Source organism: Candidatus Binatota bacterium (assembly GCA_012960245.1).
Taxonomy (GTDB): Bacteria; Desulfobacterota; Binatia; order UBA1149; family UBA1149; genus UBA1149.
On sequence record DUBO01000060.1, the window covers coordinates 1 to 115343 of the forward strand.

The window sequence follows — 115343 nt, forward strand, 5'->3', positions numbered from 1 at the left end:
AACGTGGATGACAGCGACGCCTGCTTGTCAACCTGCGTGCTGGCCAGCTGCGGCGATGGCATAGTGCAGGCCGGTGTAGAGGCCTGTGACGACGGCAATACTGACGATAGCGACGCCTGCCTGTCTACATGCGTACTAGCCAGTTGCGGCGATGGAATGTTGCAGGCGAGTGCAGAAACCTGCGACGACGGGAATCTTGACAACAGTGATGGCTGTTCGAATGCATGCCTTCCCCAGCGCTTCTGCGGTGATGGCAGCAATGACAGGCGCTTGACGGCTTCGGACGCACTGATGTTATTGCGCCGGGCTGTCGGGCAGAATCTCGTCTGCCCCGACTACGTGTGCGATGTAGACGGTAGTGGCGCGATCACGGCAACCGATGCGTTGATGGTTCTTCGAAAGGCCGTGGGTAGCGAGGTTTCGCTTAATTGCGGACCGGTGACTTCGGTGATGTTCCGGGTTGAATCGGGCGTGCCCATGGTCGATCTGGAACTGCTGGTAGAGTTCGACGCTACCGTCGGAGATTTTGTAGAAGAGGCCGGGGGCCTGCAGTGCAGGGCTATCGACGGCGCGGTGTCTGTTTCTGCGACCAGGCTGTCGCGGCAGGCGCTGAGAATCGAGCTCTTCTCTCCCGGCGCCGTGGTGGTGAGTCCGTCAAACACCGTGAGATGTGAGTTTGCGCCGGCTGTTTCTGAGCTGCGTGAATCTGACTTTGACCTGACGGTCACCGGTGCGAGTGACGCCAATAGTATCGGTGTCGTTCCCTTGCCCGCAGTCAGGGCGATACCCTGGTGAGTCGGCCGAAGATTCAGAATCCGTTTTCTTCTACGAGCCGACGATACCAGTAGGAGCTTTTCCTGGGCCCGCGGCGCTGGGTCTGTTAGGCGCAGTGAACCACCCCGTAACGACTTGTGGCCTCCAGGTTGCGCAGCCCCAGGTGAAGTCTTTCTAAAATTCCAGTGTCGCCATAGCGGGGATGCTAACACTTCGTCCCGGCGCAGCCCACGCGCCAGTACTGCCCGCATAACGGGTCTTGGGCATTGTATAACTCGTGGCTTCAACGTAGATTCGGCGAGCGAGGGGATTGCAAGGGGAATAGCAATGGGACGATTGACCGAAGAAGAAGTCGAAGACCTGCTGGCGGAAGCGGAGATCGCGGTGCTGTCGGTTGTAAATGACCAGGGGGCGCCCGAGGGCACGCCGGTCTGGTTTGAGTACCACGACAAGCGCATCCAGATAATGGTGGGCGCCAATTCGCACAAAGCGCGGTGCGCGAGGGCCAACCCTGCGGTTTCGGTCACCCTCGATACGCGGCAGGCGCCTTACCGGGGGATCTGCCTGCGCGGGACGGTGACCTTCGCCGAACCCGATAGCGAGCAAGCCCGGCGCATCGCGCGGCACTACCTGGGCGAAGAAATGGGAGACGCTTACGTCGAAGCCACGGCCGCGACCCTCGCAGAGCAGGTACTCCTCGACATCAACATAGACAGTAGCTTCAGCTGGGATTATTCGAAGGGGTTCTAAATGAAACTCGATCGACAGAGAGCTTTTATAACCGGTGCGGCTTCGGGGCTGGGTGCCGAAATAGCGCTTCTTTATGCGGCCAACGGTGCCAGGGTTTATGTCAGCGATATAAACGAGGACGCGGCTGCCTCTGTTGCCGCCCGTTGTTGTGAGCTGACCCCGGGCTCGGTATCGGGGCCTTGCGACGTGAGCGATTCGTCGTCTGTGAAAGCGGCCTTCGCGTCGTTGCTCACGGAACTCGGCGGTATCGATATCCTCGTTAATAACGCGGGCATTATTCACACCGATCCCGAGTACCTGGAGGCTAACGCGTCCGCGATGCAGGCGCAGATCGAAGAATCGATGCAGGGGGAGGGTATAAAAACCCACCTGCGCAGTATCGAGTTGCTCAGCGACGAGATGTTCGACCGCATGATGCGCATACACATGTACGGTACGTTTTACTGCTCCAGGGAAGCACTGCCGCTCATGCGCGAACAGGGCGGCGGTAGGATCATCAACATGGGGTCCCTGATGGGGGCGGCCTCGCTTACCGGAGCCCCCGACTACTGTGCCGCCAAGGGGGCCATCATGTCTTTTACCCGTGCGACGGCCAGGGAAGCCGCCAGCTACGGTGTTCGCGCCAACGCCATAGCACCGGGCTTCATAAAAACACCGCTGTTGGACCCGGTAGATAAAACGAGCCTGGACATGATTGCCATGCAGACGCCGATGCAGCGACTCGGCACGGCTTCCGAGGTAGCGACCACTGCACTGTTCCTGGCGAGCGATGACTCTTCGTTCTTTACCGGGCAGGTGCTGGCTCCCAATGGCGGCATCTACATGTCGCAGTAGACTGAGCGGCGGTGAGAATCTCCCCCGCTGTTGCAGCGTGGGCCATGGCGGTGCGTAGAAACCCAGCGCTGGTGGTTCTTGCGTGTACGATGCTCTTGTCCGCTTGCTGGGCGGTCGCCCCGCGTAGCGAGCCACGGCTGATAGTTGTTAACTCGTCGGCGGATTCGGGTAACGGCACGCTCAGGTACGCTATCGAGAGCGCCAACGCTTCTTCGCAACGCTCGATTATAGACATCAGGCTCGCGCCTTCCGATTCAATCAAGCCCGTGACCGAGCTGCCCGCCATCGAAGCCAGCGGCCTGGCGATTCACGGTCACGGAGCCTGGCTGGTGGGTGGCGCCTGCGGGCGTTCGCGTGGCCGCCGAGGCTGCGACGGGCTGGTCATCAAGGGACCGTCGGTGCAAGTACAAGAGCTCAACGCTCGCGGTTTCATGTTCGATGGAATCGCGGTGATCGGCGCATCGGCGAACGGGGTGGTACTGAGCGACTGCCACTGTCGCGACAACCTCGACGACGGTATCGGCATAACCGCTGGCGCGAGCGGGGTGCTCGTGGAGGGCTGCCTGCTCGAGGGCAACGGTTTTCGCAGCAAGGGTAAGGGCGTACTCGTGTTCGACGGTTCTTCGGCTGTACTGCGCGGCAATACGATCAGGCAGAACCGCGATGGCGTTACCGTCAGCCGGCGCTCGAGCGTTCGCCTGCTGGACAACCGCATAAGTGCCAACTTCGACAAGGGCTTGGGGGTGTCGGCGGCCTCGCTGACCGGATCGGGTAATTTGATCACCGTCAACGGGCTTGATGATCCAGCAATGAGCGCACTCTCGCGCGACGCGGGTGGCACGAGCCGGCCGCCCAACGGCGACGGTTTGCGGGTCGGACTGGGCTCACGGGTTGAACTCGCCAACACTGTCATAAGCGGTAACGCGGACGCCGGCGTTGTGGTCAACGATGATTCGCTGCTGAGGCTCAGCGGTGGGCGCGTCACCGACAACGGTAGCAGGGGGGTGGTGCTGCACGACCGCGCGTCGGTCGAACTCCGCGGGGTCGAAGTCAGGGGACACGGCGCGGGTGATCTGTTGGTCGCTGAGGGCGCAACGCTCACGCGGCAGGAAAGCGCCGAGTAACATAAAGCTGGTGCCTTCGTGGCTCAGCCGCGCTTGTTGCTCACCAGTTCTACGATGTCGTTCATGATGCTGGTCAGTTCAAAGTCCCGTGGGGTGTATACCCCTGCGACGCCCAGGGCCTTGAGTTGGTCGGCGTCCGCGTCGGGAATGATTCCGCCCACGACCAGGGTCACGTCTTCAAGCTCGAGCTTCTTCATCTTGTCTACGAGGTCGGGGACCAGCGTCATGTGTGATCCCGAAAGGATGCTCAAGCCGATCGCGTCCACGTCTTCTTCCTGGGCAGTGGCCACGATTTCGTCACTGGTCAGGCGGATGCCGTGATATATGACCTCCATGCCGCAATCGCGGGCGCGCACGGCGATCTGTTCCGCCCCGTTGCTGTGACCGTCGAGTCCCGGTTTGCCAACCAGCAGCCTCAGCGTGTGGCCGAGGCGTTCGCCGAGCGCCTTCACCTTTTCGCGTACCGCAACCACCGCGTCGCTGTCAGCCGCCGACTGGCCGCCCACGCCGGTGGGAGCGCGGTATTCACCGAACACGTCGCGCAGCACCTGTGACCACTCTCCGGTAGTCAGCCCGGCCGAAGCCGCAGCTATTGAGCTCTCCATGATGTTGCTACCGCTTGTGGCCGAATCACGGAGGGCCTGCAGGGCCGGCGCGATATCGTCTTTGTTGCGTTTTGCCCTGAAGGCTTCAAGGCGTTCGATCTGCTCGCGCTCGGCCGAAACATCGACCTTGAGGATGGCGTTGTCCATGTCCGAGGTAAGCGGCGAAGGCTCACTCTCGGCCCAGCGATTGACTCCCACAACGCACTGTTCGCCTGCTTCGATGCGGCGCAATCGCCGCGCGTTGGAATCCACCAGGCGCTGCTTCATGTAGCCAGCTTCGACGGCCTCGACCGCGCCGGCCATCTCGTCAATACGCTCGAGCTCCTCGTAGGCTTCTGCGATCAGGCTGTCCACCTTGGCCTGCACCACCGGCGATTCGTCGAGGATGTCGGCGTACTCAAGCAGGTCGGTTTCGTAGGCCATTATCTGTTGCGTTCTCAGCGCCCACTGTTGGTCCCAAGGCCGGGGCAGGCCCAGGGCCTCGTTCCAGGCCGGGAGCTGCACGGCTCTCGCGCGGGCTTTTTTGGACAACACCACCCCGAGCATCTCCAGCGCTATACGGATGGCGTTGTTCTCGGGTTGCTGTTCGGTGAGGCCCAACGAGTTGACCTGCACGCCGTAACGGAAACGCCTGAGCTTGGGGTCTTCCACGCCGTAGCGTTCGCGTCCTAGCTTGTCCCAGGTCTCGACAAACGCGCGCATCTTGCAGGTTTCTTCTATGAAACGGATACTGGCGTTCACGAAAAAAGAGATCCGGCCGAAGACCCGTACCATGGTCTCGCTGTCCATTCCGGGTCGTTTTTTGACCTCGTCGAGTACGGCTATGGCGTTGGCCAAGGTGAAAGCGAGTTCCTCGGACGGCGTGGCCCCGGCTTCCTGCAGGTGGTAGCTGCAGATGTTGATCGGGTTCCACTTGGGAATATTGCTGACCGTGTACTCGATGATGTCGCCGGTGAGACGCATCGACTCGGTGGGAGGAAACACGTAGGTGCCCCGCGACAGGTACTCCTTGATGATGTCGTTCTGGATGGTCCCTTGCAGGCCGCCGGGGTCGACACCCTGGCGCTCGGCCACCGCGACGTACAGCGCCAGCAGCCAGGCAGCGGTGGCGTTGATGGTCATTGACGTGTTCATGCGGTCCAACGGTATGTCGTTGAACAAGGTTTCCATGTCGGCGATGCTGTCAACCGGCACGCCGACTTTGCCTACTTCTCCGCGCGCCAGGGGGTGATCGGAGTCGTAACCGGTCTGCGTGGGCAGATCGAAAGCTACGCTCAGGCCGGTCTGGCCCTTTTCCAGGTTGCCCCTGTAGAGCGCGTTCGAGGCCTCGGCCGAGCTGTGGCCAGAGTAGGTACGAAAAATCCACGGTCGGTCCTTTTCGACCTGCTTAGAGGCCGCTTTATCAGTAGATGCCATCGGTCAGGTTTAGCAGGCTACCGGCGTTTGCTCAACGGTGAGATAGCCTGCTACGCCCCCCACCCGGTGAGCTTGGGCGGGAGGGCGGCTGGGGTTACACTCGCGGGGGTGGGTAGAGTAATTGACATGGTCGCCTATGGCCTGTTGCGAGCGGTCTGGGCGCTGGGTGCCGCGCTGCCACTGGCGGTGACAAGGGGTGCCCTTGAGGGCCTCGGCAGCCTGGCCTCCAGGGTCGACGTCCGTCACAGGCGGGTCATCGACAGCAATCTGTGCCAGGCTTTTCCTTCCTGGGACGCCGCCAAGCGAAATAGTTGCTCCAGGGTCGTTTTTCGCAGCTGGGGACGCATGATGGCCGAACTTATGCATTCGCGTGCCTTGATGGCCAACGGGAGTATCCGCGGCGTCGAAAAGGCTGCCGCTGCGGTGGCTGAACTGGCCGCCGCTGGAAACGGGGTCTTGATACTCACCGCCCATAGCGCCAATTTTGAATTGATGGCCCGGGCTGTCGGTAACAGTGGCGTGGCCATGAGCGCCTTTTACCGGCCGATGCGGAACAGGCTGATAAACGATTTTCTGCTGGCCCAGCGATCAGCTGCCGGCGTGAGCTCGGTGGGCAGGGGCAGTGCCTTGCGCGAAATAGTGAGCGTTCTTGCTGCCGGCGGCGTGGTGGCGGCGCCCCTGGACCAGAACCAGGGCCTTGGGAGGGGGGTTTTCGTGGATTTTTTTGGTCGTCCGGCCTGTACGTCGACCATGCTGGCGAGGTTGTCGCTGGCAAGCTCGGCCCCCGTTCTGCCGGTGTTTGCCAGCTGGGACAGCGACGGCCTCGTGATTGATGTGAGGCCGGCAGTGCATCCGCCGCTGTCACCGGCGGACAGGCGACAGGCGGCTGTAGATCTTACGGGGAGCTATACCGAGCTCGTAGAGCAGCAGGTGCGCTCATGGCCCGAGCAGTGGAACTGGGCCCACCGCCGCTGGAAGACCCGTCCAGCGGCCGAATCGGCAGCCGCTGAATAACCTCAGCTTCAGCTCAGCGTAACCGGGCTGAAGCCGCTTCAGACAAATTAGATTTACTTGTGTAATCAGGGCGTAATCATTTGATCCGGTAATCCTGCTTCATTAGCTTGGAAGGACCGACCCTGCTGACCCTCTCGCGTGGGAAGCCAGCAGGTGCTGCGGCTAAATCTGATGATAGAGAGGCAGTTAAATGGCTGAAGTCCCCTCGGAGACTACTGTGCGAGAAAAGCCCGTAGAGCAGGTCGATACGGTCGTGATTCGCTTTGCCGGAGACTCCGGCGATGGCATGCAGCTGACGGGCACGCAGTTTACCAACGAGTCGGCCATAGCGGGTAACGATATCGCCACCCTGCCTGACTATCCGGCCGAGATCAGGGCACCCGCCGGCACGCTCGCGGGTGTGAGTGGCTTCCAGGTCAATTTTTCCGAGGGCCGGGTCTTTACCCCCGGCGATCGCCCGGACGTGCTCGTGGTCATGAACCCCGCAGCTTTGAGTGTGAACATCGCCGACCTGAGGGACGGCGGCATACTGGTGGCCGACAGCGACGCGTTTACGCTCTCCAATATTCGTAAGGCAGGAATGGACGGGGACCCGCTCGCCGACGCGAGTCTCAACAAGAGGGTTCGCGTATTCGCGGTGCCGCTCACCCGTATGACCACGGACTCCATTGCCGACATGGGCCTGCCCAAAAAGACAATGGTTAGGTGCAAGAACTTCTTTGCACTGGGTCTTTGTTCCTGGATGTTCAATCGTCCGATTGAACAGACCCTTGCCTGGATAGGGATCAAGTTCGCGAAGTCACCAGCCCTCGTTGAGGCAAACACGCGGGTGTTCAAGGCGGGCTGGAACTTTGGCGAGACCACCGAGGTGTTTGTTCACACCTACGAGGTCAAACCGGCCAAGATCGAGCCGGGTACCTACACCAACATGACCGGGAACAGGGCCCTGGCGCTGGGGCTCATGGCGGCGGCATCGAAGGCGGGCAAGAGTATGTTCTTTGGCTCGTACCCCATCACTCCGGCCAGTGATATCCTCCACGAGCTGGCGGCACATAAGAACTTTGACGTCACCACCTTCCAGGCCGAAGACGAAATCGCGGCAGTGTGTTCGGCTATAGGCGCGTCTTTCGGGGGCGCCCTCGGGGTAACTGCGTCAAGCGGTCCCGGCATAGCGCTCAAGGGTGAGGCCATGGGCTTGGCGGTGATAACAGAATTGCCGTTGGTAATCGTCAACGTTCAGCGCGGAGGGCCAAGCACGGGCCTGCCGACCAAGACCGAGCAGGCCGACCTCATGCAGGCCTTGTACGGGCGTAACGGGGAGAGCCCCCTGGCCATCGTCGCGCCGGCGACCCCCGTGGAGTGCTTCAACATGGCCTTCGAGGCTGTTCACGTGGCGCTCAAGTACATGGTGCCGGTGATGATACTGTCGGACGGTTACCTGGCCAACGGCGCCCAGCCGTGGAAGATCCCGGACTACGACGAACTCCCCGACATCTCGGTCCGCTACTGGAAGGGAGACCTGGGTTTTCATCCCTACCTGCGCAACGAGGACACCTTATCGAGGCCCTGGGTGATACCGGGCACGCCGGGCTTTGAGCACCGCATCGGTGGCCTTGAGAAAGACTACAACTCGGGTGACATCAGTTACGACCCAGCTAACCACGAGCGCATGACGCGGGTGCGAGCAGAAAAGATTGAGCGTGTGAACGAGGACCTCAATCCGCTCTGTGTTGAGGGCAGCGAACTGGGCGAGTTGCTCATGGTGGGCTGGGGTTCTACCTACGGTGCCCTGGCCCAGGCGACCGAAGAGCTCAACGCTGAGGGTCTGGCCACCGGGCATCTTCACCTCAGGTGGCTCAACCCACTTCCCGTCGAAGAGCTGAAACGGATTTTTGCGAGATACAAGACCATAGTGGTCCCCGAGCTGAACATGGGCCAGTTAGTGCGAATTCTCAGGGAACGGCTCCTGGTTGACGCCATACCGGTGTCGCGGGTACAGGGGCAACCGTTCAAGGTAGGCGAACTCAAGGCGAGGGTGAAAGCCATAGTGGAGGAAGGTCGATGAGTGGCGAGCAGGCAAAACTGAATCGCAAGGATTTCGTCAGCGATCAGGATGTTCGTTGGTGTCCGGGTTGTGGCGACTACGCGATACTCGCGCAGGTGCAGCGGGTGATGCCCGAGCTGAACATACCGCGCGAAAACATAGTGTTCGTTTCGGGCATAGGCTGTTCCAGCCGCTTCCCTTACTACATGAACACCTACGGCTTCCACAGCATTCACGGTCGGGCCACGGCCATTGCTTCGGGACTCAAGCTGGCCAGGCCGGAACTGTCGGTGTGGGTGGTTACGGGTGACGGCGATGGCCTGAGCATCGGCGGCAATCATCTCATCCACCTCCTGCGGCGTAACCTGGATATCAACGTACTGCTGTTCAATAACGAGATTTATGGTCTCACCAAGGGGCAGTACTCTCCCACGTCGAGGATGGGCCAGATTACCAAGTCGAGCCCGCTGGGTGTGGCCGATCATCCTTTTGATACGGTTTCGTTGGCGCTAGGGGCCGACGCGACCTTTGTCGCGCGCACTGTTGATACCGAGACCCAGCATCTCCAGTCGATGCTTACCCGGGCCGTTGAGCACAAGGGGACCTCGTTTATTGAGATCCTGCAGAACTGTCCTATCTTTAACGATGGAGCCTTTGAGGAGGTCTCGGGCAAAGGTTCTCGTATTCAGAACCAGTTGGTTCTCGAGCACGGGCAGCCGCTGCTTTTTGGTCCCGAGGATGCCCGTATGGGTGTGGCCCTGGGCAAGGACATGTCTCCGCAGGTCGTGAATATGGAGTCGACGCCAGAGGAACAGGTGCTTTTGCACGATGAAACCAACGAAGCCCTCGGGTTTTTTCTAAGTCGCCTGGAGCGGCCCGAATTCCCCGTGCCGTTGGGTGTTATACGAGCCATGGACAGGCCGATTTACGAGAAGGAAGTCGCGGCACAGGCTAAACGCGCACTCAGTGAGATGGGGCAGCCCGACTTCAACAAGCTGTTCTGTGGCGGGGACACTTGGACAGTCGAATAGGGCGCTTGTAAGCTCATCGGCCAGGCCCTGGGGCAACCCTGGGAGCGGAAACGGGAGAAGACAGAGATGGAAGAGATCGAAGGAGTTGAAGAATTCATCGACGAGAGCATAGAAGAACTCAAGGGGGTAAGGGGCGATGGCGTGCTCGACGAAGACGCGCTGCGCGAGCCCGTGAGTACGCTCGAACCGCGTAAGCCGGTGGTGGTCGGTCCGCAAACACCGGCACTCGAGGCCGTGGCCGTGATGCGGGAGCAGGGAATGGGCTGCGTGCTGGTCGTCCGGTCTAATCGCTTAAAGGGAATTTTCACAGAGAGGGACGTCCTGAACAACCTGGTCGGGATGGGCACGGAGGTGGCCAAGACCCCGGTGCGCAAGTTGATGACGGGTAACCCCGAGACTCTCAGGCCCAGTGATTCAATTGCCTACGCTTTGAACAAGATGAGCCTCGGCGGCTATCGGCACATCCCGCTGGTCGACAACTCGGATGCGCCGGTGGGAGTCATTTCGGTCAAGGACATCGTCAACTACCTGGTCAAGCTGTTTCCCAAGAGCGTGATGAATCTGCCCACCCTGCCGCGAGGTAATTACGCCCGCGAAAGAGAAGGCGCCTGACACGGGGATGCGTGTTTCTGCCGGGTTTGCTGGTGACCACGCCTCTGGGCGTTGGCCTCGGCCACGCGCTTCGGCGCACAGGATATGGGCCCGGGGTCTTTCATACCGGGCATACTTGCGATAAACAGGATATAGCGGAGGTGTGGCGGAATGGCAGTGGATCAGCAAGGTAGTGTCATGTCGGAAGTCCTGGGCGGTGGCCTGGGCAAAGCCTTGGGTGAACTCAGCGTGGGCGACGCGCTTGAGTCGCTGAGGTTACAGGTCGACGGCCTGATCGATCAGCTCGCCGGTGCCGAAGCCGAAGCGCGGGTCTCGCCGCATGAGCGCGAGCGCCCGGAAACACCGAGGACAGCCCCTGAGACCGAGCATTCGCAAGAAACACCCGGTACGCGCAAGCAAGGCGATAGAGAGCAGGGCGGGCGGCAAGGCGGCCCTGCTGGTCTCGACCACGCTCACGGTCTCGAAACCGAAATCGAATCTCTCAGCGGCAAGGTAGAGTCGGCGACCGACATGCTGGCTTCCCTGACTGACTTGCTCGAAGCCCAGGCGGAGCGCTTGGAAACCCTGGAACTGCAGGTCGGTGATCCGGACTTCGATCGTCCCCTGTCGCGCGAACCCTCGGCTGTGGTTTTTCCTTCGGTTGATGCCCTCGCAGCTGAAGAGCCGTTGCCCGCTGAATCCCCGTTTTCTGCCGAAAGCCCGTTGCGAGAAGAAGCCCTGTTGGGGGAGGAGGAGCATCCCGTCGAAGCTGGTCAGTCGCTGCGGTCGGCTGCTTCTGTTTCCGGCGCCGCTGACCTGGCCGGGCGACTGGAGAGCATCGAGCTGAAGATCGTCCGCCTGAATAACAACCTGGCCTCGGTGCGTATCCGAGTCGACGATTTTGGTAGACTGTTGGGCAGTGGCCGCGCTGTTGGCCTTGGTGCTGGAGCGGATCCCGATGAGACAGCCTCCGGCCGGCTCGTCGCACCCGAAACGGAGGCAGCCGAGCCCGAACCGGCTGCCCGCCCTGATGAGACTGCCGACCAGGCAGAGAATTTTCCTGACCTGGACCAGCGGCTCATTGCTCAGCTGGCTGACCGGGAACTCGCGGTCATGGGGGGACGGGTACGCCAGCGCTCACGATCCCGGCGCAACGTGCTGGTGGTCGATTCGTCGGCCGACGCGCGCACGGTTCTCTCGATCTACCTTTCGCGGACCGGCTACCAGGTGGTGACGGCTTCGAGTGCGGAAGATTGCCTGTCCAAGCTCTGTTACCACGATGTCGACGCGGTGGTACTCGAGCCTGATATGCCCGGCGCGGACGGTGGTCACGTTTGTAGCATCATCAGGACCGACCCGGCCTTCAAGGCCTATAGCCGCGTGCCCATTATTCTTTACACCTCGAAACCCCAGAAGTTTGATCGTAACACCGCCGAACGGTGGCAGGCGAGTGACTACGTGGTCAAGGGTGGAGACATGCTACCACTGGTTTCGGCCTTGTTGCAGAGCTGTGAGGCAGCCGAAGCGCAGGACGACACCGATGCTTGAGTCGGCCGATGACGATCACTGGTTTAGCCCGGGCTGGCGTAGCCCGAGGTTGGGCGCAGGGGCGTGGCTGTGGGCCCTGGTGCTTGTCCTGGGCTTTCCGCTTGCGGTCAGCGCCCAGGGACTTCTGGTTCTCAACCCCATGCCACCCAGCTACGACCTGGGCGGGTTTTCTCTGAGCTCCCCTCCGGTCGACAACTGGAGAGAGACCCAATCTTCGCCGACTTCCTTCCAAGCTGTTTATGCCGAGCGTGCTTCGGATGTGGACATAAACCAGCGTTGCCACTTTCTCGCGGAGTCTCACAAGGTGCCCGAGTCTGATTACCAGGGTGACTCCGCTTCGGCCGCCACCGCGGCCTGGACCCAGCACACAGAGCTCAGGGGCGACGCGCTCGTGGCATTTACCCGGGTGCAGGTCCTCAAGGAGGCACCGGGTGTTTTTACTTTCACGCTGGTCGTGAAGCTCGGTGAAGAGAACGTACAGGAAACCTTCTTCATAATGCTCGCGCCCGATAAGTCTGAATACTTCGTCGCCAAGCTCACCACCAAGGAACCCCAGTTCCGCGAGGCCCCGTTCTACGCACCGCTGATGCTCTCCTTATCGACCCTGCGCTGGCGCGCTGAACAGGCCGAGGGCGGTTCCCCGTCCGCGGAAACAGTTGAAGACGCGGTGGATGGCGAATCGGGCGCTGACGGTGCTTTGCCGGGGGACGAGTCGGGCGCTGAAGCGCCCCCTGTCCAACCTTGACCAGCTGTTGATTCCAGACAACCGGGAGTTTTGCAGCGACCGGGCTTTGCTCAGGTGGCCACGGCCGTGTCGACTTCATCCTCGTCGATCCAACTCAGTGCCGCTTCGCGTCCGTCACGCATGAGCCGCTCGGGGCTGCCGGAACCAGGCAGCAGGTAGTCGAGCAGTCCCGGCCTCTCGCCGCTGTCGAAGCCGATTACGCTGACCTTGATGTTTCTTTCCGAGGCAGTATGCATTGCTTGCTCCAACTCCAGCGACTGAGAAACCGCGTCATCGACCCCGAGCAACAGTACCCTGTCTACACTGCTTGCCAGTAGGTGCCGGATCGCCCGCTCCCATGGCCAGGCCCCGCCGTTCTGCTCGGTGAGGCTCGCCGTGGCGACTCCCATGCTGCCCGGTTGGGCGCTGCCACCGGGCAGGGCCGAGTAGTGCTCACCGCAGAACATCTGTAACTCGACCAGTTGTTGATCGGTGTTTCCGTAGCCGAGAGAGTTCTCGACGAAGCCGACCAGCCTGCTGGTTTCCCGTCCTCTTGGCGCAAGGAGGCGGGCGTGTTCGAGCGCGGTATCGAAGAGGATGTGTTGGGCGCGAAGTTTTTCCCAGCCCCTGGCAAGTTCTTCGCCGCTGCCGTTTGCCAGCATCAATGCGTTTAGGGTGGAAGTGCCACCCGAGTAAACAACAGCAGGCGGACCGAACTTTTCGAGCAGGACTTCGGCAAGTCCAGCCTGGTACAGGGCCCTGCTGATGTCGCCGTGCATGATCCAGGCGAGGCAGGGCTGTTTTGCGGTGCTGGCAGGCTGTTCCTCGATCTCTATGTCCCCCGCATGGTTTCCGTTGTCGCTGGTCTCTACAGCTTTTGCTGGAGCGGGCACAATTTCCAGGTTTCGTGCCGCACCCTTGCTGTTGTCCAAAGGGGGCACGGCCTCGCCGACGAGCAGCGGCGCGGGAGCTTCGGGCTCTTGCGCGCCGGCATCGGTTTTAACCGTGGCGGCGATCGTGGGCTCGGGGATGTTTTGGCCGGCTTCCTGGACAGACCTGTTCTGGTCCCCGCCAGCAGGCGGAGGCGTGTGATCTTCGCCCGCCTCCTGGTCCGCGGTGCGAGGCAGTGCTTGCAGGGGACCGGCCTGCATCAACATCCATGGCATTAATCAAAGGGTAAGCCTGCGCGCGTGGAGCTGCAAGAATTGGCTCCAGGCCTCCACCCCGAACGGGGGGGGCACCGGCTGTAGTACAGCGCAAGGCACTAGCCTTAAAGGGGCTTGGCGGCGGGTCTGCGGTCGCGATTTCGGTAGCAGGGCGGGGCCATCAAGGGGTAAGCTTTTTGGAGGTCGTGTGGTAGCCGCACGCCACGGAGAGCCGCCCTTGAACACAGGATCGAGCAACCACGAAACCTCTTGTCCCCTGACGGATACCGTTGTCCTCGTTGACGATGAGCCGAATATCCGCGAGACGGTAGCCTTCATACTCGAAGCCGAGGGGTTACAGGTAGCCACGGCCTGCGACGGGATTGAGGGCCTCGATGTGGTTCACGAACAGAGGCCCAAGGTTGTGCTTCTCGACGTCATGATGCCCGGCATGGACGGTTACGAGCTGTGTCGCAGGATACGTTCAGACGCTGATCTTCGGGACGCCTACGTGTTGATACTTACCGCTCGCGGGCAGAAGGCTGACGAGCTGCGGGCCCTGGAAGCAGGCGCTGACCTGTACCTTTCGAAGCCATTCGACGACGAGGTCGTTCTCTCTATTATTCGCGACGTTTTCGCGGGTAGAATCAGGTCGCGTTGCCATAGCGCCCGCCTGATCGCACCCCTGCACCACGTGGCCTGACCGGGCGCGTTACGCAGGCAGATTGACCCTTGCCTGCCAGGGCCGGGTGTTCAGTCGAAACTCGAATCCGAGAACAGGGCGCCCATGGCGAGAGCCAGATCCTGGTCACCCTCAACGACGATTCTTTCGCTGGCTACCAAGAGCCTTCCGTCGTACTTGCCGTCAGCGACCGCGACCAGGTCTTCGGCCGAGAGGGTAACGATCACTTCAGCGCTGTCCGCACAGCCGGCTTCGACTTTTACGCTACCGCCACCGAGCTGCAACTTGTAGTCACCGCCGCTGTCGCCGGTCAGCTTGAGTTGCACGCAGCATTCGGGGACCCCGCTGGCAAGTTCGGTTTTGTTGAAGGATTCGAAGAGATCGACGAGTCGTTCGGGCGTCGAGGGCTGCTCAACAGCTTCTTCGGCATTCTTTTCAGTGGTTTCCGTCATGCGTTCTTTTAGACCGCAACGCGCGGCTGGGCAAACGGTTCTTGCCCGGCAACAGGGCGGGCGCTAGTATCGTTCCGATGGCTGGGCGGACAGCGGGAATGTTGCTGGCCTCGGCCGGGGCTTGCGTGCTGCTGTTTGCAGGGCTCGGTGATTACACGCTGTGGGATCCCGATGAGGCCAAGCATGCGCTCATCGCCCGTGAGATTTTCGAGTCGGGACAGTGGTGGGCACCCACCGTCAACGGGGCCCCGTACCATCACAAGCCCTCATTCTTCTACCTTCTCGTCGGCCTCGCTTACGGAGGGTTTGGTGTCAACGAGTTTGCAGCCCGGCTCGTACCGGCCTTGGCCTGCCTCGCCACTGTATTGTTTGTCTACCTGGAGGCTTCGCGACCCGCCAGTAGCCAGGAAGACAGCCGAACCGCTAATGGACTGCTGGCGACGGGCCTGCTGCTCGGCGTTCCTTTCTTCCCCTTCGTGGGCCGTTTCACCAATTTCGATTCAGTACTGACGTTATTTATCACCGTCACGGTTTTCAGGGTGGCTGCCTGGCTCGACGCCGAAGACGGCCGCCCTCTTCCCTGGGACACCTGGGTTTTTGCCGGGCTGGCGACTTTGACCAAGGGGCCCGTGGCGGTTTTGCTGTTAGTGTTGCCGCTGTTGTTGTTCCTTGTAAGCGGGCGCATCAAGCTCTCTCGGCTGAGGCCGGGCAGGGGAGTACTTATCTTCAGCCTGGTGGTCTGCGCCTGGCTGCTGCCCACGTTCCTGCTCAACCCCGACTACATCCGCGAGTTTGTCCTCGTTCACAATATCGGGCGCTACACGGGCGCCGGCGGAGTCTCGTTTCACGCTCAACCACTGTGGTTCTTTATTCCTGTTGGCATTGCCTGTCTCTTGCCCTGGTCGGCGTTGCTGCCGGCCGCGGTCGCAAGGGGCCTGGCCGGTCGCGATTCCTGTCGCTGGCTCGCCGTGTTCTGTTGCTGGGTACTGGTCTTCTTCTCGCTGTCTCATGGTAAGCTGGCGACGTACATCTTGCCCGCCTTCCCGGCGGCGGCGGTACTGGTAGCGCGCTGGTTGGAGGATAACGGTGAACGTCGAGCCGCCGGCTTCAACGGTTTGGCGCTGGCCGCTTCGGCAGTTCTCATGGTCGCGCTCGGACCCGCCTCTGCCTGGCTTTACTTCGAGGAAACCGGCGCCGTGTACCAGGGACCGGCGACCCTGTTGTTCTGGTTCGCCACCGCCGGGGGCCTGCTGGCCCTGTCTAGGTGGCGTCGGCTCTTCAGTGTCGGACGTATCAACGCTGTGCTGTGTAGCTCGATGTTTCTCGTCAGCCTGGGGTTCGCGTTGGCGCTGGGTCCCCGCGTGAGCCCGTTCACCAGCGATGCCGATCTCGCTGCCCTGGTCGCCGCCGAGGTCCCCGCGGAAATAGGACTGGCTTCCTGGGGCATAAGGCCCTGGTCTTTTCGCTTTTATGCGGATCGTCCTCTTTTCAGAAAGCCGCGGGCGGTTGATTACGAGGCGTTGATCGCGGGGCCCGAACCGCTTCTGCTTCTCAGCAAGGCCTCGGGTATGCGATCCATTGGCGGTGGTTCAGCCGGTGAGCTGCGAGCCTGGCGGAATAATTTTCGTCATACCCTTTACGCGAACCGAGCTGCCTGGTTTCTCTTGAACCGCGAAAAAACCTCACCTACGGCGATTTCTCCGAACCCGGGACGTTGAACTGTTGCCTTCGTTCGGGCGGTTGTTACCATGTAGCCATGAGAGTATTTTTGCGTGCGTCCGGCTTGTCCGTGTTCCTGGCTCTCGGTCTGACCTGCGCCCTGGCTTTGCCACCCGTCGCAACGGCCGATAGCGAAAGTTCCGCGGGCGCGGCTGAAAAGCTGGATTCTGCAGGGGCCAGCACACTGGCCGCCGATGAAGCCGTCAAGGCCTACCTCCTCGCCATGCAGGAGCATCGTTTCGGTGACGCATACGACTATGTCTCCTCCACCTTGAGGGCCGGTAAGGATCGAGATGCCTGGGCAAAAGAACAGAAGTACATAGTCGAGTTGGCCGAGGTTAAAATATTTGATTTCACGGTCTACCCGGCTCGTGTCACCGGCGACAAGGCCCGAGTACCTAATTTGCTGAAGTCTCAAGACAAATTTCTGAACCAGCTGGGCTTGGATGAGCACGAACTTTACGACCTCATCAAAGAAGAGGGGTCCTGGCGCATAGATCAGCAACTGCTCGTGCAGGGTGCTGACCGCCGCGAGTATTTTCCCGACTGAGGGTCAGGCCGCTCAATCTCACCCGGCTGCGCCGTCCAGACATGTGGCGGCTCGCGACTAAAACCGGCGTAAAAGCCAGTGTACTCCTTGACACTGCGGCCTCAGGCCGATAAATGGGCTTGTTCCCGACTACTGGTAGTCGACTCCTCAACGATACAGCTTCGTGCACCTACGCGTCTTTTGATAGGAGATTTTAATGCTGATTGATCACCCGTTATCCCGAGCCGTCTCCACCCAGACGGTTGCGTTTCGGGCAGCCTCCAAGAGGGCTGTTGTACTACCGGCTCTGCGCCTGTGCCTTTTTGTGGTGGCCGCGCTGGTCGCGGCCGGCTGCCATGGCTCTGAGGACTACGAGCCCTTGGGAACCCAGAAGATCTACGTTTCTGACAAGTTCTTCGATGTGGCGGTTCTCGATGAGAAAAACGTTTTTGTCGTGGGCTACGGCGGCAAGATCCTCTCGACCTCCAACGGGGGCTTGAGCTGGGACCTTGTTGATTCGGGCACCGACAGCGGCTTGTTCAGCATAAGTTTTTCCGACGACAAGAACGGTTGGGTCGTCGGGCAGGAGGGCATGATCCTTCGGACTGTGGACGGCGGTAAAAGCTGGACACGGCAGATCCCGGAGATATTTACCACCGCTGACTGCCGTGACCCTGAGTACCGTGAGAGTGTCTACGACGATTGCAGGTTGGAGAAAGACGCGGCGGCCGAGATCCTGCGCAGCCTTGGCAGCAAGAACCTTGATACTCCCGAGGTTGAAGAGGTACGCCTCACCCGCGAATGCCGACAGTTCGCTTCGGAAGAGTGCCCGCAGGCCTACCTCTTCTCGGTACAGGCGCTGGACGCGGACACAGCGGTCGCCATCGGTGACCGGTCGGTTTTTATGCGCACCGACGATGGGGGGGCCAACTGGAACGTTCAGACCCTCACTGCTTTGAACACCGACATCGACCCGAACTGGGCCATCGTGTTCGAGGATCCGGTTCTCTACGATGTCGAGTTTGTCGACAAACAAAACGGTTTTGTCGTGGGTGAGTTTGGTAAGATTTACCAAACGGACGATGGTGGTAAGACCTGGATGGAACGGCAGCAGAGCCTGATGGACGAAACTATTTTTGACATCATGGACTTGCCCACCTTGTTCGATGTTGAGATCGCCGCCGATGGCAAGAGCGGTGTAGTGGTCGGGCTGGACGGCCGCGTCGGAAGGACCACGGACGGGGGTACTACCTGGGGTTTCGAGCCCCACGGAGTCAAAGAATACGTGGATCCTTTCTATTCCGGCACCGTGCTGGAAGACGGCACCGTCTGGGCGGTAGGCTCCTCGGGCCAGGTAGTAAAGACCGACGACGAGGGGACGCTCGCGAAGGGAAGCTTTGGCACCGCGATCAACAGCTGGCTGCGCCGGATACGCTTTATTGACAACGAAAATGGCTGGGTGGTCGGCGGATTCGGCCTCATCATGAACACGACCGACGGCGGCAAGACCTGGTACCGCCGCATGGGCTAGGGGACTGACCTGAATGAGTCGCGAAAACAAGAAATCACTTTACCTGCTCGGCGAAATACTCATACGCTCTCGCGTTCCTGTGACCATCGCAGTCGTGTTGGTGACCGCTTTCTTCGGATGGCGTGCTACCAACCTTTCGATGATCACGAGTTTCGGTGACCTGCTTCCGCAGTCACACGAGTTCATCAAGGTTCATAACCGCTACTCGAAGAACTTCGGTGGCGCCAACAACATCATGATGATGTTCGAGAAAGAAGACTCGGACATTTTTAATGTTGAGAACCTCGGCCAGATTTACTTGATGACCGAGGAAGTGGACAAGATCTACGGGGTCAACCACAACCAGATCGACTCCATCGGCCATCGCACCACCCGTCACCTGGCGGTGGCCGCCGGCGGTACGATGCGATCTGAGCCGGTCATGATCGGCATGCCGCGCACCCCGGAAGAGGCGGTGGACATCAAGCGGATCGTCCACAACTCCGAAAACATATACGGCATACTTGTCTCGTTGGACGACCGGGCCGCGATTGTAAGGGCTAACTTCATCGAGGGGAGGCTCGATTACCGTCGTATCTTCGACGAGATGAACGAGCGCGTCATCCGTCCACACAAGGAGGGCTGGGTAGGCGCGCAGCTCGTAGACGTAGATCCTGACAGGGCCGCGGCTTACCACGTAGAGCCAGGTATCGGCGTCCTGGTGAAAAAGTTTTTTCCTGGGTCAGTGGCCGAAAGCTCGGGTCTCCAGCTGGGTGACGTAATTGTCTCGGTCAATGGCGACACGGCTCGCAATCGCTGGCAGATCGGTAACGCGGTTGCCGACGTTGAAGGTAAGGGCGTGCAGCTCGAGGTCCTGCGCGGAGAGGACGAAGTCTCAATCAACCTGGTAGGAGGGGGTTCTGACATCCAGGTATGGGTCGCAGGCGAACCACGGCTGTACGGCTGGGTCTACCACTACTCAAACGAAATATTCTGGATCTTCATCGCGGCGACGATTTTCGTATGGATCTTGCTCTACCTTTACTTTCACGATTGGAGGGGTGCGCTCCGGCCCACCATCACCGGTGTCCTGGCCGCGATCTGGGGGCTCGGTTTCATCGACATAATCGGCTTTGCCCTCGATCCATTAGCCTTGGTGATTCCGTTCTTTATTACCGCTCGAGCGGTGAGTCACAGCGTGCAGATGCACGACCGCTATTACGAAGAATTCCGGACTCACAACTTCAACAAGCACGAGGCCATTGTTGCCTCGTTTGCCGAGCTGTTCGTGCCCACGCTGTCGGGCATTATCACCGACGCACTGGGTGTGTTGGTCATCATCCTGGTGCCAATACTCATGCTGCAGAAACTGGCGATCACGGCATCCTTTTGGATCCTGGCGATTACCATCTCCGAACTGCTGCTCAACCCGATCATCTACGACATGCTCGCGGCGCCCGAAGAAGCCGTGGTCGAGAAGCGCAGCAGGGGCTCTTTCAAGCGCATGATTGAGAGCTTCGCCTCGGCCGTGCTGAGCAAGCGCGGAAAGGTGGTTACCCTGGTTTTCTGGGTGGCGTTGTCGCTGGTTTGCGCGACGCAGTGGACCAAGCTGGTCATCGGTGATCCGAGTTCGGCTTCGCCGTTGCTGCATCTCGACTCTCCCTACAACGCTTCTCACGGCAAGATCCAGGGCAAGTTCGGCGGCGTGGAGCCACTGATCGTAGTCGCTGAAGGCCACGATAAGAACGCCATGAAGGATCCGCAGGCGTTGCACACGATGGAGAAGTTCCAGCGCTTCCTCGAGCGTGACTCGGGTGTGGGCTACAGCTTTTCGCTCGCGGACATCATCCGCGCAGTTAACAGTGTCTTCCATGAACTCGAGCCCAAGTGGGGTGTGATTCCCAACAGCTGGGTCGATATCGGTGGGTTGTTCTTCATCTTCTTCTCGGGTTCACCCCCGACGGAGACCGCCAAGTACGTGGAAACGGACTACTCGACCGCGCACGTGACCTTCTTCTGCAGGGATCATAAGGGCGAGAACATCACGCGCATTATCCATCGCTGTAACGAGTTCATCGACGCCAACCCCATGAACAAGGCTGCTTTCAGGCTGGCGGGCGGTTTGATCGGTGTTCTTGCGGCAGCCAACCAGGAGTTGCTGACCAACGACGTGATGATGAACGCGCTGGGCTTCGGTACAATTTTTATCGTACTGTTGTTCACTTACCGTTCGTTCGTGTCGGGCATCATCATGTTGCTGCCGCTTATCGCGTCCAACTTTGTGATTAACGCTTACATGGGCGCAATGGGTATGGGCATCAACATCAATACCCTGCCCGTCGTTACGGTGGGCGTCGGTTTCGGCATCGACTATGGCTTGTATATTGTCAGCCGTACGATCGAGTCGTACTTCGAATTGGAAGACAAGTTTTCGGAGGCAGAAAACGACCAGCGAGTATGGGAAGCCGTGTATTTGGCGGTGACCACGGCCGGCAAGAACGTTACCTTCGTGTCGGCGACCATGGTCTTGTCGACCCTGTTCTGGACGGTTTCTAAGATCCGCTTCGACGCAGAGATGGGGCTTCTCCTTGCGATATGGATGACCATCAGCTGGGCGGCGTCGCTGACCCTGCTGCCGGTTGTCATGGCGGTGATGAAGCCCAAGTTCATCCAGCGGCGCCCGGTTATCGACGCGGGCTAACCCCCGCGGGCGCGGCGGGTTCACCCGCCGCTGGTCTTTTCATTGGCTCGGGCCCCATAATACTTCTCTCCCCGGTAGCCGGGGGAGGCTACAACAGCTCGAGTGATAAACGCCGACCACCTCAGTAAGAATTACGGGCCCGTTCGTGCCGTTGACGGTATTTCCTTCGATATTGAGGCGGGCGATATAGTTGGACTGCTCGGACCCAATGGTTCGGGCAAGACGACCATCATGCGCATGCTCACGGGCTTCTTTGCCCCTACCTCTGGCACTTGCAGTGTGGCGGGCGTTGACCTGGTGGATGACTCTCTTGGAGCGCGGCGTCACATCGGATACCTGCCTGAGAACATCGCGCTCTATCCCGATATGAACGTGCGCGGCTACCTCAACTTCGCGGCACGCACCCGCGACTACGGTGGCAACGTCAAGCAGCGCGTAGACGATGTCATGGAGGAGTGTGGCCTGGCCCACATGGCCCGACGCACCATTGGTAAGATGTCCAAGGGCTATCGCCAACGGGTGGGCATCGCCCAGGCCATCGTGCACGAACCCCAGGTGCTCATTCTCGATGAACCCACAGTGGGGCTCGATCCCCGCCAGATCGTCGAGATTCGATCCTTGATCAGGCAACTCGCTGGGCGATCGACGGTGCTGTTGTCCACCCACATCCTGCCCGAGGTCAGTGTAACCTGTCGGCGGGTTCTCATACTCGACGAGGGCCGCCTGGTAGCCGAGGACACGGCAGAGGGGCTCACAAAAAAGACGGTTGGCAAGCGGGAGGCAGTTCTCCGGCTGAGAGCCGATGCCGCGGAAGCTGCTCGGGTGCTGGGGGCCGTCGATGGTGTGGAGTCGGTTGAGCTCACAGCCACGGCGTCCGATGGTACGGTTTCCTTCCTGGTGGCAGCTGCGCAAGCTACCGATCTCGTGCCCGCGCTGGTACGCGAAGTCAGCGAGCGGGGCTGGCCCCTGTATGAAGCCACACCACGCGTGATGAGCCTCGAGGAACTGTTCGTCAAGATACTCGAAGACGGGGCGGGGAGTTGAGCAGGTTCACGGCACTGCTTCGCCGCGAGCTGCGCGGCTTCTTCGGCTCTCCGCTGGTGTACTTCGTAGCGGCAGTGTTTCTCGCGCTGTCTGGCTACTACTTCTACACCGACCTCAATGCCTTTATCACCTTCGGCTTCGGGGACAGCATCGTAGAGCACCTCTGGCAGCGCCTGTTCAACGACATAGTAAGGGTGGTGTTGACGGTCATCCCCTTGGTTACCATGCGGGTTTATGCCGAGGAGAAACACCTGGGCACTATCGAGCTGCTTTACACTTCGCCGCTGAGAGACGGAGAGATACTGGCCGCCAAGTACCTGGCATGCATGTGCGTGTTCCTGGTTTTACTGGGCTCAACGGTTCTGTACCCGGCTATGATCTACTACATACAGCCGTTCGACCTGTCGCAGCTCAAGGCGATCTATCTCGGCTTGTTCATGCTGGTTTCCATGATGGTGTTGATCGGTATTTTCGTTTCTTCGTTGACCCGGACCCAGCTCATTGCCGCCATGTTTACTTATGGCGCGGTATTGCTGTTGTGGAATCTCAGCTGGAACGAAGCCGCGTTGCCTACTGACCTGCTCGGTCTGATTTCACAGCTTTGCGCTTACGACCACTTTGAGCCTTTTGCCCGGGGCGTCGTAGAGCTTAAACACGTGGCGTACTTTGCCGCACTGTCGTTGCTGATGGTCTTCGGTACTCTGCGTTCGATGGAGTCGCGACAGTGGAGGGGGCGCCGCTGATGGGAGATCGGCTTCTTCGTTTAATCCAGCTGTTGCTGGCCACCGGCGGCGTGGTCGCATTGTTGGCGATGCTGGTAGTATTGAGCTACGTGCACCCGGCGCGGCTCGACCTCAGTCCGGGCGATCGTTACACCCTGTCGGACCACGGGCTGGCCGTTCTGCATGACATCGATCAGCCGCTGCACGTTACCGGCTTCATACGTACCGAAGATCCAAGGAACCCGTTGCTCAAGGACTTGCTGTGGCAAGCGTCGCACGAGAGCGCCTTCATCAGCTACGATCTGGTGGACGTAAACCGTAACCCGTCGCTCGCCCAGGAAAAGTCGGTATCTTCTTACGGTGCCGTGCTCGTGGAAAGCGCCGATCGTAGCCGCACCTTCAGCAACCCGACAGAAGACCAACTGGTATCGGCCATAGTGCAGGTCACGCGCCCGGCCAGGCGCGTGACCGTTATCAAGGGGCACGGTGAGTGCGACATCAGGGACACGGACCGGGACCACGGCTGCTCGCGCTTGAGAGCCGCCGTGTCGCTGGAGTTCTATGACGTCGAAGAACAGAGCCTGGCCGACGGAGGCGAAGTCCACCCCGACACGGCGGTGCTCATTATTGCTGGTCCGACGAGGGATTATATACAGCACGAGCTCAAAGCAGTGGCGCGTTTTCTTGACGCTGGTGGTCGGGCTCTCGTCCTGCTTGACCCGTTCAAGGCTCCTTCGTTGGTTGCCCTCCTGCGAAACTACGGCGTGGCCTACGGCGACGACGTGGTGGTTGATCAGCGCAACAGGCTGGCCGGGGGAGAAGCCTTGTCGGCCGTGGTTGATGACCTGAGCGATCAACACCTGGTAACTGCCACCCTTGACGCGCCGGTGTTGCTTTCGCGTACGCGCAGCGTCAACGGCCGTCGCGATGATGACCGTGGGCGTTACGTTGCAGTGCTGCTGAAATCGAGCCAGGCGAGTTGGGCGAGCTACGATCCCGCGGTCCTGGGTGCCACCTCGCCTTCCTTCGTGGCCGGGAGTGATCTGAATGGACCAATGTCGGTCTCGGTTGAAGTCAGCCAGCGCGCGGCAAGCGGCGACGGCACTACTCGTATCATTGCGGTTGGTGACTCGGATTTTGTTCAGAATCGATTCCTCGATTATCTCGCCAACAAGGACCTGTTGGTCAATTCGATAAACTGGCTGGCGAGACAGCGTGATCTCATTTCGTCGCGTCCCAAGCAGAAAACCATGGCCAAGGAGCAGTTTTTCATCAGCCAGGCCGAACTCTCCCGTATTTTTATCTGGGCCGCAGTCGGTCAACCACTGATTTTCTTTATCGCCGGCATAGGCCTGATCGTGTGGAGGCGCCTGGGGCCATGAAGTGGGGACGTATAGCCCTGTACTGGGCTCTTGCGGTTGGCATCGCCGTCTACCTGCAGTGGGGAGGCTCGACTTCACCGTTCGAACTGGAACCGCCGGCCACGGAGACCTCGGCACCTCTGCTCGAAGGTCCGGCGAACCGCATTGACCGTGTGGAAATTACAGCCGGCCGACAGCACCTGGTCTGCGAGAGGATCGAAAGCCGTTGGAAATTGATCGAGCCGAGGGGTCTCGCGGTATCCAACGACCTGATCGAGGCGACGCTCGAAACACTGACCTCGACACCTCCCATAGAATCTATTCCAGCCGACGACGTTGAACTCTCGGATTTCGGCCTTGATCCGCCGGCGCTGGCTTTCAGAGCCTGGGCGGGCGAACGTGATCTTGGCGAGCTGCTTTTCGGCGATCGCAATCCCACCCGGACGGCCGCCTATGCCGGACGCAAAGGGGACGCTAAGGTCTATGTTATCGGTCTCAGCTCGCGTTACTACACCGAGTTGTTGCTCGACGAAGTAGCGCTGCAGCTTGGTCCGACAGGGCAAAACAAGGGCTCGGGCCCTTAGGCGCAGAACTTGGATTTCGCTTTCAGCGAAGAGCAGCAGCTGCTGCGCTCTACGACCGAGTCATTTCTCGCCGCCGAAGCCCCCATCACCTACGCGCGTGATTTTTCCGAACAGGATGTTCCTCGATTGGACGAGGCGCTGTGGCAGAGCATGGTGGCCCTGGGTTGGACTGGTTTGACGGTGCCCGAAGAAAACGGTGGCGCCGGCCTGGGAGTGCTCGAGGCTGTAGTCCTTGCCGAAGAGATGGGTAGGGTGCTGCTGCCCGCCCCCTGGTTGTCCACCGTGGCGCTGGCTGTCCCCGTGCTGACGGCACTCGGTGGCGAGCGGGCCGATGAATTGCTGGCCGCTATCGCAGGAGGTGACGCTCGGGTGAGCCTGGCCATGCTCGAAAAATCGGGGAGCTGGAATCCCGCCGATCTTGAGATGGCGGCCGCTGCCAGCGAAGAGGGCTTCGTGCTGGAGGGGACTAAATACTTCGTGCCGGACGCCTGCTTTGCCACTCACCTGTTGGTCGTGGCCGCTGTTGACGATGGGCTCGGCGTGTTTGTAGTAGAAACCGGCCAGGCTGGCGTGGCGATGGAAACCATGGCCACGGTTGATGCTACTCGGCGCATGTCGCTTGTTGAGCTCAAGGACGTGCACCTGCCTGCCAGCTCGTTGCTGGGTAACAAGGCGCTGTCGGCTGCCGAGCTGGACAGCCCGATATCTTCGGCGGTCTGCGTACTCGCGGCCGAGATGTGCGGAGTGGCTTCGACGGCGCTCGATTTGACCCTCGATTACCTCGGTGTGCGAGAACAGTTTGGCAAGCGGCTGGGTAGTTTTCAGGCCCTTCAACATCGTTGTGCCGACATGAAGGTGTCGCTGGAGAACGCGCGTTCCTTGGTTTACTACGCCGCGTGGGCGGTCGATGAGGGGAGGGACGACTCGGCCCTCGCCGTCGCCATGGCCAAAGCCTGGTGCAGCGATGGCTGTTCGGAAATAGTGGCGGCAGCCATACAACTTCATGGCGGCATAGGGTTCACCTGGGAGCACGATCTTCAGTTGCTGTTCAGGCGCGTGAAGGGTTCCGAGGCCAGCTGGGGCGACGCGACCGTTCAAAGAGAGAAGGTGGCTTCCCTGCTGCAGCTCTGAGGCGAGCTGCGCGCAAGCGCGCTTAGAAAAGTGTCCCTATCGCCGTGCCTATTACTGATATCGGGGCCTGGTCTTCGATGGTCTCGGCCGTGCGCCCAAGCGCCCTGATGGCGTCTTCGGTCTCGTAGTACAACGAGTCGTCAGTCAGCAGCTTGCCTATGGTTCCGTCACCCGAGCTGAGCATCGAAGCCATGCGATCGAGTTCGTCAGTGCTGCTCCTCAGCCGCGCCATGGTTTCACGGGCTTCGTCGTAGAAAGCCGAGTCGTCGGTCAGGAGTTCACCCAGCGAGCCTTCGCCGTCTACGAGGCGACCGGTCAGGATCGATATGTTGCTGGCGGCAACTCTGAGGCTTGCCAGCGCACCGGTCATCTCGGTGTAAAGCGAATCGTCGGCCGAGAGGCGGCCCAGGGTTCCTTCGCCTGCAGCGATGCGCGAGGTTATGATTTCCAGGCTGGCCGCCGTGGCTGTGATGGCCGCGGCGTTTTCGTCGACGATCTTGTTGAGGGTTCCCAGCAGGTCTGCTTGGTTGCTGTTAAACGATTCCACCAGCTCGCCGATGCTCTTGCCCACTTGTTCAAGCTCGCCAAGGGCACCGGTGATGCCGCCGCGTTCGATTCCCTCTATGCTGTCGCCGTCGCCGAGGCGCCCTGCAGCCGGGTCACCGGCAGAAATTGCGACGAATCGGTTTCCGCTTAAGGCCTGGTAGTCAAGCACCGCTTCGCCTCCGCCGTATACAGCCACGTCGGCGTCGAGTTCCAGGCCTACGCGCACGCCGCCTTCTACGAGTCGCACCGAGTCAACGCTGCCGGCTTCCACGCCCGCCACACGTACCGGTGCCCCCGCGGTCAGTCCGTGTACGTCCGAAAACTCGGCGTAGAGATGCCACGAGTCCGTGAACATCCTCGACTGAGCGGTGAGCGCGATGGCCACGAAAAACACCAGTAGTCCGCCGATGAAAAATAATCCAGCTCTCTGTTCCTTGTTCATAACTTGTTATCCGTCCTTGCCTGTCTCGTCCTTGTTGTCAGCTTGATCCCGTGAAGCGAGTACGCGTGCCGCTTTGAGGAACGAACGCGTGCCAGGGTCGGCGCTCGCGCGAAATTCGCGGTAGCTTCCTTCTTCGGCGATTCGTCCGCCCTCGAGCATGGCGACCCGGTCGGCCACTATGTCGGCTATCACCAGGTCATGGGTAACCACGACCTGGGTAATCGGCCGGTCCCTGCGTACTCGTGCTATCAACAGCCCTATCTGCTCGGTGAGCACCGGGTCGAGTTCAGCGGTGGGCTCATCGTAAAAGAGCAGGTCGGGGTTGACGGCCAGTGCCCGCGCCAGTGCGACGCGCTTTTTCATTCCGCCGCTCAGCTCACCGGGTAACTTGTTGTTGGAGCCGCCCATCTCAACTTCGTCGAGTACCTGCTCGCATATCGAGTGCATGTCCTTTTCGCTGTGGGTTCGGTGCTCGCGCATACGCAGGGTGACGTTTTCTTCCACCGTCAAGGATCCCAGCAGGGCGGAGTGTTGGAATACCATCGAAACTAGAAAAGGTTTGTCGTCCGGGGGGAGAGCCGCGTACTCGGGTACCAGCAAACCGCCGATACTTATTGCGCCTGACGTCGGGACTTCAAGCCCGGCCATCAACCTCACGAGCACGCTCTTCCCGGTTCCGCTGCCACCCAGCACGCACAGGGTCGCGCCGGCGGCAACTTCCATGTTGACCCCGTCCAGGACCCGGTTGTCGCCGTACTCGTGGATGACATTCTCGACTTTTATGTCGACGCCCTTTCCCGATACGCGCTTCACGGGAGCAACACCGCCATCCTCACGATAATGAAATCAAACATGATTACCAGAACAAAGCTCCATACCACCGACTGGGTCGTCGATGCTGCAACACCGGCCGTACCGCCACGGGTTCGCAGTCCGAACGCGCAGGAAACCGCGGCGATGGTAACACCGAACACTACTCCCTTGACCAGCCCCACCACGATGTCTTGCATGGCTATTTCGCTCACGAGGTTGTCCCAGAACAAGGCCAGCGAGATGTTGATGGCGGGGTCGAGTTGCACAGCCAGGCAACCGCCGAGTATGCCTACGGCGTCGGCGTAGAGAATCAAGACCGGCAGGGACAAGGCCATAGCTGTGACCCTGGGCGTTACCAGGTAGCGCTCGGGGTCGATGTCCATGGTGCGCAGCGCGCTCACCTCGTCGTAGACCGCCATCGAACCGATCTGGGCAGTGATCGAAGAGCCCACGCGACCGGCAACGAGAAAAGCTATCAGGACTGGCCCCAGTTCCTTTGTCATTGACAGCCCGACTATGGATCCCAGCACTTCCTGGGAGTAGTTGACCAGCTGGTCGGCAGTCTGCACCACCAGTACCATCCCGATGAAGAAGGCTACAAGAGATGCGATGGGCAGAGTTTCGCTGCCAACGATTATCATCTGTTCGACGATGCGCGTGCGTTCTCGCCACAAAGAGCGCGGTCCCGGGATAGATCGCCTGAGCAACAGCAACACCTCGCCCAACATGGAAAGGGTGTTGAGCACGATCCTGCCGCATCGTTGCAGGACTCCTACTGAACTGACCTCCGTCACGAGCTGGATCTTCCTGCCGAAAATTCAATGGGGCCGTGCCAACTGCCTTTCCGCCTGCCGGCAAATCCCCATAGCAGCTCGAAATCCAACGCTTGATCGATCTCTTCCCGCTGCCAGGCCACCAACGTCCACAGGGGAGAGTATAGAGCTTCGACCGTGCTGTTAAACGGAAAGAGGGCTTCAAGCAGGGCGGGCGAATGGCCCGAGCGTTTGCCGTGCCCCGAAATATCCTTAACCAGGCCCAGAATAGTGGTGGCCTCGTGGTAGGAGGACGGATCATCGGCGTGCTGCTTGGTGACGTGCCTGCCGACCACGAACAAGCCGCTCCAGGACTGTCGGCTATTGTTTTCGTTATGCTCGTTCCGGTAACGCAGCAGCGGCCAGGCGTAAAAAGACCGGTGTTGTCCCGCGCGCTTTGAGGTTTGCCAGAAAGGAAACAGCCTCGTGGTGAGCAGCTCTCCGCTGTCGAGATCACGCTGTGTCATGACCAGGGGCCAGGGTGCCGACACGGTTCGCACACGCTCGTCGTAGTCCTCGGTGACCGAGAACAGGGGAATGCCCAGCAGGGGCAGCCAGGCCCTGTGCTTGCGAGAAGGTGAATCGATTGACGCGTACAGGGGCCAGTGGAGCCTTGATACCTGCGTGGTGCCGTCGCGCTCTATGGTGGTGGACTTCACCCAGGTGGGCCACAGGAAGTAACTCGAGCTTTCCTTGCCCTCGATCTTCCACTTGCCGGCCAATGGCCACAGTCGCGTGCCCGATGCACGTGGCCCGCTTATGGTCGAAAAGAACGGAAATCCGTACCAGCGCCTGACCTCGAGGTCGCGGGTGACAGAAAGGTAGAGCGGAAAGGCGGCCAGACGGATGCTGTCAAATCCCAGCAGTCCTTGGAAGTCACCGTAGATGGGCAGTACGGAGAGGCTCCGACCCCGGTCACTGCGATTGCGATAGAAGACCAGTGGTCGCAACTGCAACGAATGATCACGCACCCGCGCACGATGGGTGCCGTCGGCAGACTGTTTGCTCTTGAGCCCTGGGTCTCCCACGTGCCAATAGCTGCGAAGGTCGTCGATAAAAAAAGACGCGAGGTTGATGCGGCTGTGGCCGGGGCCAGCTTGCCAGGAGAACAATGGGTAGAAAACATCGGCCCGGGCAACGGTGGAGTGCCGGCGCATACTGATCAGGGGGCGTAGCACCCAGGCGCTGCGGGCTCCTTCGCGTTGCCACGAGAAAAGGGGCCCGGCCAGGTCAAGACGACTGCTATCGGCTGTGGATTCCCAGGAGAACAGCGGCCAAAGGCGGTAGCGCGACGCGTCGGCCGCCCCGCTTGATGCCGCCACTATCATGGCGGCCAAGAGCAATGTGATCACAGATTTCAACGCTACTGTTCACCGCTCAATCGTGACTCTCTTCAGCTCTCTGGCACGCAACTGAAGAAGGCCGGCCGCGGTGGTTCCATAAAAGGAAGTCGAGTCTCGTATCTCCAGCTCGACCTCAGCGCCTTCGACGGGAGCCACCGTTACCGTCAGGAAGGTGTCATCGTCGTCCGCAAACTCGAGGCCCGCCACCTGGGCGAAGTCCACGCGTAGGGTCCCGCGGCCGAGCTTTCCCGACAGCGCTGTCTCACCCGCGAGGTTGAATGCGGAAACCTTGTAGCTTCTGCCGTCTATGTCTTCGAGGGTAGCGTCGTAGTTGACCTTGGGGTTGGTGAGCGACGACGGGCCCGACTCGCCTCCCATGGCGCAGAGGAGGACCCACGTTGCCACGAGGCAGCAGGGCAGGGCTATTTGTTTAATAAGTTTTGGCATAGGGGTTTCCTTCAGCGGGGGCGGCAGTTTCTGTGCTTCCGCGGCTGTACTCCAGCAACGAATATAGCCACACCCTCGCATTTGAGGTCCATAGCCCCCCGTTTGCGCAGTCACAACCGTTTTGCGTGTTGCCGTGCGCATTGCGTTTACATGGATCTTTTCAGGCGCTAATACTGGTCAGACAGGTATTCGCTGGCCTGGGCCGTAAAAAATATCAGCTATCCGCGGGGGCGCGAACGGCACCCCCTCAGATGGGGGAGACATGACGGAAAAGAACATAGAATCGTTACTGCACGAGGATCGCCGCTTCGAGCCACCTGTAAAATTTGCCTCGGCTGCGCGGGTAGGCAACCGCGAAGAGTACGACGCGATACGCAGCAAGGCGGCCGCTGACCCCGAGGCATTCTGGGCTTCCATAGCCGAAGAATTGCACTGGTTTCGTAAGTGGGACGAGGTGCTCGATTGGAGTAACCCTCCGTTTGCCAAGTGGTTTGTGGGCGCAAAAACCAACATCAGCCACAACTGTCTCGACCGCAACCTGGACCGCGGCCTTGGCGATAAGAACGCGATTATCTGGGAAGGCGAGCCGGGTGATCGCCGCGAAATAAGTTACTCAGAACTGCACGCAAGCGTGTGCGAGTTTGCCGGGGCGTTGCTGGCCAAGGGAATCAAGGCCGGCGACCGCATCGCCCTGTATATGCCGATGGTGCCCGAACTGGCGATTGCCATGCTCGCTTGTGCCCGCATCGGCGCTACTCACTCAATCGTGTTCGGTGGTTTCTCGGCTGATTCTCTGCGCGACAGGATCAACGATGCCGAGGCAGCCATGGTTATAACCGCCGACGGCGGTTGGCGGCGCGGCAAGGTGCTCGCGCTCAAGGATATCGTTGACGACGCCGTCGTGCAGTGCCCCAGCGTGAAGAACGTGATCGTTCTCAAGCGCTGCGAAAACGACGTGGCCTGGGACGACGAGCGCGACACCTGGTGGCACGACGCGGTGGCTGGAGTGGAGCCGCTGGAGGCGGCCGCTGAGCTCGACGCTGAGCACCCGCTTTTTATCCTCTACACATCGGGTACCACCGGCAAGCCGAAAGGAGTTGTTCACAGTACCGGCGGCTACATGACCCAGGCCTACATCACCACCCGTTGGATCTTCGATCTCAAGGACGATGACATTTACTGGTGCACCGCTGACATCGGTTGGGTTACCGGCCACAGCTACATCGTTTATGGCCCGCTCATCAACGGGGCCACTGTTGTCATGTACGAAGGCGCTCCCGATACGCCGGGCAAGGACCGGTTCTGGGATATCGTGGAGCGCTACGGCGTGACGGTTCTCTACACCGCACCTACCGCCATAAGGACCTTCATGAAGTGGGGCGACGAACTGCCGGCCTCTCACGATTTGTCGAGCCTGAGGCTGCTGGGAACGGTGGGCGAGCCCATCAATCCCGAGGCGTGGATGTGGTACCGCAGGGTGATAGGCGGCGACCGCTGCCCGATTGTTGATACCTGGTGGCAGACCGAGACCGGCGCGATCATGATCAGCCCGGTCCCCGGAGCGGTGACCACCAAGCCGGGTTCGGCGACGCTGCCTTTTCCGGGCATAGACGCCGAGGTCGTTGATGGCGACGGCCAGCCGGTCGCAGTCAACCAGGGCGGCCTGCTCGTCATACGCAAGCCCTGGCCGGGTATGTTGAGAACGATCTACGGCGACCCCGAGCGTTTCAAGGAACAGTACTGGACTCGCATGCCGGGAATGTATTTTGCTGGCGACGGCGCCCGTCGTGACGAAGACGGTTATTTCTGGATCATGGGTCGAATCGACGACGTGATGAACGTATCGGGACACCGGCTGGGTACGATGGAAGTGGAAAGTGCGCTGGTCAGTCACGAAGCAGTCACCGAGGCGGCGGTAGTAGGCCGTCCCGATGACGTAAAGGGCGAGGCCGTCGCGGCCTTCGTCACCCTGGGGCCCGGTTACGAGGGCGACGACGAGCTGGTGGCCGCGCTGCGGACCCACGTGGGCAAGGAGATAGGCGCCTTCGCAAAACCCGATGATATTCGCTTCACAGACGCGCTGCCGAAGACGCGAAGTGGTAAGATAATGCGACGATTGTTGCGTGACATTGCCGCCGGCCGGGACGAAGTGGGCGATACCACGACGCTCGAGGACTACTCGGTGCTCGCCAGCCTGCGCGAAGACGACTAACGGGAACTTAAGGGGAAATCGGTGGGCTTACAGTTTTACGACACCAGGGCGCGTTACAAACGCGATTTTGAACCACTGCAGGACGGCCGAGTTTCGCTGTACACCTGCGGGGTCACGGTCTACGACCGTTGCCACGTGGGCCACGCGCGTTCGCTGATATTTTTTGACACGGTCGTGCGTTACCTGCGTTGGCGCGGTTGGGACGTTTGCTTCGTGCGCAACATCACCGATATTGACGACAAGATCATCGCCCGCGCCGCAGAGAACGGTGAGCCTTGGCAGGAACTGACTGCGCGTTTCATCGATTCCATGCATGCGGACCTTGATCGCCTGGGTTGTGGACGGCCCGACGTTGAACCACGCGCGACCGACCACATAGAAGAAATGCTCGAGCTTGTAGCCCGGCTCGAAGAGCAGGGGCTGGCCTATGCCGTGGGAGACGGCGACGTGTATTTTTCTGTTGGCGACTGGCCCGCCTACGGCGCGCTCTCCGGGCGCAATCTCGACGAGTTGCAGGCCGGCGCGCGGGTCGAGGTGGACGCTAGAAAGAAAGGTCCCATGGACTTTGCGCTATGGAAGTCGAGCAACCCGGGAGAGCCTTGCTGGCCGAGCCAATGGGGCGAAGGGCGACCCGGCTGGCACCTGGAGTGCTCGGCCATGAGCGCGCGCTATCTTGGCCGACCCTTTGATATTCACGGTGGTGGCGAGGACCTCATCTTTCCTCACCACGAAAACGAACTCGCCCAGTCCTGCGGCGCGGCCGGGGGCGACGAATTCGCCCGTTACTGGATGCACCACGCCTTCGTGCGCATAGATCACGAGAAGATGTCCAAGTCCCTGGGCAATGTCTTCGCGATAGAGGACGTTCTGCAGGAAGTCGAGGCCGAGGGCCTGCGCCTTCACCTGCTCTCTACTCACTACCGCAGCCCTCTTGATTTCAGTCCAGACGGAATCGACGAATCGACACGCGCACTGCTGAGGATTTACGAGACGATTGCCCGTGCCGATGAAGCGGGGGCGGTGGACCCCGGCTTTGACTTCAGCAGTCCCGAGGTAGCCCGCCTGGTCGATTTGATGGACGATGATTTCAATACCGCGCGAGCGATCGCGCTGGCCTTTGATGCAATGAGAGACTGCAACCGCGAACTCGATGCCGGCAACCTGCGCGCGGCCTCCTCGGCCCGCGGCGTCCTTGCGGCTGTGGGTGCGGCGGTGGGTCTGTTTGAGCAGGACCCGGCGGCGTATCTCTCCGATTATCGCGAACGTGCCGCTCAAAGCGGGGGCGTGGACGCCGGCCTGGTCGAAGAGCTCGTCGCTGCACGCGTGCAGGCCCGTGCCGATAAGGACTTTCAGAAAGCTGACACCCTCAGGGACCAACTGGTCGAGATGGGCGTCGTGCTCGAAGACGGGCCCGACGGAACCAGCTGGAAGCTTGAGCGCTGAGCAGCAAGCCATGCAACGCCAGCACGTACATAGCAGGGTTATTGACTATGAGGCCCGCCCCTTGGCTGGCGGAGATCTGGCCCTCGAGGCCAAGCTCTGTGATATACGACGCGTGGCTTTCCAGGGAGTGCTGCACGACAAGGTGATCACGCCGGGGATAATCCACGACGTTGAACTGGACCTGCGCGTCGACAAGGAGCGTGTGTTGCGCGATTCGTCGTTCAAGATGTACACAGTCCCGTTTCCTGACGCAGTGCAGCACGGCGGTACTTGCTGCCAGGACATCCTGGGCGCTTTTGACGGCCTGGTAGGGGTAAGGGTCGACGAGCGCATGAATCGTAACGTGATGGCGCTTGTAGGTGGTCCTCGGGGCTGTTTTCACGGGCAGACCCTCGCGATCGGGGCCTTGCCGGTGATCAACGAGGCTCTTGGCGGCGACCAGCCGAGAAGGGTGGCCAGGCACCTGCTCATAGACGGTTACAACTACGGGGCCACCGGCGTGACGCTGGAGGCCAGCATGATAGACAGCGAGCTGCCCGATGACCTGTCTGCCGGTCCCATGGGCGAAGTGATAGTCGAGGCAGACTTGAGCATATCGTTTGAAGTCACTGATTTTGTTTACAAAATGCCCGTAGCCACCTTGCGCTGCCCGGCCGCCGGGATTGACGGAGAAGTACCGCTGGCCGACCGGCTCGACGGCCTGCGCATGGCTCCAGGGGTTTTTGCCGATCTCAGAAGGCGCCTGCCAGGGGGTCGCGAATCGGAGCTGTTGACGCAGCTTTTGAGCATGATGATCCCGGTCACGATCCAGGCTTCTATTGCCCAGCGAGCCCGTATGGGGCGGCCACCGGGTCCGGACGCAGACAACAAAGGTAGTCTCGGACAGGTGGACAGTTGCCACATGTGGGCCGAGGGTGGGGCCCTGGATCTCAAGGTCAGGGAAGCCCTGGCCGAGCGCCTCGCTACTGAAAAATAAGCGGCAGCGCTTGGGCATGGCCGCGAGTGATGCTAAAAGAACCTTACCGTCTGCAACGGCGGAAAGCGGAGGAGTTTAGAGAAATGGGACGTAGCGCAATTCTGGCAATGGTGGCACTGGCGATGGTGTTGTCGGTATCGGCCTGTAAGAAGACCGGCGATGAGGCTGCGCCTGACGCCGGCATGGAGACCCCTAGCGAGCCCGCGCCGGCACCCGACGCGCCGGAGACCTGACCCTTGGCCGGGGACGGGCGCGAACTGGGTCGCCGTTCCTTTTTAGCGCGGGCCGGTGCCGCTGGTTCTGCGCTGGGCGTATTGGGGGGCATACGCTCACTACTGCGTTACCAGACCCAGGCCTACCTGCTACGCGAAGCCCCGGTGCAGGCCGATGAGCCACGCGCCCAGTGGGAGGGGGCCTCGGTAAAATCCTATCGACCGCTCGGTCGTACGGGCTGGCAGATGTCCGATATCTCTTTCGGCAGTGGCGGCCTCAGGGATCCCGACGTACTGCGCCTGGCCCTCGACAGGGGCATCAACTACGTAGACACGTCGCCTGATTACTCCGACTCCATGAGCGAACAGGCCGTGGGCGAGGCCGTGCAGGGGCGGCGCGACAAGGTCTTTATCGCGTCAAAGTTCTGCACTCCCGATGGGCATCTCGACGCCGACACCCCGGTGGCCAAAATCATCGAGGCGGTAGAACAGAGCCTGGGCCGCTTGCGCACCGACTACGTGGACCTGCTGCACGTGCACGCCTGTAACTCGGTAGATCGGCTCATGGCGCCGACCTTTCACGAGGCCTTTGATCGCCTCAAGGAGCAGGGGAAGGCTCGCTTCATGGGCGTTTCGAGTCACACGCCCAAGCTCGAAGAGGTGATGGCCCGTGCCGTGGAGAGTGATCGCTTCGACGTAATCATGCCGGCCTACAACTTCCGCCACTGGCCGGCACTGCGTGCAACAATCGACCGTGCCCACGAGAAACAGGTGGGCGTGGTCGCGATGAAGACGCTAAAGGGCGCCTACCACACGGTGCTGGGTGAGTTCAAGGGCGATGAACGGGCGAGTTTTACACAGGCTGCGTTCAAGTGGATCAACAATAACCCGGCCGTCTCGGGCCTGGTTGTTACCATCAAGAACGCTGCCCAGGTTGACGAGTATCTTTACGCTTCGGGTACGCGCATGGACCCCGCCGATCTGCTGGTGCTCAAGAAGTACGAGGACGCGGTATCGGGCAAGTACTGCCCGCCGGGCTGCGGCGACTGCCTTGAATCCTGCCCGTCAGACCTGCCGGTCAACGACGTGTTGCGCTACTCGACCTACTATCGCAACTATGGCAACGAGCGCGAGGCGGTGGAACTTTACTCGCGATTGACCGAGGGCAGGGCTTTCGCCGAAACGGGTGGCACGCGCTCGATGGCCAGCGCTGCCGACTGCCTTGGCTGCTCGGCGCCCTGCGAGGCCGCTTGTCCCGAGGGCCTGCCGATTCGTAAGCTCATGGGGCAGGCCCACCGAACCCTTTCCTGAGACCCGCCCATGGCCGCGGCCATACTCCTTGCAGACATGGACGCGTTCTTCGCGTCCGTAGAACAGCTCGATGACCCGAGCCTGGCCGGCCGCCCGGTGCTCGTGGGCGGGAGTGGACCGCGGGCCGTGGTGGCGGCGGCTAACTACGAGGCCCGTCGCAGTGGAGCGAGATCGGCAATGCCCGTGGCCGAGGCCCGGCGGCGTTGCCCTCACGCGGTGGTAGTGCAGCCGCGCATGAAACGCTACGCCGAAATATCGGCCCGGGTTCGCGAGATATTTTACCGTTTCACTCCACTTGTGGAGCCCCTGTCGCTGGACGAAGCCTACCTCGATGTCAGCGATTCGCGGCGCCTGCACGGGGGGCCGTTGGAGATTGCCGAGGCTCTTCGGTCGGCGGTGCGCGATGAGCTGTCGTTGGCCGTTTCTGTGGGAGGTGGTCCCGGAAAGACCGTGGCCAAGATCGCCTCGCGTAGGGCCAAGCCCGACGGTGTATTTCTCGTGGCAGCCGACGAAGTGTTGGAGTTTCTGCGGCCGCTACGCTTGCGCGAAATCCCGGGTGTTGGGCCCGTGACTGAGCGCAAGTTGCACGAGATGGGCGTGGCCACACTCGGCCAGTTGGCCGAGCTCGATCTGGGTCTGCTTGAGAAGAAGCTGGGCAAGTCGGGCCCCGGGCTGTACAACCTCGCCCGGGGCCGCGACAGGCGGCGCGTAAGCAATGACCGCGAGCGCAGCAGCTACGGCTCGGAAAACACATTTGACGATGACGTGGAGCAGCGCGAGGTGATCGAGGCTGCCGTAATTGCCCACTCGGAGACGGTGGCCTGGCGTTTGCGCAGGGCTGGCCGTTGCGGGGTGACGGTTACGCTCAAGTATCGCCCGTCGGGGAGAGGAGAAGGCTGGCGCCTGGTTACGCGTTCTCGCAGCCTGGCGGTCGCCACCGACGATGGCGCAGTAATATCGCGTGAGGCGATGCGCTTGTGGGACGACGAGCCGCGGCATCCGCCGCTGCGCCTGGTGGGTGTACAGCTGGCCGGTTTCGAAGCCGAGCAGGCACCGCAGCTCGACCTGTTCGGACAAGCCGATGTCGCGGCCCGTGATGATGTTGCGGGCGCTGCTCCCAGGCGGACGGCGTTGAACTCGGCGCTTGACGATATCAGCGCACGCTTCGGCCGCGGCGTACTCAAGCGCGGCGCTTGATCAGCGACGCAGCCCGAGTCGCTTGAAGAAAGACGCCGCAGCCGCAATAGTACGCTTCTCGTGCGCTCGTAGCTCAGCTGGATAGAGTACCGGGCTTCGAACCCGTAGGTCGCAGGTTCGAATCCTGCCGGGCGCACCATCTACCTCTCTTTAAGCCAGAGTAGCCGTGGGCGCCGCCATACTGGGGGACGGGCTACTGGGCACGAGCGGCTATATGGAAGATCCAGGTGCTGTCGTTGCCGGCTGCTTCTTCTTCGTCGAACCCGTAACGCCTGGCCACGGCCCGCGCTACGCGTTCCCTCAGTGGGTTTTCGGTTATCCTGACGATGCGCCGCTCGTAGATCTTGCCGCGGGTTCGGACGCGGACCCTCGGATCTTCGAGGGCCACCGACGGCCAGCGTCGGCGCTCACCGAAACCCGAGGGGACGTAGAGTTCTCCGTCGATCACTACGGCCCATATACTCAGCGACCACGGCCGGTCAGGACGGATTTCCAGTTCGATAACCTCTTCGATTTCAGCCCAGTCAGGGTCGATACTGACCGGGCCCTCAAGGGCTCCGCCGGGTATGGGGCCAAGCGGTCCTTCAAGCACATAGCCGCCGAAGGTATCCAGCAACAGTACCAGCAGCACCAGGGCACCCAGGCAGCCCGCGATCCATCGCAATATCTTCATCGTGTCGCTTGTCTCCTCTTCGGTTCCCGGCCCAGCCCTGCTGCACCGCAACTATTCAACTTGGCGTGTCACCGTCGATCGTTACCCGGTGCATATCTCGGCGAGCGTCGCCGTGGTCGTGCACGGCGAAGTGCATTACTGATCGGTTATCCCATATGACAACATCGCCCTTACGCCAGCTGTGTCGCATCGTGAGGTCGGGTGTAGTCGCTAGTGTGTATAGGTATTTCAACAGCGGCACGCTTTCTTCGCCTGTCATGTCAGCAAAACCCCGGGTGAAGGCGGGGTTGACGTAAAGCGCCTTACGGCCACTGTCTGGGTGCGTACGTACGACCGGATGGCGCGTCCCCTGGATCTTCCATGTCTCGTCGGGGTCGCCGGTTACCGACGATGCAAGCCCGTCGCCACTGTGTATGGCTTCCAGTCCCTCCAGCAAGGACTGTAACCCGGGAGACAGGCGTTCGTAGGCCAGGTGCTGGTTGGCGAACAAGGTATCTCCGCCACACTCGGGCACCTCGAGTGCGTAAAGGATGCTGCCCAGGGGTGGGGTAGGGGCAAAGGAAACGTCAGAATGCCATATCTCGGTCAGCGTGTGTTTCTTGCCCAGGTTGGGGATGCATATTACGGGAGGGTAACCCTCGATACTGGGAACGATAGGGTGGACCTGCAGGGTCCCGAAGCGTTCACCAAGGTTAATCTGATCATCAGGTGACAGGGACTGGCCTCGGAAGACGAGTACTTGGTGTTCAAGGAACGCCCGCCGAATTTCCGCAAAGGTCTCGTCGTCCACGTTCGAAAGATCGACGCCGACGATCTCTGCGCCGAGCGACCCTGACAGCCGTTTCTCGTTTATGGCGACAGTCACGAGGGTATCCTAGTACGACGCGTGAGTTGCGGCTAACCGTGTTCGTGGTCCGAAGCCCTCGCGCCAGCGATCAGCGTACCACGGCCTTGAACTGGGTTGACGTGTTCTTCTTAGTATCCAGCGGGGTAAAGCTGGAGTCCCAGCAGGTTAGTCCCGTGCTGCCGGTCGACGCATGAAGCTGCGCGGTTACGGCGACAGTCTGCTCAAAATAACGATTGAGATCGAAGGCAGCGGGCAGCGGTAGTAGTGGGCCCTTGGCCTTTAACTTGCTTCTGCTTTTTCCGGCGATTCCCGTTTTTAGTTGGATCAGCTTTACGCCGTCGTAGTCTCCGTATTTGTTCCTGTACAGGGAACCCTTGGGGCTGTGGTCTCGCCACAGGCCGTTGGGCGGTACGATGATATCGGCCAACATCTGGTCGCCGGAAACAGAGGAGTCATAAACGCAAAGGTGGTAGTAGGCGTCAAATTTGGGGTCGGCGAGTTGACCCTGGCTGACGGCCTCGCCCTTGAGCCAGGCCAATTTTAGTAATTTCTTTGCCGGGTTGGCGCTGCCCTTGACCAGCACCTTCGCTTTCGCCGACGACAGGCAACCAGCAGCCGGTGAGGCGGGGCAAGCGTAAAGCGGCAGTGTATTCGTCGTGGTCGTTGTCGTGGTGTTCAGGGTGGTCGTGGTCGTGGATACTACGAAGCCCGAACTGAAAACTATGTCGTCTATCGCTACGTCACTGGTGTAATTCGTACCTCGCTCGGCGACGAACCGCAGTCGGACGCTGCTGCCCGCACTCAAGACCACCGTCGCCAGCCGCCACAGATCCGCGCTCACACCATCGGAAGTCCAGAGCACGGTCGGCGCACCCGTCGGACACGGGATCTCCTCCAGGGTGAGGGGTCGGTGGCTGCTGCCGTAGGTGTGATACCAGAAGCTGATAGTGTCACCGCCAAGAAGCGTGAGTGGAGGCGATGTAAGGTAGGCAAGGTCTCCATCGAGACGAGGGCTGGAGGCCTCGATGTGGTAGTAGCTGCCCGACGCGGTGCCCAGGGTGTGATCGACGCCGGGGCCCGTAGCACTGGATGGAGTGGGGCCTCGACCTACCATCCATTCGAAGTCATCCCCCGTGTCACGGTGGTCCCACGCGCAGGAACTGCTTTCAAAGTCGCAGCTTAGCATCGTCAGGCAGTGGCCGGTGGCCGCAGGCTTGCTGGCCGGTTCGCAGCTGGATTCGCTGGCGCAGTTGCCGGCAGAGTCCATGCAGTGCACAGCCCGTGAGCGTGCCGGAAGTGAGCAGGAGCTCTCGCAGCGATTCCAGTTGCCGGAGTTCCAGTAGAAGCCGCTTCCGCCGGAATCGTCGAAACAGAAATTCCTGTAGTAGGCGCCGGCCGCTTCGTCCAACGGGCTCAGCCCGGCCCTGTTGCCGATTGACATACTGCCGTAGAGGGCCTGCCAGTCGGTGTACTCGGGCTCGTTAGGCTCAATGGTGGGCAGTCCGTTCACCGTGAAGCCTGTGGCGCTGTAGTGCATTATCGACCCGTAGTCGTAGACCCCGTGATCAAACGCCGAGGATGCCGAGTACTGGGCGAAGTTGTTTTCCTTGCCGGGCTCGATGTTAGCGAAGTTGATAGTCACGTAGGTGTCTCGGTCCAGCCGCGACTGTTCGTGGTAGAAGCCTAGCGCATGACCGATCTCGTGGACGGCAGCCCCGAAGCCACAGGTGCCCGTGTCGGTCAGCCCGATGCTCTGGGAGCCCCCGATGTGCCCTATATAAGAATAACATCCGCTGGCCGGCACGAAATTTATGTAGTCGCTCTGAGCAGTACGAGGCACGAGGAATATACCGACCGAGTCTGCCCAGTGCCTGATCGCGCGCTGTATGTCCTGGAAGGTGTCAGGCGCCGCGGATTCGGACAGTGAGGCATCAATCGTGTAGGGGATCGTGGCCGAGGACCAGGAAGCCGGCATCAGGCCCGCCCGGGTGTGGCTGCCGATAATCGCGTGCCCCAGCGAACCGCGTGGTTCGAAGGCCCATCCGCCGCTGACCAGCGGCCGGCAGTAGCCAACCGCGATGTCCCCTTCAAACAACGCCAGGTCGCCGTCCAGTTGCAAGGTCGTGCAAACCACGTCGGGGTCGCTCGACACCAGCGGAGCCTGAAGGGCTTGCGATGCGTTAGCGTTTGCCATCAGGAGCAGGGCAAACAAGGGACAGAAGGCCGCCTGTTTGTTTTCAAACATCAGCGGTCTTCCAGGAACAGCGCTGCGATTCCGCAGCCTGCCAGCAATTGATCGATCCAGGCCGAGTCGTCAGGTTCGAGTTCCGAATAGCGTTGGCGCAGAACGGCCAGGCACCTGGCCTGGTAGACGAAGGGTGGTTGGCTCCAGGTCGAGCTGCCTATAGTGACCTCAGTTTGCTCCTTACCGCCTTCCACCGCCGCTGCGTTGGCCAGCAGGAAGGGAGCATAGCAGCGCCCGAACTCAGCGAGCAGCGGTGCCAGGTTGTCGGCCGTTGTCTGCCGGTCGGCCCAGTCATCGGGCTCGGGCTCGACGCCGCTCTTGTCGTCCATTACGTCATTCCAGGCGCAGACCCGCGGCGCGATTTCCAGGCTGATGCTGCTCGGGGTCGGGTCAAAGTCGAGGAGCTGGGTGAGCTGCCCGTAAACGGCAAAGTCACCCGCGCCGGGCCGGCCACCCGCGAGGTAGGGGGCCCGGGAAAGCGCGTGGTCCAACGCCGCAAGTGTGCGCTTGTAGCTGTCTTCAATGAGGGCGCTGTTAGCAGCGTTGATGCCCACCAGGGAACGGCGCTCGATCTGCCTTTGTCCGAAGACATCGCCCATTTTCAGCATCAGCCCTTCTTCGGCTTCGGGCCTGCCCCAACGTGGAAGAACGGCGCTGGCCTTGCTGACGTCGGCTTCGAAGGACCAGCGGTAGTGGAACATGGCCTTGGTCATCCACTCGTCGGCGAAGTCTTCGACCAGCGCGTCCACCAGGGCCAGGGCCGGGTCGGGTGGCAGTACCGAACGGTCGGCCAGGGGTGAAGCCGCGTGCTCTTCTTCGAGTCGGCGGATCAGGGGCGTGGAGTCTATGGCTGCCTCGAGTTCGCCGTTGCCCTTGTCGAACAACAGCAGCGGCAAGAGGTCGACCTTGGCCGCTGGTAACCCGCTGTCTTCCTTGGAACCCCTGGTGATCCAGCGATAGGGGATTCTCCTGTAACGTAGCAGCGCAAGCATCTTGCGGCTGTACGGAGACCCCGGCGCTCCCACTATGATGACGGTGCTACTGCCCACTTCTGCCCGTACCTGCTCAGGCGTTTCGAGAACATAGGTTTTTCCACGCGCGCAGAGGTTTGCCAAGCCCGCGCGCCGGTGCGAGTAACAGCCATGCCCGGCCGCCAGGATACCTCAGCGTTCGGTGACCAACAGACCCGATTTTTCTACGAGCTCACCCCTGAGCGCATGCTCGACGCGGTCGAGGCCCACGGCTTACTCCTGACCGGAAGAGCGATGGCGCTCAACTCGATGGAGAACAGGGTCTACCAACTCGAGATCGAGCTCGAAGACGATCAGAAGGGGAGCCCCACTTCGTTCTGCGTAGCGAAGTTCTACAGGCCGGGACGCTGGAGTCGCGAGCAGGTACTGGAGGAGCATACTTTCCTGGCCGACCTCGCCAACGAAGAAATACCTGTCGTGCCACCCCTTGCCGACGGCGATGGCGAGACCCTGCACCTCGACGAATCTACGGGCATCATGTTCGCGTTGTTTCCCCGCGTCGGCGGCCGCTCTCCCGATGAGCTCGACGACGGACAGCTGGGCCAGCTGGGCCGCCTTCTCGCGCGCCTGCACAACGTTGGAGCCACGCGCAAATCTGAGCATCGGCTGCACATCACGCCGCGCAGCTACGGTTTGAATAACCTCGACTGGCTGGTGGATAACGACAAACTACCCGCGGGCGTTTGTGACAATTATTGCTCCACGGTTGAAACCATCTGCGAATTGTCTGAGCCCTGGTTCGAAGACGTGGCGGTGCAGCGTATCCACGGCGATTGTCACCTGGCCAACGTGCTCTGGGGAGGGCAGGGGCTGTTCCTGGTGGATTTTGACGACATGCTGGTGGGCCCTCCTGTGCAGGACCTGTGGCTACTCGTGCCCGGGCGTGATGACTACGCGCGGGGGCAGCGCGAACGCCTGCTCGAGGCCTACGAGGAGATGCGCAATTTTGACCGTGGCAGCCTGCGATTGGTGGAAGTTCTGCGTGCGCTTCGTATTGTTCACTTCAGCGCCTGGATCGCCCGGCGCTGGGAGGATCCCGCTTTTCAGAAGGTCTTCCCCGATTTCGGTAGCGACCGCTACTGGTTCGAAGAACTGGGTATTCTGCAGGAACAACTGTCGCTGGTACGCGAACAAGCGTGGGCCTGACACTGCCGGGGTTTAGAAAGAACGCGCGATAGCCGTATGGTGTCTGGATGGTTGCACGCGTGTCGCGCCTCTTCCTGAAGCTAGCCGGTTGGAAACTCGAAGGTGTCGTGCCCGAGTCTACCCGTTGCGTTATAATCGCGGCGCCGCATACTTCGAACTGGGATTTCTATTACATGCTGCTCATGAACTGGGGCTTGGGCCTTGGGGTTTCGTGGATGGGCAAGGCGCCCATGTTCAGGCCGCCGTTCTCCGGTTTGATGCGGCGCATAGGCGGTATCCCTGTTTACCGCGACAGTGGTTCCGGCATGGTCGATCAGATGAAGGCCGCGTTTGACGAAACCGATTTTCTCAGGTTGCTCATACCCGCCGAGGGGACGCGCTCTTACCGCTCGAGTTGGCGATCGGGTTTTTACCACATAGCCAGGCACTCGGGGGTACCCATCGTGCCGACCTTTCTCGATTACGGGCGGAAGATTGGTCGTGTCGGCCCGGAGATAGAAGTCACCGGCCGCGTAGGCGAGGACATGGACCTCATACGCGAGTTCTACTCGGGGGTGACGGGCCGCGTAGCCGCCAATTTCAGCGATATTGTGCTGGCCGAAGAAGAACAGGCTGCCGTCGCCTGAATAGACCGAGCAAGGGGGATAACAGTGAGCGAAGAAGGAAAGCCGGCGGGGGACAGGGCGTCCCGTCAACTGATAGTTCATCCAGACAAGAACGGCAGCAGCGAAGTCTACTCCAACCTCATGATGGTGAATCACCGCAAGGGCGAGTTCGTGCTCGACTGGCTGTTCGTTCAGCCACAAGCGGGGCCGGAGGGTCAGCCGGTGGCGTCGCTGAAGTCACGGGTAGTTACGTCGCCCGAGCACCTGAAACGCGTCGTGCGCGCGCTGACCGATAACCTGTCTCGTTACGAGGCCAAGTTCGGCGCCATAGAGGAAGGCTCAGACCCGCAACACTCGTTGCACTGATGGTTCCGGCGGGCGCGTTCAGAACTTGACTTCCGGCACGGATTTTTCTTCTTCCGGTGTTTCAAAGTAGTCGCGCCCCTCGAAGTCAAACGCGTTGGCAATGAAATTGGTCGGAAAACGCCGCCGCGTGGTGTTGTAGGCCCGCACCGATTCGTTGTAGCGCATCCGCGCCACCGACAGCCGATTTTCAGTGCCCGCCAGCTCGTCCTGCAGGCGAATGAAGTTCTGGTTCGCCTTGAGGTCGGGATAGCGCTCCATGACCACCAGCAGCCGTGAAAGCGCCGAGCTCAATTCGTTTGACGCCTGCATGGATTCCGATGGAGTGCCGGCGCCGGCTACCCTGCTCCGGGCTTCTGTCACCTTGAGCAGTACTTCTTTTTCGTGGGCCGCGTATCCCTTGACCGTGTTGACCAGGTTCGGGACGAGGTCGTTCCGCCGCTTGAGCTGGTTGTCTACCTCACCCCAGGCCGCGGTAACCGCTTCGTCCTGCCCCACGAGCTTGTTGTAGCCGCAACCTGACAGCGGTGCCGCCAGCACCAGTGCCAGCAGCGCCGCGGTCATAGCGCGAACAGGGTTTGCAGGGACATTGTCTTTTACGCTCACGTCGATTCCTCCAGGCAAAAACATTCTACCATCCTCGTCCAGCGCCGCCGCCTCCGAAGCCGCCGCCGCCACCCAGGCCTCCCAGTCCACCACCGAAGCCACCCATGCCGCTGCCTCCCCCGAAGAGGAAGGGCAGGTACATCAATCCCCTGCGCCGCCGTCTACCGAACATGCCCGGCAGCATGAAGAAAATCCACACCAGCGAAAACGGATTGAATCCCCGCCTCCGCGAATGGCGAGCAGGCGTTGCTGCTGCCTGGCCGCTCAGGGCAACCCCCGCGTCGGTGGCGATAAGCTGGGCAGCGGCAAGCGCCGCGCTGTAAATACCGGCGTCGACTTTGCCGGCCCTGATGTTGGGCATCGCGTAACGATCGAGGATTTCGCCGAGACGTCCGTCGGGCAACAGGCCCTCGAGTCCGTAGCCGGTAAAGAATCTCAACTGTCGCTGCTCCACGGCCATCAATAACAACAGGCCGTCATCCTTTTCGGCGCTACCGAGTTTCCAGGCGTCGCTCACCTTGAGGCCGTAGGCGAAAGCATCCAGCGGGGCGGTCGTGGGGACTGTGAGCACAGCCAGCTCGGCGCCGGTTTTCTGCTTGAGCTCGAGCGACAGGGCGTTGAGCGCACGCTCGGCAGCCGGTGATAATTGCTCGCCGAGGTCGATGACGGCCGCAGGCCGGGAGGGGATGGGGGTTTCCAGCTGCGGCTGGGCAGCCGAAGCCGCGGGCAGCAGGCAAAGCACGGCCAGTAACGCGGCCGCCGTCGCACGTTTGAGCAGGGGTTCCCCTTGGCCCGGACGCTTCACAGTGCGTCTATGGCCCTTACCACCGAACGGACTTCGGCCATGGCGCTGTCGGCAAGCGCTTCGCGTTCGTTCCTGTTCACGCGGCCGATCGATCGGGCCACTTCGAGGGCGCGCAGCGCGGGCAGCAGCAGTTCAAACTGCGCTTCGACGGCGGCCACGAGATCGACTGGTTTCTCCGGGCGGGGGAGGTCACGCAGGTACAGCATGCCGCGAAAAATAACTTCCATTTCGGCGGTCGCCGAGAAAAGCAGGTCGTTAAGGAGGCGCCCCGAACGGCCCGCCCCGAGGAAGCCCTCCCAGAGATGCAGCATGCGGCCCCGCGATTGAGACTCGAGCTGCAACCTGAGGTGAACGCGGTCAACGCTTATGCCCGCGAGGGGGTCGCTCTGACCCCACACCAGTTGGTGCTCGTCGGCCAGCTCGAGGAACTCCACGGGAAACACGTCGAGCGAGCTCTCAATGTAGGCCCGGTCCATGACCAGGGGCACGCTGACACGGCGCCTGCGCCATCGCGAAACCAGGGGCCTCAGCGTTTTCAGCACGGAGGGCGTTACTTCCGTGAGCAAGATGAGCAAGGCCAGCGGTGTACGGCGGCGGTTGTAGTCGGGCCGGCATATATCGCCGTACAGGCAGACCGACTCGACTTGATCGGGGAGCGCTACGTGAAGCTGCTCGAGCAACTTTTCCAGGGTACGACGGTCTCGGGCTTGAAGGTCCATGCGTTGATGATAACCCGTGGAGCGCGGGATTTCGATTGCAGTTGATCGCGCAGGGGACTGCGCCCAGGGCTCAGCCGAAGCGTCCTTCTATGTAGTCGGCAGTGCGCTGGTCTCGAGGTGAAACAAAAAGGTCCTCGGTTCGGCGCATTTCTACCAGTTCGCCCAGCAACATGAAGGCGCACTCATCACTCACGCGACGGGCCTGGGCCATGTTGTGGGTAACTATGACCAAGGAATAGTCGCCTGCGAGGTCGCGCAGGAGTTCCTCTACCTTCGCGGTAGCATCAGGATCCAGGGCCGAGCAGGGCTCGTCCATGAGTATTACCTCGGGTTTGAGCGGTAGCAGGCGCGCGATGCAGAGCTTCTGCTGTTTTTCCAGTGACAGGGTGGTCGCCTGGGTGGACAGCGAATCCTTCAAATCGTCCCAGAGGTGAACCGCGCGCAGCGAGGTCTCCAACGCTTCATCCAGGGTAGAAGCGTCTCGGTCTTTTCGGCTGAAGTGTAACCGAAGCCCGTAGAGTATGTTGTCGCGTACCGAGAGCGGCAGTGGGTTGGGTCGTTGGAAAACCATGCCAACTTTCTTTCTGAGCTCAACCAGGTCGGTGTCGGCGGAGTATATGTCGTGCTCTTGTACGACCACTTCTCCCTCGGTGCGCACACCCTCGTAGCGCTCGTTGATGCGGTTGAAGCAGCGGAGCAAGGTCGTCTTCCCACAACCCGACGGGCCGATGAGCGCACTGATTCTGCCCGAGAGAAAGCGCATGTCGAGTCCCTTGAGCGCTTCGAACTCCCCGTAAAACAGTTTCAGCCCTCGGGTCTTGATGCAGTGCTCGCCCACGTCAGCCAAACAATCCCTGCACGTACTGAAAGGTGCGCGCGTCAGCGGTCTGCCTGGAGAATATGACCTCGTTGTCGCCCACTTCCACCAACTTGCCGTTGAGCAGCAGGGCCGTACGGTGTGCCAGGCGCTTGGCCTGGAGCACGAGGTTGGTGACGAGCACGATGGTCATATTCTCGTTGAGTTCCTTGAGTACTTCTTCGATCTTCATCGTCGTCACCGGGTCAACGGCAATAGAAAATTCGTCGAGGCAAAGAATCTCGGGGTTCAGCGAAAGCGCCCGCGCTATGGTGAGGCGCTGCTGTTGACCGCCTGACAGGCGCGTGCCGAGGTCATCGAGCCTGTCCTTGACTTCATCCCATAGCGCCGACTGCTTGAGACAGCGCTCTACTGTTTCGTCGAGTACCGTGCTGTTTTTTTCGCCCGCCATACGGGGAGCAAACGCCACGTTGTCGTACACGGTCATGGGCAGTCCCACCGGGAGAGGAAACACCATGCCAATCCTGCGGCGCAGCAGCGAGGGGTCGCGGTACTCGGTTACGTCGTGTCCGTCCACCTTCACGGTGCCGCTGACCGATGCAAGCGGAATGGTTTCGATCATGCGGTTTATGCAGTTGAGCAAGGTGGTCTTGCCGGAATTGGCAGGCCCGATGACAGCCATTATTTCATTGCGACGCACGTCGAGGGTCAGCTGGTCGAGCGCCGGCTTGCCCGCGTAGCTCACGCTGAGCTTATCCACCTCTATCATCGGCGACGCGCTTACCACTTCCTGTTTCTCCTGAGGTAAGTCCGAAAGGAGATCGCGAACAGGTTTACCAGTAGCACCACGCTTAGCAGTACGAGCGCGGTAGCGTAGGGGATAGCCTCGGGCACGTTGGGTACCTGGGTCGAGACCGTGAACAGGTGCATCGAAAGCGCCATGCACTGGTCCTGGACCGACTGGGGAAGGAAGGGGAGGTAGAAGGCCGCGCCGGTAAACATGATGGGGGCTGTTTCGCCGGCAGCGCGCGAAACCTGGAGGATGACCCCGGTGAGTATCCCCGAGATCGAGTTGGGCAGTACCACGTGTCGTATGGTCTGCCAGCGGGTCGCGCCAAGTGTCCAGCAGGCTTCGCGAAAGGCCATGGGCACTGCAGCGAGCGCTTCCTTGGTGCTCGCGATGATGACCGGCAGGGTCATGATGGCCAGGGTCAACGAGGCCGAGAGTATGCTGGTGCCAAGGCCGAGAAAGAGTACGAACACGCCCACGCCGAACAGGGCGTGCACTATGCTCGGGACGCCCGCCAGGTTTACGATGGCGAGGTTGACCATGCGTGTCAGCCAGTTCGCCTTGGCGTACTCGTTCAAATAAATGCCCGCCATTATTCCTACCGGTGCCGACACTGCGAGTGAGACACCCACCAGCCAGAGCGTACCCACTATGGCCGGGAACACGCCACCGGCCGTCATGCCCGCCGTCGGCGCCTCCAGGAGGAACTCCATGCTCAGTGCGGGGGCGCCGCGTATGACCAGCAGGCCGAGGATGGCAGTGAGAGGCAGGATAAGCAGCGCCGTTACTCCCGCCAGTACCGTTTTGCCCACGCTTTCAACGCGCCGGTTGGCATTGGTGCGGGCGCTGGTGGCAAAGGGTGAGGCGTTCATCGTGACGACCGCCCCCTGACGATGAGGTCAGCCGCGAGGTTGACACCGAAGGTCAGCAGGAAGAGCAGGACCCCGACCGCGAACAGGGCTTGGTAGTGATCGCTGCCGGCAGCCGTCTCGCCCAGCTCGGCGGCGATGGTCGCGGTCAGTGTGCGAACCGAATCCAGTGGGCTACCGGGAATCTGCACCGCGTGACCGGTGGCCATGAGCACTGCCATGGTCTCGCCGATGGCGCGGCCGACACCGAGCAGCACGGCGGCCAGCAGGCCACTGCGCGCGGCCGGAAAGAGCACCTTGCACGCTGTCTGCCAACGCGTGGCACCCAGGGCCAGCGATGCCTCGCGGAAAGAGTCAGGCACGGCCTTGAGCGCGTCTTCGCCGATGCTCACGATTATGGGCACGCTCATCAAGCCCAGTATGATCCCGCCGTTTAGGACGTTAAGGCCGATGGGCGCGTTGAATACTTCGATTATCAGCGGATTCATCACGGCCAGACCAATGAATCCCCATACCACCGAGGGAATGGCGGCCAGCAGCTCGATGGTGATTTTCAGGCCTTCTTTGACCGAGCCACTGGTGAACTCGGATATGAAGAGCGCCGAGCCGAGGCCAAGCGGAACCGCGATGAGCATGGCCAGTCCCGTGACGCTCACGGTACCCGCGAGCAGGGCAAGGGTACCGTAGCGCTTGTTAGACAGCGAAGTCGGGTACCACTCGGGGCTGGTCAGGAACTCCACGAAGTCCATTTTTTCGAAGATGAACTCCGACGCGGTGGAGAATACGAAGAAGAATATGGCGAAGACAAAAAGGATCGCGCTGAAGCCGCTCGCCTTGATCGCGAATTCAATGACGCGCTCGAACACGCTTCCGGCCCGCGCCTTGCGATCGTCGTCAGGGGGTGACGTAGCCTGTTGTGGGTTCACGTCCTGTTTTGCTGTCGCGTCTGCGACGGTCTAAAGGGCCGTCAGTGGACCGGGATGAAGCCGCTTTGCGTGACGATAGCCTGGCCCGCTGGCGACAAGATCCAATCCAGATAATCCTTAGCTGCACCGTCGGCCTCTCCGATGGTGTACATGTACAGGCCCCGCGCGATGGGGTAAGCGCCCGACGCCGCTGTCTCGGCGTTGGGAGATACGCAGGCCTCGCCGTCGTTGGTAGATATGCAGACTGATTTAAGCTTCTCGTTCGCGTAACCCATGCCGCTGTAACCGATGGCACAGGGGGTGTGGGTCACCAGGTCAACAACGTCCTTGCTGCCCTGCATGTCTCGCGAGCCGAGCTTGAAATCACCGGTTTTACCGAGCACGGTTTCCCTGAAAAAAACGTAGGTGCCTGAATTGGACTGCCTGCTGATACGTATGATCTCCTGCTTCGCGCAACCGGGCACCTCGATGCCGAGGTCGGTCCAGGTGGAGCACTTGCCACCCTCGCCGTAAACACAGGCCAGCTGTTGTATGGATAGCTGCTCGGCCGGGTTGTTCTCATGAACGAAGACGACGATGGCGTCGCGGGCTACGGTGTGCTGCACAGCGGCGTTCAGGCCGTTTTCCTTCATCGAATCGTGTTCTTCGGATTTTATTTCGCGGCTGGCGTTGGCAATGTCGACCTTGCCGTTTATGAGGGCGGCGATGCCCGTTCCCGAACCTCCCCCGCTCACCACCACGGCGACGTCGGTCTTGACGCGGCTGTAGTTCTCCGCCCAGGCCTGGGCCACGTTGACCAGGGTATCAGACCCCTTGTTCTGCAGTACCGTGCGGTCGCTGTTCGAACTGCTGCAGGCGGTCAGGGCGATGAGCGCGGCGCAGAGCAGGTACCGGGGCTCGCCCGGGATGATGGGCATCACTTGTGGGTTACCTCTTCGAGAGCGGCACTGGTTGTTCCGTGCAGGCTGTGGATCAGGTTGGTTACGCGTTCCACCAGGACATGGAAAACTTCTTCGTAGCTGGTTTTCTTATCAGTGGCCGGGTTGGCCACGTCCCATTCGAGTGCGATTGTCCGGTAACCGAGGCGGGGCAGTGCGTCGGCAGCTTCTGCGCCCAGCGCGACAACGGCCTTGTACTGCTTGATGCTGTCCAGGGAGCTGAGGTCGGTAGGCGTGTGGCTCGAAACATCGATGCTCATCGCGGTGAGGAATTTGACTGCCTCGGGGTCGGGGGCTCCGGCGTCGACGCCGGCCGAGGAGAATAGCATGTGGTCGCCACCTATGGTGCGGCCGATGGCCTCGGCCATGAGGCTCCTGCAGGAGTTCGATGACGAGACGAACAGTATGCCGATGTCCTTGCTCAAGCGGTGCCGCACGTTCCTGCCGCTTACGATGTAGGCCACCTCGTCGCAGATGTTGCCGGCCTGATCGGCCACGCGCTCAAAACGGTTGGCCACCGACAGCAGCGAGAACAACAGCGACATGTCTGATTTTGTTTTTGGATGCGAAGCTACAAGGTCCGCGTAGATCTCCTGGTGTAAGCGGTTGGCTTTTGCGTCGAGGTGCTTGGTCTCTTCGGCAAGCTCGATGTCCTCGTCGAGAAAAGATCGCAGCGCCTGCCTGAGCATTTCAATTGCGACGGCCGCGAGCTTTTCAAATTTTTCGAAGTCGGGGCGATCCGCGACGTTGCTGATCTCGATGGCCTGTCGGCTGATGCTTTCGGAGTAATCACCGACCCGCTCCAGCTCACTGACGATCTTGGCCACAGAGTGGGCAAACCTGAGCTGGGCTGCCACGGGGATGTGCCTGACCATGAAATCTACGGTCATGGAGTCAACCCGGCTTTCGAGGTCGTCTATGCGCGAATCGCGCAGGATGCACGAATAGGCCAGCGTGGTGTCCGCCGCGACGAGGGCCTTGACCGAGTCTTCGAGGGCCCGCAACGCCAGGTCTCCCATCTCGCGCACCTTGTCGCGGATGGCCGAAATGTCGTGTTTTAGTAGTTCTTCGAGGTGGGTAGTCACTGGGTCCCCGCTGCAGCTGGCCCGGTCAAAGGCCGAAGCGCGCTAGATGGTTTGAGTGGGCTGATTCAGCAGCGTTTAGCAGCAGGTTGGGAGATTGCAAATACAACTGAGCGTAACTGCGGGCACACCCGGGCTTAGGTGAAGACAAGGGATGCCAGCGGGGGGCTGATCTTGGTATAATCAGGGATGATGTTGAGGGCCGTTTCGACCATTCTGCTGCTGCTGGTGCTGCTGCTGCCGGGTTACTCGCCAGCCGACGTGGTTGAGGCGCCGAACCTGCGCCTGGAGCTGGTTGCGGCAGTGGACACCGTGCAGCCCGGGAGCTCTTTTGACGTGGCTCTCAAGTTGACCCCGGGCGAGGGCTGGCACGTTTACTGGAAAAACCCCGGCGACGTGGGTTTGCCTACTACCCTCGACTGGCAGTTACCTGAAGGTTTGCAGGGCGGAGAGCTGGAGTTTCCTGCTCCTACTCGTTTTGTGGACGGTTCCTTCGTGAGCTACGGCTACGACGAACCGGTATTGTTGCTCTCCACTCTCACCACCTCGGCCGAGTTGGAGCCGGGCGGGCAGCTGCGGGCCGCCGCGCGGGCGGCCTGGACTGTTTGTCGAAAAGACCGTTGCATCCCCGGCAAGGCGGATCTGTCCCTGGAGCTACCGGTGCTGGCGATGCAGGCGATGAGCAACGAGGCGTGGTGGGGGCAGATAGACACTGCGCGCAGGTCTATTCCGAGTGCCGGCGAAAAGGGCTGGTCGGCCACAGCAGAGGTCTACGATGACTTCGTTCAGGTATCCTTGCGCCCGCCTGAATCTCTGGGCGCGAGTTTGTCCGAACTTCAGGTTTTTCCCCTGGCCAGGGGCCTTGTAGACGACGATGTGCCCGCGCGGAGCCAACCCGGCGGCGCTGGCCTGCTCGTCTCCCTACCGCGGCAAGCGGGCAGTGAGGTTCCCGAATCTGCACGCTTGCTCTTCAAGTGGCCGACGGTCGCTAAGCAGCAGTTGGGCAACCGACAGGCCCGCTACGATGCCGTGGAGTTGGACGTTGAGCTGAAGACTGTCAGCGGCCCATTGTCTTCATTGTTGGCGCCGCCGGTCTCTGACATGACCTTGATGCTGGCCCTTTTACTGGCCCTCGCTGGTGGCCTGGTGCTCAATCTCATGCCCTGTGTGTTCCCCGTGCTGTCGCTCAAGATACTGAGTTTCGTGGCGATGGCCGGCGATGAACCAGCGGCCGTACGTCGTCACGGCCTGGTTTTTGGTGCCGGTGTTGTGCTCTCTTTCCAGGCGCTCGCCGCCGTTATGATTATGCTCAAGGCCGGGGGGCAGGAACTGGGCTGGGGTTTTCAACTGCAATCGCCCGCGTTCGTGGCCGCCATGGCCTTGCTCTTATTCGCTCTGGCGCTGCAACTCGTGGGGACCTTCGACGTAGGTTACTCGCTCACGGCGTCGGCCGGTCAGCTGGAGGGCGGAACGAGCGGTTACAAGGGGTCTTTTCTGAGCGGGGTACTTGCGACCGTGCTTGCCACTCCCTGCACGGCGCCCTTCATGGGAGCGGCGCTGGGTTTTGCTGTCCAGCGCCCGCCGCTCGAAGCCATGTCTGTTTTTACCGCTCTCGGGCTGGGCATGGCCTTGCCCTACGTCATGCTCTCGTTCAGTCCGACGTTACTTCGCTTTCTACCAAGACCCGGCGCCTGGATGGAGACCTTCAAGGAAGCGATGGCTTTTCCACTGTTCCTGGCCGCTGCCTGGCTGGTGTGGGTGTTTGCTGGGCAGGTGGGCAACGGAGGCCTTATTTACCTGCTCGCGGCCTTCGTTCTTGGTGGTGCTGCCGCCTGGCTGCGGGGGCACGGGCAATCTCGTCCTCGCGCGTACGCGTCGTTCGGCGTGGCAATTCTGGCCCTGCTGCTGGCCCTGCAGGGAGCCGCTCAACCCTTTTCCCGGTCGGCTGGCGCTGGTTCGCTGGCCGGAGGCGAGTACGCCGAGGGGGCTATTCAGTGGCGCGTATGGACACAGGAAGAGGTCGACCGTTTGCGAGCTGAAGGCAGGCCGGTGTTCATCGATTTTACGGCTGACTGGTGCCTGAGCTGCAAGGCCAACGAGGCGGTAGCTTTTTCTTCGCAGCGTGTCGCCGAGCGTTTTCGCGAGCTGGGAGTGGTTGCGATGAAAGCCGACTGGACGCGGGGAGACCCGCTCATCACCCGGGCCCTCGGCCGTTACGGTCGCGACGGTGTTCCCCTGTACGTGTTGTACGATGGCAGGGGAGATTCAGAACCCCAGTTGTTACCGCAGTTGCTTACGCCCGACACTGTGCTCGAAGCGCTGGCGCGGATCGCGGCCTGACTCCTGGTCGGCCCGAGTCCGGGGCTTGCCTGTTGTAGGCGGTGGCGCTAGTTCTCGCCGGGATGCCCCGTCCGACTCTTCACTCACTGACCTGCCTGCTCATCCTGGGCCTGTTGATTCCGGTGGCCGGTTGTCGCCGCGAACAAGCGGCGGTCTGCGAGGGTTGCAATGTTGTACTGGTGTCTATGGACACGCTCCGTGCCGACCACACGGGTGCTTACGGGTACGAATTACCGACCACCCCGCAGCTGGATCTGTTTGCGCAGGAGGCGGTGCTTTTCAAGGACGCTGTGTCACAGTCGGCCTGGACCCGGCCTGCCCATATCTCGATGTTCACGGGTCTCTACCCCGCGGAACACGGTGTGATTTCCATGGAGGGGAACGCAAAGATGCCAGGCGACCTGCCCACCCTGGCTGAACGTATGCGCGAAGGCGGCTACGCGACCGCCGCGTTTACCGGTGGCGCCAACATGTCGGCGCGTTTCGGCTTTGACCGTGGTTTTGACCTCTACAAGAGCCCGGGCAAGCGGATGGGCGAAAACGTGGAGCCAGCCCTGGACTGGGTAGGCTCGCTCGCTGCCGACAAGCCGTTTTTTCTCTTCGTGCACGGTTTCGAGCCCCACCGTCCTTATCGCTCCGAACCCCAGGACCGACTTGCCCTTGGCCTGGACTCGCCCCGGCGCAAGGGCTGGGCTTCGGTCTGTGAGAGCGGCGAGCGGCCCGCCGACCTTGACCGTTGGATACTCGAATACGATGCCGCAATTCACCGGGGCGATCGTGCCTTTGGACGCCTGCTCACCGGGCTCTCGGAGCGTGGCCTGGGCGATACCACCATAGTTATGTTCACCTCGGATCACGGCGAAGAGTTTTTTGAACACGGCCACTGCTTCCACCTCTATCGGCTCTATCGTGAGATTGTGCGCGTGCCCTTGCTGGTCAGGGTGCCCGGCGTCGATCCGGCCCGCGTCGCCGGGGTAGTACCGGCGTCGGTGGCTGTCGCTTCTACGCTGCTTGATCTCGTTGGACTGGGCGGGGCGGGGTTTTCCGGGGAGTCGCTGGCGCGGCTGATCACGGGCATCGGGAAGCCGGAGTTTGAGTACGTTGTGAGTGAAACCGGTTCGAGTCGCGTCTCCGGGCCATCCGGCAGAAAGGGTGGAGACGTTCGCGCTATTACTGGCGACCGGGACAAGCTCGTACACTGGGTGGACCAGCGACGACGCGAATACTATGACCTGTCATCAGACCCGGGCGAGCAGGACAACCTCGGCCGGCCACCCGAAGCAGATCGCTTGTTTGAGCGCTTACACCGCTGGACAGGCGCGCATCCACGGCGGGGAACGCAAGCAGCTATCGAGGAGCTTGACCCCCAGTTGAAACAGGAATTAAAGCAGCTGGGTTACCTGGAGTAGCCGTGCGCTTGGGCTGGTTTACCGGCCCTGCGCGAGGCTGGGTTCCTTGAGTAGCGTTTCTATCGCGGCCCTGAGCCTGGGCTCGTCCTCGGCTGGATTGAAGCCGGTGCTCTGGTAACGGATCACGCCGTCGCCGTCGACAAGGAAGGTAGCCGGCATCGAGTGCACCAGGTATTTGCCCTTGAGGACGGCCTGGGTGTCGGTTATCACTGGAAAATCGACTTCGTAGCTTTCCGCGAACTCGATCGACCTGCTGGCCAGGCTGTCAACACCGACACTTATGACCTGGAAGCCGCGCGGGCCGAACTCCTTGTTGTAGTCGGCCAGGAAAGGGAATTCCTTTTTGCAGGGCCCACACCAGGAAGCGAAAAAGTTGAGCAGCGTGAGCTTCCCTTCGTAGGCGCTCTCACTCACTGCGTTGCCCTCGGCGTCGGTAGTCGAGAAGACCGGCGCCCTGGTATCAAGCAGGTCGGTAACGTTGGCGCTGAGCATGGAAGCGTCGACGGGTTGCGTGGCGACGTTCTCGTCTGCGCAGCAGCGGAAGCCGGTGGTCTTGTTTCGACTGCCGGGGCCTACAGTCGATGTGCGTCGGTTGCAGGCGGCACCCGATTTGCTCGAGGCGTAGCCGCCGAGCAGGGTGCGTCGGTCACGACCGCTGTCGGCCCATTCCCCTATGTTACCAGCGAGGTCGAACAGGCCCGAGGCGGTGCGGCAGCCGGCCCGGCTACCGGTGTTCGAGGGTTCGCCGGTCTGCTTGTCAGCCGAGTCGTTGCAGACGCCTTCTTCGTAGTACGGGCCGTAGGGGTACATGTTTCCTTCTATGGCGTCGTCGGCAAAGAGGTCGTTGGAGTTGTTGTCTACTGCCGTCTTGCCGGTGCACGCGCTAACCCATTCGAGTTCACTGCAAAGGCGCTTACCGGCGGCCTCGCAGGCTTTTTCGGCGCCAAAAAAATCCACGCGCGCCGGCTCAAGTCCCGGTTGGCTCACCGCTCGGCCGTCGCGGGTGATCGCGGCCTCGTACGGGTCGATCCAGAAAGAACCGTCGCCGGCCGACACCATGGAACTGCCGTCGCCCGCGGGCGTTATCGCGACCCCGGCCTCGGCGGAGTCGGCGATTTCCAGGGCCTTTTCTATGTAATACTCCAGGATCGAGGCCGATGCCGAACCGGTGACCAGTCTGTCGTTGATATAGGTGCGAGGCGTGCCGTATATCCCCGCCCTGAAGGCAGTCTCTACATCATCAGTGACCGCCGCACGGGTGGACTCGGCTTCAAGACACGAGCGAAAGAGGTCCATGTCGGCGCCAGCCCCGGCGGCATAGTCTCCTACCGTCTGCACGTTGAGAGAGGGTTGGTTATCGTACATGAGGTCGTGCATTTTCCAGAAGAGGCCCTGTTCGCCAGCACAGTGGGCAGCCCACGCCGTCTCGCAAGCGACAGGGTGCTTGTCGAAGCCTTTCATCGAGCGGTTGCACTTTACGTTCATCGGAAAGTGGCGCATGACCAGCCTTACGCGGTCGCCGTACTTAGCCATCACCGTTTTAAAAGAGTTGGAGAGCATCCGGCAGTAGGCGCACTGGAAGTCGGCGTACTTAACGATGGTGACGTCGGCATCGGGGTTGCCCAGCCAGAACTCGTTTTCCTTGAGCGGGGTTTCAAACATGCTCCAGCCTTCGGAGGTCTTTTTTCCGTGGCCTCTGCCAGCGACGACTGGGGAAGCAACTTTTGACGCTTCCGCGGCCGGGGCTGCCTGCTTGTCGGTCGCGCTTTCAGTAGCTGACTTGGTGGCAGGTGACCCGGTAGAAGCTGAATCTGCCGCGGCAAACTGGGCGTCTATGGCTCCGCGATAGGCAGTCTCCATCGAGCTGCCGGCTGTGTAGTAAGCCCCGAGTGCGACGCCGGCACTGACAGCCACTACCAGCAAGGCCTGCGGAATGGGCGCGGCAAACGATGCCAGTGCGCGCAGGGGTGTCTTTGTGACCTCGCGCAGGGTGGAGCCCGAAGCCTTCCAGGCGAGCAGAAATGCGGCGAGGTTTACCGTGTACAGACCTATACAGTACAGGCAGTAGGCACGCAGCCAGACGGTTGAAACCCAGGCCAGGAAGAGCGAGTAGACCACGGCTATGAGTGCCAGCAGGGCCGTCGACTGAAGGGCGAGACGGGCTTGCTGCAGCGAAACGTTGGTTGCCGTCTTGATGGCCGACAGCGCCTGCACTGCCAGGAAAGCCATCAGCGCGTAAATCGGAGCGGCGTAAAGGGCGATGGGGAGGCCGAGGAACTCGGAGTAACTCGAGGCGTTGACCTTATCGCAGTTGAGGGCGCCTCCCAGGTTGCAGGAAGAAACATAGCTCGGGTCCAGGCCGAGTTTGAGCTTGTGCCGCACGAGGAAGACAGCCACCGCGACGCCGACCGCGCATACTGCGACCAGGGCGGCCACCAGCGCCGGCGCGTGCTCGGAAACCCCATCCTCGGCTTCTTCGCTCGCAGCCGTTTCTAGGGGCGCCGTGTTGCGGGAAGGGCGAGTTCGCCTGGACTTGTTTTTCTTTGACATATTCTGGTGAAACTCCTCTCATTATGATGCCAGAATGGGCACCCTTTGTGCAGCTTTTTCCACTCCGCTTGGGCACAGCACAGGCCTTGTTCTCTACTGTTCGCGGTTGGAAAACCTTGCCGGAAAATGGGACAAGGTCGAGGTTTGGCAGGGGCGGGCAGGGCAGCAAAGCGCTGCTGCCGCAGGAACAGCGATGAAAACGGTTGGCCGACATCTTCTTATTGAGTTTTATGATTGCGACAGGCCCCTGCTCGATGATCTCGACAGCCTGCGGAAAATCATGATCAGGGCTGCTGAAACCGTCGGGGCCAGCGTATTAGGTGAAACCTTTCACCGCTTCGCACCCCAGGGGGTGAGCGGTACGGTGGTCATTGCCGAGTCTCACTTGTCGCTTCATACCTGGCCTGAGAACGGTTACGCGGCAATCGATATCTTCACCTGTGGCGGTCTCGTACCGGGCGACGCGTTTGGTTATCTCGCAGCCAGTCTGCACGCCGGCAGCGCACGTCAGCGCGAAATCATACGAGGCTTGCCCGAGCAGATCGACGACGACCGAATTTTCGGAGCCGCGGATGTTAAAGTTCTGAGCCGGGAATGCGATCTGGTCGAGCTGCGCAGGGCCGAGGGCTGATCACGCGGCATGGGATTACCGGACAAACCTGGAAGTAGCGACCAGGCAGCGGCCTTGCTTGACGGGGGGCTCATGCCGGCGACGCGCGGTGGCTTTGATGGCGAGTGGTTCACCGAGGAGGCGAACGGGTCTGCTCGCTTCGCGGTGAAGATGGACGCCCTGCTCCACGAAGAGCGATCTCCCTGGCAGAAAATTTCGGTATACGACAGCAGCTTCTTCGGCAGGGTGCTCACCCTCGATGATGTATTCATGCTCAGTGAGCGAGATGAGTTCGTTTACCATGAGATGCTCGTTCATGTTCCCCTGCTCGCGATGCCCGATCCCGCCAGCGTTCTTATAATCGGGGGAGGCGACGGCGGTTGCCTGCGTGAGGTGTTGCGCCATGACTGCGTGCAGAGAGTCGTGCTCTGCGAGCTCGATGAGCGCGTCAGTCGGGTCTGCGAGCAGTATTTTTCCTGGCCGGAATCAGCTTTCGCCGATGCCAGGGCCGAGTGCGTGTTCGAGGATGGGATTACCTTCATAAAGAAGCATACTGCCGCTTTCGACCTTGTCATAGTCGACAGCACCGATCCGGTGGGCGCCGCGGTCGGTTTGTTCAGGCGGGAGTTCTACGAGGCGGTACGAGCTTGTTTGCGCAGCGGCGGAGTGATGACCGCGCAGACCGAATCACCCCACTGGAACGCCGACATGCTTGGTGCCATAAACCGTGAAATTCGCTCGGCCTTCGGCCAGGTGGATTCCTATCTCGCGATGATTCCCACTTACCCAGGTGGTTGCTGGTCCCTGGCCTGGGCCTCGTCTACTCGCCGCCCGGGGGATTTTTTTGACCAGCAACGCGCGAAGGAAATAGCCGCATCCTGTTCTTACTACCAACCGGGTCTACAATCGGCTGCCTTTCAATTGCCGGTGTTTGCGGAGCGCGCTTGCAGCGGCGAGAACCTGTTCGAGCGTTTTGACAGCAGGGTCTACAGGAACCGAAATCGCGATGATTGAAAGCAGCCAGACAGTAGCGGTGGTCATTCCGGTGCGCGACCGTATGCAGCTGCTCGGCCGGGCGCTCGACTCGGTGCTGGCCCAGCTACGGCCACCCGATGAGATCGTGGTGGTGGATGACGGATCGGTCGACGGCAGTGCTGACCTGGTGAAGCAAGGCTACCCCGGCGTCAAGCTGTTAATGCAGGCGCCAGCGGGCGTGAGCGCGGCACGTAATCGAGGAATCGCCAGCAGTAGCTCGGACTGGCTCGCCTTTCTTGATTCGGACGACGCCTGGCATCCCGACAAGTTGCAGCGACAGTTGACGGCCCTCTCTGAACGGCCATCGATGAAAATATGCCACTGCGACGAGATCTGGTTGCGTAACGGCCGGCGCGTGAACCCGATGCGCAAGCACGCGCGTTACGGTGGCTGGGTATTCGAGCGGTGCCTGCCGCTGTGCTGTATCTCGCCTTCGACCGCGCTGGTTCACCGGGATGTTTTTGCCTCGGTCGGCGTATTCGACGAAACCCTGCCTGCCTGCGAAGACTACGATCTCTGGTTGAGGGTCAGCGCTCGTTTTCCAGTGCTGTATCTCGACGAAAAACTCGCCACGCGTTGGGGCGGGCACGCCGACCAGCTATCCGCGCGCTACCCCGCCATGGACCGATTTCGGGTCAAAGCACTGGAGAAGGTGCTGCTCCCGGGGACGCTGCAGCCCCGCTGGCGCCGGGCGGCCGCCGCCGAGGCGCGCCGCCGCCTCGACATTCTCGCCGCCGGGTCTGAGCGCAGGGGGAGGGTGCAGGAGGCGTGTGCGTTCCGTGCACGCGCGGCCGAACTCGGCAGGTACCAGCGGTGAGCGCGGCGACCGTTAACCTGGTCGTAGCCATGGGCTGCGAAGCCGCACCCCTGCTGCGTGGCCTTGCTTTGAAGTCACTGCCTGTCGAAGGCGGCTTCAGGGCCTGGTGTGATGACGCGCGCGAAACTTTCCTCCTGCAGGCTGGCATCGGCAGGGTCAATGCAGCCGCGGGGGTCGTAACGTTGCAGGGGTTGTCGGGACACCCGGCCTGTTCGGCCTGGCTCAACGTCGGTATTGCCGGGCACGCTGAGGAGGAGATCGGTCGCGTACTGGTGGCCGAATCTGTTCAGGAAGAGGCGGGTGGCAGGGTGCGCTACCCGGCGTTACCCGCGGGCCTGGCCCTGGGAACGTCCCCGCTTCTGACCGTAGACAGGCCGAGCAGTGAGTATCGCCCCGGGTTTCTTCACGACATGGAAGGGTCGGCCTTCATGGCGACGGCCCTGCGCTACTCGAGCACGGAACTCGTGCACTGCCTGAAGGTCGTGTCCGACAACCGGGCTCAGCCCTTGTCGGAGGCTGGCTTGAGCAAGACCAGGGTCGAGTCCCTGGTCGAACTGGCGGTTGAGGATGTCGTTTCGATGGTGGCTGCGTTGAGGGGCCCGGCCGAACAGAGGGCAAGCCGACTCGCGCCGCCGGCGGAATGGCAGAAAGTGTCCGAAGACTATGCTTGCTCGGTGACCCAGGCCGCCCTGCTCCGACGCTTGCTGCAGCGCTGGAATGCCCTGTTTCCGGGACGAGAGCTGCCGGAGGTGAAGCAACCCGCTTTGGCCCGCGGCACCGCAGCTGGCGAACTGCTGCGGCAGCTCGAAGCGGGACTCGATGAGATGTGGCAGCGGGACGGTCAGTGATCGAGACCATTTACATTGAACGCGATCTGCTCGAGCACCCCCGGGCCCGGTCCGTCATGAAACGCCTGCCCCGCGCCCGGGTCGTCAGCTGCGATCACTACGGCGAGGTTTTCAATCCCCACGGCCAGGATTTTCGCCTGCAGAAGGCGAACCCCGCCCTGCTGATCGCTCGCAAGCGCGGCCGCATGGTCCTGCCCGTGCCGCCGGGGTCGGGTATAGGTGCAGAGCAGGACTTCTATTTTTCCCACCTGCTCAACTGTCCCTACGACTGTCGCTATTGTTTTCTGCAGGGCAGTTACAACTCTGCCAGCCTCGTTCTCTTCATTAACTACGAAGACTTCATGACGGCGGTGGACGAACGCATCGGCGAACTCGGCGATGGTGAACAGGCTTGTTTCTTTTCGGGTTATGACGGTGACTCGCTGGCTCTCGATGCGGTCACGGGTTTCGCCGGAGAGTTTCTCAGTTTCTTTGAGCAGCGCCCGCGCGCGTGGCTCGAGTTGCGTACCCGCTCGGTCAATACGGCTGCGCTGCTGGCGAGGGAGCCGATTGACAACTGCGTGGTGGCTTTCAGCCTTTCGCCTCCCGCGGTTGCCGATCGCTTCGACATCGGCGCTCCTCCGGTTCGCTCACGCCTGAAAGCAATGGCGGGGCTCGCGCGGGCCGGTTGGAAACTTGGCGCGAGGCTCGACCCGCTGTTGTTTCACGATGGCTGGGAGCGGGGCTACAAGCAGTTGATCGATGATCTTTTTGCCTGTGTACCGACTTCGTCGCTGCACTCCCTGTCGTTGGGGCCGCTGCGCTTTCCGCCGAAAGTGCTTGAGAAAATGAGACGACTTCATCCCACGGATCCCTTGCTCGCTGCTCCTACCGAGGAATGGCTGGGCGCGCGGGTTACACCGCGAGATATTCACGAACAGATGCAACGGCTCTGCGTGGAGTGCCTGCCTGCCTCTCTGGATAAGTCTCGGGTGTTCTGCTGGCCGGCCAATGAGGGGCTCGCGCGCGGTGAGCAATCGCGACTCGCTGTGTGAATTGCTCGCCGAGACTTGCGGTAGCCGGTGTTCTACGGGTAGAACACGTTTCACTCGTGCGGGGGTATGCTGCCGAGCAGGTCGACGGATAACTGGATGAGCAGAAAGGCTGAAACAGGTGAGAACAAGGGCATTCTGACCGCGCCCTACGTGCTTGAGTACAGTTATACGCGCAGCACCGGTCCCGTGCTTGGCCGTTTTCTGAGCGGCCTGCGCGACAAGAAGATTGAAGGAATACGGACCGCGGACGGGCGCGTCCTGGTTCCGCCCGTTGAAACCGACCCTGTCACCGGTGATGAACTCGATGATTTCGTGCAGGTGGGTGAGATTGGAACGGTCACCGCTTGCAGCTGGCTTGCCGAACCGCGGGCCGAACATCCCCTCGACAAGCCCTTCGCGTGGGCTCTGGTACAGCTGGACGGAGCCGATACAGGCCTCCTGCACGCCGTTGACTGCGGCAGCGCAGAAAAGCTTCAGGTTGGAAGCCGCGTGGAGGTGTCCTGGCGTGACGAGAGGCACGGTTTCATCACCGATATCGAGTGTTTCAGGCTGGTAGGAGACTGATGGCTGAAGATCCCATAACAGGCATCGTGTGCCCCATACGCCTGGACTACACGATCACGCCGGGTAAGGCGCAGGCGCGTTTTCTCAGGGGCCTCGAAAGCGGCAAACTGCTGGGCCAGCGCTGTCCGGCCACCGGCAAGGTCTACATGCCTCCACGGGGTTCATCGCCAACCCACGGTCTACCCACCACCGAGGAGGTGGAGGTAGCCGACAGGGGAATCGTCACAACATTCTGCGTAGTGAACCTCCAGTTTGCTTCCACCGTTCGTGAGATTCCCTACGTGTGCGCTCAGATACTGCTCGACGGCGCCGACATTCCGTTTTTCTTCGTCGTGCAGGAAGTTGATGTAAACGAAATACGTATGGGTATGCGCGTTGAGGCTGTCTGGCGAGATCCCTCCGAGTGGGGCCCGACGCTTGAGAACATCTTGTTTTTCAAACCGACCGGTGAAGCCGATGCTCCCCGGGAATCCTACAAGGAGCATGTCTGATGCGCGACGTAGCCGTGGTTTCGTTCGCCCAGGCTCCCAACCTGAGGGCAGACCGCGAGCGCAACGAGGTTGAGATCGTTATGCCGGTGGTGCGCGAGGCTCTCGATAGCGTCGGCCTTAAGCAGAGCGACATTGGTTTTACCGTTTCGGGCAGCTGCGATTATCTCACCGGCGTGCCTTTTTCTTTCGTCATGGCCCTGGACGCGGTCGGCGCCTGGCCGCCGATTGAAGAGAGCCACGTGGAGATGGACGGAGCCTGGGCCTTGTACGAGGCCTGGGTCAGGCTTCAGCATGGCGATATTGACGCCGCCTTGATTTACAGTTTCGGCAAGACCTCGCTCACAGATCTCGACAAGGTAATGAGCTGTCAGCTCGACCCCTACACGCTTATGCCCCTGTGGCCTGGTGCCATCAGCCTGGCTGGCCTGCAGGCCAGCGCCATGCTGGCCGCGGGTACGGTCAGCGAAGCCGATATGGCAGCCGTGGCCTCGCGCAGCCGCGAGGCGGCCCAGGGCAACCCGGCGATTCCCGAAGCGGAAAGTCCCGCCGACGTTGACGAGCTGCTGTCGCGCCCACGCGTGGCGCATCCTCTGCGTGAGCACGACATTGCTCCTTCCACCGATGGTGCAGCCGCGATAGTGTTGGTTGCTGGCGACCGCGCCGCAGAGGTCTGTGACAAGCCGGCGTGGATAAGCGGTATTGACCACAGGGTGGATACCCACGCGCCGGGCAACCGCGACCTGACCACCTGCCCGTCGGCGCGAATGGCCGGCGAGCGCGCGGGTGTCGGCAGGGGCGGCATCGAAGTCGCCGAGGTATACGCGCCGTTTTCTCACCAGCAGCTGCTCCTCGCGGGCGAGCTTGATCTTGGCGACGGCGTCGATCTTAACCCCTCGGGTGGTGCGCTGGCGGGCCACACTTTCATGGTGGCGGGGCTCGCGCGCATAGGCGAAGCAGCCCGGCGCATTCACGACGGCACTGCCTCGAGGGTGCTGGGGCACGCGACGGCTGGTCCCTGCCTGCAGCAGAACCTGGTCTGCGTCATGGAGGCGGGTCGATGAGCGAGCGCTGCGCCGTTACAGGCGTTGGCCAGACCCGCCACGACGCTGAGCGCAGCGACGTGTCCATGCACGGGCTGGTTCGTGAAGCCGCGGTGCGTGCCCTGGCTGACGCCGGCCTGGGATGGGAAGACATCGACGCCGTGGTGGTCGGCAAGGCACCCGACCAGTTCGAAGGCGTTATGATGCCCGAGCTCATGATGGCCGACGCTCTGGGTGCGGTCGGTAAGCCATTGATACGAGTGCACACCGCCGGTAGCGTGGGCGGCTCGACCGGCCTGGTGGCGGCTGGACTGGTGCAGGGAGGCGTGCACAAGCGGGTATTGGTGGTGGCCTGGGAGAAGCAATCCGAGGCCGACGCGTCCTGGGTGCTGATGATGAAAATTCCATTCGCAGCTCCGCTGGTCGCGGGTGCGGGCGGGTACTTTGCACCCTACATTCGCGCTTACATGGAGCGCTCGGGGGCGCCGGCGGATACGGGCATAAAGGTGGCAGTTAAGGATCGCCTCAACGCTCTCAAGAACCCTTACGCTCACCTCCAGATGCCCGATATCACCGAAGAGATGGTGGCTGATTCGCTCATGCTCTGGGACCCCATACGCTACCTCGAGACCTGCCCGTCTTCGGACGGGGCCTGCGCGCTGGTGCTGACCGCCGAGGACGCTCTGGGAAGCTGCCAAAACCCGGCCTGGATCGTGTCGAACGCGATGCGCAGCGAACCCACAATGTTTGCGGGCCGCGACGGTGTGAACCCGCAGGCTGGGATCGATTGCGCGGCTGAACTCTACCGAAAGGGGGGAATCACCGACCCGCGGCGGCAGATAGACGTGGCGGAAATCTACGTTCCCTTCAGCTGGTTTGAGCCGATGTGGATGGAGAACCTTGGGTTTGCCGAGCAGGGCGAGGGGTGGAAGATGACAATGTCGGGAGCAACCGCGATGGATGGTGATATGCCCATCAATCCGTCGGGCGGTGTGCTTTCCTCCAATCCGATAGGCGCGTCAGGCCTGCTGCGTTTTGCCGAGGCGGCCCTGCAGGTAAGAGGCATGGCCGGCGAACACCAGGTGGACGGCGCAAAGCTGGCAATGGGTCACGCCTATGGTGGCGGTTCGCAGTACTTCGCCATGTGGCTGGTGAGCAGCGACAAACCGTGAAGAGCTGCGCCCCGCCCGCAAGGCTCGCCACTGGGGGAAGCAACTGATGTCTGAACCCGCACTGCTGGTCGAACGCGATGGAGGCGTCGTTACCCTGACGCTCAATCGGCCCGAAGCCCGTAACGCCTTCAATCCCGAAATGCTCTGTGGTTTGGCTGACGCGTGGGACCTGGTAGACGGCGACGACAGCGTGCACGTGGCCATTCTCACCGGCGCGGGCGGTAATTTTTCTGCCGGCGCTGACCTCGACCAGCTCGTGGGTAAGCTCATGAAGGGCTTGCCCCCTGACAACGAGCACGAAGAACGTATTCAGCAGGACTACTCGATTATCTACAAGGGCTTTCTCAAGGAGTACCGCCTGGCCAAGCCGTTGTTGGCCGCTGTCGAAGGTTATTGCTACGCCGGCGGCATGGAGATGCTCATGTCAGCCGATATTCGAGTGGCGGGCGAGGGCGCGCGCATAGCGATTTCTGAAGTCTGCCGTGGCTTGTTTCCCATGGCTGGCACAACAGTGCGCTTGCCGAGACAGATTCCCTACACGGTAGCTATGGAGATGCTGCTCACCGGCGCGCCGCTGGACGCCGCCGAGGCGCTGAGGGTCGGCTTGCTGGGCCACGTGGTCAAAGATGGCGGGGCCCTGGCCAAGGCCAGGGAACTGGCCGACGCGATAGCGAAGAACGGACCGCTGGCTGTTCGGAACATCAAGGCTTCGGTGCTGGAGAGCTCGTGCCTGCCCGAGGAAAAGGCCTTCGTGCGGGAACTCGAACTCGGCATGGAGGTGATGTCCAGCGAAGACGCCCGCGAGGGTCCAAGGGCTTTTCTTGAAAAACGCCCAGCCCGCTTCAAGGGAAAGTGAATTGGCAGACGACACCGACAAGACCCACGCCTGGTGGCAGTCGTCGGCCGTACCGGCGGAAGGCACCTGGGCCGAGAAACGCAAGCTTGCGGCCAGCCTGCGACGCTTGATAGGGCTGGCGGTGCTTTCTGATCCGGAGCCGGGGGTGCTCGAAACGGCCGCCGGCGAGATGGACAAGATTTCGCAACAACTCGAGCAGCAGCCGCAACGCGGCAGCCTTGACGCTTTTGCCGAAACTTCCACGGCCGGAAACGTTCACGCGCTCTTTGACCGCAGCCCAGTTGTGGGTCTTTCCAACCCCCTGTCTCCTCCCATGAGGCTGGAGCTCGAAGGCGACACGGTGCGCGGTTTCGTCAAGTTTGGCTCGGCCTACGAAGGCCCGCCGGGACACGTTCACGGTGGGGTTGTAGCCGAGCTGTTCGATGAGCTGCTGGGCTTCGCGCAATCAATCACTGGCAGTCCGGGCATGACCGCGACTCTCTCCATCGACTACCTGCGACCTACACCGCTGCATGTGGACCTTAACTGTCGCGCCTCAGTTGCGCGGGTGGAGGGACGAAAGATCTATGCCGAGGGCGAGCTCTGCAAGGACGAGATCGTGCTGGCTCGGGGCAGGGGAATGTTCGTGTCGGTCGACCGTAAGCGAATGCAGAAGATGATGGAGCAGGCGGGGCTCCGCCGCGACGCTGAAACGGGCTGACTCGGCTGGGGGGCACAAGAGCTGCCGCGGGCGGTTATATAACTCAGGCTGGGCTATCCCCCGTTCCCCCGAAAGGGTGGAGGATACTGGCCGGAAGCCCAATTTATAAGGGTTTTAAGAACGTCTGGGCTTTGGCCCCCAACTTGCAATATCTTTTGTGTGCGCCTGTTAAAGGCGTACACCGGCAAGCAGAGATCGGACGACCCCCCTGAGCTCTGTTAGCCGTATTCGGTGTAACCGGCATTCGGGTTCTGCTTCTGGCAGGGCCCGGTGCCGGCGGCACCGAATGTTTTTTGCCATGGCGCCGCCGGTAGCAATCTGCTTCAGCCGAGAACGAAACCGGCCGCGACCCTGACCTTGCTGACCACTGCTTCCTGGTCGTGCAGTCCACCGGCCCAGCCCACCAGCGAAGCGAACCAGACCTGCTGCAGCACCAGCGCTTCGGCAGAGTGATCATTGCCGTTGTTTCCGGTCTCGGGTCCGTGCAGCGCGGTATCGGTCAGGGCGGCTATGCGCCCGTGAAAGGTTGCTACCTGTTCGGTCAGGTCAGGGTTGGCCGAGGCCACCGATTTGAGTATCGCCTGGGCCAGTCTCGGTCGCCGGCACATACCGCTGGTGGCCACGGCAAAAACCGACACCACACGATCTATAGGGTTGACCCCACGGGCCGGATTGCTGCTGAGGTAGCGTTCGAGAGTAGTCACTTCGGCCGCCAGGGCCGCGACCAGGAGGTCTTCCTTGCTGCGAAAATGCCTGTAGAGCGTACCCAGGGCCACACCGGCATCAGCAGCTACGTCGCGCAGCCGCACGGCTTCGAATCCCCCTTTCTCGGCCAGGGCAACGGCGGACTCTACAATTCGCTCTGCGCGCTCTTCCACGGCAGCAAATTGAAACACGTTACAGCGGTAAACACCAGACTTTACATAGGTCTGACCCGGCAGTAGCAGCGGTACGTGGGCGCAGCGGCAGCAGTTGAAATATGGTCTTCAGGCCTGCCGAGACAATGCGCCGTCGCCACCGTGGTAGTGGTGTTGCTTACGCTTTCGCCGGCAGGCGCAGCAGAGCTGCCTGCGCACCATGTTCCAGCAGGTGGGTTTACCAACCCGGGTTATGTGGACGGTGGCCGCCCCGCCTTTCTAACCGGGATGGGATTCCTGGCGGGAAGAGTGTTCAGGACGTTTCGCCCGCTTGGTCGTGCCGCCGTCTCGGTGGACGATAGCGCTGCCATGTTTAAGCGTTGGAAGGCGGATCAAAACGCCCCGACGGTAACCTGGATCGGCCATTCCAGCCTGTTGGTTCGCCAGGGCGGGGTGTACTTTCTTACCGACCCCATGTGGTCCGAATACGCCAGCCCCATAAAACTCGGCCCGCGCCGCCTCCAGCCTCCTGGAATGTTGCTGGCCGAACTTCCCGACATCGCTTTCGTCGTGATTTCGCACAATCACTACGATCATCTCGATCTGCCTACATTGAAAACTCTTTCCGAGCGGGGAAGCAGCTTCGTAGTGCCGCTGGGCAACGCGGCTCTCCTGGGCGATAAGGGCATCGGACCGGTGCTCGAACTGGACTGGTGGCAATCGGTCAAGATAGATGGCTTGGAGATCACCTGCATTCCGGCCCGGCACTGGAGCGGGCGCGGGCTGCGGGATCGCAACCGGGCTCTTTGGTCCGGCTGGGCTGTCAAGTCCGAAGACAGGCTGTTCTATTTTGCGGGTGACACTGCCCCTTCCGGCGCCTTCGATGAAATCCGCCGCCGACTCGGAAGACCGACCCTGGCCGCCCTGCCCGTGGGCGCCTACCTGCCGATAGAGATCATGTCGCTGTCGCACATGAACCCGGAGCAGGCTATAGATGCGGCGGTCAGCCTGGGCGCCTCGAAGACAGTAGCCGTCCACTTCGGTACTTTTGATCTTGCCGATGAAGCACTCGACGAGCCGCCCCGCCGCTTCAGGGCTGCTTCCACGCTGGCGGCGCGGGGGCCGGAGGTGGACTGGGTGATGAAAGTAGGCGAGACCCGTGGCTGGTAGGTGGAAAAGCAGAAATGTCTGAAGAGCAGGCCGACAGTAGCCGGGATCGTTTGTTCGCGGGGTGTTTTGGTTGCGGGCCGGAGAACGACAGCGGCCTGGGCCTGGCCTTCAAGCAGGACAACGATGGCGTGGTGTGTCGCACGGCTATCGACACGAACTTCGTGGGCTACGAGGACTTTGTCCACGGTGGAATTGTTTCGACCCTGCTCGACGAGGCCATGGGCTGGGCTGTATTCGAGGGACTGGGACGCTACGGGGTTACCAGTAAGCTCGCCGTAGAATTTCACCGCCCGGTAAAGGCGGCCATTGAACTGATCGTTTCGGCGCGCATCATTGAACAGGAAGGTACGACGGTGAGAACAGAGGCCGCCATCAAGGACAGCCGCGCCAGACTTCTTGCCAGCGGCAGTGCGGAGTGGTCGCTCGTAAGAACGGCCCGCTCCCGGACGAGCAGTTGACGACCACTGTCGAGACAGAGTCTGCTGGCCTTTACCTCCTGGTCGGCGAATCGGCCATCGTTGATCCCAGGGCCAGGAAGCTGGCCGTTGCCGCGCTCAACGGGGGCAATGTAGACACAGATCTCGCGATCCTGCGCTCCCCCGAAGCCACTGTTGCCCAGGCCGAAGCGGAGTTGTTGCAGGTCGGGATGTTCGGTGGAAACCGCTGCGCCTGGCTTCGGGGTTTTGATGCGAGCCTGGAAGGAGAAGTAGATGACCTGCTCGAGCTCGTAGAGCGCGGCGTTCCGGCGGGTGCTTGCTTGCTGGTCACCGCCAGGGTGGTTGATCGCCGCAGCAGGCTCTACAAGGCAGTCAAGGGACTCGATGGTTTCGAAGACCTGAGGATTGCCGTCGACAGGGGCGGTAACCTTGAAGAGGGCTCGGTACACGCACTGGTACGCGCGGAGTGCCGCCGTGCCGGCCTCGCGGAACCCTCGCGGGCGGTGCTCGCCCTGGTATCCGAGCGCGCGGGTAGTAACGAGGGCGTGTTGCTGGGCGAAGTTCAGAAGCTCTGCCTGGCGGTGGCCGAGGGCGGGGCGCTCGAGGTGGCCCAGGTGAGAGAGCTTATGTCCGATTACGCCCAGGCTGGCGTTTTCGGGCTGACCGATGCCCTGAGCAGGCGCGACGGCCCCGCGGCCCAGGCTGCGCTAGACGAGATGCTCGACCGGGGTCAGTTTCCCTTGATGATATGCGCGGCACTGGGAACCCACGTGGGCGCTCTGTACGAGGCTTCACGGCATCTGGGCCTGCTCAGCAGGCGTGATCTCGAGGGCAGCTCGGAGGGGTTTTCCCGCTCTGCCTGGAAGTCGCTGCCCGCAGAAGTGCGCGACGGCTTTTCGACGCCCTGGCGCGCGTTTCACCAGTTCCGGGCGGCGGCGGCTTTCGGTCCTGCTGCCCTGGCGGCCCTGCACAGCGGTGTGCTGGAACTGGACAGCGCCCTTAAATTGTCACCCCTGAGTGAGCGGATGCTCTTTGCCGGCTTCGTCTCCTCGGCCTGCAGCCGTTAGCCCCCCGGTCTTTCGTCCCGGGGAGGATGGAGAACTGGGCGAATTTTTTTTTGATAACTGGAGGCCCTGTGGTAGTTTGGCTTGAGGCCGTTGCCCTGGAACGGCCCTGATTGTAGGAGGTGTGGATGAATCCTTCCCGTTTCGGACTCTCGCGCCACCCGTTTGACCAACGGGGTGGAGCCGACAATGGGCCGCTGTCGGATGTGTGGGCCGCACTCCTTGCGGAGTTGAGAGCTGGCCTGCAGGCGCCACAGGGTATCACCCTGCTCATTGGCGAGTCGGGCACGGGCAAGAGCACTCTTGTCCGCTCTCTCGATGAGAAATTCGGTGACCTCGCCCGGGTGGTCTACGTTCCCGGGGCAGGCCCCGGCCTTCGGCACCTGCTGGGCGAAGCCCTGACGGGCCTCGGCGTGGAACTGCCGGGCAACAGCGAGGCTGACCTGGTCGAGGCGCTGCAACAACAGGCGCATAGCCTGGCCGACCGGCAGTGCGCCACCGTCATCATCATTGACGACGCCCAGGATCTACCAGCTAAGACATTGGAGAGGCTCGCCTCGCTGTTCGGCGACGATCCAGCTGATCACACGATGCTTCACGTCTTCCTCGTGGGCCGGCCTGAACTCCTTGATCGCATGAACGCGGCCTCGGATCGTAGTGTCCTAAAGCAGCTGGTGCAGGTTTGTCGAATGGATCCTCTCGACAGCGAGGAGTCGCTGGAATACATCCGTATGCGCGTTGAAGAAGTCGGCGGCTCGGTAGAGGGACTGTTTTCCGCCGAAGCCCTGAGCGGTATCGTTGAGCGTGCCGAAGGCATTCCTGGACGTATCGACGAACTTTGCTGTCGTGCGCTCGAGGAAATCGACGGCTCCGAGCCGGCCGGCTTGGAGCAGGTGCAAGCATCGGTCGAAGATAACAGAGGGCTTGAGCTGGAGCTCGAAGCAGAAATCATTGAGGAGCCGGCTGGTGGGGGCAGGGTAGTTGAGCCCGCGTTGCCTGCGGCGCACGTGTTGGGCGAGGATTTCGGTTTGGGGTCCGACACCGAAAGCGGGCGGCCGCCGAAGGCTTCTCGACGCAGGGCCAGCGGTGTATCCGAATCCACGGATGAAGATGTCGGAGTAGTCGCCAATCGCCGTCGCCTCGGTTTGTGGGCCGTGGGATTCTTTGCCGTGGTGGCAGGCCTGGCCGCAGCGCTGACCGGAAAAGGGCCGGGCGCGGATTCGATACGGATGGCCCTTGCGCCGGGCGGGCGCGATGCCCCTGAGGCCAGCGCTGACGGCAGTAAGGTTACGGCGGCTGGTTTGCAGGAAATGTCGAGGGTCGCAGTTGGTTCGCTGGGCAAGGTCGACCAGAGCATGGTGACCGCGGTGCCCGGACTGAAAGTAAAACGTAACAGGGCAGCCGAGCTTGGTGCGCGGCAGCGGCAGACCTTTGGCAAGCCGGTCAAGCCTGCAACGAGTGTGGCCAAGGCATCGCCCGGGGGCAGTGCAGCCGACAAGGCGGCCCTTGCGGTCGCCAGCATCGCGCCGGTAGCCGCAAGCCCGGCCAGGGAGCCTGCTCAAGTTGCGCCGGCCGTAGCGAAACCGGCCGCTGTGAAACTGGCCGCTGTGAAACCGGCCGCTGTGAAACCGGCCGCTGTGAAACCGGCCGCTGTGAAACCACCAGCGCCTGCTGCTCCGCTTGCTGTCGCTACAGCCTCGCTTGGCGGGGCCAAAGCCAAGCCTCGGGTCGCGGCCGTTAGATTGCCTCCAGCAGCTTTGCCGGTGGTGGCGCCACCGCCGGCGCTGGTCACGCAGCCGGTAGTGAAAAGACATATCGCGCAACAAGCGCTCAAGCCTGTTCCTGTAAGCAGGGCTCCCGTCGCAGCGGTTCCGGGGCCCGTGGCTATGATTCCGACCAGTTACTACGGCTTGCAATTGGGGGCGTTCTCTTCGGCGGCCAACGCCCAGGCGCTTCGCGGCAGGGCTGCCCGCGTGACCGGCGATGTTCACCTCGTCGAAGTCAGTCGCGACGGCGCAATTCTCTACCGAGTGGTCGCGGGGCGTTACCAGACAGAGGCGGCAGCGGGGCGGGCTAAAACAGCGCTCGCGGCAGCGGGGCTTGGTTCATTCGTCAAGCGTTTCGGCTCGAGCATTAACTGAGCCGTCGGAGGCCTGATCTGGCCATAATGCACGTCCGTGGTGCTGGGGTGGCAGGAATGCACTGCCGGTAATACAGGCCTCAGCGAGTCCGAGTCCGAAACAGCTGCTTTGTACTCCGCTTTGTCGACCAGGGCTAACCCCCTTAAATACAGACTGTTTTTGCTGTTCGGGCGGCGCGTACGGTGGCTCTGTGTCGCTGTCGGCGGTATCGCCGTGAATTCGTGTGCTGGCACTCCTCTTGCCTATAGAAAGCGCTGCCCGACCGGGCGGACTTTGCCTCAGGGAGCCCAGATGATCATCGACAACGAATCCTTTACCCAGATCGCTCTGCATGTCAGGAGGGCCTCGGACAGCCTTTTGACCGCCGCGAGAAATCTAGCCGATTTCAGTACCGATGAAAGCCACGAGGAAGAAGCCAGCGGGCTTAACTCCACCGTGGAATCGCTGGTGTCCATGAACGAGGAGTTCATTGTCCTCGAGCAGCTCTTGCGTGCCCTGTGGGACGCAAACCGTCAAGAGCAAGAACTCATCAGCTGAAAGGATAGTCTTGTAGCCTTTAACGGCGGCTTTTACTGTAATTTTTATTCGAGTTCTCGCGGCTTCACTGGCCGCTGGCGGCGGCTGAGTGTAGACTGTGCCCACCGAGGTGGTCTTCCCTGACCTCCCGCGGGCCGCCAGGTGGAATACTTTATCTCGTCCGAGTTCTTTGTGGGCCAGGCAGCCTGGCTGCTCCTGGCCGTAACCGCCACGTCCATCGCCGTGCTGGCCTGGGGTGCAGACCGACTGGTAGACGGGGCGTCGGGACTCGCGGCCGGCTTCGGGGTACCGAAGGTGGTTGTTGCCGCGACCGTGGTCTCGCTGGGAACTACCAGTCCTGAGTGTGCCGTGTCGGTTATTGCCGCCTGGTCGGGCGAACCGGGACTGGCCCTTGGTAACGCCATCGGTTCGGTGGTGACTGACACCGGTTTGATATTCGGGCTTGGGTGCCTCCTGGCAACGCTGCCGGCTGACCGGAAACTTCTCAACAGGCAAGGCTGGTTCCAGGCCGGATCGGCCCTTGTCCTGGCGCTGCTTTGCTACGGGTCGTTGATTGCGTCGGGGCGATCAGCGGTCTTGGGCAGGGATGCAGGCCTGTTGCTTATCGCTCTGCTCGTTGCCTACCTGTACTTGTCGGTGAGCTGGAGTCGGCGTGACCGGGGATCCGTTGACATGGCTGGCGACTTGTTAACGGGCGAATCGATTCTGGGTGATGCGGCAGCGCCCGTCGGCAAGCTGCTGGCCACGCTCCTCTTGGGCCTGTTGGTGGTCGTTTTCTGCAGCCAGGTGCTCGTTCTCGCGGTTTCGGAGTTGGCCGTACAGGCCGGCGTCTCTAAACTGGTCATTGCCGGTACGCTGGTCGCACTCGGGACTTCGCTGCCGGAACTTGTCGTGGGGCTGAGTGCGGTACGCAAGGGGCACCCCGAAATCCTCGTGGGAACCGTCATCGGTGCCGACGTTCTCAACGTCCTGTTCGTTGTTGGAGCATCAGCCCTCGCGGCTCCCCTGCCACTGCTCGAAACAGGCGCTGAACTTCCGGCCTTGCTGTTCTACCTGCACCTTCCAGTCATGCTGCTTATGCTGGGTTGGTTCAGGTTCTGCGTTGGCAGGGCGGGTCAAAGCGGCGTTTTCAGCCGCTGGATGGGTGGCCCGCTGATAGCCGCGTGGGTAATCTACGTAGCCGTACAGGCCTGGCTGGGCGCGGCGGTCTGAGAGCTCAACTGACGCGGGTAACCAATCCGCCGGCCAGGTCGGCGAGGCGCTGGCTGAAAATCGATTCGGGTAACCCGCCTATTGTCTCGAGCGCGGACTCTACGTGTCCAGCGGCCAGCGTGCGTACACGCGAGATCACGTCGCCGCTGCGTATGGCCGATAGCGCGGCTTCAACTTCCGCGTTCGAAGCGTTGTCGTTTGTGAATGCGTGGTGCACGGCCTTGTCGTCGAGGGCCCAGACCGTGGGCAGGGATGGGTTGCCGTCGCGAAGGTCGGTACCCAGCATTTTGCCGGTCTTCTCGGTGTCGCCTTCGACGTCAAGGATGTCATCAACCATCTGGAAAGCGAGGCCTATGTCTTTTCCGCAGGCCCCCATTCTCTCAATTTCTTCTTCGTTCTGCCCGGCGAGAAAAGACGCTATTCGCGTCCCCGCGCGAAACAATGACGCCGTCTTGCGATCAATTATTTCGAGGTAGTGGTCGACCGTCACCGCGTCGTTGCGACGATAGCGAGCCTGCATGATTTCGCCTTCGGTCAGCTGTACGCAGGCGCCGGCAGCCCAGGCGACGATTCGTTCTTCAAAACGGCCGCAAACATCGAAGGCCCTGCAGAACAGAAAATCTCCCGCCACCAGGGTGTCGGCCAGTCCGTAGCGCAGGTAGGCGGCTTCTTTGCCGCGGCGAGTGGAGTTGGCGTCGATGATGTCGTCGTGAAGCAGGGTGGCCGTGTGTATGAGCTCCAGTGCTACTGAGAGGTCGATCACGTCGGTGGCGTCGGTGCCCCCGCAGGCCCGGAAGGCGAGTAAAGCGACCGCCGGTCGTACTCGTTTGCCGCCGGCGTTGATGAGATAATCCGAAACCTCGGAAAGGCGCGGCTCCTGTGATCCGATCACCTCGGCTATACGGTTTTCGACGCGCTCGAGATCTTCGCGCAAGAGGCGATTCTGTTCGATGGGGCTGTGCTGGGTAACTGACACCGGTCGATTCTGGTCGTCTTCCGCAAAGGCGTGAGCATCCTCGGCAGCGCAGGATTCCTTCATATACGGAAGCATGTCAAGACAGCCACTTTACTGTTTCTTGTTACTGTGGCAGCTTCGGCGACAGCTCGGGAGGGCGACTGTTGTTATGGCTACCAAGATAACCGACGAGTGCATCAACTGTGGGGCTTGCGAGCCTGAGTGTCCCAACACTGCGATCTACGAAGGCGGAATCGAGTGGGAAGACAAGGGCGAAATGAAGGCCGCCATAGACGAAGACGTTTATTACATCGTCCCCGCCAAGTGTACTGAGTGCGTTGGCTTTTTTGACCAGGAGCAGTGCGCCGCGGTATGCCCTGTAGACTGCTGCATACCCGACCCGGACATCCCGGAGACCGAGGAAGCACTGCTCGAGAGGGTCAAGGTATTGCATCCGGACGCGGACATTCCGGACCCACCACCTTCTCGCTTCAGGACCTGACCACAGGCATGGCTCGGCCCGGAGATACTGCGAGAAGTTCGACCTGGTCTCGGCTCTTGATTGCGCTGTTGTTGTCGGGGCTTTTCCTTTACCTGGCGTTGCGCGGAGAGGACTGGCAGCGCGTTGGCCAGACCCTGCTGGAGGCCGACTACCGCTGGGTTCTTCCAATGGCAGGCATGGGCGTGTTCTCCCTTTTTGTTCGCACACAACGCTGGCGACTGCTCCTGAACATTTCTTCGGGCCGCCAGTTGCCGCTTGCCCCGTTGTTCTCGGCTTCTGCCGTGGGCTTCATGTCCAACATGCTACTGCCTTTTCGCGTCGGCGAGGTGATACGTCCGTGGCTTGCTTCGCGCAACACCGGGGTTCCAATGAGCCTGGCCGTCGCCACGGTGGTACTCGAACGGGTGCTCGACCTCATTGCCCTGTTGGGCTTTGCGTTGTTGCTGTTGGTCCAGCTCGACCTGCCCGCCGAGGTCGAGCTGTGGATACGCGGAGCCGGTGTCGTGGCTCTTACCGCGGTTGTGATTTTGATCGTTGTGAGATTCAACCGCGAGCGCATGCTGCCCCTTCTCGATCGAATCTGGGGCGTGTTGCCGGCGCGAATTTCGCAACCGCTCGTAAAACTGGAGCACCAGTTTATCGATGCGCTGGTGGCGGTAGGCGATCTTCGCACACTCCTCCTGCTGCTGGCCTGGTCGTTTTACGTGTGGGGGGCTATCGCCGCTTCGTTTGCCCTGGGGTTTCCGGCCTTCGACCTTGAGCTTCCGTACGTACAGGGCGGCATCGGCGTGACGACGCTGGTAGCCCTTGCAGTCGCGGTTCCGTCGGCGCCGGGCTTCTGGGGGACCTTCGAGTACGGCAGCCGCCTGGCCCTTGAAAGCGTCTACGGCACTCCCGCGGTTCTCGCGGTGGGCTACGCTTTCTTCACGCATTTCGTGCAGTTTTCGACTCAAGTCGTGTTAGGGCTTGTGTACCTGGTGAAAGAAGGGCTAAGCTTTGGCGAGCTGGGTCGGTTGGGTAAAACCAGTGCCCCCGGGCAAACAGGCGATGTACCTTCTCAATGATCGTAAACTGCTGCTCTGCGTAGGCGGCGGCATAGCCGCCTACAAGTGCGCCGAGCTCGTTCGCCTTCTAACGGGCGCCGGGGCCACGGTGCAGGTCGCAATGACCGGCGCAGCCGCCCGTTTCGTGTCGCCGCTGACCCTGCAGACGCTTTCGGGCAACCCGGTTGCCACCGACCTTCTTGACGCTTCGCAAGACGCCACTGTTGGCCACATCCGCCTGGCAGACGAAGCAGACGCGGTGCTGGTGGCCCCCGCGACGGCGGATCTGCTCGCCCGGTTAGCCCTCGGCATTAGCAACGACGTGGTGACGGCGGCCGTGCTGGCGACCCGGGCTCCAGTGGTCATCGCACCGTCGATGAATGTAAACATGTATTCGCACCCGGCGGTGCGGGCCAACATCAAAACCCTCGAAGGATATGGCTACTCTGTGCTGGAACCAGACAGTGGCGAGCTCGCTTGCGGTTGGGAGGGTCAGGGCAGGTTGCCCGACCCCGAGGACCTCGCCGACGGCCTGGCGGCTTGTTTCGTCGAGCGCGACCTAGAGGACATGTCGGTTCTCGTTTCTGCCGGTCCCAGCCGGGAAGCTCTCGACCCGGTGCGCTACATCAGCAACCGATCGAGTGGACGCATGGGCTACGCATTGGCGGCCGCTGCTGGAAGGCGAGGAGCCGCGGTGACGCTGGTCAGCGGCCCCTGCAGCCTTCCTTCTCCGAGGGATTGCTCGCTTGTTGATGTAGAGACCGCCGAAGATTTTCGCGAGGAGATGCTCGACCGGGCGGTTGACGCGGACGTGGTGATAATGGTCGCCGCCGTAGCGGATTACGCGCCCGGCACCGTAGCGAAGAACAAGATCAAGAAGGGGGATGCGCAGATGCGCGTTGACCTTGTCAAAACCCCCGACGTTCTTTCGCTGCTCGGTGAGCGTGCGCGACGCCCGAATTCGGTACTGGTTGGGTTTGCTGCCGAGACCGAAAACCTGGCTGCCAATGCCCTGGCCAAGCTGCAAAGGAAGAAGTTGGACCTCGTGGTCGCCAACGACGTGTCGGAAAAAGACGGCGGCTTCGATTCAACGGAGAACGCCGCGCTTATTATCGACCGTGACGGAAAGGACGAGAGCACCGGTTCCATGAGCAAGGATGAGCTCGCCGATCGTATCCTCGACCGAGTCGTGGCCTTGCGGCAGCCGGCCGCAGCCTCCCGCGCTGGTGCGTAGAAGAAAGCGAGGCTAGTCCATTTCGACAGGAATGCGGGGCGCGCGATTGAGCAACCGCTGCATGATTCGTTCTTCTGTCTCCCGGTCGAGGCTTCGGCCGCGGCGCAGTTTCCTGAGCTGCCGCCTCAAGCGGATACTTTGCTTGAGCATCTCGCTGCCCGTTGCGTCCAGCTCCTGGGTGAACGAACGTTTTTTGTGAACCAGCAGGTCCATGACGGCGTGAACGCAGGCGTGGTTGTAGCGATCCACGGTCGTACGGGGCAGCGAGTATCGCGAACTGCGGTTGACCGTGTTGACCAGCAACTGCCACTGCTCGAGTTTGCTGATGCCCATGAGCGAGTCGAAGATTTTCTTGTTGGCCTTGAAAGAAAGCAGGGTGTGTTCGATCGTCTGCTCTACCAGCTCGTCGCAGTCCTCGTAAGTAAACCCGAGCACCTGCCTGGCGCGGCGCCAGTAACGGATTTGTTGCAACCCGTCCATGCGCGCTTCCCAGTAGGCGTGCCCCGATGTGCGGGCACGAAAGCTGATCAGGGTGTGGATGGGGACGAAGTGATTGTGCGACAGGATATCGGCCGCCAGGTGGGTCATGTAACCCCACGCGAAGGCTTTTTGTCCGTCTCCGCGAGCCTGGCGCACCAGTTCCCAGGCGACGGACCAGCCGTGGCAGTGGGTAGCCAGTGACTTCGTGTACGCCTTTGCTTGTACGATGTCGGCCCCGATACAACCGTAGAGGTAACGGTTCTCGTTCGCCCCGATGATGGCTTGTAGGGCAGGGGGCAGGCTGGTAATATTCGCCAGCACCTGCGAGCCATGAACAATGTGGGTTATGGGGCCCCAGGCGAGCGCGCTGTCGGGTAGACCCAGTATGGCCAGGAGCACGGCGACGATGGTGAACAAGGCAAGCATAGTGGGGGCCCGGCAACTGGCCAGCGATTATTTAAGTCGGGAGCTTGAGTTGGGTCTTGAGTTTCTCCCTGTCTTGCGGTCAAAGCCAGCGCTTGTTCCCGCCCAGGCGTGTGCGGCGGATGCAACTGACCCGAGACCCCGGCTCGAGGGCGCGCCCGACAAGGACCGCCTGCTGCTGGAGCCCGAGGTCAGCGCTGCGAGTTCCTTGCTGGAGCTGGGAACTGTCCTGGGTGACTGCCAGCGGTGCAAGTTGGCCGGTGAGCGGCGCAGTATCGTCTTCGGCGTCGGCAACAGCGATGCCCGCTTGATGTTCGTTGGCGAAGCCCCTGGCGAGGACGAGGACCTCCAGGGCCTGCCCTTCGTGGGCAAAGCAGGGCAGCTGCTCGACAAGATCCTCAGCGCAGGGATGGGCCTCAGTCGTGAGGAGGTCTACATTGCCAACGTCGTAAAGTGTCGGCCTCCAGGAAATCGCAATCCGCAACCCGACGAAATAGTTGCCTGCGAGCCGTTTCTCTTGAAGCAGGTCGAACTCGTAAACCCCGAGGTCATAGTGACCCTCGGTGCCTTTGCGACCCAGGTTATGCTGCGAAACCGGGTGGCGATATCAAAACAGAGAGGGCGTTGGCAGGACTACCACGGTGTGGCGCTGATGCCGACTTTTCACCCCGCTTACCTGCTGCGATCGCCGTCTGAAAAGAGAGTTGTGTGGGGTGACATCAAGTTGGTGATGGCTCGCCTTGGCCTGGAGCAACGCTGATGGCCGAGCTGCGAATGAGAGCGGCGCTGATAGGCATTGTCGCGTTACTCTTCGTGTTGCTCGCGCCAGCGTCTAACTGGGCCTCGGGAAGGGTGGTCTACCGTGCGGTGGTAGACGGACCCATCAGTCCTGCGGTGGCGGACTTTATAAAATCCTCGATCGAGCAGGCACACGATGCCGATGCCGCGCTGCTCATCATCCAGCTCGACACTCCGGGTGGCCTGCTCAATTCTACCAAGACCATTGCCAAGGACCTCCTCGCGTCACCGGTGCCGGTGGCTGTATGGGTGGCGCCCGGAGGTGCCGGGGCGATTTCGGCTGGCGTCTTCATAACCCTCGCTGCCCACGTGGCCGTGATGGCTCCAGGCACGACGATTGGCGCGGCCCACCCGGTGTCGGGACAGGGCGGCGACATTAAAGGCGACATGCGCGAGAAGGTAGAGAACTACGCCGTGTCGTTTGTTGAATCGATAGCGAACCGGCGCGGTCGTAACGTAGAGTGGGCCGAGAAAGCGGTGCGCGAGAGCGTCGCTATTACCGAGGTGGAGGCCGTCGAACTGGGCGTAGTGGACTTTGCGGCCGGCGATATTGCCGAGCTGCTTCAGAAAGCGTCGGGCATGGAGATCGAACTCGCTGGCAAAATGGTCACGCTCGACCTGGCCTCTTTGGCCGACCTCCCCGGCGGGCCGGCGGTGCACGAGATCGAGATGACGCTGAGGCAGAAAGTGCTCAGTATCATCACCGATCCCAACATCGCTTACCTTCTCATGATGGCCGGCATGCTGGGTTTGTACATGGAGTTTTCTAACCCAGGTACCATCTTTCCCGGCGTGGCCGGTGCCATATGCCTGTTGCTGGCGTTGCTTGCGTCGCAGGTGCTGCCTATTAACTCCACCGGCGTGTTACTGCTGGTACTGGGAATGGCTTTCCTCCTCGGGGAGTTGGTAATGCCGAGTTTTGGCGTGCTTGGTTTCGGCGGCATAATCGCGCTGACGCTTGGTTCGCTGTTTCTTTACACACCGGAGTCGAACCTGGCGGTAGACACGGGGCTTATCCTGGGAATGATGCTCACATTTACCGCGGCCCTGCTTGTGGTCGTTGTGCTGCTTGTCAAAGACAAGCGCAGGCCGTCAACGACGGGAGCCGAGGGTTTGGTCGGAGAGATTGGCGTTGCCTCTGGTGATCTTCGCGAAGTTGGCACGGTGCGCGTGCACGGTGAACTCTGGCGGGCCAGGTGCGGACAGGAACTTGAGAGTGGGACGAGAGTCCGGGTCGTGTCGATCGATGGACTTGAGCTGACCGTTGTAGTTGATGAAAGCGGGTCGCAGTAAGCCCGTAAGAGGAGAACAATATGTTTAGTATTTATGCGGCAGCCGCGGTCCTTGCGGCCCTGGCCAGTGGGTTCAAGGTAATGAAAGAATACGAGCGAGCGGTAGTGCTCAGGCTCGGCCGGCTGGTGGGCTACCGTGGCCCGGGGATCACCTACGTCATTCCCCTGATTGAGCGCATGGCGAGGGTCGACATGAGAACCATCACCATGGACGTACCGACCCAGGACGTCATTACCCGCGACAACGTGTCGGTCAAGGTAAACGCGGTCATGTACCTCCGGGTTATCGATCCCAACAAGGCCACCATGGAAGTAGAGGACTACCTCTACGCCACTTCCCAGCTGGCACAGACTACGCTGCGCAGTGTTTGCGGGACTGCAGAACTCGACGAGTTACTGGCCGAGAGGGACCGCGTCAATCACCAGATACAGGAGATACTCGACGTGCAGACCGACCCCTGGGGCATCAAGGTCGTAAGCGTGGAGGTTAAGCACATCGACCTGCCCCAGGATATGCAGCGGGCCATGGCCAAGCAGGCCGAGGCTGAGCGTGAGCGCCGGGCAAAGGTGATCAACGCCGAAGGAGAGTTCCAGGCTTCGGGACGTCTCGCCGAGGCCGCCTCGGTTATTGGGAAAGAACCAGTAGCCATTCAGTTGCGCTTTCTGCAGACGCTTTCGGAGCTCGCTTCTGAGAATAATTCGACAGTTATTCTTCCGGTACCCGTGGACCTGCTGGCTTCGTTGATGCCTTCAAAGAAGGAAACGACACCGGGCTGACCGGGCTTTGAAAGCAGCGCAACAACAGGGCGGGTGCTCAAGCCCGTTGTTTGACTACGAGCTCCCGGAAGAACTCGTAGCCCAGTATCCACCTGCCCGACGCAGTGATTCGCGACTGATGGTCGTCGATCGGCGCTCGGGCCGGATAAGCGATGCCGTGTTCAACGAGCTCGGGGATATACTGCGGCCGGGCGATACCCTGGTGCTCAATGATTCGCGGGTTTTTCCGGCTCGCCTGCTGACCCGCAGGGTCACCGGCGGTCGCGTTGAACTGCTTCTGCTTGAGCTGCCGCGCTCGGGACGCGCGCGCTCCATGTACAAGGCTTCGCGCCCCTTACGCGAAGGGCAGCAGCTGCTGCTCGAGAACGGAGGCAGCGTCAGCGTGCTGGGGCCGGTGCAATCCGGGCGCTGTGTCGTTAATTTTGGAGACGGCGACGCTGGCAGCATCATCGAGGCAAACGGGCAGGTACCGCTTCCTCCGTATATAAAGCGCCCAGCGGTGGCCGATGACAAGGAAAGGTATCAGACTGTTTACGCCCACAGGCAGGGCTCGGTCGCGGCACCGACGGCGGGCCTTCACTTCAGTAGCAGAATGCTCGCAGAGCTTGGCGACCGGGGAGTCGGCCGTTGCTCGCTGACCCTGCACGTGGGGCCTGCCACCTTCCTGCCCCTGCGCAACGATCTCGGGGATCCCGTTGCGCCGGAAGAAGAATGGTACGAGGTAGGAGACGACGCGGTGTCGGCGGTGCGTCGCTGTCGCAGCGATGGCGGCCGGGTGGTTGCGGTAGGTACCACCAGCGTTCGCACAATGGAGACGGTGGCTGACGGAGAGCGTGGGCTGCTCCGAGGCTCGGGTACCACGGGTTTGTTCATTTCGCCGGGCTACCAGTTCGAGGTAGTAGACGTGCTCCTCACCAATTTTCATCTGCCGGGCACAAGCCTTCTCCAGCTGGTAGCGGCTTTCGCCGGGCGCGAACTGGCTGCCCACGCGTACAACGAGGCAGTCAAACGTCGCTACCGTTTCTACAGCTATGGCGACGCCATGCTTGTACTGTAAATACCTTGATTGATTTTGAAGTCAGCACGGCCAGCGATTGCGCGGGCCGCTCGGGAACTCTGAAGACGGAGCACGGCGATGTGCCCACACCCCTGTTCATGCCGGTGGGCACGGCGGGGACCGTCAAGGGTTTGACGCCAGACCAATTGAGCTCGGCCGGGGTCAGGATGCTGTTGGCTAACACTTACCACCTGCACCTCCGGCCGGGCGTGGGTTGTATCGAGTCCCTCGGGGGGCTGCATCGTTTCATGGCCTGGGACGGACCTGTACTGACCGACAGCGGAGGATACCAGGTGTTCAGCCTGGGAAAGAACGTCAAGGTCGACGAAGCGGGCGCGGTGTTTCGTTCTCACATAGATGGCTCCAAGGTTCACTTTACGCCCGAGTCGGTGGCCCGTACTCAACGAGCCCTGGGCGTAGACGTGGCCATGGTCTTCGACGTCGTGACCGGCAACGGCTCTGACAGGCGCGCGGCAGAGTCTGCAGCCGGCTTGACCCTCAGGTGGGCGGCGCGGAGCAAGGAGCTGCCGATAGACGAACAGCCGGGCGCCTCTTTCGGCATAATGCAGGGAGGACTTTTCGAGGATCTCCGCCGGCAAAATTCCGAAGGGTTGCTGGAACTCGATTTTCCCGGCTATGCGGTCGGAGGTCTGTCGGTGGGCGAGGAACGAGAAAAAACCATGCACATGGCTGAGTACAGCGTAGGCTTGCTTCCCGCCGACAAGCCGCGCTACATGATGGGCATGGGTACTCCGGAGGACCTGGTCGCCTTGTGTGGCATGGGTTACGACATGTTTGATTGCGTTCTTCCCACTCGCAACGCACGGAATTGCACGCTGTTTACCTCCCGGGGGATCGTAGCGATACGAAATTCTCGCTACGCAAACGACCCTGATCCCGTGGATCCTCGTTGTTCGTGCTACACTTGCAGTAACTTTTCCGCGGCTTACCTCAACCACCTGGCAAAGAGGCATGAAATGCTGGGCGCTACACTGGCCAGTCTGCATAACGTTGCGTTCTACCAGGATCTGGTAGAGGAGATCAGGGGAGCACTGGTGGCGGGAACATACGGAAAATTCGCCGACAACTTCTTCGCGCGATACCGAGGGGAAAAATAGAAAATGGACGAGCTTATGTTTGAAGGGGTGCTGCTGGCCCAGGCTGGTGGACAGCCAGGAGGAGTGCAGGCTTTTCTGCCGCTCATTCTCATTCTTGCGGTTTTTTATTTCCTCCTGGTGAGGCCGCAGCAGAAACGCGCCAAAGAACATAAGGCCATGGTCGATAACCTCAAGCGTGGCGACCAGGTGATTACCTCCGGGGGGCTCTATGGCCGCCTGGTCGAGGTCAGCGAGGACGTGGTCACTCTCGAAGTGGCTTCTAACGTGAAGGTCAAGTTCCAGCGCAGCCAGATCGGCGAGCTGGCCAGGGACGACAAGAAGGAGGGGAAGGGGTGAATCGCGGACTTGCCTGGCGCAGCGGCGCTGTTTTTTCATCGTTGGCACTGGCTCTGTTTTTTCTGTTTCCGGGCATGGTCGGCGAGCTGCCGTCGTGGTGGCCCGGTGCGTTTCCTTCCGAGTCCATACGCCTGGGTCTGGACCTTCAGGGGGGCATTCACCTGGTACTCGAGGTGGATTCCGATAAGGCCGTCGCCAACCAGGTGGACTTTCTCTCGCAGCAGCTCAAGCGTGAGCTTCGAGACGAGGAGATAGCGACCAGGGACTGGACAGTGGACGGTGACACGGGCTTTTCGTTCGACCTCGTGAGTCGATCCAAGCGCGACAGAGTAGACAGCGTCATTGCCGACCGTTACGGCAACGTGGAAGCTGCTGCCACCAACGACGGCCGACGTCTCTCCTACCGTTTCATCCAGCCGGAAGTCGACAACATCAAGCAGCTGGCTGTCGACCAGGCGCTGGAGACCATCAGGAACCGGGTGGATGAATTCGGCGTTAACGAGCCGACCATTCAGAGAACCGGTAAGGATGGCATACTCATCCAACTGCCGGGTGTCCAGGACCCCGAGAGGGCCAAGACCCTGATCGGACGTACGGCCCAGCTCGAGTTCCTGCTCGTTGCCGACCAACCCGGCAAAGCTGGAGAGAAGATTCTTTCGGGCTTTGAAGTCGACCCGCTTACGGGTGGGCGCTACGACGTGCAGTATAACCTGGAGCCCGAGGTTATTATGACCGGCGAGGTCATCTCGGACGCTCGCCACAGGCCCGGCCAACTGGGCGATAGCCCCTACGTGCTGATCACCCTCAATGGGCACGGCGCGAGCATTTTTGAGAGGGTCACCCGCGAGAGCGTGGGCCGGCAGTTGGCGATTGTTCTCGACGGCAAGGTGCAGAGCGCGCCGGTGATCCGCGAGCGCATAGGAGGCGGGGTCGCGTCTATAACGGGAAACTTCACGCTCGACGAAGCCCGCGACCTGGCCATAGTCTTGCGCGCCGGTGCGCTGCCCGCACCGGTTACGATCGCTGAAGAACGTACTGTTGGTCCATCCCTGGGCCGCGACTCGATTGTCAACGGCACGCGCTCGTTCATGCTTGGTGGCGTCATGGTGATCCTCTTCATGATGGTTTACTATCGCTTTTCGGGCTTCCTGGCCGATCTTTCATTGGTGCTGAACGTGCTTATTCTTCTTGGGGTCCTCGCAGGCTTCGAGGCCACTCTCACCTTGCCCGGTATCGCGGGAATCGTTCTGACCCTGGGCATGGCGGTTGACGCCAACGTCTTGATAAACGAGAGGGTTCGCGAAGAGCTGCGCCAGGGGCAACCCCCGCGTGCGGCCCTCGACGCGGGTTACAGCAGGGCCCTGCCAGCCATTCTCGACTCCAACCTTACAACCTTCCTGGCAGGCTTGATCCTGTTTCAGTTCGGCTCGGGGCCGATTAAAGGATTCGCCCTTACCCTGTGTGTCGGCATCGGCAGCACTATCTTTTCGGCTGTCTTTGCCAGCCGCGTGTTTCACGATTTGACGATTGTGCGTTCAAACAACCGTTCGTTGAGTATTTAATCCGGCCCTCAAGCGGGAGACGTCATGTTAGAGATCGTAAAGCCTGGGATTAACATCAACTTCATCAAGCTGAGACGTATTGCGTTCACGTTCTCAGCTCTGGTCATCGGGGTTGGCCTGCTGTCGTTATTGATGAAGGGTGGGCTGAACTACGGCATCGATTTTACTGGCGGGCTGATGGTGCACGTGGGTTTCGAGGACGAAATATCTATTGGCCAGGTGCGCAGTGCCGTTGACGACGTGGGCCTGGGCGATATCTCGGTTCAGGAGTTCGGTGCCCAGGGGCACGAGTACCTGCTGCGAGTACCGTCCGGGGATTCCAGTGTCGGTGGAGGGCGCGCTGCTACGATCAAGGAAGCACTGCGCGATTCCCTACCAGGATCCGGTTTCGAAGAACTCCGCACCGAGATCGTGGGCCCTCGAGTAGGTAAGGAACTCCGCCGTCGGGGCATCCTGTCGGTCTTGTTTGCGACATTGATGATGGGCGCCTACATCGCGTTACGTTTCCAACTCCGCTTTGGTGTTGGGGCCGGTATCGCTCTTCTACACGACGTGGTGGTAACCATCGGGGCACTTTCGCTCGCCAACGTTGAAATCGACCTGAGTGTCGTCGCGGGCCTGCTGACGGTGGTGGGGTATTCGGTCAATGACACGGTAGTGGTGTCCGATAGAATCAGGGAAAACATGAAGAAGTTCTCCCGCGATGACATGGGTTTGCTGATAAACACGAGCATCAACGAAACCCTTTCCCGCACCGTTTTGACCACTGGCACATCGCTGCTGGTGTTGTTCGCACTGTTTTTCGTGGGCGGTGGAGTGATCCACGGCTTTGCCTACACCCTGATAATCGGCCTTTCTGTCGGAACTTACTCTTCTGTTTTTATTGCCAGCCCGGTCGTGGAATACATGAAGGGCGGAGCGCGTTGACCCCGGCTTTGGTAATGTGACGTATGGTTGATCTCCAACAGCAGGATATGGGCGTTCAGGAGCCCCACCGCAGCAGGTTGTATTCTGACTTTTCGGGCATGTACGACCGGGTTTTTACTCGGGTTTTTGCTTCACGTATTGAAACCGTCGTGTCTGGCCTGGGCATTGAACCCGGTGCTCGCGTACTAGAGGTCGGGGTCGGGACCGGCTTGTCCCTCGACTCTTACCCGGAGCACTGCCATGTCACGGGAATCGACGTGTCGGAAGACATGCTCGAGCGGGCTCGCAAGAAGTTGGACCCCGAAGCCCACGCGCACATAAAGCTCGAGTGCATGGACGCGATGGACCTACCCTTCGAAGACGGGTCTTTTGATTACGTGACCGCTTTCCACGTTGTAACCGTCGTGCCGGATCCTAGGCGGCTCGTCCAGGAGATGGCCCGCATCTGCAAGGCAGATGGCGACGTGGTCATCATCAACCATTTCAGCAGTCAACGTCGGGCGGTAAGAGCGGTCGTCAACATGGTAGACCCGCTCACCCGGCGACTGGGTTGGAGTACTCGCCTGGCGCTCGATGAAGTACTCGGTAAGCGTAGTCTCAGGCTCAAGAACCGTTACAAGACCTCCCCCTGGTCCTTGTTTACGGTCGTCGAAGCCCGCAAGGAAGTAGACTTTCTGCCGGGCAGTTGAAGGCCGTCAGCGGCTTTCAGTGCCTGGTTTTCTCACCGTCTACTGGTAGTACACCGCTGCGCATCAAGCGGTGGGTGTAACGTTCGTTACTATCCTCGGCCCAAGCCTTGTACAGGCGCATCCGCGATTCGGTGTCATTGAAGAGGGCTGAATCGGCTATGTGGGACAGGACCCTGACGTAGGAGTCGAAATGTTCGCTCAGTTCCAGGTAAACGGGCGCGATCTCGCCTTCTCCGCAACCGATTTCGCGGTCGAGGCTTCCCAGGTCGAGGTAGGCTCTACTTCCTATATCAAAAAAATACTCGGTCGTCGGCAAGCGGGACTCGAGGTGGTCGAGGAAGATGCCCGAAAGAAAGAGTGAGCTATCGGCCAGGCTTTTGAGCTGTACGTAGCGTGTGACCGGGGTTTCGTTGCTCGCTCTCAGGAGTTCTACGCCGAAGACTTTTTCAAGTTCACCGGGAGTCGTGCGCACGAATCGCTGCAGCACCGTAACCAGGTAATATCCGGTTTCTCGCGGAGAGCTGACTGCTTCGCTCGTCATGGCCTCGACCACGAGATCGTGAAAGACCTCTCCAGTCAGTTGGCTTACCAGGGTGCTGTCTTTGTCTGCCATGCGAGCTCCTCTTTCGGTCTTGCCTCTCCATAAGGGTACTCAGCCGTGGGGCAACTTGCTACGGTAAAACCAGCGTTGGGAACAAAGGAGCACCGGGGTGGAAAAGTTATGACGCGCCGCGCACGGTGCGACGCCCCTATACTACGGGGTGTCGAGACGAGGAGAGGCCCAAAAGCTGGCCCAAAATAAGCAGCGACGCGAGCGGCCAGTCGCCTTATCAGGGAGTCTCTGTGGGGGGGGAAGAACCCTGTTCTGTGCCGGGAACAAAGAAAGACAGGCCGCGGCCAAGGAGTTTCCAGAAACCACCCCTGCTGCTGCCCGACACCCAGGAGTTAGCGCCATCGTACAACGCAGCGTCGTTCACCAGCTTACCCAGGGTACCTTCGCCCTGGTTTATCTTCGAGGTGATGGCGGCGATACTGGTCGATGAATATCTGAAACTGTCGAGCGTTTCGGCGGCAAATTGCTCGTCGTGAGCAAGTCGGGCGAGGGTGCCCTTTCCTTCGTTGAGGCTGCCGGCAAAGTCCGCGACGTCGGCCGAGGCGTCTTCCAGGTTCTCGATAATGGCGTCGACGCGCCCGTCATCGGATAGCAGCTTGCCCATGGTCCCCTCTCCCTGTTCAACCCGTGCAGCGAGGCGATCTATCCTGGCGCTCGCAGATTCAAGGCTGGCAGCGGTGCTGTTGACGTCCTCCATGAAGGAAAGGCCAAAATCCTTGTCGTTGATGAGGCGTCCTACCACGCCTTCTCCGGTCAGCACGTCGTTGAGTACTTGCCGCAGGAGAGCAGTTACTTCGATAGCGTTACTCACAACGTCACCGCTCTGTCCCAGGATGGCTTCGTAATCGACCGGATCGACCGAGCGGATGAGATTTCCGGGGGCAAGCAGTTCGGCGTCAACCGAACCAGCAGAGAGTTCCACGTACTTGTCGCCCAGCATGCCCAGCGTCTGTATGCGCCCGACCGTGTCTTGTCGTATTCGGTTGGCCACAGAACTCGAGACCGATAACTGCACCTCCACGTACTGGGCGCGGGGGTCGCTAGGGAAGCGCATCTTTCTCACCGAGCCGACCGATACGCCGTTGAGGGCCACGTGGGCACCCTCCAGCAATCCGTTGGTCCGGGTGAACTCGATGCGGTAGTGGTTTTTCCCCTCCCAGAAGCGTTGCTCCTGTCCGACCAGGAACACCGCGACCATGACTATCACGAGGGTGGTGATAGTGAGCGCGCCTACAGCAAAGGATTGATTGCCAGTATCTTTCACTCAGGTACCTGTTAACGAGGCCCCGGCCGGGCGGAGTCAGGGTAGAGAAACCCGCTGATCACGGGGTCCGTACTGGCGAACACACCCTCTACCGTTCCGATTTCTCGTATCCCTCCATCATACAGGAAGGCAATCTTGTCTGCGACGTATCTTGCCGTATTTACATCGTGAGTAACCACGACCGCGCTTAGCCCCAGGCGGGCTTGCAGGTCCCGCAATAAGCGGTTTACCTGGTGCCCGGTGACCGGATCCAGGCCGGTGGTGGGCTCGTCGTAGAGCAACAGGTCAGGTTCGAGGGCCAGCGTGCGGGCAAGGGCTGCGCGCTTGCGCATGCCCCCACTCAGTTCGGAGGGCATGCGATCTTCTGTGCCCTCCAGGCTCACGAAGGAGAGCAGCTCGGCGATGCGGTCGGCGCGGGCGTCACCCGGGTAGAGGCCGTAGCGCTCCAGCGGAAACGCGACGTTCTCGCCGACGGTTAGAGAATCAAACAGGGCACCCGCCTGGAAGAGCATTCCTATCCTGCGACGTACCGAGACGAGTTCCTTCTCGCTCTTGCCGCTGATCTCTTCGCCGTCGAAAAACACGCTTCCCCTGTCGGGCCTGTAGAGACCGTTCAAGTGCTTGAGCAGCACGCTCTTACCGCAGCCTGAGCGGCCCATGATGACCACCGTCTCCCCACGCTTGACGATAAAGTTGGTGCCTATGAGCACCTCGAGATCGCCGAAACTACGGTACAGATCCCGACATTCAAGCAGTGTTTCAGGTCTACTCATGTGAACATCAACAGTGCCTTGCTGAGGAAGAAGTTTGTCACCAGCACGGTTATGGAGGCTTTGACCACGGTTGCAGTCGTGGCGTGGCCCACGCCGTCAGCGCCGCCCCTCGCCTTGAGCCCCTGGTGGCAGGCTATGGTACCTATGATCGCGCCGAACACGGTGGCCTTGGCAAGGCTGCGCCACAGGTCCCCAAGGGTGAGAAACTGAACGAGGCTGGTGAAGTAAAAGGAGGGAGCCACCGACAGCTCGAGCCAGGCGATGACCATGCCCCCGAGTACCCCAACGAGATCGGCCATTGCTGTGAGCAGGGGCAGCATGACGATGATGGCCACCAGCCGCGGCACTACCAGGTGTTGGACAGGGTCGGTGCCGAGAGCTCTCAGGGCGTCTACCTGCTCGGTGACCTTCATGGTGCCCAGCTCGGCTGCCATGCCGGCACCCACGCGTCCACCAATCATCAGGGCGGTGAGAACGGGCCCGAGTTCGGAGATGATGGCGAAGCCGACCACCCGGCTGACAAAAATCTTGGCGCCGAAGGTGCTCAGGAACCAGCCCAACTGAAGGGCCATTACCATGCCGGTAAAAACCGCGGTCAGGTTTACGATCGAGAGAGAACGTACGCCCACTTCGTGCATCTGGCTGATCACTGCGGTTCTCGACGGAGGGTCGCGCAGGCCGGTGACCAGCGCGTCGCGGAACAGCACAACCATTTCACCGAGTTGGGAGATCTTTTTACGCACGTCGAAAGGCCGCCGGCACGGCGGCAGCCATCCTTTAAGAATACCACGACCGGGCACGGCGGGTGCAGGGCTAAGCTGGACGGGGAGAAATCAGTCCTTGTCGTGGGAGGTATGCGCGTGTTCGCCGGCCCGTTGCATCTCGTCGATAACCGAGATGTCGGCCATCCGAATCCCAATGAGGTAGGCCGATCGAGCGATCATGTGAGCACCCACCGGGTTGGTCAGGGCCACGAATATGACCGTGAGAATCTCCGGTAGGAATCCCTGCCCGGCCTCCAGGGCATGTAACGCCGATCCTGCGAGGACGCCGGCCGTACCCAGGGTAGAAGCCTTGGTTACCGCGTGCAGCCGAGAATAGACGTCGGGCATTCTTAACAGGCCCAGCGAAGCGGTTACGGTAAAGAATGTGCCGCAAACCAGCGCGATCGATATGAGAGTCTCAATCAACAGGCCGGCCCCTGACGAGATAACGCGCGAAGGCTACGGTTCCGAAAAAACTGACAACGGCCAGTGCCATCACAGTGTCGGTGTAATCCCTGCTGTCAGCCAGGATGGCTCCGACCACCACCACGGCAAGTACCGAAGTTGTCATGGTGTCAGCGGCAATGACCCTGTCCGCTACGCTCGGTCCCCGGACCACCCTGTAGAGCGACACCAGCAAGGACAGCGAGAGGAAAACCAGGCACCAGCTTGCTACCGACTCCAGCATTCTTCCAACTCCAGTAATCGTTTTTCGAAAGAGCCACGTATGTTGTCAGTGACTACTTCTGGTTTTTCTATGTCGAGCGCGTGGATGAAAAGTACCGTCCTGTCCTTGGATACTTCCAAGGTGAGCGTGCCCGGTGTGAGGGTAATGATGTTGGCAAGGGCGGTGATAGCGAGGTCGGTTTTCAGTTCAGTGCGGTAGGCGATCAAGCCGGGCCTGATGTGCAGCCGGGGACTCAGTACTATCCTGGCCACCTCCAGGTTTGAAAGCAGGAGGTTCCACGTGAAGTTCGCCAGTAGGCAGAGTAGTGACCAGGCGCTCTTCATCTTACGCGAGCCTCAAGGACAACTGTTCCCCAGGCAGCCGGGTCGAGCAGCTGGGCGGCGGCGATTTCAACGTAGGGAAGTAACAGCGCGCCGCCGAGGCCCATTACGAGCGAGAGTGTCACCAGCGACGCGATGGCAAAAGTCCTCACCGGTTCTCCCGGGACAACGATGGCGGTCTCGGTTTCCTCACGCCAGAAAACGTAGCGGTAAATCTTCATCATCGAGTAGAGAGTAAGAAAGCTCACCACGATGCTGACCGCAACGATCACGTAATTGGCCGCTTCGAGGCCTGAGCGCAGCAACATGAACTTGGCGACGAAGCCGCTCAGCGGTGGCGCCCCGGCCAGCGCGAGGCCCGCAAGCATGAACAAGGTGGCGAGCAGGGGCGAGCCATCAGCGGCACCGCCTAGAGCCCGCAGGTTGGTCGTGCCGTAGCGTTTTTCCACGGCTCCCGCGACGAGAAACAAAGAGGTCTTCACCAGGATGTGGTGGATGATGTAGAAGATGCCACCCGCCAGTGCCAGGGGGGTGTAGATCGCAAGCCCCATGATCATGTAGCCGATTTGACTGACGATGTGGTAGGACAGGATCCGCTTGAAGTCCCATTGTGACAGCGCGCCGAGTACGCCCAGCAGCATGGTCGCGCCGGCCACGAAGGAAAGTAAGGGCAACACGAAACTTGAGGCCGGCGCGAAAAACAGCGTGACTGTACGAAAGAGCGCGTAGACTCCCACCTTGGTAAGCAGACCGCCGAACAGACCCGCAATCACGGTCGGTGGGCCGTAGTAAGCCCGCGGCAGCCAGACGTAGAGTGGAAACAGGGCGGCCTTGATGCCGAAAACAACGAGAAAAATAACAGTAATCACCCCGGCCATCCCGGACTCGGCCAGGGCCGGGAACTTGAAGACGAGGTCGGCCATGTTGAGCGTACCCGTGGCGCCGTAGATCAAGGCGATCCCGATCAGGAAGAGGGCCGAGGACAGCGCGTTGACGACGAGGTACTTGAAGGTTTCCTGCAACTGGTAAGCCTGGCTGCCCAGGGCCATCAAACCGTAAGAGCTGACCAGCAACACTTCGAACCACACGAAGAGATTGAAAAGGTCTCCCGTTAAAAAGGCGCCGTTGACGCCCATTAGAAGAAACTGGAACAGGGGATAGAAGAAGTTTTTTTCAAGAAGGTCGTCGAGAGACACGCTCGCGAAAAGCAAGGTCGCTGTCGAAACCACCATGGTCACTGCCACCATCAGCGCCGATAGCATGTCCACCGTGAATACGATGCCGAAGGGGGCCGGCCAGTTACCAAATGCGAGAAGCTGTATGCCGTCCGCACGCACCGTTTCTACCAGGGCCAGTGCTACGCCGAGAGAGAGGATGTTGGCCGAGATCGCTATCGCCCGCGACAAGGCGGGGCGCGCATGGGTGAATATGAGCAGCACGCCGGCAGCCATCGGAATGACAACCGGTAACACGCAGAGGTTATTCATCATCCAGCCTTCCGTGCAGGTCTTCAAGGTCGTCGCTCAGCTGGGACTGGTAGCTGGCAAAGGCCAGCGTCAACAGCAACGCAGTTACCCCGAAGCCGATGACAATGGCGGTGAGAATAAGGGCCTGGGGCAAGGGATCGACTATCGCCGCACGGCCCTGACCGAGGATCGGCGCGGCACCTGCGTCGAGGCCACCGCTGGCCAGTAGCGCTAGGTTCACCCCGTTGGAGAGCAGTCCCAGCCCGATGACAACGCGCAGGAGCGTGCGGTCGAGTAAGAGGTAGACACCGCAAGTGATGAACACGGCGACCACAGTGAGCACGGCGAAATGCATCAGTGTCTCTCCGTTAACGCGTGCAGTACGGTCACGACGTTGCCCACGACGACGACGTAAACCCCGAGGTCAAAGAGCGCGGCGCTTGCCAGCTCGACCGATCCCAGCAGTGGTAGATTGATGAAACCAAAGCTGTGGGTAAAAAACGGCCAGCCCAGCAGGGTCGGTGCAAGGGCGGTGAGCAAGGCCAGGCCGAGTCCAACGGCGACTACATAAAGGAAAGTCGGGCGGCCGGTTTTCCTGTTCCCGTGTCCGTGGACGAGAAGTCCCAGGAGAACGGCTACGGCGGTCACCAGGCCGGCAATAAAGCCGCCGCCCGGGGCATTATGGCCCTTGAGGAAAAGGACCACGGCGAAGAGGAAGAGGACCGGCCGCGTGATACGGACGGCGGTGGCGAGTATCAGCGAATCGTTCACCTGCCCGCCTCTTTTTCGCCGAGCAGTTTTATGATGGCGTAGCAGGCGATAGCCGCCACTCCCAGTACTGTAATTTCACCCAGTGTGTCGAGGCCCCTGAAGTCGACCAGGATAACATTGACCACGTTGTGACCGCCGGCAGCATCTACGCTCTTGTCGACAAAATATGAAGAGATTGGTTCCGTTACTCGTTGGGAACGCGAGGCTGCGAGCAACAATGCGGTTCCGAGTCCGGCCGCGACGGCAAGCAGCGCGTGCAGGGGGCGCGCTCGCCGGACACGATCTACCTGGTAGGGTGGCAGGAAAGCGAACACGGCCAGGAACAAAGGCACGGAGATCGTCTCGACCATGATCTGGGTGAGGGCCAGATCGGGCGCAGCCGAAAGCGCAAACAAGAGTGCCAGTGAGAAACCGGACGCTCCCAGCGCAAGGATGGCCGCCAGTCGAGTACGCGCTTTGAGCGTGGCGAGCGCGGCCAGGATAGCCGTTGCACAGACAGCCAGGTCCCAGGGGCCAGCGTGACGGGAAGACCAGCCGTCCTGCATCACGAATCCCTGGCTGGCCGCGACCACGGCGACGCCGACGATAACCGTGAGCAGGATCACCGAACAGTAGCGCCAGAGAATTCCACTCATGTAGGAGGCCGTAAGGCGTCGGGCCTGGGTTTCGAGTTGCTCAAGGGCGTGATCGTACACGCGGTCGGCGAAAAGAGTGGGCGCGGGAGGTATTCGCTTTTGCCACCAGCCCCACCACAGGGCCAGGCCCATGGAAATAACGAAGACGCTAGTCCACAAGGAGGGACCAACGCCGTGCCAGACAGCAAAATGGCCCGTCACGGAGCTTCCGGTGGCGGCCAGGGTCGCCGCGGCGATCGGTTCTCCAACCAGCTGGTCGGGAAAAAAACCAAGACCAATTGTCGCTGCGACCAGCAGGGCCGGCGGTAGCAACAGCGAAGGCGACGGGTCCTGGCCTCGTGGGCCTTCAGCCCTGCGCCCTGTCGCGAGGCCGGCCGCCAGCGCAAAGCAGTATGCAGCCGTCAGGACCGCACCCGTCACCGCCAGCAGGGCCGACAATGGGTGCCCGTCCAGCAGGTGATCGAGAAACAGCTCCTTGGACACGAAACCACCCATGGGTGGTACACCGGCCATCGATAGCGCCGCCAGGGCGATGAGCAGCCACGTGAAGGGCATGTTTCGCCGCAATGGCCCCATCAAGGACAGGTCCCTGGTGTGCAGCTCGTGTTCGAGTACGCCGACGAGAAGGAACAACGCTCCCTTGAAGCATGCGTGGTTGAGAAGGTGAAGTAGGCCGGCCGCCGTGGTGTCGGGCTCAGCCGGAGCGAGCAGCACCAGGATCAATCCGAGTTGGCTCACGGTCGAGAAGGCCAGCAATGCCTTGAGGTCTTTCTGCCTCAGCGCCAGCCAGCCGCACCAGGTCATCGTGAGCAGGCCGAACAGGGCCAGGGTAGGGGTCCATAGGGGCACGACACTCAGCAGTGGCCCGAGGCGGGCAACCAGAAACAAGCCCGCCTTGACCATCGTGGCGGCGTGTAGAAAAGCACTGACCGGCGTCGGCGCTTCCATGGCCGAAGGCAGCCAGAGGTGGAAAGGCAACTGGGCCGATTTCGTTACGACTCCGGCAATGATGAGGAGTACAGCCGGAGTGGCCCATGGGCTGGCTGCCAACAGAGCTCCGCGTTCAGCCAGAACTGCGATTTCGAAACTGCCGCAGACGATGCCGACCATGACAAAGCCCAGCAGCATCGCGAGTCCGCCGCTGCCGGTTACCACCAGTGCCTTTAGTGCCCCGTATCGAGAGCGATCGCGGTGGTGCCAGAAGCCGATGAGCAGGAAGGACGAAAAACTCGTCATCTCCCAGAACACGAACAAGGCCATCAGGTTCGACGACAGCACGACGCCGAGCATCGAACCCGTGAACAACATGAGAAAACTGAAGAAGCGGGGAAAATTCTCGTTACTGTCGAGGTAGCTGGTCGCGAAGGCCGCAACAAGGAAACCCACCCCGGTGATGAGCAGGGCAAAGAACAGTGCCAGCGGGTCTGCGTGCAGGGAAAAAGACAAGCCGAGGGGGCCAATCCAGGGGAGCGCGACGGTGGCCGGAGACACTCCCAGGGCTACCAAGACAAAACAGGCGAAAGCACCGGCGCAGGCAGCGGCAGTGAATAAGCCCGCACGGCGATCAGAACGCCGAAACAGCAGTAGGACGGGGGAAACAACAAAGGGCAGGGCGGCTGCAAGAAAGACTGCTGGCATCTTGGATATCGGTTTGAGCTGACAGTCTCAGCCCAGCTCGAACATCCTTTCGACAGACGAGCGAGCCGCGTCGCAGAGTTCGGCGGTCAGTTTGATCTCGTCTCGGCCTTCCACGAGCGCATCCCGAGTTCCTTCCAGTGTGATCATCTTCATGTACTTGCACAACTGGCAGGATTTAAAGAAGCGCTTGTCCGGAATTTCGAGCAGGAGCCGATCAGAAAGGCCGCACTCAGTGACTACGAGAAATTCCTTGGCGTCGTCTTCCCGGGCGAATTTCATCATGCCGCTGGTACTCAAAACCGCGTCGGCTATGTCGAGCACGTCCTCGCGGCACTCGGGGTGGGCGAGGACGCGAATTTCCGGCCGCACACGACGGACTTCTTCGATCTGCTCGGGGTTGATCTGGTGGTGAACATAGCAGTTTCCTTCCCAGGCGATGATGTTCTTGCTGGTATGACGGGCAACATAGGCGGCAAGGTTTTCGTCCGGTACAAAAAGGATATTGTTGCTGTCAACCGACTCCACGACCTTGATCGCATTTGATGATGTGCAGCACACGTCGGTCACGGCCTTTACCTCTGCCGTTGTGTTCACGTAAGAGATCACCACGAGGTCGGGGTACTGCTGGCGCAACTCGTCGCGCATCTCCACGAGACTTTCCGCGGTGACGCTCTCCGCGAGCGAGCATCCAGCATTGGAGTCGGGGATGAGGATGCGTTTTTCGGGCGAAAGTATCTTGGCTGTTTCGGCCATGAAGTGTACACCGCAGAAAACAATCGTCCCCTGTTCAACTTGGGCTCCGCGCTTTGCCAGCTCGAGTGAATCACCGACAAAATCGGCTACTTCGAAAATTTCGGGCCGCTGGTAGTTGTGGGCGAGGATTACCGCGTCGTTTTCGCGCTTGAGCTCGGTTATTTCTTCAACCAGGCGTTGGATATCGTCGCAGCGTTCACGCGAGTAAAGATCCGGCTGATCGAGCACAGTGAATTGCTCGAACAACGCGCTGCTGTCCTTGGCGGTTCCTGTTTCGGCTTGCATCCTGGGCCCCGCTGGCACCGTAAGGGCGCAAGCGGGATAATGCTGCGCCGGGGGTGGCGTCGGGTCAAGCTGCAGCAACCCACCAGGTTTCACCGCGACAGGGGGACGTAAGTTGAGTGACGAGGCAATCTCCATGCTGGAAAAAATGATCGGGCAACAGGAAGCGCGGGTGCTTGATATGGCGCGCAGGTTGAAGCCGGGCCTTACGGCCGACGATCTGAAAAACCCCCACGACTTTCCCGAGCTGGCCCTCGACGCTCGCTTTGCGTTTGAGGACGGGCAGACGGCCGGACTCAGGGCTGCCCAGGCCGCGATAAGGGCGATGCAGGCCGATCAACGCAACCGCTGAGACGTTGCTGCCCGGCAGGCAGTTCTCGCGAGTTCTATTTCGGTTTGTACCGGAGGGGCCTGCGTTTTTGCTGATCGGTTGAGCGCCGCGAGGGCCTCGTTGCCGTGCAGCCGTCCCAGGGCCCATGCTGAATGGGCCCTGACGAGCTCGTCGCGGTCGCTGGCCAGGGCTTCGGCCAATGGACCAACAGCAGACTGGTTGTCGCTGTTACCCAGGGCCACAGCGGCATTACGGGCCAGGCCCCTCCGTTTGGCGCGGAGGACGGCACTGCCGCGATAACGGTCGCGGAAGTCGTCTTCGCTGAGCTTCAGTATTTCGATCAGCGATGGATATAGAAATTCACCCAGTGAGTCTTCGGCCCTCAGCGCGGGGCCCCAGGGGCAGGCCAGTTGGCAGAGGTCACAGCCAAAAATCCAGTTATCCACCAGCGGACGCAGGCGCAGCGGCCATGGCCCTCGGAGTTCAATGGTCAGATAAGAGATGCAGGTGTCCGCCTGGATCGTCGGCCCGTCGTCGAGGGCTCCCGTTGGGCACGAGGGCAGGCAGGCTCGACAGCTTCCACAGTGATCCTCTTCAAAAGGCGGGTCGGGTTCTATCAAGGCAGTGGTAATTATGACGCCTAGCATGACCCAGGAACCCGCGTCCCGGGTGAGGATGTTGGTGTTGTGTCCGAACCAGCCGAGGCCGGCGCGGCGCGCGAAATCTTTTTCCAGCAAGGGCCCCGCGTCTACCTGCCAACGAAGCTCACCGGGAGCCAGGCGTTGTAGTTGCTCTGTAAACGACTCTAGTTTGCGACCCATCGCATGATGGTAGTCCTCACCGGCCGCGTAGGAGGCGATACGTCCCTTCAAAGAGGATCGCCAGTCGAAGGGGGGCGGCGGCGGCGCTGCGCAGGGCAACGCGAGCACGATGACGCTGGCGGCGTCTGCCAACAGCGCTCCGGGGTCTACTCGTAGGTCCTGGTCGCGTTCGAGGTAGTCCATGAACCCATGCCGATCGGCGCTGGTCCACTTCTCAAGCAGCGAAATCGCCGGCAGGGGCAGCGCGTTGCTGAACCCACAGGCGCTGAAACCGCTTTCGACGGCCGCGCAGCGTACTTTTTCTTTCAAATCAGGGGGCACTTTGACAGGGCTTGAAACAGGCTTACAATTACAGCATGTCGGACAACTTCGTAACTCTCAGCGAGGCAGCGGCCAGCCACATCAAAAAAAGCATGGCCGGGAAGGCCAGCTCTGTCAGCGGCCTGCGCCTGGGTGTAACTAATGGTGGCTGCTCGGGCTACGAATACAGTTTGGCCTTTGTGGCGGGGCCCGGGGAGGGCGACGTGGAGATGCGCAGTCAAGGTGTAGCTATTTACGTTCAGGCCGACGCTGTCGATCTCCTGCAGGGCTTGGAGCTCGACTGGGTCGACGGTCTTCACGGCGCCGGCTTGAAATTCCTCAATCCTGGAGCCACGGCGACCTGCGGCTGCGGCACGTCGTTCTCTGTTTCCTGAGCTGGGGAACTCGACTGACAGAACAAGGCCTTTCCGCATAGCGGTCTACCTTTCAGGCCATGGCTATGGCCACACCGTCCGCAGTGGACAGATTCTTGAGCGCCTCTCGGAGTTGATTCCGGTTGAACTCGAGGTGGTAACGGCTGCACCACGACAACTCTGGCCGAAAGCCCTCGGGCCGGTCAGCAACTGGAGCAGTGAACCCTGCGACGTGGGCGTACTGCAGGCCAGCGAAATGCAGGTCGACCGGCCATCGACCATCGCGGCTCTGGCCGAATGGTACCGAGACTACCGGGACAAGGTGTCTGCCGAAGCCGACCGTCTTGGAGAAACCGTCGATCTTGTATACGGCGATGTCCCGCCGCTGGCATTTTCTGCAGCCGCACTCGCTGCTTTGCCGTCGGTGGCGGTGGCCAATTTTTCATGGGATTGGATTTACCGGGAGATGGACCTCGACATCTACGCAGAGATCGCCGCTGAGGCTTATTCCCACTGCAAGCTTCTGCTGGAGCTAGAACCCGCCGCGCCCATGCGGGCCTTTTCGGTGAAACAGAAACCCGGCCTGCTCGGCTGTCGAAGCAAGCTCGACAGGGCGGGCCTCGCCTCGATACTCGGCGTTGACGAGCACTGCACGCTGGTGCTGGTGAGCCTGAGGGACGGAATTGAAAACAAGGTAGGTTTACCGCCGGTCAGAGACGGCGTGGTCTATCTTGCCGGCTATCAACTGGTCGAACGCGAGGACTTCTCGTTGATTCCCCCGTCGCTGTCACACCGGGATGTGATTTCTGCTTGTGACGTGGTGGTCACTAAGCCGGGTTACGGCATTATCGGAGACTGCTTCGCCAACTCGACTCGCATGCTTTACGCGGTTCCGAACGGATTTCCTGAACACCGTGTTCTATCTGAGTGGCTGCAGGCTCGCCCGGGTAGCCTCGAGATAGATCCGGTTTTTCTTGCCGAGGGCGCCTGGGCCGATCAGTTGCAGCAGTTGTTGAATCAGCCCGCTCCCGCGATCTTGCGAGCCGATGCCGATCGGAACGCTGCGCTGGCTATAAAAGCGTTGCTGGAGACGGGCAGGGCGTGACCCCTGGGGGCCCTCCGGCCGCGATCAGTTGTTCCAGGGGTAGGGGTTGGGCTCGGGCTGCAGGCCGGTGCCGCTACTGACCGGCAGACGGTCGGGAAGGGTAAGCGCCAGCACCTCGGTCAGGCTTCCAACGTAGGAAAACCTCAGGTCACTGCGCAGCTCAGGCTCGATCTCCAGCACATCTACCCTGTTGCGCTCAGGCACCATGAGGGACGTTATTCCCACCCTGCGCGCGGCAAGTACTTTTTCTTTGATTCCTCCGACCGGCAGCACCGCTCCACGCAAGGTGATTTCACCGGTCATTGCCAGCCCGCTGGGCAGGGGCCGGTCAAGCATCGCAGAGGCCATCGCCGAAAGAATCGTCACACCAGCGGACGGGCCGTCCTTTGGTATCGCTCCGGAGGGCACGTGCAGGTGGAGGTCGGTGTGTTCGAAGAAGTCAGGCTCGAGGCCGAGCACCGCCGCATTGGCCCTGAGAAAACTGAGCGCGGCTTGAGCAGACTCTTTCATCACGTCGCCGAGCTGTCCGGTCAGTAGCAGGCCCTTTTTGCCGGCCATGCGGCTGACTTCGACAAAGAGTATCTCGCCACCATTGGGCGTCCACGCCAATCCAGTTGCTACCCCCGGGGGTTGTAACTCACCAGCATCCTCTTTCGAAAAACGCGGCGGGCCGAGATGGCGGGTGACAGCATCTCGATCAACAGCAAAGTCGTTTTTGTCACAATTACCGCCGTTACCGCCGTTGCGGTTCTCGCTCACGGTGCGCGCAATTTTGCGACACACGGAGCCGATCTCCCTGTCGAGATTCCTCAGGCCGGCCTCATTGGTGTAGTCGCGTACGAGTGCAAGCAATGCTTCCTCTTTGAACTCAACGTTCATGTCCGCCAGGCCGTTTTCTTCTATCTGACGCGGCAGCAGGTGCCGCCTGCCGATCTGCATTTTCTCTTCCTCGCTGTAGCCAGGAAGTTCGAGTACTTCCATTCGGTCGCGCAGCGCCGGGGGAATGGGGTCGAGGTAGTTAGCGGTAGTGAGAAACAAGACCCGCGAGAGGTCTACCGGTACGTCGAGATAGTGATCGCGAAAGGTCGAGTTCTGTTCGGGGTCGAGTACTTCGAGCAGGGCCGAGGAGGGGTCTCCCCGCATGTCGCTGCCGAGCTTGTCTACCTCGTCGAGCATGAACACTGGGTTCATCGACCCGGCCAGTTTGAGGGCTTGCAGTATGCGGCCCGGCATGGAGCCCACGTAAGTACGGCGGTGGCCCCGGATTTCGGCTTCATCGCGCACCCCGCCCAGCGAAATACGCTGAAACTTTCTGCCCATGGCCCGCGCAACCGAGCGGCCGAGCGAGGTTTTGCCAACCCCGGGCGGGCCCACGAGGCATAGTATCGGTCCTCTCGAGTCGCTGCGCAGTTGCCTCACTGCGAGGAATTCGAGAATTCGATCCTTGACCTTATCGAGCCCGAAATGGTCATGATCAAGTACTTCGGCGGCGTGAACCGTGTCGAGATTGTCAGTCGTGGTCTTGGACCACGGGATATCGGCGAGCCACTCAACGTAGCTTCTTACCACCGTGTGTTCGGCTGATTCGGGAGGGATTATCGCCAGCCGTTCCAGCTCGTTGTCCGCTATTTTGCGTACGTCGTCGGGTGGAGCCGACTCGTCCAGGCGCTCGGCGATGGCGGCAGTCTCACCGCCCTTGCCGTCTGCGTCGCCCAGCTCTTTCTGTATGGCCTTGAGTTGCTGGCGAAGGTAGAACTCTTTCTGGTTGCGGTGCATCTCGGACTGCACCTGTCCTTGTATGTGCTGGCCGAGTTCGAGAAGCTCTACCTCTCGGTCGAGGATCGCCAGCAGGCGTTTGAGCCGCACCCCGACTTCCAGCGTTTCCAGCAGTGCTTGCTTCTCTTCGAGCGGCAGGTTGACGTTGGCGGCCACGAGGTCAGCAACTTTCCCGGCCGAGCGTACGTTGATGGCGACCACCTGTAGCTCGTCAGCGAGGTAAGGGGTCAACTCCACCAGCCGCGAGAAGGCTTCGACCACGCGGGCCCGGGTTGCGTTAGTTTCCTGGTCGCTGTCGTCGAGATCGTCGAGCAGTTCAACCTTCGCCTTGAGATACGGCTGGTCCTGGGTCGTCTCGCCGAGGTGAACCCGGCGTAGCCCCTGCACGAGTATGCGGATGCTGCCGTCCGGGTACTTGAGCATCTTGAGTATGCGCGCAGCGCAGCCCCTGGGGTAAAGGTCTTCGGCCCGCGATTCTTCTGTCTCTGCAACGCGCTGGGCATGCAGCGAGAGTACTCGGTCGCCGAGCAGGGTTTCCTCGATCAGGGCAAGCGAGGACTCGCGTGAAATCAGAAGTGGGAGAATCGCAGAGGGGAACACCGAGATGCCGCGCAGGGGCAGGACAGGTAGAATCGAGCCAATCTCGACTTCTTCAACCTCTTCTTCAAAGCCAAACCAGTGAGCCGAGCCTTCTGCTCCCGGGGTACGGTTAAGCGCATCGTCAGGATTTGTTCCGTCGTCTTCCATCACCACCTCACAACCACCAAATAACGATGATACACCCCAGGGGCATCGACTACACATCTTCGGTGTGCAAATGTCGGCTGCGTTAACGCTGGGGTGGCGAGCGGGCGGCCGCGCTTCTCCGAGATCAACGCGCAAGCCAGGGTGCAGGATGAAACAGGCAAGACTCGATAGCACGGCAATGGCCCTGTTCCGCGGGGGACTGGTGCTCTGGGTGGGCGGCGCGTGGTTGTTTTCAGCGGTAGTGCTTCCGAGCCTGTTTGCAGGGCTGGAACGTTCTATGGCCGGGGACGTTGCTGCGCTGGTTTTCCCTGCTTACTACCGCCTCGGGCTGGGATCGGGCGTGGCTGCTTTGCTGGGAGCCGGGTGGATGGCACGCGGCGATCGGTCCTGGGCGATTGTCGTTGTCGTGTTGATGATAATGTTGGCTTGCCAGGGCTGGGCCCTGTTCGTGTTGCAACCGCACATGGCTGAACTCAGGGGACTGGAGTCCGCTCGCGCGGAGTTCATGAAGCTGCACGGTTGGTCGATGGCGCTCAACACAGTTGTTCTTCTCTCTGGCAGCGGGCTGGTCCTTTTCGGAGGACGATTTTTTGGCCGCCGCTGAACCGCTTCCACGTGCGCTGTTGCTGGATCTTTTCGGCACGCTGGTGGATTTCGATCCCCAGGCCTTGCCAATGGAGGAGATCAATGGGCGCAGGGTGATCTCCTCGGTGAATGATCTGTCCGGCCTGCTCGCTGATTTCTCGCTGGCGCCGAGCGCAGAGCGATTTCACGAGGCTATAATGGAAGCCTCCCTTGAAATTCGGAAACGGGTGGAAAAAGACCACCGCGAAGTTTCTTCCCTGCAACGTTTCAGTCGCGCGCTGGAGTTGGCGGGCATGCCCGGCGACAGGAAGGAGTTGGCTGGTGAGCTGAGCCGCAGGCACATGAGGACCATAGCCTCTGTCGTGAGCTGTCCGGCAGCGCGACTGGCCGCGCTGCGAAGACTCGCTGATGAATACCCCTTGGCGCTGGTCTCTAATTTTGACGAGCAGGAAACGGCCCGCGGAATCCTCGAACGCGAGGGCCTCAGCGTGCTTTTCGTCGCCAGTATAATTTCGGATGACCTTGGATGGCGTAAGCCAGCCCCTGAAATATTCAGGCACGCGGCCAAGGCGCTCGGCGTCTCCGACAAACACTGCCTGCACGTTGGAGATTCGTTGAGGGCTGACATCGAAGGCGCGGTGGCTTGCGGTATGAAGGCCGTGTGGATCGGCGATCTCAGCGGTCGCGGCCTGGCTGCGGGTGCAGAGGGCGAGTTGGCCGACGTATCAGAGCTCGGTAAATGGCTGGGATTGGAGTGAGTTCCGTCAGTCGGCCGAGCGGCGAACAGTCGTTACGAAACCTGTGTGGCCTATCATGCGTTGGTCAGGCCTTATGCTACCGTCTTCGACGTGCCAGCTGCGCTCGAGTACCTCGCGGGTGACGGCATAGAGAAAAGACGGATGCTTCTCGAGGCCTTCGTGCAGGCTTGCGACCTGCATAACCGTGGGTAGAAAAAACCCAACCAGGCCACCGGGCCTGAGCGCCCCGGCTATTGAGTCCAGGCAGCGTACGGGATCCGGCAGGTCGACGACGGCTCTGTCGAAGTCGGTCTCATCGAGACCGAGGGCCGCGTCCCTCACCGTTATCTTCCAGTTAGCTGACGATCCCGCGTGGCGCTCAACGTTACTGCGAGCACTGGCAGCAAAATCCTCTCGTATCTCGTAGCTCGACAGGCGCCCCTGTTCGCCCACCGCCCCAAGCAACGCGATGGTAAGCATGCCGTTGCCAACACCGATTTCCAGCGCCGAAAGGCCGGCCCTGATATCGGTGTGCACGAGTATCTGGCCGAGATCTTTAGCGAAAACGGGCTCCGCTGTCCTCGGGAGGTCCGGCACCAGCTCGGCAATAGTGGGCCGGAAGACGCGAAAAGCCGCCGCGGGTCCGTCTCCGGCTACGCAGCCCTCAGCTGTGCCTATGATTTCGTCGGCCCTGAATATGGTACCGCGAATGGTCATGCGATGGCCGGCACGCAACTGCTTGAAGTAGCTTCGGCCCTTGGCGTCGATGAGTATTACACGGTCCCCGTCGTTGAGCGTTGATTTTTCGACTGCCCTAGGACTGGGAGCGCGAGGGGATGTATTCTGCGAAGCCATTTGTGGGGCGCGTCCCGCCGGGGCGCTGCGCGGGCGACCCTGCTGGATTCAACAGAGCATTGCAATAGCGGGCCGGAACTTGCGCTCCGTTCCCGGTCACCGTAGTATCCTCGGTTGCTCAGGTAGCTCCCATACGGAACAGCACGCTCACCGGGTACTCCGCCGGAAGCTCAACAGGAATAGAAAACTATGGCCGAAAAGAAAGCCAAAACCGCGCTCAAAACAGTAACTGGCTTGGTACCTGAATGTCCCGAGTGCAATTCTGACTTAAAAGTAGTGCGCTTCGCCGGGGCTGGAGAGAAAGGTCTCTTCTGGCACTGCGGAAAATGCAGCTACAAGCAGCGCACCGGTCAGTAGCTGGTAATGGCAACGACAAAAAGAGGGAAAGGCGCCGGGAAAAAAGAGTCCGGGGATACAGCCTTCCGCTTGTTTGATGAACCTTCTGGAGTTAAGGCCGCTCCTTCGGACGATGAGTCAGAACTCGACGCGGCGGGTCGCCTCAAGATCAAGCGACAGTACATCGAACTCCTGGGCATACGCCGTGATAAACTGGCAGGGCGGATTCTCAACCGCGAACGCTTGACCAAAGAAAAAGAGGGTATCTACTTCATCTGCATCGACTGCAAGCAGATCTGCCATAACTTTGATGAAGGACTCGTCGAAGACGAGGACAACAAGAACAACAAGTGCACCGAGTGTCACAAGCTCGCGCAGACACCGAAGCGAAGTCCTGCCCCCCGCAAGACTTCGGCTCCGAAGCCCGCGCCCCGCAAAAGTAGAGCTGGCAAAAGCAGCGCGCGCAAGGCGACGTCACCCCGCAAGCAGAGCTAAGCTGCGGGTCAGGTTCTCTTTCTCAGGCTCGCTAGCTCCAGGAGGAAGTCCCCGGGCGCTGCTGCGCGGAAAGACACGGGCCGCGTGCCCGCTTCGCTGTGCAGCGAAAGGCCGACGGCGTGTAGCAGCTGGCCCTTGCGAAAACGCGCCGGCTTGCCACCATATTCAGTGTCCCCCAGCAGCGGCAGTCCCAGCGAGCTCAAGTGGGCGCGCACCTGGTGGGGTGCCCCGGTAGTGGATTCTACAAGCAGCAACGCCCAGTCACGGCCGTTCTCCAGTGCCCTGACCTGCGAACGGGCCGTTAAACCGGTTTCTTCTTCTCTGGCTGCGCGAACTTTGCGGGCTGTTCGTACCAGGGCTTGTTCGACTATCTGCGGGTGCTCCAGCTGGCCCATCACGAGGGCGAGGTAGCGCCGCGTGACCAACTCGCTGGCAAAGCGTTGTCGCAGCTCCTTGTAGGCGTTTTCGTTTCTTGCGGCGATCAGCAATCCCGACGTAAAACAGTCCAGTCGGTGAACGATTCCGTTCTCATTGTCGCTCGCCCCGAGGCCTACGGTTTCAGGAAAAGCCGCGGCCGTGTAATCAGCGGCACAAGGGCTGTGTAAGCCCCTGTGTGAATGCACACCGGCTGGCTTGTTCATCACCAGAACGGCGTCGTTACTCCAGACTATCCGCATCCCTGCTGGCTCGGATGGTGCTACCTCCTCACTGCTCTGTTCGATGCTGATCTGCGCTCCGACGGTGGGCAGACTCGATGCCGCTGCCCAGTGGTCGTCGACCTGTACGCAGCCTTCCTCTATGAGCTTACGCGCCCGCCTGCGCCCACAACCGGTGAGATCGGCCACTATCCTATCGAGCCTGCGTCCCTGTGAATCGGGACCGACGATGGCCCGGCGTATAGTCATTTTTTGTCGTGGCCAGTCGGGTCTACGGACTCAGGGAGATAAAAAAGGTTTTCTTTCACTACCTCGTAGACGCCTCCTGCGACCAGCAACGAGTTGTGCCCGATAGCGTTGACGGTCACGTTCATGCCGGGGGCGTATTCTGAACATTCCCTGGGAAACACGATCGCGTCAAAAGTCGATGCGATCGACACGAAGTGGGTCCAAGCAACCCCTTCTTCGGCGGCGGCGAGGCGTTCGAGATAGCGTGAATTGCGTTTCATCTGAGCCGCTGACTTGAAAGGAACAACCGCCGCCAGCCCGGTGCCCTGGTGGGGAGAGCCGAGGGTGATGACGTTTCCCAGGATGGTAGAGCACTGTTGGCCAGCAGCCGCGTCTCGAACCAGGACTCCGCCCTGGCTGTGAGCCACCACGTCCACGAGACCGTCGTCGCTCAAGGCAGCGGCCGAGCGCAGGGCAGAGGCCACTAGCGCGGCCTTTATTTCCATCGACTCGGAGACGCTTGGGTAATTGATCGACTGCGTAGCGCGGCCATCCCTGCGCAAGCGCGCGGCCAACAGCGCCATGCTGGCGCGATTCTGGCCCCAACCGTGGACCAGGAGCACTGGTCGGCCGTGGCCATTCGACAGCTTACCGCCGAGGAGGCCGAATGGTCGCGTCAGCAAGGAAAACAGCGTCACCACGCACTCGGCTGCAAATGCTGCCAGCAGTGACGCGGTGGGAAGGGAGTCCCGCCTAGGCGTGATATCCGCGTCCTCGTATCGAAGGAGCAGGTAGCAAGCCGCCTCGAACACCGACACGAGCAAGAAAGCGAGCAGTATTAACTTGAGTAACATCGCCGCGGCATATTAACCCGGAGCGCTCGCTGGTCAACGGCTGCTGCGGCAAGGCCACTTGCATTACGCTTTGCGTGGGTCGATCATCTCCCACCCATATGGCAAAAAAAACAACAGCTGGGAAAGATAGGTACGTGATCATCGTCGCGGGTGGTGTTGGCTCGCGTTTCTGGCCCCTGAGTCGGCGCAAGCGCCCCAAGCAGGTGCTGGCGCTCGCAGGCTCGAGTAGTATGCTCGAAGAAACAGCGGCCCGGGTACGGGGCCTTGTTGAAGATGAAAACGTTCTCGTGGTCACCAGCGAGACCCTGGCCAGCGGCGTACGAAAGCTCCTGCCGTGGATGCCGGCGCGCAATGTCCTGGCCGAACCCGTGGGCCGCAACACAGCGGCAGCCGTGGGCTGGGCGGCGCTTGAAGTCGCTCGTCGCAACGAGAACGGCGTCATGCTGGTCCTGCCCGCCGACCACCTTATCGAACAACGAAAAGAATTCCTGGCTGACATGAGGCAAGGCCTGGCGTTGGCTTTTCACCTGCGCAGATTGGTAACATTCGGGATAACGCCCAGTGGACCGGCCACTGGATATGGTTACCTGAAGGCAGGCAAAACGCTCGCGGGCGGCCTCGGGGGCAGGCAAGTAGCAGCGTTCTATGAGAAACCGAAGCTGGCACGAGCTCGGCGTTACGTCGCCAACAAAAATTACTTCTGGAACAGCGGCATGTTTGCCTGGCGAGCCGACGTACTGCTCGAGGAAATCGCCGAGCATTTGCCGGTACTGGGAAATGCCCTCGGTCGCTTGGACAGGGAACGCAGCCGCGGCCGGGTATCCAAGGCCGCCCTTGCTCGAATATACCCCGGTCTGCCTTCGATTTCGGTCGATTACGGGATAATGGAGCACTCTGACAAGGTCGCCATGGTGCCGGCGAGTTTTGACTGGAGCGATGTCGGTAGCTGGGATGTCGCGGGTGAATCCTGGCCCGAAGACGCTCACGGCAACAGGTCTCGAGATGACATTGTCAGCGTCGATTCCAGCGGCAACATGGTTTATTCTGAGGGCAAGATGGTGGCACTTGTTGGTGTAGATGACCTCGTGGTGGTGGACAGCGGCGATGCCCTGTTGGTATGTCGCAAGGATCGTAGCCAGGACGTTCGAGAGGTGGTAACCATACTTGAGAAGACCGGGGTAAAGAGATTGCTCTAGCCTACGGCCCGAAATTACTGACATGGACGAACAAGTACGCCCCGATATAGAGGAGGACAACACCGTCGCTGAAGACAAAAGCGGTCCGGTACACCCCTCGGCGATGCGCGGCGTGTTCAATTCGGTCGCCGACTTTGTGGCCGGCCGGGTGTTCGGCGGAGTGGTTATCCACGAAAGTTCGGTTCGCAAGATAAGAGATCTCGCCAAGCGTGGCACGGTGGTTTACGTTCTTCGCCATCGGTCTCTGATTGATTACTTCCTGGTCAACTACGTCCTGCGTCGAGAAGGGTTGCCCCTGCCGGTTTTTGCCAACGGGGTTACTACCACCGTACTCGCTCCTTTTACCGTGATCTTCCGTAGGCTCCGCGACACGCTCGGCCGCGTGCTTAACCTGCGGAGTGAGCAGCCCGAGGGACTTGGCCACGACTACTGCGCGGCGGCGGTCAAGGAGAACAAACCGGTTCTCATTTTCATGCGCGGCAGACGCGCGCGCGTGTCTTTCAGCTGGGGCAGGCGCGGGCCTACGGGTTCCCGGGTAGGCACTGACTACCTGCGTGAAGTCGTCCACGGGATGAACTCAACCGAGCGTTTCGTGGTCCCGCTCGCCTTGTTCCGGGGGCACAGCTTCCGCAAGCGTGAGACTGGTTTATCCGCTGTGATCTATAGCGTTGAAGACGCGCCCAGTGATACCCGCAAACTTTTTGCCTACTGGTGGAACCGCAACGACCTGTTCATCACGGTGGGCATGGAAGTAACGATGAGCGAGTTCAGCCAGCGTTACAGCGAAGACTCCGAAGAACGCCTGGCTCGTCGACTCTCGCGCGCCGTTCAAATTTTCCTCCAACGCGAGGAGCGCGTCGTGCTCGGCCCGGCGCTGCAATCGCGTAGGCGGATTAAAGCCACCGTTCTCGAGAACGAAGAAATGGCGGCCGGTATACGGAGAATAGCTGATGAAACCCACGCGCCCGTGGGTAAGTTGCGCAAGCAGGCCGAAGTCTATTTTGAAGAGATGGCCGCCAACTTCAATGGCATCGTATTCGGCGTTATTGCCTACCTCTTCCAGAAACTATGGCGACGAATGTTCTCAGGCCTCGAGACGATCAACTTCGAGCAGGTTGTCGACAAGGTAAGACACCACCCCGTGGTCCTCGTTCCCTGCCACCGCAGCCACTTTGACTACCTTGTTATTACCTACCTTTTTCATCTCAACTTTGTCAGCCCACCGCATATTTTTGCAGGTGCCAACATGGCGTTCTGGCCCATGGGCCCGTTGTTTCGGGCGGCGGGTGCTTACTTTGTCAGGCGCAGTTTCCGCGAGGACGAACTCTACAAGCTGGTCTTTCAGCAATACCTTTCTTACCTGATCAAGGAAGGCTACACCCAGGAGTTCTTCATCGAAGGTGGGCGCAGCCGTACTGGTAAAATCATGACGCCCAAGCTGGGCATGTTGTCGGCGATAGTCAGCTCCTTCGTCGGCGGGGTGCGAAGTGACCTGTTCCTGGTTCCCGTCTCGATACATTACGGCCGGGTGGTTGAAGAGGCCGCTTATCAGCACGAACTACTCGGCGGTGAGAAGGAAACCGAGAGTATCGGCGCGTTGTTGAAAGCCCGGCGTTTTCTCAAGCAAAAATACGGGACCGTGTACGCCTCCTTCGGTGAACCCATTTCTCTGGCCGACGCGTTGGGTGACAACAGGGGCCGTTTCAGTGAGGGCGCGGGGGTGCCCGAAGTAGAGGAGGAGCTCCGTCGCTTTGTTCAAAAGCTTGGCTTCCGCATCCTCCGCGAAGTTAACGACGTGTCGGTGGCCGGCGCGACGTCTGTTTCCTGTACCGTGCTGCTCGGCGCGACCCACGCGGGCATGCGCTATGAGGACTTCAGGCAGCAGGCCAACGCCCTGGCGAGGCTAATCCGCCAACAGGACATACCGTTTACCTCCTCGCTCGAACGCAACCTCGGTGATTTTCGCGAAAGCGTTTCCTTCCTGGAAAGCAACGAACTGCTCGAGCGGATGGGGGTGATCGACAAGGGGCACGCGGAGGCACTGGTGGTCAAGCAGGGCCGGCGCGTAGCGATGGATTTTTATAAGAACAACCTCATTCACGCATTCCTCGTCCCGTCGCTCGTAACCTCGATTCTCGCGAACGGATGCAGGGAAGAAGAACTCGCAGACAAGGTGTGGTGGTGGCTCGAGCTGTTTCGTTTTGAGTTTGCCTTGCCGGAGCGAGGGGAGATTCCCCGCGTGGTGGGTGACCTGATGGCTTACTACCGAGAGGAAGGGGCTGTTGTCGACACCAGCTTGCAGGCCAGCCACCCCCTGTCCCTGGCCACGCGAAACGTTCTGGAGTGCTTCAAGGAAAGCTACCGCCACGTGGCCATGGCGCTCAGGGATGACCTGGGCGAGGAAGGGGTGCAGGAAAAAATCCTCCTCGAGCAGATGCGAACCAGCTATCGCACCGGTATGCTGGTAGGCGATACCCAGCGAGTGGAGGGTGGCTCCGCGGTCACTTTTGCAAACGCCTTGAGGCGCTACGAAGAGATGGGGTTTGTGCGCCGCGAGCACCGGGGTCGAGGGGGACGCGAAATATGGATAGAGCGAGGCGACAACTACGGCGCGGTGCAGGAATTGGTTGGTAAACTCGGGCGATCCCTCGAAAAAACACGGGTGGCCGCATGAAAAGCAGGAGTCTGATTTGAACAGTCTTGAAGACAGCGACCTCAGGGAACAGCTCAAGAGCGCTATGAAAGCTGGCGAACCGCTGCGACTGCAGGTAATACGCAGCTTGTTGACGGGGCTGAAAAACCGCTCGATCGAGAAGAAGGGCGAGCCGCTTGACGACAAGGACCGGCTTGCCGTGGCCAGGCGAGAGGCCAAGCAGGCGGCCGAATCGCTGGAGTTCGCCGAGAGATCAGGCCGGGAAGACACCATAGCCAAGGCCAGGAACTTGCTGTCAATGTGCAACGAGTTCCTGCCTTCGCAGATGAACGAGGCCGAGCTCACCGAGGCTGTGCGCGGGATACTTTCGGAAGGAGACGCATCCTCGCTAGGAGACGTAATGAAAGCACTCGGTGCTCGCTATGCCGGTCGCTACGACGGCAAGGCGGCCAGCGTGATTGCGCGCGACCTGCTTGAACAGGCGCATTGACAGCTGGTTTTTCTGTTGGTATTGGACGCGACGTGGCTGACGAACTTCCCATTATCAAGGTGATCAAGGCCGAGCTCGTGGAGCTCGAGCATGAACTCGCAGTGGATCTTCCACGGCAGATCGAAACCGCGCGCGCCCACGGCGATCTCAGTGAAAATGCCGAGTACCACGCAGCCAAGGAGCGGCAAGGCCTCGTTCACGCGCGGGTCGGCATGCTTACGGGCCGTCTCAGCGAGCTCTCCCGTTACGACCTTTCTTCGGTTCCCTCTGATAAAGTAGGCTACGGCAGCCGGGTGACAGTGGCCGAGGTCGACAGTGGTGACGAGCGGGTCTACGAGCTGGTTTTTCCCGAGGAAACCGCCCCTGAAAAAGGCCGTATATCGCTGCAGTCTCCGGTAGGCCAGGCCTTGTTGCACAAGCAAGTCGGCGACGAGGCCGTCGTGCGGTCGCCGTCGGGTAAGCGCACCTACGAAATTCTCGAGTTAGTCACCGTTCACGACCGCAAAGCGGGTTGAATCGACCTCTTTGCCGCTGACGCCCGTCGCAGGCGCAAGCAGCGGGACTAAACCGCCCAAAATGCCATTAAAACGAGCTTGACCTGGGATTGGCGTTTCTTGCGCGGTCGGGGTTGTCGTGTTACACCATGTGGGCTGGGCAGGGGTTGGATACGTGGTGGGGTAGGCTCCAGGGCCTGCCTTTTTTTGTGCGCCGCAAAAGTGGGCGCGCAGGCAGAAGGCCGCGGGATGGCTTGCCGGGCTGGGTGAAAGCCTGGCTCGCGGAAAGAAAAGTTGGAAAGATCAACAGATACTACGAGAGATAAGCTTTGTTCCCTTGCAGGCCCATTGGCGTCTGAAAGGGGGCTCGAGGTTCTCGATGTTGATTTCAGCGGCGAAGCCGGAAGCAGGACCGTGCGCGTTTACCTGGACTCGGTGGAAGAAAATGCTGGGGTTGCGATCGAAGATTGTGCGGCAGTAAGCCGGGCACTTTCCGACCTGCTCGACGTCAACGACGACGTTGTCCGGGGGCAGTTCATGCTCGAGGTTTCTTCGCCCGGTCTCAATCGACCGCTGCGGCTGCCTTCGCATTTTCGGCGGGTTGTCGGCGAGCGAGTAAGAATCACCCTGACGGTGCAGGTCGACGGCAGGCGGCGGATCAAGGGCTCACTCGAGCGAGCGGACGATACGGTGGTGGTTGTCGTAGATGACGACGGTTCGCGCCGGGAGATTTCATACAAGGACATCACCCGGGCCAACTTGGAATACCGATTTGATGAAGCCGGAGCTGCAGATGCCTGAGTATGCAGAGCGGCTCATGCGCGTTCCCGAGGGGAGAACAAAATGGAATTCGACATAAAGCACGCGATAGACCAGATCAGCAAAGAAAAAGGCATCGACCGCGCCCTCATTATCGAGGCTGTCGAAGAGGCGATGAAATCGGCTGCTCACAAGACCTACGGCGCCGAGCTCAACATTGACGCCACTTACAACCCGGAGAGCGGCTCGGTCGATATGTACCGAGTGCACACAGTAGTTGAAGAAGTGGCGGATCCCGACAACGAAATTTCGCTGGGGTACGCGCGGTCGGACATTGACCAGGAAGCGGAAATCGGCGACGAGCTGATGGAAGAGATCGATTCGGCGCCTCTGGGCAGGATCGCTGCCCAGGCGGCTAAGCAGAATATCGTTCAGAAAGTCAGGGATTACGAGCGTTCGATCATATACGGAGAGTTCAAGGAGCAGGAAGGCTCCGTGATCTCGGGGGTCGTGCTGCGGTTTGAAAGACGCAACCTCGTCGTCCAACTCCGTCCAAACGTGGAAGCGATACTGCCCGAGAGAGAGCAGATTCCGAGGGAGCGTTACCGTCAGCAGGAGCGGGTTCGCGCCGTCATCAAGGAAGTCAACGACACGCTGCGCGGCACGCAGATCGTTCTCTCGCGTACCGCACCGGAGCTCGTTGCTAAGCTGTTTGAACAGGAAGTCCCGGAAGTCTACGAAGGCATCGTCGAGATCAAGGACGTGGTTCGTGAGCCAGGTGGACGCGCCAAGATCTCGGTGATTTCTAAAGACAGCGACGTAGACCCCGTTGGTGCCTGCGTGGGCATGCGAGGCAATCGCGTGCAGGCGGTGGTCCAGGAGCTGCGGGGAGAACGAATAGACATCGTCCCATGGACACCTGACGAAACGGAGTTTGTCTGCCGTGCTCTTTCGCCGGCCAAGGTCTCACGCATTGTCATCGATGAAGAAGCACACGCCATGGAAGTGGTCGTTCCCGACGCGGAACTTGCCCTGGCCATCGGTCGCAAGGGGCAGAATATCCGCCTCGCCGCGCGCCTGTCGGGCTGGAAGCTGGATGTCCTCGGTGACGCGGACTACGAGCGACGCTTGAGGGAATCTAGGCTTTCTTTGCAAGGTGTGGACGGACTCGGCGAATTACAGGCGGAAATCCTGTTGGGCGACGGCTACAAGTCGGCCGCGGAGTTGGCCACCAGCTCTGCAGCGGACGTTGCCGT

The 115343-nt window shown here is 60.8% G+C and carries 110 protein-coding genes, 1 tRNA gene and 2 pseudogenes (1 of these 113 running past the window's edge); 72 read left to right on the plus strand and 41 right to left on the minus strand.

Features of this window, described 5'->3' with window-relative positions; translation table 11 throughout:
- The 4 genes from EYQ35_11785 to EYQ35_11800 form a co-directional block, all read left to right on the plus strand.
- A partial coding sequence (locus EYQ35_11785; GenBank protein HIF64815.1) for a DUF4215 domain-containing protein occupies nt 1-795 on the plus strand: 795 nt, incomplete at its 5' end.
- 306 nt (nt 796-1101) lie between these two features.
- On the plus strand, nt 1102-1524 hold the full coding sequence (locus EYQ35_11790) for a hypothetical protein (protein HIF64816.1): 423 nt from the start codon (nt 1102-1104) through the stop codon (nt 1522-1524).
- The gene (locus EYQ35_11795; GenBank protein HIF64817.1) at nt 1525-2358 is read left to right on the plus strand and encodes an SDR family oxidoreductase; all 834 of its coding nucleotides are present in this window, start codon (nt 1525-1527) and stop codon (nt 2356-2358) included.
- An 11-nt stretch (nt 2359-2369) separates the two neighbouring features.
- Nucleotides 2370-3482, plus strand: coding sequence for a right-handed parallel beta-helix repeat-containing protein (locus EYQ35_11800; protein ID HIF64818.1), 1113 nt, complete (start codon nt 2370-2372; stop codon nt 3480-3482).
- A 23-nt stretch (nt 3483-3505) separates the two neighbouring features.
- On the opposite strand, the gene EYQ35_11805 is transcribed toward EYQ35_11800, so the two are convergent.
- Nucleotides 3506-5503 (minus strand): protein meaA, encoded by a 1998-nt coding sequence (locus EYQ35_11805; protein HIF64819.1) that lies wholly within the window; start codon nt 5501-5503, stop codon nt 3506-3508.
- A gap of 108 nt (nt 5504-5611) precedes the next feature.
- On the opposite strand from EYQ35_11805, the gene EYQ35_11810 reads away from it, so the two are divergent.
- From EYQ35_11810 to EYQ35_11835, 6 genes are all read left to right on the plus strand, one after another.
- Complete coding sequence (locus EYQ35_11810; GenBank protein HIF64820.1) at nt 5612-6517, plus strand: hypothetical protein; 906 nt, start codon at nt 5612-5614, stop codon at nt 6515-6517.
- Between the two features lie 190 nt (nt 6518-6707).
- Entirely contained in the window at nt 6708-8582 is a 1875-nt protein-coding gene (locus tag EYQ35_11815; protein HIF64821.1) for a 2-oxoacid:acceptor oxidoreductase subunit alpha, read from the plus strand.
- Nucleotides 8579-9592, plus strand: coding sequence for a 2-oxoacid:ferredoxin oxidoreductase subunit beta (locus tag EYQ35_11820; protein ID HIF64822.1), 1014 nt, complete (start codon nt 8579-8581; stop codon nt 9590-9592). The genes EYQ35_11815 and EYQ35_11820 overlap by 4 nt, the downstream gene beginning before the upstream one ends.
- A gap of 66 nt (nt 9593-9658) precedes the next feature.
- Entirely contained in the window at nt 9659-10204 is a 546-nt protein-coding gene (locus EYQ35_11825) for a CBS domain-containing protein (protein HIF64823.1), read from the plus strand.
- Nucleotides 10205-10354: 150 nt separating this feature from the next.
- The gene (locus EYQ35_11830) at nt 10355-11731 is read left to right on the plus strand and encodes a response regulator (GenBank protein ID HIF64824.1); all 1377 of its coding nucleotides are present in this window, start codon (nt 10355-10357) and stop codon (nt 11729-11731) included.
- Complete coding sequence (locus tag EYQ35_11835; GenBank protein HIF64825.1) at nt 11724-12476, plus strand: hypothetical protein; 753 nt, start codon at nt 11724-11726, stop codon at nt 12474-12476. Before EYQ35_11830 ends, EYQ35_11835 begins: the two co-directional genes overlap by 8 nt.
- Nucleotides 12477-12526: 50 nt before the next feature.
- Here EYQ35_11835 and EYQ35_11840 read toward each other — a convergent pair whose 3' ends face one another.
- The gene (locus EYQ35_11840; GenBank protein HIF64826.1) at nt 12527-13612 is read right to left on the minus strand and encodes a hypothetical protein; all 1086 of its coding nucleotides are present in this window, start codon (nt 13610-13612) and stop codon (nt 12527-12529) included.
- Nucleotides 13613-13877: 265 nt separating this feature from the next.
- On the opposite strand from EYQ35_11840, the gene EYQ35_11845 reads away from it, so the two are divergent.
- Nucleotides 13878-14303: a response regulator gene (locus tag EYQ35_11845; GenBank protein HIF64827.1), complete on the plus strand. Its 426-nt coding sequence runs from the start codon at nt 13878-13880 to the stop codon at nt 14301-14303.
- A 50-nt stretch (nt 14304-14353) separates the two neighbouring features.
- Here EYQ35_11845 and EYQ35_11850 read toward each other — a convergent pair whose 3' ends face one another.
- Nucleotides 14354-14734: an SCP2 sterol-binding domain-containing protein gene (locus EYQ35_11850; GenBank protein HIF64828.1), complete on the minus strand. Its 381-nt coding sequence runs from the start codon at nt 14732-14734 to the stop codon at nt 14354-14356.
- A gap of 77 nt (nt 14735-14811) precedes the next feature.
- Between EYQ35_11850 and EYQ35_11855 the strand changes: the two genes are divergently transcribed.
- The 9 genes from EYQ35_11855 to EYQ35_11895 all read left to right on the plus strand — a co-directional run bounded on the left by EYQ35_11855 (nt 14812) and on the right by EYQ35_11895 (nt 26035).
- A complete protein-coding gene (locus EYQ35_11855) occupies nt 14812-16452 on the plus strand; it encodes a glycosyltransferase family 39 protein (protein ID HIF64829.1) in 1641 nt (546 codons plus the stop codon).
- Between the two features lie 38 nt (nt 16453-16490).
- Complete coding sequence (locus EYQ35_11860) at nt 16491-17003, plus strand: hypothetical protein (GenBank protein HIF64830.1); 513 nt, start codon at nt 16491-16493, stop codon at nt 17001-17003.
- A 196-nt stretch (nt 17004-17199) separates the two neighbouring features.
- Nucleotides 17200-18513, plus strand: coding sequence for a hypothetical protein (locus EYQ35_11865; GenBank protein ID HIF64831.1), 1314 nt, complete (start codon nt 17200-17202; stop codon nt 18511-18513).
- Between the two features lie 13 nt (nt 18514-18526).
- The gene (locus EYQ35_11870; GenBank protein ID HIF64832.1) at nt 18527-21193 is read left to right on the plus strand and encodes a hypothetical protein; all 2667 of its coding nucleotides are present in this window, start codon (nt 18527-18529) and stop codon (nt 21191-21193) included.
- Nucleotides 21194-21295: 102 nt separating this feature from the next.
- On the plus strand, nt 21296-22237 hold the full coding sequence (locus EYQ35_11875; GenBank protein ID HIF64833.1) for an ABC transporter ATP-binding protein: 942 nt from the start codon (nt 21296-21298) through the stop codon (nt 22235-22237).
- A complete protein-coding gene (locus EYQ35_11880; GenBank protein HIF64834.1) occupies nt 22234-22980 on the plus strand; it encodes a hypothetical protein in 747 nt (248 codons plus the stop codon). Before EYQ35_11875 ends, EYQ35_11880 begins: the two co-directional genes overlap by 4 nt.
- Nucleotides 22980-24341 (plus strand): hypothetical protein, encoded by a 1362-nt coding sequence (locus EYQ35_11885; GenBank protein ID HIF64835.1) that lies wholly within the window; start codon nt 22980-22982, stop codon nt 24339-24341. The genes EYQ35_11880 and EYQ35_11885 overlap by 1 nt, the downstream gene beginning before the upstream one ends.
- Nucleotides 24338-24904, plus strand: a complete 567-nt coding sequence (locus tag EYQ35_11890; GenBank protein HIF64836.1) for a DUF4340 domain-containing protein — start codon at nt 24338-24340, stop codon at nt 24902-24904. Before EYQ35_11885 ends, EYQ35_11890 begins: the two co-directional genes overlap by 4 nt.
- Nucleotides 24905-24913: 9 nt before the next feature.
- Complete coding sequence (locus tag EYQ35_11895; protein ID HIF64837.1) at nt 24914-26035, plus strand: acyl-CoA dehydrogenase; 1122 nt, start codon at nt 24914-24916, stop codon at nt 26033-26035.
- Between the two features lie 22 nt (nt 26036-26057).
- On the opposite strand, the gene EYQ35_11900 is transcribed toward EYQ35_11895, so the two are convergent.
- Genes EYQ35_11900 through EYQ35_11920 form a run of 5 tightly spaced genes read right to left on the minus strand, consistent with a single transcriptional unit; the run spans nt 26058 to nt 30438 of the window.
- Entirely contained in the window at nt 26058-27023 is a 966-nt protein-coding gene (locus EYQ35_11900) for an MCE family protein (GenBank protein ID HIF64838.1), read from the minus strand.
- 6 nt (nt 27024-27029) lie between these two features.
- A complete protein-coding gene (locus tag EYQ35_11905; GenBank protein HIF64839.1) occupies nt 27030-27836 on the minus strand; it encodes an ATP-binding cassette domain-containing protein in 807 nt (268 codons plus the stop codon).
- The gene (locus tag EYQ35_11910; GenBank protein ID HIF64840.1) at nt 27833-28630 is read right to left on the minus strand and encodes an ABC transporter permease; all 798 of its coding nucleotides are present in this window, start codon (nt 28628-28630) and stop codon (nt 27833-27835) included. Before EYQ35_11910 ends, EYQ35_11905 begins: the two co-directional genes overlap by 4 nt.
- Nucleotides 28627-30000 carry a hypothetical protein gene (locus EYQ35_11915; protein ID HIF64841.1) on the minus strand — a complete coding sequence of 458 codons (1374 nt, stop codon included), beginning with the start codon at nt 29998-30000 and terminating at the stop codon, nt 28627-28629. The genes EYQ35_11910 and EYQ35_11915 overlap by 4 nt, the downstream gene beginning before the upstream one ends.
- A gap of 18 nt (nt 30001-30018) precedes the next feature.
- Nucleotides 30019-30438, minus strand: coding sequence for a hypothetical protein (locus EYQ35_11920; protein HIF64842.1), 420 nt, complete (start codon nt 30436-30438; stop codon nt 30019-30021).
- 262 nt (nt 30439-30700) lie between these two features.
- Here EYQ35_11920 and acs point away from each other — a divergent pair, with 262 nt between their 5' ends.
- The 6 genes from acs (at nt 30701) to EYQ35_11950 (ending at nt 37928) form a co-directional block, all read left to right on the plus strand.
- Nucleotides 30701-32650, plus strand: a complete 1950-nt coding sequence (acs, locus tag EYQ35_11925) for an acetate--CoA ligase (protein ID HIF64843.1) — start codon at nt 30701-30703, stop codon at nt 32648-32650.
- A 21-nt stretch (nt 32651-32671) separates the two neighbouring features.
- Complete coding sequence (locus tag EYQ35_11930; GenBank protein ID HIF64844.1) at nt 32672-34093, plus strand: cysteine--tRNA ligase; 1422 nt, start codon at nt 32672-32674, stop codon at nt 34091-34093.
- Nucleotides 34083-35069, plus strand: coding sequence for a DUF2889 domain-containing protein (locus EYQ35_11935; protein HIF64845.1), 987 nt, complete (start codon nt 34083-34085; stop codon nt 35067-35069). The genes EYQ35_11930 and EYQ35_11935 overlap by 11 nt, the downstream gene beginning before the upstream one ends.
- Before the next feature lie 236 nt (nt 35070-35305).
- Entirely contained in the window at nt 35306-36592 is a 1287-nt protein-coding gene (locus tag EYQ35_11940) for a hypothetical protein (GenBank protein HIF64846.1), read from the plus strand.
- 9 nt (nt 36593-36601) lie between these two features.
- Nucleotides 36602-37789, plus strand: a complete 1188-nt coding sequence (gene dinB / locus EYQ35_11945) for a DNA polymerase IV (GenBank protein ID HIF64847.1) — start codon at nt 36602-36604, stop codon at nt 37787-37789.
- Between the two features lie 62 nt (nt 37790-37851).
- Nucleotides 37852-37928, plus strand: a tRNA-Arg gene (locus EYQ35_11950).
- Nucleotides 37929-37982: 54 nt separating this feature from the next.
- On the opposite strand, the gene EYQ35_11955 is transcribed toward EYQ35_11950, so the two are convergent.
- The 4 genes from EYQ35_11955 to EYQ35_11970 form a co-directional block, all read right to left on the minus strand.
- Nucleotides 37983-38462, minus strand: coding sequence for a DUF2255 family protein (locus tag EYQ35_11955; GenBank protein HIF64848.1), 480 nt, complete (start codon nt 38460-38462; stop codon nt 37983-37985).
- Between the two features lie 55 nt (nt 38463-38517).
- Nucleotides 38518-39327, minus strand: a complete 810-nt coding sequence (locus tag EYQ35_11960) for a hypothetical protein (protein HIF64849.1) — start codon at nt 39325-39327, stop codon at nt 38518-38520.
- A 70-nt stretch (nt 39328-39397) separates the two neighbouring features.
- The gene (locus EYQ35_11965) at nt 39398-41554 is read right to left on the minus strand and encodes a hypothetical protein (GenBank protein HIF64850.1); all 2157 of its coding nucleotides are present in this window, start codon (nt 41552-41554) and stop codon (nt 39398-39400) included.
- Nucleotides 41554-42603, minus strand: coding sequence for a glutathione S-transferase family protein (locus EYQ35_11970; GenBank protein HIF64851.1), 1050 nt, complete (start codon nt 42601-42603; stop codon nt 41554-41556). Before EYQ35_11970 ends, EYQ35_11965 begins: the two co-directional genes overlap by 1 nt.
- 93 nt (nt 42604-42696) lie before the next feature.
- Here EYQ35_11970 and EYQ35_11975 point away from each other — a divergent pair, with 93 nt between their 5' ends.
- The 3 genes from EYQ35_11975 to EYQ35_11985 are packed head-to-tail and all read left to right on the plus strand — an operon-like array spanning nt 42697 to nt 44702.
- Nucleotides 42697-43731, plus strand: coding sequence for a serine/threonine protein kinase (locus EYQ35_11975; GenBank protein ID HIF64852.1), 1035 nt, complete (start codon nt 42697-42699; stop codon nt 43729-43731).
- A 47-nt stretch (nt 43732-43778) separates the two neighbouring features.
- On the plus strand, nt 43779-44357 hold the full coding sequence (locus tag EYQ35_11980) for an acyltransferase (GenBank protein HIF64853.1): 579 nt from the start codon (nt 43779-43781) through the stop codon (nt 44355-44357).
- Between the two features lie 24 nt (nt 44358-44381).
- A complete protein-coding gene (locus tag EYQ35_11985) occupies nt 44382-44702 on the plus strand; it encodes a DUF3467 domain-containing protein (GenBank protein HIF64854.1) in 321 nt (106 codons plus the stop codon).
- Nucleotides 44703-44720: 18 nt separating this feature from the next.
- On the opposite strand, the gene EYQ35_11990 is transcribed toward EYQ35_11985, so the two are convergent.
- Nucleotides 44721-45263, minus strand: coding sequence for a LemA family protein (locus tag EYQ35_11990; GenBank protein ID HIF64855.1), 543 nt, complete (start codon nt 45261-45263; stop codon nt 44721-44723).
- 74 nt (nt 45264-45337) lie between these two features.
- On the opposite strand from EYQ35_11990, the pseudogene EYQ35_11995 reads away from it, so the two are divergent.
- Nucleotides 45338-45427 (plus strand): annotated as a pseudogene (locus EYQ35_11995) (DUF2497 domain-containing protein).
- Nucleotides 45428-46106: 679 nt separating this feature from the next.
- Here EYQ35_11995 and EYQ35_12000 read toward each other — a convergent pair.
- From EYQ35_12000 to phoU, 7 genes are all read right to left on the minus strand, one after another.
- On the minus strand, nt 46107-46829 hold the full coding sequence (locus EYQ35_12000; protein ID HIF64856.1) for a hypothetical protein: 723 nt from the start codon (nt 46827-46829) through the stop codon (nt 46107-46109).
- A 70-nt stretch (nt 46830-46899) separates the two neighbouring features.
- Complete coding sequence (locus tag EYQ35_12005) at nt 46900-47592, minus strand: phosphate ABC transporter ATP-binding protein (GenBank protein ID HIF64857.1); 693 nt, start codon at nt 47590-47592, stop codon at nt 46900-46902.
- Nucleotides 47593-47668: 76 nt separating this feature from the next.
- Nucleotides 47669-48415, minus strand: a complete 747-nt coding sequence (locus EYQ35_12010) for a phosphate ABC transporter ATP-binding protein (protein ID HIF64858.1) — start codon at nt 48413-48415, stop codon at nt 47669-47671.
- 11 nt (nt 48416-48426) lie between these two features.
- Nucleotides 48427-49308, minus strand: coding sequence for a phosphate ABC transporter permease PstA (pstA, locus tag EYQ35_12015; protein ID HIF64859.1), 882 nt, complete (start codon nt 49306-49308; stop codon nt 48427-48429).
- On the minus strand, nt 49305-50171 hold the full coding sequence (gene pstC / locus EYQ35_12020) for a phosphate ABC transporter permease subunit PstC (GenBank protein ID HIF64860.1): 867 nt from the start codon (nt 50169-50171) through the stop codon (nt 49305-49307). The genes pstA and pstC overlap by 4 nt, the downstream gene beginning before the upstream one ends.
- 101 nt (nt 50172-50272) lie before the next feature.
- The gene (locus EYQ35_12025) at nt 50273-51148 is read right to left on the minus strand and encodes a phosphate ABC transporter substrate-binding protein (GenBank protein ID HIF64861.1); all 876 of its coding nucleotides are present in this window, start codon (nt 51146-51148) and stop codon (nt 50273-50275) included.
- Complete coding sequence (gene phoU, locus EYQ35_12030) at nt 51148-52254, minus strand: phosphate signaling complex protein PhoU (GenBank protein HIF64862.1); 1107 nt, start codon at nt 52252-52254, stop codon at nt 51148-51150. Before phoU ends, EYQ35_12025 begins: the two co-directional genes overlap by 1 nt.
- 186 nt (nt 52255-52440) lie before the next feature.
- Here phoU and EYQ35_12035 point away from each other — a divergent pair, with 186 nt between their 5' ends.
- Nucleotides 52441-54591 (plus strand): DUF255 domain-containing protein, encoded by a 2151-nt coding sequence (locus EYQ35_12035; GenBank protein ID HIF64863.1) that lies wholly within the window; start codon nt 52441-52443, stop codon nt 54589-54591.
- A 62-nt stretch (nt 54592-54653) separates the two neighbouring features.
- Nucleotides 54654-56000, plus strand: coding sequence for a hypothetical protein (locus tag EYQ35_12040; GenBank protein HIF64864.1), 1347 nt, complete (start codon nt 54654-54656; stop codon nt 55998-56000).
- An 18-nt stretch (nt 56001-56018) separates the two neighbouring features.
- Here the strand turns inward: EYQ35_12040 and EYQ35_12045 are convergent, their stop codons facing one another.
- Complete coding sequence (locus EYQ35_12045; GenBank protein ID HIF64865.1) at nt 56019-58550, minus strand: redoxin domain-containing protein; 2532 nt, start codon at nt 58548-58550, stop codon at nt 56019-56021.
- Between the two features lie 193 nt (nt 58551-58743).
- Here EYQ35_12045 and speD point away from each other — a divergent pair, with 193 nt between their 5' ends.
- From speD to EYQ35_12095, 10 genes and pseudogenes are all read left to right on the plus strand, one after another.
- Nucleotides 58744-59181, plus strand: a complete 438-nt coding sequence (gene speD / locus EYQ35_12050) for an adenosylmethionine decarboxylase (protein ID HIF64866.1) — start codon at nt 58744-58746, stop codon at nt 59179-59181.
- Between the two features lie 9 nt (nt 59182-59190).
- The gene (speE, locus tag EYQ35_12055; protein ID HIF64867.1) at nt 59191-60174 is read left to right on the plus strand and encodes a polyamine aminopropyltransferase; all 984 of its coding nucleotides are present in this window, start codon (nt 59191-59193) and stop codon (nt 60172-60174) included.
- Nucleotides 60167-61012, plus strand: coding sequence for a glycosyltransferase family 2 protein (locus EYQ35_12060; GenBank protein HIF64868.1), 846 nt, complete (start codon nt 60167-60169; stop codon nt 61010-61012). The genes speE and EYQ35_12060 overlap by 8 nt, the downstream gene beginning before the upstream one ends.
- Nucleotides 61009-61860 carry a hypothetical protein gene (locus EYQ35_12065; protein ID HIF64869.1) on the plus strand — a complete coding sequence of 284 codons (852 nt, stop codon included), beginning with the start codon at nt 61009-61011 and terminating at the stop codon, nt 61858-61860. Before EYQ35_12060 ends, EYQ35_12065 begins: the two co-directional genes overlap by 4 nt.
- A complete protein-coding gene (locus EYQ35_12070) occupies nt 61857-62894 on the plus strand; it encodes a DNA photolyase (GenBank protein HIF64870.1) in 1038 nt (345 codons plus the stop codon). Before EYQ35_12065 ends, EYQ35_12070 begins: the two co-directional genes overlap by 4 nt.
- 96 nt (nt 62895-62990) lie before the next feature.
- Nucleotides 62991-63949, plus strand: a pseudogene (locus tag EYQ35_12075) (DNA-binding protein).
- Nucleotides 63949-65010, plus strand: coding sequence for a lipid-transfer protein (locus EYQ35_12080; GenBank protein ID HIF64871.1), 1062 nt, complete (start codon nt 63949-63951; stop codon nt 65008-65010). Before EYQ35_12075 ends, EYQ35_12080 begins: the two are co-directional and overlap by 1 nt.
- Entirely contained in the window at nt 65007-66161 is a 1155-nt protein-coding gene (locus EYQ35_12085) for a thiolase domain-containing protein (protein ID HIF64872.1), read from the plus strand. The genes EYQ35_12080 and EYQ35_12085 overlap by 4 nt, the downstream gene beginning before the upstream one ends.
- Nucleotides 66162-66207: 46 nt before the next feature.
- A complete protein-coding gene (locus EYQ35_12090; GenBank protein ID HIF64873.1) occupies nt 66208-67017 on the plus strand; it encodes a crotonase/enoyl-CoA hydratase family protein in 810 nt (269 codons plus the stop codon).
- 1 nt (nt 67018) lies between these two features.
- Entirely contained in the window at nt 67019-67717 is a 699-nt protein-coding gene (locus EYQ35_12095; protein ID HIF64874.1) for a PaaI family thioesterase, read from the plus strand.
- A 323-nt stretch (nt 67718-68040) separates the two neighbouring features.
- On the opposite strand, the gene EYQ35_12100 is transcribed toward EYQ35_12095, so the two are convergent.
- Entirely contained in the window at nt 68041-68664 is a 624-nt protein-coding gene (locus tag EYQ35_12100; protein ID HIF64875.1) for a TetR/AcrR family transcriptional regulator, read from the minus strand.
- A gap of 6 nt (nt 68665-68670) precedes the next feature.
- Here EYQ35_12100 and EYQ35_12105 point away from each other — a divergent pair, with 6 nt between their 5' ends.
- From EYQ35_12105 to EYQ35_12130, 6 genes are all read left to right on the plus strand, one after another.
- Complete coding sequence (locus tag EYQ35_12105; GenBank protein HIF64876.1) at nt 68671-69744, plus strand: MBL fold metallo-hydrolase; 1074 nt, start codon at nt 68671-68673, stop codon at nt 69742-69744.
- A gap of 14 nt (nt 69745-69758) precedes the next feature.
- Entirely contained in the window at nt 69759-70202 is a 444-nt protein-coding gene (locus tag EYQ35_12110) for a PaaI family thioesterase (protein ID HIF64877.1), read from the plus strand.
- On the plus strand, nt 70199-71248 hold the full coding sequence (locus EYQ35_12115) for a hypothetical protein (GenBank protein HIF64878.1): 1050 nt from the start codon (nt 70199-70201) through the stop codon (nt 71246-71248). Before EYQ35_12110 ends, EYQ35_12115 begins: the two co-directional genes overlap by 4 nt.
- Nucleotides 71249-71373: 125 nt before the next feature.
- Nucleotides 71374-73386 carry a hypothetical protein gene (locus tag EYQ35_12120; protein HIF64879.1) on the plus strand — a complete coding sequence of 671 codons (2013 nt, stop codon included), beginning with the start codon at nt 71374-71376 and terminating at the stop codon, nt 73384-73386.
- 273 nt (nt 73387-73659) lie between these two features.
- Nucleotides 73660-73923: a hypothetical protein gene (locus EYQ35_12125; protein HIF64880.1), complete on the plus strand. Its 264-nt coding sequence runs from the start codon at nt 73660-73662 to the stop codon at nt 73921-73923.
- Between the two features lie 141 nt (nt 73924-74064).
- Nucleotides 74065-75135 carry a sodium:calcium antiporter gene (locus EYQ35_12130; GenBank protein ID HIF64881.1) on the plus strand — a complete coding sequence of 357 codons (1071 nt, stop codon included), beginning with the start codon at nt 74065-74067 and terminating at the stop codon, nt 75133-75135.
- Nucleotides 75136-75139: 4 nt separating this feature from the next.
- On the opposite strand, the gene EYQ35_12135 is transcribed toward EYQ35_12130, so the two are convergent.
- On the minus strand, nt 75140-76186 hold the full coding sequence (locus EYQ35_12135; GenBank protein HIF64882.1) for a polyprenyl synthetase family protein: 1047 nt from the start codon (nt 76184-76186) through the stop codon (nt 75140-75142).
- A 73-nt stretch (nt 76187-76259) separates the two neighbouring features.
- On the opposite strand from EYQ35_12135, the gene EYQ35_12140 reads away from it, so the two are divergent.
- Genes EYQ35_12140 through coaBC form a run of 3 tightly spaced genes read left to right on the plus strand, consistent with a single transcriptional unit; the run spans nt 76260 to nt 78869 of the window.
- Nucleotides 76260-76592, plus strand: a complete 333-nt coding sequence (locus EYQ35_12140; protein HIF64883.1) for a YfhL family 4Fe-4S dicluster ferredoxin — start codon at nt 76260-76262, stop codon at nt 76590-76592.
- Nucleotides 76463-77656, plus strand: a complete 1194-nt coding sequence (locus EYQ35_12145) for a flippase-like domain-containing protein (GenBank protein HIF64884.1) — start codon at nt 76463-76465, stop codon at nt 77654-77656. Before EYQ35_12140 ends, EYQ35_12145 begins: the two co-directional genes overlap by 130 nt.
- Nucleotides 77640-78869, plus strand: coding sequence for a bifunctional phosphopantothenoylcysteine decarboxylase/phosphopantothenate--cysteine ligase CoaBC (coaBC, locus tag EYQ35_12150; protein ID HIF64885.1), 1230 nt, complete (start codon nt 77640-77642; stop codon nt 78867-78869). The genes EYQ35_12145 and coaBC overlap by 17 nt, the downstream gene beginning before the upstream one ends.
- Before the next feature lie 12 nt (nt 78870-78881).
- On the opposite strand, the gene EYQ35_12155 is transcribed toward coaBC, so the two are convergent.
- The gene (locus EYQ35_12155; protein ID HIF64886.1) at nt 78882-79775 is read right to left on the minus strand and encodes a hypothetical protein; all 894 of its coding nucleotides are present in this window, start codon (nt 79773-79775) and stop codon (nt 78882-78884) included.
- Between EYQ35_12155 and EYQ35_12160 the strand changes: the two genes are divergently transcribed.
- From EYQ35_12160 to EYQ35_12200, 9 genes are all read left to right on the plus strand, one after another.
- Nucleotides 79756-80532: a uracil-DNA glycosylase gene (locus EYQ35_12160; protein HIF64887.1), complete on the plus strand. Its 777-nt coding sequence runs from the start codon at nt 79756-79758 to the stop codon at nt 80530-80532. The two genes, EYQ35_12155 and EYQ35_12160, sit on opposite strands and share 20 nt — an antisense overlap.
- Nucleotides 80532-81863 carry a nodulation protein NfeD gene (locus EYQ35_12165; protein HIF64888.1) on the plus strand — a complete coding sequence of 444 codons (1332 nt, stop codon included), beginning with the start codon at nt 80532-80534 and terminating at the stop codon, nt 81861-81863. Before EYQ35_12160 ends, EYQ35_12165 begins: the two co-directional genes overlap by 1 nt.
- Before the next feature lie 20 nt (nt 81864-81883).
- A complete protein-coding gene (locus tag EYQ35_12170) occupies nt 81884-82639 on the plus strand; it encodes a slipin family protein (protein HIF64889.1) in 756 nt (251 codons plus the stop codon).
- A gap of 46 nt (nt 82640-82685) precedes the next feature.
- A complete protein-coding gene (gene queA / locus EYQ35_12175; GenBank protein HIF64890.1) occupies nt 82686-83696 on the plus strand; it encodes a tRNA preQ1(34) S-adenosylmethionine ribosyltransferase-isomerase QueA in 1011 nt (336 codons plus the stop codon).
- 8 nt (nt 83697-83704) lie between these two features.
- Nucleotides 83705-84814: a tRNA guanosine(34) transglycosylase Tgt gene (gene tgt / locus EYQ35_12180; GenBank protein ID HIF64891.1), complete on the plus strand. Its 1110-nt coding sequence runs from the start codon at nt 83705-83707 to the stop codon at nt 84812-84814.
- Nucleotides 84815-84829: 15 nt separating this feature from the next.
- Nucleotides 84830-85150, plus strand: coding sequence for a preprotein translocase subunit YajC (yajC, locus tag EYQ35_12185; GenBank protein ID HIF64892.1), 321 nt, complete (start codon nt 84830-84832; stop codon nt 85148-85150).
- Nucleotides 85151-85224: 74 nt separating this feature from the next.
- A complete protein-coding gene (gene secD / locus EYQ35_12190; GenBank protein ID HIF64893.1) occupies nt 85225-86712 on the plus strand; it encodes a protein translocase subunit SecD in 1488 nt (495 codons plus the stop codon).
- 24 nt (nt 86713-86736) lie between these two features.
- Complete coding sequence (gene secF / locus EYQ35_12195) at nt 86737-87639, plus strand: protein translocase subunit SecF (protein ID HIF64894.1); 903 nt, start codon at nt 86737-86739, stop codon at nt 87637-87639.
- 23 nt (nt 87640-87662) lie between these two features.
- On the plus strand, nt 87663-88328 hold the full coding sequence (locus tag EYQ35_12200; protein HIF64895.1) for a class I SAM-dependent methyltransferase: 666 nt from the start codon (nt 87663-87665) through the stop codon (nt 88326-88328).
- A 16-nt stretch (nt 88329-88344) separates the two neighbouring features.
- Here EYQ35_12200 and EYQ35_12205 read toward each other — a convergent pair whose 3' ends face one another.
- From EYQ35_12205 to nadA, 12 genes are all read right to left on the minus strand, one after another.
- Nucleotides 88345-88941 (minus strand): hypothetical protein, encoded by a 597-nt coding sequence (locus EYQ35_12205; GenBank protein ID HIF64896.1) that lies wholly within the window; start codon nt 88939-88941, stop codon nt 88345-88347.
- 217 nt (nt 88942-89158) lie between these two features.
- Complete coding sequence (locus EYQ35_12210; GenBank protein ID HIF64897.1) at nt 89159-90205, minus strand: MCE family protein; 1047 nt, start codon at nt 90203-90205, stop codon at nt 89159-89161.
- Nucleotides 90206-90216: 11 nt separating this feature from the next.
- Complete coding sequence (locus EYQ35_12215; protein HIF64898.1) at nt 90217-90960, minus strand: ATP-binding cassette domain-containing protein; 744 nt, start codon at nt 90958-90960, stop codon at nt 90217-90219.
- Between the two features lie 14 nt (nt 90961-90974).
- Nucleotides 90975-91721, minus strand: coding sequence for an ABC transporter permease (locus EYQ35_12220; protein ID HIF64899.1), 747 nt, complete (start codon nt 91719-91721; stop codon nt 90975-90977).
- A 90-nt stretch (nt 91722-91811) separates the two neighbouring features.
- Nucleotides 91812-92165 carry a Na+/H+ antiporter subunit G gene (locus EYQ35_12225; protein ID HIF64900.1) on the minus strand — a complete coding sequence of 118 codons (354 nt, stop codon included), beginning with the start codon at nt 92163-92165 and terminating at the stop codon, nt 91812-91814.
- Complete coding sequence (locus EYQ35_12230) at nt 92161-92430, minus strand: Na(+)/H(+) antiporter subunit F (GenBank protein ID HIF64901.1); 270 nt, start codon at nt 92428-92430, stop codon at nt 92161-92163. The genes EYQ35_12225 and EYQ35_12230 overlap by 5 nt, the downstream gene beginning before the upstream one ends.
- Nucleotides 92415-92753 (minus strand): hypothetical protein, encoded by a 339-nt coding sequence (locus EYQ35_12235; GenBank protein HIF64902.1) that lies wholly within the window; start codon nt 92751-92753, stop codon nt 92415-92417. Before EYQ35_12235 ends, EYQ35_12230 begins: the two co-directional genes overlap by 16 nt.
- A complete protein-coding gene (locus tag EYQ35_12240; protein ID HIF64903.1) occupies nt 92750-94237 on the minus strand; it encodes a Na+/H+ antiporter subunit D in 1488 nt (495 codons plus the stop codon). The genes EYQ35_12235 and EYQ35_12240 overlap by 4 nt, the downstream gene beginning before the upstream one ends.
- Nucleotides 94230-94571, minus strand: a complete 342-nt coding sequence (locus EYQ35_12245; GenBank protein HIF64904.1) for a Na(+)/H(+) antiporter subunit C — start codon at nt 94569-94571, stop codon at nt 94230-94232. Before EYQ35_12245 ends, EYQ35_12240 begins: the two co-directional genes overlap by 8 nt.
- Nucleotides 94571-95032 carry a Na(+)/H(+) antiporter subunit B gene (locus EYQ35_12250; protein HIF64905.1) on the minus strand — a complete coding sequence of 154 codons (462 nt, stop codon included), beginning with the start codon at nt 95030-95032 and terminating at the stop codon, nt 94571-94573. The genes EYQ35_12245 and EYQ35_12250 overlap by 1 nt, the downstream gene beginning before the upstream one ends.
- Nucleotides 94984-97260 carry a DUF4040 domain-containing protein gene (locus tag EYQ35_12255; GenBank protein HIF64906.1) on the minus strand — a complete coding sequence of 759 codons (2277 nt, stop codon included), beginning with the start codon at nt 97258-97260 and terminating at the stop codon, nt 94984-94986. The genes EYQ35_12250 and EYQ35_12255 overlap by 49 nt, the downstream gene beginning before the upstream one ends.
- 27 nt (nt 97261-97287) lie before the next feature.
- The gene (gene nadA / locus EYQ35_12260) at nt 97288-98433 is read right to left on the minus strand and encodes a quinolinate synthase NadA (protein HIF64907.1); all 1146 of its coding nucleotides are present in this window, start codon (nt 98431-98433) and stop codon (nt 97288-97290) included.
- Here nadA and EYQ35_12265 point away from each other — a divergent pair.
- Nucleotides 98432-98647, plus strand: coding sequence for a hypothetical protein (locus EYQ35_12265; GenBank protein HIF64908.1), 216 nt, complete (start codon nt 98432-98434; stop codon nt 98645-98647). The genes nadA and EYQ35_12265 overlap by 2 nt on opposite strands.
- Here the strand turns inward: EYQ35_12265 and queG are convergent.
- Entirely contained in the window at nt 98632-99768 is a 1137-nt protein-coding gene (gene queG / locus EYQ35_12270) for a tRNA epoxyqueuosine(34) reductase QueG (protein HIF64909.1), read from the minus strand. The genes EYQ35_12265 and queG overlap by 16 nt on opposite strands.
- Nucleotides 99769-99803: 35 nt before the next feature.
- On the opposite strand from queG, the gene EYQ35_12275 reads away from it, so the two are divergent.
- Nucleotides 99804-100142 (plus strand): iron-sulfur cluster assembly accessory protein, encoded by a 339-nt coding sequence (locus tag EYQ35_12275; GenBank protein HIF64910.1) that lies wholly within the window; start codon nt 99804-99806, stop codon nt 100140-100142.
- A 112-nt stretch (nt 100143-100254) separates the two neighbouring features.
- The gene (locus EYQ35_12280; GenBank protein ID HIF64911.1) at nt 100255-101226 is read left to right on the plus strand and encodes a hypothetical protein; all 972 of its coding nucleotides are present in this window, start codon (nt 100255-100257) and stop codon (nt 101224-101226) included.
- 24 nt (nt 101227-101250) lie between these two features.
- Here the strand turns inward: EYQ35_12280 and lon are convergent, their stop codons facing one another.
- On the minus strand, nt 101251-103806 hold the full coding sequence (gene lon, locus EYQ35_12285; GenBank protein ID HIF64912.1) for an endopeptidase La: 2556 nt from the start codon (nt 103804-103806) through the stop codon (nt 101251-101253).
- Between the two features lie 13 nt (nt 103807-103819).
- Here lon and EYQ35_12290 point away from each other — a divergent pair, with 13 nt between their 5' ends.
- Both EYQ35_12290 and EYQ35_12295 read left to right on the plus strand, forming a co-directional pair.
- Nucleotides 103820-104353, plus strand: coding sequence for a DUF4149 domain-containing protein (locus EYQ35_12290; GenBank protein HIF64913.1), 534 nt, complete (start codon nt 103820-103822; stop codon nt 104351-104353).
- A complete protein-coding gene (locus EYQ35_12295) occupies nt 104292-105092 on the plus strand; it encodes an HAD family hydrolase (GenBank protein ID HIF64914.1) in 801 nt (266 codons plus the stop codon). Before EYQ35_12290 ends, EYQ35_12295 begins: the two co-directional genes overlap by 62 nt.
- Before the next feature lie 6 nt (nt 105093-105098).
- On the opposite strand, the gene EYQ35_12300 is transcribed toward EYQ35_12295, so the two are convergent.
- Nucleotides 105099-105926 (minus strand): tRNA (adenine-N1)-methyltransferase, encoded by an 828-nt coding sequence (locus tag EYQ35_12300; protein ID HIF64915.1) that lies wholly within the window; start codon nt 105924-105926, stop codon nt 105099-105101.
- 426 nt (nt 105927-106352) lie between these two features.
- Between EYQ35_12300 and EYQ35_12305 the strand changes: the two genes are divergently transcribed.
- Nucleotides 106353-106757 carry a hypothetical protein gene (locus tag EYQ35_12305; GenBank protein HIF64916.1) on the plus strand — a complete coding sequence of 135 codons (405 nt, stop codon included), beginning with the start codon at nt 106353-106355 and terminating at the stop codon, nt 106755-106757.
- Nucleotides 106758-106765: 8 nt separating this feature from the next.
- On the opposite strand, the gene EYQ35_12310 is transcribed toward EYQ35_12305, so the two are convergent.
- On the minus strand, nt 106766-107662 hold the full coding sequence (locus EYQ35_12310; GenBank protein HIF64917.1) for an RluA family pseudouridine synthase: 897 nt from the start codon (nt 107660-107662) through the stop codon (nt 106766-106768).
- Nucleotides 107659-108495 carry a hypothetical protein gene (locus tag EYQ35_12315; protein ID HIF64918.1) on the minus strand — a complete coding sequence of 279 codons (837 nt, stop codon included), beginning with the start codon at nt 108493-108495 and terminating at the stop codon, nt 107659-107661. Before EYQ35_12315 ends, EYQ35_12310 begins: the two co-directional genes overlap by 4 nt.
- Nucleotides 108496-108593: 98 nt before the next feature.
- Here EYQ35_12315 and EYQ35_12320 point away from each other — a divergent pair, with 98 nt between their 5' ends.
- From EYQ35_12320 to nusA, 6 genes are all read left to right on the plus strand, one after another.
- The gene (locus EYQ35_12320) at nt 108594-109691 is read left to right on the plus strand and encodes a mannose-1-phosphate guanylyltransferase (protein ID HIF64919.1); all 1098 of its coding nucleotides are present in this window, start codon (nt 108594-108596) and stop codon (nt 109689-109691) included.
- A gap of 22 nt (nt 109692-109713) precedes the next feature.
- Nucleotides 109714-112365 carry a hypothetical protein gene (locus tag EYQ35_12325; GenBank protein HIF64920.1) on the plus strand — a complete coding sequence of 884 codons (2652 nt, stop codon included), beginning with the start codon at nt 109714-109716 and terminating at the stop codon, nt 112363-112365.
- 16 nt (nt 112366-112381) lie between these two features.
- A complete protein-coding gene (locus EYQ35_12330; GenBank protein ID HIF64921.1) occupies nt 112382-112834 on the plus strand; it encodes a GatB/YqeY domain-containing protein in 453 nt (150 codons plus the stop codon).
- 50 nt (nt 112835-112884) lie between these two features.
- Nucleotides 112885-113349, plus strand: coding sequence for a transcription elongation factor GreA (locus tag EYQ35_12335; GenBank protein HIF64922.1), 465 nt, complete (start codon nt 112885-112887; stop codon nt 113347-113349).
- A 273-nt stretch (nt 113350-113622) separates the two neighbouring features.
- Complete coding sequence (locus tag EYQ35_12340; GenBank protein HIF64923.1) at nt 113623-114129, plus strand: ribosome maturation factor RimP; 507 nt, start codon at nt 113623-113625, stop codon at nt 114127-114129.
- A 42-nt stretch (nt 114130-114171) separates the two neighbouring features.
- Nucleotides 114172-115343, plus strand: partial view of a transcription termination factor NusA gene (gene nusA, locus EYQ35_12345; GenBank protein ID HIF64924.1) — the 5' portion only. The gene runs 286 nt beyond the window's last position; 1172 of the gene's 1458 nt are visible here — the first part of the coding sequence; the start codon lies at nt 114172-114174; the stop codon falls past the right edge of the window.

What these genes read in the sequence shown, in the direction of transcription:
- EYQ35_11790 (HIF64816.1), top strand. Translation starts at nt 1,102, where the DNA reads ATGGGACGATTGACCGAAGAAGAAGTCGAAGACCTGCTGGCGGAAGCG.
- EYQ35_11795 (HIF64817.1), top strand. Translation starts at nt 1,525, where the DNA reads ATGAAACTCGATCGACAGAGAGCTTTTATAACCGGTGCGGCTTCGGGG.
- EYQ35_11805 (HIF64819.1), bottom strand. Translation starts at nt 5,503, where the DNA reads ATGGCATCTACTGATAAAGCGGCCTCTAAGCAGGTCGAAAAGGACCGA.
- EYQ35_11815 (HIF64821.1), top strand. Translation starts at nt 6,708, where the DNA reads ATGGCTGAAGTCCCCTCGGAGACTACTGTGCGAGAAAAGCCCGTAGAG.
- EYQ35_11820 (HIF64822.1), top strand. Translation starts at nt 8,579, where the DNA reads ATGAGTGGCGAGCAGGCAAAACTGAATCGCAAGGATTTCGTCAGCGAT.
- EYQ35_11825 (HIF64823.1), top strand. Translation starts at nt 9,659, where the DNA reads ATGGAAGAGATCGAAGGAGTTGAAGAATTCATCGACGAGAGCATAGAA.
- EYQ35_11830 (HIF64824.1), top strand. Translation starts at nt 10,355, where the DNA reads ATGGCAGTGGATCAGCAAGGTAGTGTCATGTCGGAAGTCCTGGGCGGT.
- EYQ35_11835 (HIF64825.1), top strand. Translation starts at nt 11,724, where the DNA reads ATGCTTGAGTCGGCCGATGACGATCACTGGTTTAGCCCGGGCTGGCGT.
- EYQ35_11840 (HIF64826.1), bottom strand. Translation starts at nt 13,612, where the DNA reads ATGTTGATGCAGGCCGGTCCCCTGCAAGCACTGCCTCGCACCGCGGAC.
- EYQ35_11850 (HIF64828.1), bottom strand. Translation starts at nt 14,734, where the DNA reads ATGACGGAAACCACTGAAAAGAATGCCGAAGAAGCTGTTGAGCAGCCC.
- EYQ35_11855 (HIF64829.1), top strand. Translation starts at nt 14,812, where the DNA reads ATGGCTGGGCGGACAGCGGGAATGTTGCTGGCCTCGGCCGGGGCTTGC.
- EYQ35_11860 (HIF64830.1), top strand. Translation starts at nt 16,491, where the DNA reads ATGAGAGTATTTTTGCGTGCGTCCGGCTTGTCCGTGTTCCTGGCTCTC.
- EYQ35_11865 (HIF64831.1), top strand. Translation starts at nt 17,200, where the DNA reads ATGCTGATTGATCACCCGTTATCCCGAGCCGTCTCCACCCAGACGGTT.
- EYQ35_11870 (HIF64832.1), top strand. Translation starts at nt 18,527, where the DNA reads ATGAGTCGCGAAAACAAGAAATCACTTTACCTGCTCGGCGAAATACTC.
- EYQ35_11885 (HIF64835.1), top strand. Translation starts at nt 22,980, where the DNA reads ATGGGAGATCGGCTTCTTCGTTTAATCCAGCTGTTGCTGGCCACCGGC.
- EYQ35_11890 (HIF64836.1), top strand. Translation starts at nt 24,338, where the DNA reads ATGAAGTGGGGACGTATAGCCCTGTACTGGGCTCTTGCGGTTGGCATC.
- EYQ35_11900 (HIF64838.1), bottom strand. Translation starts at nt 27,023, where the DNA reads ATGAACAAGGAACAGAGAGCTGGATTATTTTTCATCGGCGGACTACTG.
- EYQ35_11920 (HIF64842.1), bottom strand. Translation starts at nt 30,438, where the DNA reads ATGCCAAAACTTATTAAACAAATAGCCCTGCCCTGCTGCCTCGTGGCA.
- acs (HIF64843.1), top strand. Translation starts at nt 30,701, where the DNA reads ATGACGGAAAAGAACATAGAATCGTTACTGCACGAGGATCGCCGCTTC.
- dinB (HIF64847.1), top strand. Translation starts at nt 36,602, where the DNA reads ATGGCCGCGGCCATACTCCTTGCAGACATGGACGCGTTCTTCGCGTCC.
- EYQ35_11955 (HIF64848.1), bottom strand. Translation starts at nt 38,462, where the DNA reads ATGAAGATATTGCGATGGATCGCGGGCTGCCTGGGTGCCCTGGTGCTG.
- EYQ35_11965 (HIF64850.1), bottom strand. Translation starts at nt 41,554, where the DNA reads ATGTTTGAAAACAAACAGGCGGCCTTCTGTCCCTTGTTTGCCCTGCTC.
- EYQ35_11975 (HIF64852.1), top strand. Translation starts at nt 42,697, where the DNA reads ATGCCCGGCCGCCAGGATACCTCAGCGTTCGGTGACCAACAGACCCGA.
- EYQ35_11980 (HIF64853.1), top strand. Translation starts at nt 43,779, where the DNA reads ATGGTTGCACGCGTGTCGCGCCTCTTCCTGAAGCTAGCCGGTTGGAAA.
- EYQ35_11990 (HIF64855.1), bottom strand. Translation starts at nt 45,263, where the DNA reads ATGACCGCGGCGCTGCTGGCACTGGTGCTGGCGGCACCGCTGTCAGGT.
- EYQ35_12000 (HIF64856.1), bottom strand. Translation starts at nt 46,829, where the DNA reads ATGGACCTTCAAGCCCGAGACCGTCGTACCCTGGAAAAGTTGCTCGAG.
- EYQ35_12005 (HIF64857.1), bottom strand. Translation starts at nt 47,592, where the DNA reads ATGCGCTTTCTCTCGGGCAGAATCAGTGCGCTCATCGGCCCGTCGGGT.
- EYQ35_12010 (HIF64858.1), bottom strand. Translation starts at nt 48,415, where the DNA reads ATGATAGAGGTGGATAAGCTCAGCGTGAGCTACGCGGGCAAGCCGGCG.
- pstA (HIF64859.1), bottom strand. Translation starts at nt 49,308, where the DNA reads ATGAACGCCTCACCCTTTGCCACCAGCGCCCGCACCAATGCCAACCGG.
- EYQ35_12025 (HIF64861.1), bottom strand. Translation starts at nt 51,148, where the DNA reads ATGCCCATCATCCCGGGCGAGCCCCGGTACCTGCTCTGCGCCGCGCTC.
- EYQ35_12035 (HIF64863.1), top strand. Translation starts at nt 52,441, where the DNA reads ATGATGTTGAGGGCCGTTTCGACCATTCTGCTGCTGCTGGTGCTGCTG.
- EYQ35_12040 (HIF64864.1), top strand. Translation starts at nt 54,654, where the DNA reads ATGCCCCGTCCGACTCTTCACTCACTGACCTGCCTGCTCATCCTGGGC.
- EYQ35_12045 (HIF64865.1), bottom strand. Translation starts at nt 58,550, where the DNA reads ATGTCAAAGAAAAACAAGTCCAGGCGAACTCGCCCTTCCCGCAACACG.
- speD (HIF64866.1), top strand. Translation starts at nt 58,744, where the DNA reads ATGAAAACGGTTGGCCGACATCTTCTTATTGAGTTTTATGATTGCGAC.
- speE (HIF64867.1), top strand. Translation starts at nt 59,191, where the DNA reads ATGGGATTACCGGACAAACCTGGAAGTAGCGACCAGGCAGCGGCCTTG.
- EYQ35_12060 (HIF64868.1), top strand. Translation starts at nt 60,167, where the DNA reads ATGATTGAAAGCAGCCAGACAGTAGCGGTGGTCATTCCGGTGCGCGAC.
- EYQ35_12080 (HIF64871.1), top strand. Translation starts at nt 63,949, where the DNA reads ATGCGCGACGTAGCCGTGGTTTCGTTCGCCCAGGCTCCCAACCTGAGG.
- EYQ35_12085 (HIF64872.1), top strand. Translation starts at nt 65,007, where the DNA reads ATGAGCGAGCGCTGCGCCGTTACAGGCGTTGGCCAGACCCGCCACGAC.
- EYQ35_12090 (HIF64873.1), top strand. Translation starts at nt 66,208, where the DNA reads ATGTCTGAACCCGCACTGCTGGTCGAACGCGATGGAGGCGTCGTTACC.
- EYQ35_12110 (HIF64877.1), top strand. Translation starts at nt 69,759, where the DNA reads ATGTCTGAAGAGCAGGCCGACAGTAGCCGGGATCGTTTGTTCGCGGGG.
- EYQ35_12120 (HIF64879.1), top strand. Translation starts at nt 71,374, where the DNA reads ATGAATCCTTCCCGTTTCGGACTCTCGCGCCACCCGTTTGACCAACGG.
- EYQ35_12135 (HIF64882.1), bottom strand. Translation starts at nt 76,186, where the DNA reads ATGCTTCCGTATATGAAGGAATCCTGCGCTGCCGAGGATGCTCACGCC.
- EYQ35_12140 (HIF64883.1), top strand. Translation starts at nt 76,260, where the DNA reads ATGGCTACCAAGATAACCGACGAGTGCATCAACTGTGGGGCTTGCGAG.
- EYQ35_12145 (HIF64884.1), top strand. Translation starts at nt 76,463, where the DNA reads ATGCCCTGTAGACTGCTGCATACCCGACCCGGACATCCCGGAGACCGA.
- coaBC (HIF64885.1), top strand. Translation starts at nt 77,640, where the DNA reads ATGTACCTTCTCAATGATCGTAAACTGCTGCTCTGCGTAGGCGGCGGC.
- EYQ35_12160 (HIF64887.1), top strand. Translation starts at nt 79,756, where the DNA reads ATGGTGAACAAGGCAAGCATAGTGGGGGCCCGGCAACTGGCCAGCGAT.
- EYQ35_12155 (HIF64886.1), bottom strand. Translation starts at nt 79,775, where the DNA reads ATGCTTGCCTTGTTCACCATCGTCGCCGTGCTCCTGGCCATACTGGGT.
- EYQ35_12165 (HIF64888.1), top strand. Translation starts at nt 80,532, where the DNA reads ATGGCCGAGCTGCGAATGAGAGCGGCGCTGATAGGCATTGTCGCGTTA.
- EYQ35_12170 (HIF64889.1), top strand. Translation starts at nt 81,884, where the DNA reads ATGTTTAGTATTTATGCGGCAGCCGCGGTCCTTGCGGCCCTGGCCAGT.
- yajC (HIF64892.1), top strand. Translation starts at nt 84,830, where the DNA reads ATGTTTGAAGGGGTGCTGCTGGCCCAGGCTGGTGGACAGCCAGGAGGA.
- secD (HIF64893.1), top strand. Translation starts at nt 85,225, where the DNA reads ATGGTCGGCGAGCTGCCGTCGTGGTGGCCCGGTGCGTTTCCTTCCGAG.
- secF (HIF64894.1), top strand. Translation starts at nt 86,737, where the DNA reads ATGTTAGAGATCGTAAAGCCTGGGATTAACATCAACTTCATCAAGCTG.
- EYQ35_12200 (HIF64895.1), top strand. Translation starts at nt 87,663, where the DNA reads ATGGTTGATCTCCAACAGCAGGATATGGGCGTTCAGGAGCCCCACCGC.
- EYQ35_12205 (HIF64896.1), bottom strand. Translation starts at nt 88,941, where the DNA reads ATGGCAGACAAAGACAGCACCCTGGTAAGCCAACTGACTGGAGAGGTC.
- EYQ35_12230 (HIF64901.1), bottom strand. Translation starts at nt 92,430, where the DNA reads ATGCTGGAGTCGGTAGCAAGCTGGTGCCTGGTTTTCCTCTCGCTGTCC.
- EYQ35_12235 (HIF64902.1), bottom strand. Translation starts at nt 92,753, where the DNA reads ATGAAGAGCGCCTGGTCACTACTCTGCCTACTGGCGAACTTCACGTGG.
- EYQ35_12240 (HIF64903.1), bottom strand. Translation starts at nt 94,237, where the DNA reads ATGAATAACCTCTGCGTGTTACCGGTTGTCATTCCGATGGCTGCCGGC.
- EYQ35_12245 (HIF64904.1), bottom strand. Translation starts at nt 94,571, where the DNA reads ATGCATTTCGCCGTGCTCACTGTGGTCGCCGTGTTCATCACTTGCGGT.
- EYQ35_12255 (HIF64906.1), bottom strand. Translation starts at nt 97,260, where the DNA reads ATGCCAGCAGTCTTTCTTGCAGCCGCCCTGCCCTTTGTTGTTTCCCCC.
- EYQ35_12265 (HIF64908.1), top strand. Translation starts at nt 98,432, where the DNA reads ATGCTGGAAAAAATGATCGGGCAACAGGAAGCGCGGGTGCTTGATATG.
- nadA (HIF64907.1), bottom strand. Translation starts at nt 98,433, where the DNA reads ATGGAGATTGCCTCGTCACTCAACTTACGTCCCCCTGTCGCGGTGAAA.
- EYQ35_12275 (HIF64910.1), top strand. Translation starts at nt 99,804, where the DNA reads ATGTCGGACAACTTCGTAACTCTCAGCGAGGCAGCGGCCAGCCACATC.
- lon (HIF64912.1), bottom strand. Translation starts at nt 103,806, where the DNA reads ATGTGTAGTCGATGCCCCTGGGGTGTATCATCGTTATTTGGTGGTTGT.
- EYQ35_12290 (HIF64913.1), top strand. Translation starts at nt 103,820, where the DNA reads ATGTCGGCTGCGTTAACGCTGGGGTGGCGAGCGGGCGGCCGCGCTTCT.
- EYQ35_12300 (HIF64915.1), bottom strand. Translation starts at nt 105,926, where the DNA reads ATGGCTTCGCAGAATACATCCCCTCGCGCTCCCAGTCCTAGGGCAGTC.
- EYQ35_12310 (HIF64917.1), bottom strand. Translation starts at nt 107,662, where the DNA reads ATGACTATACGCCGGGCCATCGTCGGTCCCGATTCACAGGGACGCAGG.
- EYQ35_12315 (HIF64918.1), bottom strand. Translation starts at nt 108,495, where the DNA reads ATGTTACTCAAGTTAATACTGCTCGCTTTCTTGCTCGTGTCGGTGTTC.
- EYQ35_12320 (HIF64919.1), top strand. Translation starts at nt 108,594, where the DNA reads ATGGCAAAAAAAACAACAGCTGGGAAAGATAGGTACGTGATCATCGTC.
- EYQ35_12325 (HIF64920.1), top strand. Translation starts at nt 109,714, where the DNA reads ATGGACGAACAAGTACGCCCCGATATAGAGGAGGACAACACCGTCGCT.